The 115,343-nt window shown below is 66.1% G+C and carries 90 protein-coding genes (1 of these 90 running past the window's edge); 47 read left to right on the plus strand and 43 right to left on the minus strand.

The window, feature by feature from the left end; genetic code table 11:
* Window positions 1-133: 133 nt before the first annotated feature.
* The 3 genes from ACZ6YI_RS15980 to ACZ6YI_RS15990 form a co-directional block, all read right to left on the minus strand.
* Window positions 134-943 carry a MetQ/NlpA family ABC transporter substrate-binding protein gene (locus ACZ6YI_RS15980; protein WP_465779527.1) on the minus strand — a complete coding sequence of 270 codons (810 nt, stop codon included), beginning with the start codon at window positions 941-943 and terminating at the stop codon, window positions 134-136.
* A gap of 80 nt (window positions 944-1,023) precedes the next feature.
* Window positions 1,024-1,698: a methionine ABC transporter permease gene (locus ACZ6YI_RS15985; RefSeq protein ID WP_440329114.1), complete on the minus strand. Its 675-nt coding sequence runs from the start codon at window positions 1,696-1,698 to the stop codon at window positions 1,024-1,026.
* Window positions 1,695-2,699, minus strand: a complete 1,005-nt coding sequence (locus ACZ6YI_RS15990) for a methionine ABC transporter ATP-binding protein (protein ID WP_465779528.1) — start codon at window positions 2,697-2,699, stop codon at window positions 1,695-1,697. Before ACZ6YI_RS15990 ends, ACZ6YI_RS15985 begins: the two co-directional genes overlap by 4 nt.
* Before the next feature lie 97 nt (window positions 2,700-2,796).
* Between ACZ6YI_RS15990 and ACZ6YI_RS15995 the strand changes: the two genes are divergently transcribed.
* Window positions 2,797-3,279, plus strand: coding sequence for a glutathione peroxidase (locus tag ACZ6YI_RS15995; RefSeq protein WP_440329110.1), 483 nt, complete (start codon window positions 2,797-2,799; stop codon window positions 3,277-3,279).
* A 94-nt stretch (window positions 3,280-3,373) separates the two neighbouring features.
* On the opposite strand, the gene dacB is transcribed toward ACZ6YI_RS15995, so the two are convergent.
* Together dacB and ACZ6YI_RS16005 are read right to left on the minus strand one after the other, a co-directional pair.
* The gene (gene dacB, locus ACZ6YI_RS16000; RefSeq protein ID WP_465779529.1) at window positions 3,374-4,720 is read right to left on the minus strand and encodes a D-alanyl-D-alanine carboxypeptidase/D-alanyl-D-alanine endopeptidase; all 1,347 of its coding nucleotides are present in this window, start codon (window positions 4,718-4,720) and stop codon (window positions 3,374-3,376) included.
* A gap of 92 nt (window positions 4,721-4,812) precedes the next feature.
* Entirely contained in the window at window positions 4,813-5,598 is a 786-nt protein-coding gene (locus ACZ6YI_RS16005) for an enoyl-CoA hydratase/isomerase family protein (protein WP_465779530.1), read from the minus strand.
* A 150-nt stretch (window positions 5,599-5,748) separates the two neighbouring features.
* Here ACZ6YI_RS16005 and ACZ6YI_RS16010 point away from each other — a divergent pair, with 150 nt between their 5' ends.
* From ACZ6YI_RS16010 to ACZ6YI_RS16020, 3 genes are read left to right on the plus strand one after another with little or no spacing between them, the layout of a single operon-like run.
* A complete protein-coding gene (locus tag ACZ6YI_RS16010; protein ID WP_440329104.1) occupies window positions 5,749-5,994 on the plus strand; it encodes a FeoA family protein in 246 nt (81 codons plus the stop codon).
* Window positions 5,991-7,835 carry a ferrous iron transport protein B gene (gene feoB, locus ACZ6YI_RS16015; RefSeq protein WP_465779531.1) on the plus strand — a complete coding sequence of 615 codons (1,845 nt, stop codon included), beginning with the start codon at window positions 5,991-5,993 and terminating at the stop codon, window positions 7,833-7,835. Before ACZ6YI_RS16010 ends, feoB begins: the two co-directional genes overlap by 4 nt.
* The gene (locus ACZ6YI_RS16020) at window positions 7,832-8,125 is read left to right on the plus strand and encodes a DUF6587 family protein (RefSeq protein ID WP_465779532.1); all 294 of its coding nucleotides are present in this window, start codon (window positions 7,832-7,834) and stop codon (window positions 8,123-8,125) included. The genes feoB and ACZ6YI_RS16020 overlap by 4 nt, the downstream gene beginning before the upstream one ends.
* 79 nt (window positions 8,126-8,204) lie before the next feature.
* Here the strand turns inward: ACZ6YI_RS16020 and ACZ6YI_RS16025 are convergent, their stop codons facing one another.
* The gene (locus ACZ6YI_RS16025) at window positions 8,205-9,668 is read right to left on the minus strand and encodes a phospholipase D-like domain-containing protein (RefSeq protein ID WP_465779533.1); all 1,464 of its coding nucleotides are present in this window, start codon (window positions 9,666-9,668) and stop codon (window positions 8,205-8,207) included.
* Window positions 9,669-9,750: 82 nt separating this feature from the next.
* Here ACZ6YI_RS16025 and ispG point away from each other — a divergent pair, with 82 nt between their 5' ends.
* Window positions 9,751-11,007: a flavodoxin-dependent (E)-4-hydroxy-3-methylbut-2-enyl-diphosphate synthase gene (ispG, locus tag ACZ6YI_RS16030; RefSeq protein WP_465779534.1), complete on the plus strand. Its 1,257-nt coding sequence runs from the start codon at window positions 9,751-9,753 to the stop codon at window positions 11,005-11,007.
* 71 nt (window positions 11,008-11,078) lie between these two features.
* A complete protein-coding gene (locus ACZ6YI_RS16035) occupies window positions 11,079-11,909 on the plus strand; it encodes an aldo/keto reductase (protein WP_465779535.1) in 831 nt (276 codons plus the stop codon).
* Between the two features lie 93 nt (window positions 11,910-12,002).
* On the opposite strand, the gene ACZ6YI_RS16040 is transcribed toward ACZ6YI_RS16035, so the two are convergent.
* Window positions 12,003-12,368 carry a peptidase C13 gene (locus ACZ6YI_RS16040; RefSeq protein WP_465779536.1) on the minus strand — a complete coding sequence of 122 codons (366 nt, stop codon included), beginning with the start codon at window positions 12,366-12,368 and terminating at the stop codon, window positions 12,003-12,005.
* A 112-nt stretch (window positions 12,369-12,480) separates the two neighbouring features.
* Between ACZ6YI_RS16040 and ACZ6YI_RS16045 the strand changes: the two genes are divergently transcribed.
* Window positions 12,481-12,915: a hypothetical protein gene (locus tag ACZ6YI_RS16045; RefSeq protein WP_465779537.1), complete on the plus strand. Its 435-nt coding sequence runs from the start codon at window positions 12,481-12,483 to the stop codon at window positions 12,913-12,915.
* A 46-nt stretch (window positions 12,916-12,961) separates the two neighbouring features.
* On the opposite strand, the gene ACZ6YI_RS16050 is transcribed toward ACZ6YI_RS16045, so the two are convergent.
* Window positions 12,962-14,494, minus strand: a complete 1,533-nt coding sequence (locus ACZ6YI_RS16050) for a cation:proton antiporter (protein WP_465779538.1) — start codon at window positions 14,492-14,494, stop codon at window positions 12,962-12,964.
* Window positions 14,495-14,595: 101 nt separating this feature from the next.
* Between ACZ6YI_RS16050 and ACZ6YI_RS16055 the strand changes: the two genes are divergently transcribed.
* Together ACZ6YI_RS16055 and ACZ6YI_RS16060 are read left to right on the plus strand one after the other, a co-directional pair.
* On the plus strand, window positions 14,596-14,910 hold the full coding sequence (locus ACZ6YI_RS16055) for a hypothetical protein (protein ID WP_440329405.1): 315 nt from the start codon (window positions 14,596-14,598) through the stop codon (window positions 14,908-14,910).
* Between the two features lie 93 nt (window positions 14,911-15,003).
* Entirely contained in the window at window positions 15,004-15,309 is a 306-nt protein-coding gene (locus ACZ6YI_RS16060; RefSeq protein WP_440329404.1) for an antitoxin Xre/MbcA/ParS toxin-binding domain-containing protein, read from the plus strand.
* Here ACZ6YI_RS16060 and ACZ6YI_RS16065 read toward each other — a convergent pair.
* Window positions 15,306-16,010 (minus strand): YdcF family protein, encoded by a 705-nt coding sequence (locus ACZ6YI_RS16065; RefSeq protein WP_465779539.1) that lies wholly within the window; start codon window positions 16,008-16,010, stop codon window positions 15,306-15,308. The two genes, ACZ6YI_RS16060 and ACZ6YI_RS16065, sit on opposite strands and share 4 nt — an antisense overlap.
* A gap of 164 nt (window positions 16,011-16,174) precedes the next feature.
* Here ACZ6YI_RS16065 and ACZ6YI_RS16070 point away from each other — a divergent pair, with 164 nt between their 5' ends.
* From ACZ6YI_RS16070 to ACZ6YI_RS16115, 10 genes are all read left to right on the plus strand, one after another.
* Window positions 16,175-16,798, plus strand: a complete 624-nt coding sequence (locus ACZ6YI_RS16070) for an XrtA/PEP-CTERM system exopolysaccharide export protein (protein WP_440329400.1) — start codon at window positions 16,175-16,177, stop codon at window positions 16,796-16,798.
* A 40-nt stretch (window positions 16,799-16,838) separates the two neighbouring features.
* On the plus strand, window positions 16,839-18,371 hold the full coding sequence (locus ACZ6YI_RS16075; RefSeq protein WP_465779540.1) for an XrtA system polysaccharide chain length determinant: 1,533 nt from the start codon (window positions 16,839-16,841) through the stop codon (window positions 18,369-18,371).
* A gap of 12 nt (window positions 18,372-18,383) precedes the next feature.
* Window positions 18,384-19,142 (plus strand): P-loop NTPase family protein, encoded by a 759-nt coding sequence (locus ACZ6YI_RS16080; RefSeq protein ID WP_440329396.1) that lies wholly within the window; start codon window positions 18,384-18,386, stop codon window positions 19,140-19,142.
* A gap of 23 nt (window positions 19,143-19,165) precedes the next feature.
* Window positions 19,166-20,536, plus strand: a complete 1,371-nt coding sequence (locus ACZ6YI_RS16085) for an outer membrane beta-barrel protein (RefSeq protein WP_465779541.1) — start codon at window positions 19,166-19,168, stop codon at window positions 20,534-20,536.
* Between the two features lie 2 nt (window positions 20,537-20,538).
* A complete protein-coding gene (locus ACZ6YI_RS16090) occupies window positions 20,539-21,315 on the plus strand; it encodes a serine aminopeptidase domain-containing protein (protein WP_465779542.1) in 777 nt (258 codons plus the stop codon).
* Window positions 21,312-22,145 (plus strand): alpha/beta fold hydrolase, encoded by an 834-nt coding sequence (locus ACZ6YI_RS16095; protein WP_465779543.1) that lies wholly within the window; start codon window positions 21,312-21,314, stop codon window positions 22,143-22,145. The genes ACZ6YI_RS16090 and ACZ6YI_RS16095 overlap by 4 nt, the downstream gene beginning before the upstream one ends.
* Window positions 22,142-22,255 carry an NAD-dependent epimerase/dehydratase family protein gene (locus tag ACZ6YI_RS16100; protein ID WP_465779544.1) on the plus strand — a complete coding sequence of 38 codons (114 nt, stop codon included), beginning with the start codon at window positions 22,142-22,144 and terminating at the stop codon, window positions 22,253-22,255. The genes ACZ6YI_RS16095 and ACZ6YI_RS16100 overlap by 4 nt, the downstream gene beginning before the upstream one ends.
* Before the next feature lie 149 nt (window positions 22,256-22,404).
* On the plus strand, window positions 22,405-24,063 hold the full coding sequence (locus tag ACZ6YI_RS16105; RefSeq protein ID WP_465779545.1) for a hypothetical protein: 1,659 nt from the start codon (window positions 22,405-22,407) through the stop codon (window positions 24,061-24,063).
* Window positions 24,060-25,607, plus strand: coding sequence for an oligosaccharide flippase family protein (locus ACZ6YI_RS16110; protein WP_465779546.1), 1,548 nt, complete (start codon window positions 24,060-24,062; stop codon window positions 25,605-25,607). The genes ACZ6YI_RS16105 and ACZ6YI_RS16110 overlap by 4 nt, the downstream gene beginning before the upstream one ends.
* Window positions 25,604-26,737: a GNAT family N-acetyltransferase gene (locus ACZ6YI_RS16115; protein WP_465779547.1), complete on the plus strand. Its 1,134-nt coding sequence runs from the start codon at window positions 25,604-25,606 to the stop codon at window positions 26,735-26,737. Before ACZ6YI_RS16110 ends, ACZ6YI_RS16115 begins: the two co-directional genes overlap by 4 nt.
* An 18-nt stretch (window positions 26,738-26,755) precedes the next feature.
* Here ACZ6YI_RS16115 and ACZ6YI_RS16120 read toward each other — a convergent pair whose 3' ends face one another.
* From ACZ6YI_RS16120 to ACZ6YI_RS16130, 3 genes are all read right to left on the minus strand, one after another.
* Entirely contained in the window at window positions 26,756-28,369 is a 1,614-nt protein-coding gene (locus ACZ6YI_RS16120; RefSeq protein ID WP_465779548.1) for a hypothetical protein, read from the minus strand.
* A 72-nt stretch (window positions 28,370-28,441) separates the two neighbouring features.
* Window positions 28,442-30,511 carry a hypothetical protein gene (locus ACZ6YI_RS16125; RefSeq protein ID WP_465779549.1) on the minus strand — a complete coding sequence of 690 codons (2,070 nt, stop codon included), beginning with the start codon at window positions 30,509-30,511 and terminating at the stop codon, window positions 28,442-28,444.
* 15 nt (window positions 30,512-30,526) lie between these two features.
* Window positions 30,527-32,527, minus strand: coding sequence for a hypothetical protein (locus ACZ6YI_RS16130; RefSeq protein ID WP_465779550.1), 2,001 nt, complete (start codon window positions 32,525-32,527; stop codon window positions 30,527-30,529).
* A gap of 348 nt (window positions 32,528-32,875) precedes the next feature.
* Between ACZ6YI_RS16130 and ACZ6YI_RS16135 the strand changes: the two genes are divergently transcribed.
* A complete protein-coding gene (locus tag ACZ6YI_RS16135; protein ID WP_465779551.1) occupies window positions 32,876-35,215 on the plus strand; it encodes an autotransporter outer membrane beta-barrel domain-containing protein in 2,340 nt (779 codons plus the stop codon).
* 36 nt (window positions 35,216-35,251) lie between these two features.
* Here ACZ6YI_RS16135 and ACZ6YI_RS16140 read toward each other — a convergent pair whose 3' ends face one another.
* Entirely contained in the window at window positions 35,252-36,028 is a 777-nt protein-coding gene (locus tag ACZ6YI_RS16140; RefSeq protein ID WP_465779552.1) for a hypothetical protein, read from the minus strand.
* A 370-nt stretch (window positions 36,029-36,398) separates the two neighbouring features.
* Between ACZ6YI_RS16140 and ACZ6YI_RS16145 the strand changes: the two genes are divergently transcribed.
* On the plus strand, window positions 36,399-37,265 hold the full coding sequence (locus tag ACZ6YI_RS16145; protein WP_465779553.1) for a hypothetical protein: 867 nt from the start codon (window positions 36,399-36,401) through the stop codon (window positions 37,263-37,265).
* On the opposite strand, the gene ACZ6YI_RS16150 is transcribed toward ACZ6YI_RS16145, so the two are convergent.
* The 13 genes from ACZ6YI_RS16150 to ACZ6YI_RS16210 all read right to left on the minus strand — a co-directional run bounded on the left by ACZ6YI_RS16150 (window position 37,262) and on the right by ACZ6YI_RS16210 (window position 67,474).
* The gene (locus ACZ6YI_RS16150) at window positions 37,262-38,455 is read right to left on the minus strand and encodes a hypothetical protein (protein WP_465779554.1); all 1,194 of its coding nucleotides are present in this window, start codon (window positions 38,453-38,455) and stop codon (window positions 37,262-37,264) included. The genes ACZ6YI_RS16145 and ACZ6YI_RS16150 overlap by 4 nt on opposite strands.
* Entirely contained in the window at window positions 38,452-39,693 is a 1,242-nt protein-coding gene (locus ACZ6YI_RS16155) for a glycosyltransferase family 4 protein (protein ID WP_465779555.1), read from the minus strand. The genes ACZ6YI_RS16150 and ACZ6YI_RS16155 overlap by 4 nt, the downstream gene beginning before the upstream one ends.
* Entirely contained in the window at window positions 39,690-40,328 is a 639-nt protein-coding gene (locus tag ACZ6YI_RS16160) for a polysaccharide deacetylase family protein (RefSeq protein WP_440330071.1), read from the minus strand. The genes ACZ6YI_RS16155 and ACZ6YI_RS16160 overlap by 4 nt, the downstream gene beginning before the upstream one ends.
* The gene (locus ACZ6YI_RS16165; RefSeq protein ID WP_465779556.1) at window positions 40,325-41,497 is read right to left on the minus strand and encodes a glycosyltransferase family 4 protein; all 1,173 of its coding nucleotides are present in this window, start codon (window positions 41,495-41,497) and stop codon (window positions 40,325-40,327) included. The genes ACZ6YI_RS16160 and ACZ6YI_RS16165 overlap by 4 nt, the downstream gene beginning before the upstream one ends.
* Window positions 41,494-42,612, minus strand: a complete 1,119-nt coding sequence (locus tag ACZ6YI_RS16170; RefSeq protein WP_465779557.1) for a glycosyltransferase — start codon at window positions 42,610-42,612, stop codon at window positions 41,494-41,496. Before ACZ6YI_RS16170 ends, ACZ6YI_RS16165 begins: the two co-directional genes overlap by 4 nt.
* Window positions 42,609-43,964 (minus strand): phenylacetate--CoA ligase family protein, encoded by a 1,356-nt coding sequence (locus ACZ6YI_RS16175; protein WP_465779558.1) that lies wholly within the window; start codon window positions 43,962-43,964, stop codon window positions 42,609-42,611. Before ACZ6YI_RS16175 ends, ACZ6YI_RS16170 begins: the two co-directional genes overlap by 4 nt.
* Window positions 43,961-45,220, minus strand: coding sequence for an O-antigen ligase family protein (locus ACZ6YI_RS16180; RefSeq protein WP_465779559.1), 1,260 nt, complete (start codon window positions 45,218-45,220; stop codon window positions 43,961-43,963). The genes ACZ6YI_RS16175 and ACZ6YI_RS16180 overlap by 4 nt, the downstream gene beginning before the upstream one ends.
* Window positions 45,208-46,305 carry a polysaccharide deacetylase family protein gene (locus ACZ6YI_RS16185; RefSeq protein ID WP_440330081.1) on the minus strand — a complete coding sequence of 366 codons (1,098 nt, stop codon included), beginning with the start codon at window positions 46,303-46,305 and terminating at the stop codon, window positions 45,208-45,210. Before ACZ6YI_RS16185 ends, ACZ6YI_RS16180 begins: the two co-directional genes overlap by 13 nt.
* A 5-nt stretch (window positions 46,306-46,310) precedes the next feature.
* On the minus strand, window positions 46,311-47,441 hold the full coding sequence (locus tag ACZ6YI_RS16190) for a glycosyltransferase family 2 protein (RefSeq protein WP_440330083.1): 1,131 nt from the start codon (window positions 47,439-47,441) through the stop codon (window positions 46,311-46,313).
* A 29-nt stretch (window positions 47,442-47,470) separates the two neighbouring features.
* Entirely contained in the window at window positions 47,471-53,857 is a 6,387-nt protein-coding gene (locus tag ACZ6YI_RS16195) for an amino acid adenylation domain-containing protein (RefSeq protein WP_465779560.1), read from the minus strand.
* Complete coding sequence (locus ACZ6YI_RS16200) at window positions 53,854-60,690, minus strand: amino acid adenylation domain-containing protein (RefSeq protein WP_465779561.1); 6,837 nt, start codon at window positions 60,688-60,690, stop codon at window positions 53,854-53,856. The genes ACZ6YI_RS16195 and ACZ6YI_RS16200 overlap by 4 nt, the downstream gene beginning before the upstream one ends.
* 378 nt (window positions 60,691-61,068) lie before the next feature.
* Window positions 61,069-65,142, minus strand: a complete 4,074-nt coding sequence (locus ACZ6YI_RS16205; protein ID WP_465779562.1) for an Ig-like domain-containing protein — start codon at window positions 65,140-65,142, stop codon at window positions 61,069-61,071.
* Window positions 65,143-65,227: 85 nt separating this feature from the next.
* Entirely contained in the window at window positions 65,228-67,474 is a 2,247-nt protein-coding gene (locus ACZ6YI_RS16210; protein ID WP_465779563.1) for a hypothetical protein, read from the minus strand.
* Between the two features lie 403 nt (window positions 67,475-67,877).
* Between ACZ6YI_RS16210 and ACZ6YI_RS16215 the strand changes: the two genes are divergently transcribed.
* On the plus strand, window positions 67,878-70,379 hold the full coding sequence (locus tag ACZ6YI_RS16215; RefSeq protein WP_465779564.1) for an autotransporter family protein: 2,502 nt from the start codon (window positions 67,878-67,880) through the stop codon (window positions 70,377-70,379).
* A 346-nt stretch (window positions 70,380-70,725) separates the two neighbouring features.
* Here the strand turns inward: ACZ6YI_RS16215 and ACZ6YI_RS16220 are convergent, their stop codons facing one another.
* Entirely contained in the window at window positions 70,726-71,454 is a 729-nt protein-coding gene (locus tag ACZ6YI_RS16220; RefSeq protein WP_465779565.1) for a hypothetical protein, read from the minus strand.
* A gap of 108 nt (window positions 71,455-71,562) precedes the next feature.
* Between ACZ6YI_RS16220 and ACZ6YI_RS16225 the strand changes: the two genes are divergently transcribed.
* Complete coding sequence (locus tag ACZ6YI_RS16225; protein WP_465779566.1) at window positions 71,563-72,276, plus strand: J domain-containing protein; 714 nt, start codon at window positions 71,563-71,565, stop codon at window positions 72,274-72,276.
* 3 nt (window positions 72,277-72,279) lie between these two features.
* Here the strand turns inward: ACZ6YI_RS16225 and ACZ6YI_RS16230 are convergent, their stop codons facing one another.
* The 3 genes from ACZ6YI_RS16230 to tviB form a co-directional block, all read right to left on the minus strand.
* Window positions 72,280-73,680 (minus strand): TIGR03013 family XrtA/PEP-CTERM system glycosyltransferase, encoded by a 1,401-nt coding sequence (locus ACZ6YI_RS16230; protein ID WP_465779567.1) that lies wholly within the window; start codon window positions 73,678-73,680, stop codon window positions 72,280-72,282.
* 207 nt (window positions 73,681-73,887) lie between these two features.
* Window positions 73,888-75,561, minus strand: a complete 1,674-nt coding sequence (locus tag ACZ6YI_RS16235) for a GMC oxidoreductase (protein ID WP_465779568.1) — start codon at window positions 75,559-75,561, stop codon at window positions 73,888-73,890.
* 164 nt (window positions 75,562-75,725) lie between these two features.
* On the minus strand, window positions 75,726-76,994 hold the full coding sequence (tviB, locus tag ACZ6YI_RS16240; protein WP_465779602.1) for a Vi polysaccharide biosynthesis UDP-N-acetylglucosamine C-6 dehydrogenase TviB: 1,269 nt from the start codon (window positions 76,992-76,994) through the stop codon (window positions 75,726-75,728).
* 362 nt (window positions 76,995-77,356) lie between these two features.
* Here tviB and ACZ6YI_RS16245 point away from each other — a divergent pair, with 362 nt between their 5' ends.
* The 3 genes from ACZ6YI_RS16245 (at window position 77,357) to ACZ6YI_RS16255 (ending at window position 81,232) form a co-directional block, all read left to right on the plus strand.
* A complete protein-coding gene (locus ACZ6YI_RS16245; RefSeq protein WP_465779569.1) occupies window positions 77,357-78,007 on the plus strand; it encodes a response regulator in 651 nt (216 codons plus the stop codon).
* Window positions 78,004-80,286: a hybrid sensor histidine kinase/response regulator gene (locus ACZ6YI_RS16250; protein ID WP_465779570.1), complete on the plus strand. Its 2,283-nt coding sequence runs from the start codon at window positions 78,004-78,006 to the stop codon at window positions 80,284-80,286. The genes ACZ6YI_RS16245 and ACZ6YI_RS16250 overlap by 4 nt, the downstream gene beginning before the upstream one ends.
* A gap of 85 nt (window positions 80,287-80,371) precedes the next feature.
* A complete protein-coding gene (locus ACZ6YI_RS16255) occupies window positions 80,372-81,232 on the plus strand; it encodes an aldo/keto reductase (RefSeq protein ID WP_465779571.1) in 861 nt (286 codons plus the stop codon).
* A 105-nt stretch (window positions 81,233-81,337) separates the two neighbouring features.
* Here ACZ6YI_RS16255 and ACZ6YI_RS16260 read toward each other — a convergent pair whose 3' ends face one another.
* A complete protein-coding gene (locus ACZ6YI_RS16260; RefSeq protein ID WP_465779572.1) occupies window positions 81,338-82,666 on the minus strand; it encodes an NAD(P)/FAD-dependent oxidoreductase in 1,329 nt (442 codons plus the stop codon).
* Window positions 82,667-82,809: 143 nt separating this feature from the next.
* Between ACZ6YI_RS16260 and argS the strand changes: the two genes are divergently transcribed.
* Complete coding sequence (gene argS, locus ACZ6YI_RS16265) at window positions 82,810-84,555, plus strand: arginine--tRNA ligase (RefSeq protein WP_465779573.1); 1,746 nt, start codon at window positions 82,810-82,812, stop codon at window positions 84,553-84,555.
* A gap of 109 nt (window positions 84,556-84,664) precedes the next feature.
* On the opposite strand, the gene ACZ6YI_RS16270 is transcribed toward argS, so the two are convergent.
* Entirely contained in the window at window positions 84,665-85,009 is a 345-nt protein-coding gene (locus ACZ6YI_RS16270; protein WP_465779574.1) for a carboxymuconolactone decarboxylase family protein, read from the minus strand.
* A gap of 248 nt (window positions 85,010-85,257) precedes the next feature.
* Between ACZ6YI_RS16270 and ACZ6YI_RS16275 the strand changes: the two genes are divergently transcribed.
* The 5 genes from ACZ6YI_RS16275 to ACZ6YI_RS16295 all read left to right on the plus strand — a co-directional run bounded on the left by ACZ6YI_RS16275 (window position 85,258) and on the right by ACZ6YI_RS16295 (window position 88,485).
* Window positions 85,258-86,001, plus strand: coding sequence for a cyclic nucleotide-binding domain-containing protein (locus ACZ6YI_RS16275; protein WP_440330131.1), 744 nt, complete (start codon window positions 85,258-85,260; stop codon window positions 85,999-86,001).
* Between the two features lie 89 nt (window positions 86,002-86,090).
* Window positions 86,091-86,696, plus strand: a complete 606-nt coding sequence (locus ACZ6YI_RS16280; protein WP_465779575.1) for an OmpW/AlkL family protein — start codon at window positions 86,091-86,093, stop codon at window positions 86,694-86,696.
* Between the two features lie 67 nt (window positions 86,697-86,763).
* Entirely contained in the window at window positions 86,764-87,672 is a 909-nt protein-coding gene (locus ACZ6YI_RS16285) for a cupin domain-containing protein (RefSeq protein ID WP_465779576.1), read from the plus strand.
* A gap of 89 nt (window positions 87,673-87,761) precedes the next feature.
* Window positions 87,762-88,229, plus strand: a complete 468-nt coding sequence (locus tag ACZ6YI_RS16290) for a DUF1203 domain-containing protein (RefSeq protein WP_465779577.1) — start codon at window positions 87,762-87,764, stop codon at window positions 88,227-88,229.
* Between the two features lie 91 nt (window positions 88,230-88,320).
* Window positions 88,321-88,485 carry a hypothetical protein gene (locus ACZ6YI_RS16295; protein WP_440330091.1) on the plus strand — a complete coding sequence of 55 codons (165 nt, stop codon included), beginning with the start codon at window positions 88,321-88,323 and terminating at the stop codon, window positions 88,483-88,485.
* Between the two features lie 108 nt (window positions 88,486-88,593).
* On the opposite strand, the gene ACZ6YI_RS16300 is transcribed toward ACZ6YI_RS16295, so the two are convergent.
* Entirely contained in the window at window positions 88,594-91,509 is a 2,916-nt protein-coding gene (locus tag ACZ6YI_RS16300) for a TonB-dependent receptor (RefSeq protein ID WP_465779578.1), read from the minus strand.
* Between the two features lie 241 nt (window positions 91,510-91,750).
* Between ACZ6YI_RS16300 and ACZ6YI_RS16305 the strand changes: the two genes are divergently transcribed.
* The 6 genes from ACZ6YI_RS16305 to ACZ6YI_RS16330 all read left to right on the plus strand — a co-directional run bounded on the left by ACZ6YI_RS16305 (window position 91,751) and on the right by ACZ6YI_RS16330 (window position 96,285).
* Entirely contained in the window at window positions 91,751-92,194 is a 444-nt protein-coding gene (locus tag ACZ6YI_RS16305; protein ID WP_465779579.1) for a nuclear transport factor 2 family protein, read from the plus strand.
* A 112-nt stretch (window positions 92,195-92,306) separates the two neighbouring features.
* Window positions 92,307-93,254, plus strand: coding sequence for a chitosanase (locus ACZ6YI_RS16310; RefSeq protein WP_465779580.1), 948 nt, complete (start codon window positions 92,307-92,309; stop codon window positions 93,252-93,254).
* 10 nt (window positions 93,255-93,264) lie between these two features.
* Window positions 93,265-94,215, plus strand: coding sequence for a hypothetical protein (locus ACZ6YI_RS16315; RefSeq protein WP_465779581.1), 951 nt, complete (start codon window positions 93,265-93,267; stop codon window positions 94,213-94,215).
* Window positions 94,216-94,359: 144 nt separating this feature from the next.
* Complete coding sequence (locus ACZ6YI_RS16320; RefSeq protein ID WP_465779582.1) at window positions 94,360-95,070, plus strand: SDR family NAD(P)-dependent oxidoreductase; 711 nt, start codon at window positions 94,360-94,362, stop codon at window positions 95,068-95,070.
* A 19-nt stretch (window positions 95,071-95,089) separates the two neighbouring features.
* On the plus strand, window positions 95,090-95,326 hold the full coding sequence (locus ACZ6YI_RS16325; protein WP_465779583.1) for a tautomerase family protein: 237 nt from the start codon (window positions 95,090-95,092) through the stop codon (window positions 95,324-95,326).
* Window positions 95,327-95,349: 23 nt separating this feature from the next.
* The gene (locus ACZ6YI_RS16330) at window positions 95,350-96,285 is read left to right on the plus strand and encodes an enoyl-CoA hydratase/isomerase family protein (RefSeq protein WP_465779584.1); all 936 of its coding nucleotides are present in this window, start codon (window positions 95,350-95,352) and stop codon (window positions 96,283-96,285) included.
* Window positions 96,286-96,369: 84 nt separating this feature from the next.
* On the opposite strand, the gene ACZ6YI_RS16335 is transcribed toward ACZ6YI_RS16330, so the two are convergent.
* The 5 genes from ACZ6YI_RS16335 to ACZ6YI_RS16355 form a co-directional block, all read right to left on the minus strand.
* Window positions 96,370-97,803 (minus strand): catalase, encoded by a 1,434-nt coding sequence (locus tag ACZ6YI_RS16335; protein WP_465779585.1) that lies wholly within the window; start codon window positions 97,801-97,803, stop codon window positions 96,370-96,372.
* A gap of 135 nt (window positions 97,804-97,938) precedes the next feature.
* Window positions 97,939-98,580: an HD domain-containing protein gene (locus tag ACZ6YI_RS16340; protein WP_440326427.1), complete on the minus strand. Its 642-nt coding sequence runs from the start codon at window positions 98,578-98,580 to the stop codon at window positions 97,939-97,941.
* Between the two features lie 176 nt (window positions 98,581-98,756).
* Window positions 98,757-99,647, minus strand: coding sequence for an alpha/beta fold hydrolase (locus tag ACZ6YI_RS16345; protein WP_465779586.1), 891 nt, complete (start codon window positions 99,645-99,647; stop codon window positions 98,757-98,759).
* 35 nt (window positions 99,648-99,682) lie between these two features.
* A complete protein-coding gene (locus ACZ6YI_RS16350) occupies window positions 99,683-100,636 on the minus strand; it encodes a PDR/VanB family oxidoreductase (protein ID WP_465779587.1) in 954 nt (317 codons plus the stop codon).
* Window positions 100,637-100,647: 11 nt separating this feature from the next.
* A complete protein-coding gene (locus ACZ6YI_RS16355; protein WP_465779588.1) occupies window positions 100,648-101,577 on the minus strand; it encodes a pyridoxamine 5'-phosphate oxidase family protein in 930 nt (309 codons plus the stop codon).
* A 214-nt stretch (window positions 101,578-101,791) separates the two neighbouring features.
* On the opposite strand from ACZ6YI_RS16355, the gene ACZ6YI_RS16360 reads away from it, so the two are divergent.
* Together ACZ6YI_RS16360 and ACZ6YI_RS16365 are read left to right on the plus strand one after the other, a co-directional pair.
* The gene (locus ACZ6YI_RS16360; protein WP_465779589.1) at window positions 101,792-102,691 is read left to right on the plus strand and encodes a LysR family transcriptional regulator; all 900 of its coding nucleotides are present in this window, start codon (window positions 101,792-101,794) and stop codon (window positions 102,689-102,691) included.
* 131 nt (window positions 102,692-102,822) lie between these two features.
* Window positions 102,823-103,194: a DsrE family protein gene (locus ACZ6YI_RS16365; protein WP_465779590.1), complete on the plus strand. Its 372-nt coding sequence runs from the start codon at window positions 102,823-102,825 to the stop codon at window positions 103,192-103,194.
* A gap of 115 nt (window positions 103,195-103,309) precedes the next feature.
* Here the strand turns inward: ACZ6YI_RS16365 and ACZ6YI_RS16370 are convergent, their stop codons facing one another.
* Window positions 103,310-103,861 carry a cysteine hydrolase family protein gene (locus tag ACZ6YI_RS16370; RefSeq protein ID WP_465779591.1) on the minus strand — a complete coding sequence of 184 codons (552 nt, stop codon included), beginning with the start codon at window positions 103,859-103,861 and terminating at the stop codon, window positions 103,310-103,312.
* Window positions 103,862-104,074: 213 nt separating this feature from the next.
* Here ACZ6YI_RS16370 and ACZ6YI_RS16375 point away from each other — a divergent pair, with 213 nt between their 5' ends.
* Window positions 104,075-107,200, plus strand: coding sequence for an efflux RND transporter permease subunit (locus ACZ6YI_RS16375; RefSeq protein ID WP_465779592.1), 3,126 nt, complete (start codon window positions 104,075-104,077; stop codon window positions 107,198-107,200).
* On the opposite strand, the gene ACZ6YI_RS16380 is transcribed toward ACZ6YI_RS16375, so the two are convergent.
* From ACZ6YI_RS16380 to ACZ6YI_RS16390, 3 genes are all read right to left on the minus strand, one after another.
* Window positions 107,166-107,654: a VOC family protein gene (locus ACZ6YI_RS16380; RefSeq protein ID WP_440329987.1), complete on the minus strand. Its 489-nt coding sequence runs from the start codon at window positions 107,652-107,654 to the stop codon at window positions 107,166-107,168. The two genes, ACZ6YI_RS16375 and ACZ6YI_RS16380, sit on opposite strands and share 35 nt — an antisense overlap.
* Before the next feature lie 141 nt (window positions 107,655-107,795).
* On the minus strand, window positions 107,796-108,281 hold the full coding sequence (locus tag ACZ6YI_RS16385; RefSeq protein ID WP_465779593.1) for a hypothetical protein: 486 nt from the start codon (window positions 108,279-108,281) through the stop codon (window positions 107,796-107,798).
* A 10-nt stretch (window positions 108,282-108,291) separates the two neighbouring features.
* Window positions 108,292-108,714 (minus strand): hypothetical protein, encoded by a 423-nt coding sequence (locus ACZ6YI_RS16390; protein ID WP_465779594.1) that lies wholly within the window; start codon window positions 108,712-108,714, stop codon window positions 108,292-108,294.
* A 201-nt stretch (window positions 108,715-108,915) separates the two neighbouring features.
* On the opposite strand from ACZ6YI_RS16390, the gene ACZ6YI_RS16395 reads away from it, so the two are divergent.
* The 3 genes from ACZ6YI_RS16395 to ACZ6YI_RS16405 all read left to right on the plus strand — a co-directional run bounded on the left by ACZ6YI_RS16395 (window position 108,916) and on the right by ACZ6YI_RS16405 (window position 111,908).
* Complete coding sequence (locus ACZ6YI_RS16395) at window positions 108,916-110,025, plus strand: sensor histidine kinase (protein ID WP_465779595.1); 1,110 nt, start codon at window positions 108,916-108,918, stop codon at window positions 110,023-110,025.
* A complete protein-coding gene (locus ACZ6YI_RS16400; RefSeq protein WP_465779596.1) occupies window positions 110,022-110,786 on the plus strand; it encodes a LytR/AlgR family response regulator transcription factor in 765 nt (254 codons plus the stop codon). Before ACZ6YI_RS16395 ends, ACZ6YI_RS16400 begins: the two co-directional genes overlap by 4 nt.
* 183 nt (window positions 110,787-110,969) lie before the next feature.
* Entirely contained in the window at window positions 110,970-111,908 is a 939-nt protein-coding gene (locus ACZ6YI_RS16405; protein ID WP_465779597.1) for an MBL fold metallo-hydrolase, read from the plus strand.
* Window positions 111,909-112,022: 114 nt separating this feature from the next.
* Here ACZ6YI_RS16405 and ACZ6YI_RS16410 read toward each other — a convergent pair whose 3' ends face one another.
* Window positions 112,023-112,949 (minus strand): LysR family transcriptional regulator, encoded by a 927-nt coding sequence (locus ACZ6YI_RS16410; RefSeq protein ID WP_465779598.1) that lies wholly within the window; start codon window positions 112,947-112,949, stop codon window positions 112,023-112,025.
* A gap of 111 nt (window positions 112,950-113,060) precedes the next feature.
* Here ACZ6YI_RS16410 and ACZ6YI_RS16415 point away from each other — a divergent pair, with 111 nt between their 5' ends.
* The 3 genes from ACZ6YI_RS16415 to ACZ6YI_RS16425 all read left to right on the plus strand — a co-directional run.
* Window positions 113,061-113,837, plus strand: coding sequence for an SDR family NAD(P)-dependent oxidoreductase (locus tag ACZ6YI_RS16415; RefSeq protein ID WP_465779599.1), 777 nt, complete (start codon window positions 113,061-113,063; stop codon window positions 113,835-113,837).
* A gap of 109 nt (window positions 113,838-113,946) precedes the next feature.
* Window positions 113,947-115,017 carry a hypothetical protein gene (locus tag ACZ6YI_RS16420; protein WP_465779600.1) on the plus strand — a complete coding sequence of 357 codons (1,071 nt, stop codon included), beginning with the start codon at window positions 113,947-113,949 and terminating at the stop codon, window positions 115,015-115,017.
* A 60-nt stretch (window positions 115,018-115,077) separates the two neighbouring features.
* Window positions 115,078-115,343, plus strand: the 5' end (the start) of a protein-coding gene (locus ACZ6YI_RS16425) for a DsbA family oxidoreductase (RefSeq protein ID WP_465779601.1). 370 nt of this gene lie beyond the right edge of the window; 266 of the gene's 636 nt are visible here — the first part of the coding sequence; its start codon is at window positions 115,078-115,080; the stop codon falls past the right edge of the window.

A 115,343-nucleotide genomic window follows, 5' to 3' on the forward strand; every position in this document is an offset into this window, starting at 1 on the left:
CATCAAGCTCAGGCTTAATGGCCTGAGTCCGGTTGAATACCGGACCCAGGCCCTAGCCGCCTGACCCCGCTGTCCAACTTTTGGGGGTCACCTCACAAGCGCGCTCCCACAAGTTCAATCAGGCCAGCGGCGATCAGAACGCCGGCAGCACCGCGCCGTTGTAGGTCTTCTCGATGAACGCCTTCACCTCGGGCGAGGTGAGCGCGGCGGCGAGCTTCTGCACGCGCGGGTCATCCTTGTTGTCCGGACGCGAGACCAGGAAGTTCACGTACGGCGAATCCTTGTCTTCGATCAGCAGCGCGTCCTTCACCGGGTTGAGGCCAGCGGCGAGGGCGTAGTTGGTGTTGATCAGGGCAAGGTCCACCTCGTCGAGCACGCGCGGCAGCATGGCGGCCTCCAGCTCGCGGAACTTCAGGTGCTTCGGGTTCTGGTCCACGTCCTTCAGCGTCGCCAGCTTGTCACCCGGGTTCTTCAGGGTGATCAGGTTGTGCTTGGCCAGCAGGAGCAGGGCGCGGCTGTTGTTGCTCGGGTCGTTCGGGATCACGACGTTGGCGCCATCCGGCACTTCGTCGATCGTCTTGTACTTGCGCGAGTAGGCGCCGAACGGCTCGATGTGCACGCCGACGACCTTGACCAGGTTCGTGCCGCGCTCGCGGTTGAACGCGTCGAGGTAGGGCTCGGTCTGGAAGAAGTTCACGTCCAGCTGCTTCTGGGCTACCTGCATGTTCGGCTGAACGTAGTCGGTGAACACCTTGATCTCGATGTCCACGCCCTGCTTGGCCAGAAGCGGCTTGATTTCCTTGAGGATTTCCGCGTGCGGAACCGGGGTCGCGGCCACGGTGAGCGGCTTGCCGGCGTCCGCCGCGCCACCCGCGGCGCCGCCAGAACAGCCAGCCATGAGGACGGCAAGGGTGGCGGCCAGGGGGAGCAGGAACTTCTTCATGGGGGCGTCCAGGCAGGCATGTTGCGGTGCGACAGCATAGACGTCCATACCGCCAGATGCAAAAACCCGCCAACCCGGCCTTATTTACGGCTGTACCGCGCCACGAGCCAGTCGCCGAGCATCTGCAGCACCTGTACGAGCACCACGAGCAAGGCCACCGTGACCAGCATGTAGTCCGGTTTGTAGCCGTTATAGCCGTACTGGTAGGCGAGCGCACCCAGGCCGCCCGCACCGACGATACCGCCCATGGCGGTGTAACCGACCAGCGCAACGGCGGTCACGGTGGTCGCGGCGACGAGGCCGGGGCGCGCCTCCGGCAGCAGCACGCGCATCACGATCTGCTTTGTGGTGGCGCCCATGGCCTGGCTGGCTTCGATCACGCCACGATCCACTTCGCGCAGGGCGGTTTCCACCAGGCGGGCGAAGAACGGCGCCGCGCCGATGACCAGCGGTACGATCGCACCGCGGATACCGATGCTCACGCCGGTAACGGCCTTGGTCACCGGGATCAGCAGGATCATCAGGATGATGAAGGGGATGGAGCGGAGCACGTTCACCACCAGCGACAGCACGCCGTAGAGCTTCGGCTTCGCGTGAAGCTGCCCGCGCGCGGTGAGGAACAGCCACACGCCCAGCGGAAGGCCGATCGCCAGCGTGAACAGCAGCGAGCCGGCCAGCATCAACAGCGTATCGAAGCAGGCCTGGAGGATCTCGGCCCAGTCGATATTCGGGAACAACGTCTGCAGCGGGCTCACCGGGTCACCTCTTCGATATCGACACCGGCGGTGCGGAGCTGCGCGAGCGCATCGTCCAGGCGGTCGCCGTGCATGGCCAGGGTGAGCTGGCCGTAGGGTTCATCCTTGATTCGGTCCACGCGGCCGGAGAGGAGGTTGTATTCCACGCCCGTGTCGCGCACCACGCGCGACAGCAGCGGCGAATACGTCGTATCGCCACGGAACGAAAGGCGGAACAGCTTGCCAGGCACGCCGGCGTATTCCGGGCCGCGCCCTTCGCGGTGGTCGGCCTCGGCAACGAAACGGCGCGTGGTGGGATGCTGCGGATGCAGGAAGACGTCGGCCACGGTCCCCAGTTCGACGACGTGCCCCGCATCGAGCACCGCGACGCGGTCACACACGCGGCGGATCACATCCATCTCGTGGGTGATCAGCACGATGGTCAGGCCGAGCCGGCGGTTGATGTCGGCCAGCAGCTCGAGCACGGAAGCGGTGGTCTGCGGATCCAGTGCACTGGTGGCCTCGTCGCACAGCAGGATCGACGGCTTGCTGGCGAGCGCGCGAGCGATGCCGACGCGCTGCTTCTGGCCGCCGGAAAGCTGGGCCGGGTATTTGTTCGCATGGGCCTCGAGCCCGACCAGCGCGAGCAACTCCGCCACGCGGGCCGCGATATCCGCCTCGGCCGTGCCGCCCTGCAGGCGCAACGGGAAGGCGACGTTATCGGCCACGGTGCGCGAGCTCAACAGGTTGAAGTGCTGGAAGATCATGCCGATCCCGGCGCGGAGGCGGCGCAGCTCGGCCCCCTCGGCATGGGTCACGTCCCGGCCGTCGACCAGCACCTTGCCGGCGGTGGGCCGCTCGAGCAGGTTGATCATCCGCAACAGGGTCGACTTGCCCGCACCGGAATGGCCGATGATGCCGAACACCTCGCCCTGCTGGATGGCGAGGTCCACGGGCTGCAGGGCAGGGACCAGCGTTCCGTTGACCTGGTACGACTTGGACGCGGCTTCGAATCGGATCACGGGCAGGGGTGGGCCTGGGCGGGGAAGGCGCCCATGGTAGCCGAAGGCCCCGGGCGGCGTAGACTGTGCGCTTTCCACCCGCCTACGAAGGAGCACCATGACCGGCATCTACGATTTCTCCGCCCGCGATATCGATGGCAACGAGCGTTCGCTTGCCGAGTGGAAGGGTAAGGTCGTGCTGGTGGTTAATGTCGCCTCGAAGTGCGGCTTCACGCCGCAGTACAAGGGCCTGGAAGAACTGCAGAAGCAGTACGGCGCCCAGGGCTTCGACGTGCTCGGTTTCCCGTGTGACCAGTTCGGTCACCAGGAGCCGGGTGACGAAGCCGAGATCCGTGATTTCTGCTCGCTCACCTACGACGTCTCGTTCCCGATGTTCTCCAAGATCGACGTGAACGGCGACAAGGCCCACCCGCTGTACAAGTGGCTGAAGTCGACAAAGAAGGGCTTCCTCGGCACCGAAGGCATCAAGTGGAACTTCACCAAGTTCCTGGTGAACCGCGATGGCGAAGTGGTGGAGCGCTACGCCCCGACCGATACCCCCGAGAAGATCGGCAAGGACCTGCCAGCCGTCCTCGGTTGATACCTGTCCACCCTATGGCCTGTGGGAGTGAGCTTGCGAGCGAGGGTTCGCGGCAGAGCATCGCTCGCAAGCTCGCTCCCACAAGAAGCCGCCTTCAGAGGTGATCCTGGGTTTCCGCGAGCATCACGGCGATCGCGTCCACTTCGGATGACACCGGCGCGGCACCCTGGGTGGGCTTGTAGTTGTTGAGGATGACGGCGAAGGCGAGGCGCTGGCCCGACTTCGTCGTGACGTAACCGGCGAGCGCGTTGACGTAGCTCATGCTGCCGGTTTTCGCCTGCACGTTGCCTTCGGCGGCGGTGCCTTTCAGGCGGCGGGCCAGCGTGCCGTCGACACCTGCGACCGGGAGCAACGCCCGGAAGGCCGGTGTATCGCTTGTCAGTAGCAGGTGCGTCAGCGAACCCGCCGTCGTGAGGTCGTGCCGCGAAAGACCGGTGCCTTCCTCGAGCGAGGTGGCCGACGGGCCGATGCCGCGGCTGGCGAGCCACGCGGCGAGCGCGGCGGCGGCACGGTCCTCGGTGCGTGGCGCGGCCTGGTCGGGTGCTTCGGCGCCCGCAAGCAGGAACACGCTTTGCAGGTACATGTTCTGCGAGCGCTTCAGGCCGGCAGCAAGGATCTCGCCGAGCGTGGGCGAAGGAAGCGTCGCCAGCTGGGTGCCCTGCGGCGCCGGGATCGGCCAATGCACGCTGCGTGCCTCCTTCTTCACCGTGATGCCGTGCCTCTCAAGCGCGGCGGTGAGCCGGCGCGCCGCGGTAAGCGCCGGGTCGGGCAGTGAGAGCCGGCTCTTGCGCGGCTGCGCGCCGAGCACATGCAACGTCGCGGTGCCGGGTGCCCGGTAGAGCTCCGGGGTATCCGAGGGCTGTTCGGCCAGCGTCGTTGCCGCATCGACGGGCGTCAGCGTGACGGCGTCGCCGCGCACGGTGGCGACCATGGTGTTTTCGTCGACGGTGAGGCCGCTGGCGGTCGCGCCGTAGTACTCCTGCAGATCGGAGGCCTCCCACCCGCTGCCGATCGGCGGGCCGGGGAAGGCCGTGTCATCGCCGACCACGCCGCCGTCGACACGGGTGATGCCGGCGGCGGCGACCTGCTGCGCCAACTGGTCGGCCCAGCCGTCGCCGCTCAGCGTGGGATCGCCACGCCCGCGCAGAACCAGTTCACCACGTAACCGGCCGCGCCGGATCTCGCCCGCGGCGAGCACATCAGTGTGCGTGCGGTAATCCGGGCCGAGGCGGTCGAGTGCGAAGGCGGCGGTGTAGAGCTTGGCCGTGGAGGCGGGGAGCATGAGCTCGCCGTCGTCGTGGCCGTAGATGCCGTGGCCATCGTCCAGCGATACGACGCTGATGCCCCATGAGGCGGCGGCGAAGCGCGGCGCGGCAATGTGTGCATCGATGCGCTGGGTGAGCGTTTCGGCCGCCAGCGTGCCGCTGAACAGCAAAAACAACAGCGCTACTGTGGTGGGAGCGCGCTTGCGCGCGATGGGGTGTGCTGAACCCTCTCCATCGCGCGCAAGCGCGCTCCCACAGGCGTGGGGCGTTATTGCAGCCACGAGGGCTGGGCCTTGTCGAGGAAGGCCGAGAGCCCGTCCTGGCCTTCGGCGGAGACGCGGAGGCGGGCGATCAGGGCGGCGTTCGCCGTGTCGGTCTTTTCCATGGCGGCTTCGGTCATGCCGCCCATGCCGAGTGCCAGCTGCTTTGCCTCGCGCTGGGCCACGGGGCCGCCCTTGGCCAGCAGGCCGAGCACGCGCTCGACCGCGGTGTCGAGCTCTTCCATCGGTGCGGTTTCGTGGACAAGGCCCATGGCATGCGCGGCGGCGGCGCCAAAGATCTCGCCGGTAATGAACAGGCGGCGCGCCTGGCGCAGGCCGATCGCGGCGATCACATACGGGGAGATCACCGCCGGCACCAGGCCGAGCTTCACCTCTGAGAGCGCGAACTTGGCGCCTTCCGCTGCGATGGCGATATCGCAGCAGGCCACGAGACCCACGCCGCCGCCGAACGCCGCGCCGTTCACCCGGGCAATGGTCGGCTTGGACAGGAACTGCAGCCGGCGCATCAGCCGGGCCAGGCGCTCGGAATCCGCGCGGTTGTCGGCTTCCGACGCCGAAGCCATGCCGCGCATCCAGTTCAGGTCGGCGCCGGCGGAAAAACTTGCGCCCGTACCGGTCAGCACCACCGCGCGCACCTCCGGGTCGGCGTCCACTGCGTCGATCGCAGCCGTCAGTTCGGCGATCAGGGCGTCATCGAAGGCGTTGTGCACCTCCGGGCGGTTCATCAGCAGCCAGGCGACGGTGCCGCGGCGGGTCAGTTCAACAGCCGGCATGAAGGATCTCCGAAAGGTGTCATGAGAATCATAAACGGCCGGTCTGTAGGTGTGGTGCCAAAACCCTGGTCCGTCTAACCCCTGCATGAGATGCAGGCGGTCAGGTAAAAGGCGTACAATGCGAACAGTTCTTATTTGAGATATTCCCCAGTGCGCCTGTCCGACGCGCCGAAAGGTGCCCAAGCCGTGGTCCAGTCCGTTACCGATGCCCATCCCGCCGACCCCATCGCGCAGCGCCTGCGCGACCTGGGCTTTGTCGCGGGTGAGCCGGTGCGGTTGGTGGCCCGGGGCCCGCTCGGCGGCGATCCCTTGCTGGTCCAGATCGGTTCGACGCGCTTCGCGTTGCGCAAGACGGAAGCGGCGCGCGTGGAAGTGAACGTGGAAGGTGCGGCATGAGTGCCTCGACGATGCGCATTGCCCTGGTGGGCAATCCGAACTGCGGCAAGACCGCGCTGTTCAACCAGCTGACCGGCGGCCGCCAGAAGGTGGCCAACTACGCCGGTGTCACCGTGGAGCGCAAGGAGGGCCGGTTCACCGCGCCGTCCGGCCGCACGTTGCAGATCCTAGACCTGCCGGGCGCGTACAGCTTCGATGCCACGAGCCCGGATGAAGCGATCACCCGCGATGTCTGCCAGGGCCGTTACCCCGGTGAGGCCGCGCCTGACCTGATCGTGTGCGTCGCCGACGCCACCAACCTGCGCCTGCACCTGCGCTTCGTGCTCGAAGTGCGCCGCCTTGGCCGCCCGGTGGTGCTCGCGCTGAACATGATGGATGCCGCGCGCCGGCGTGGTCTCGTGATCGACGTGGCGAAGCTCTCGCAGCGGCTTGGCGTACCCGTGGTGGAGACCATCGCGGTCCAGCGTGGCGGCGCGAAGGCGCTGGTCGAGCGGCTGGATGCGGCCGTGCCCGACGTGGTCCCGGCGGCGATCGACCATGCCAGCGTCGATGAGCTGCACGCCGAAGTGCGCTCGATCCTCGCGGAGACGGTGACGACGTCGCGCGACACCGTCGCCATCGATGACGCGATCGATCGCTGGGCGCTGCACCCGGTGTTCGGCCTGGGCATCCTTGCCGTGCTCATGTTCCTCATCTTCCAGGCGGTGTTCTCCTGGGCACAGCCGGTGATGGATGCCATCGAGGGCGGCATCGCCGCGCTCGGCCAGTACGTCACCGGTTTCCTCCCGGCCGACAGCGCGCTGCACAGCCTGCTCAACGATGGCGTGTTCGCGGGCCTCGGCGCGGTCCTCGTGTTCCTGCCGCAGATCCTCATCCTCTTCCTGTTCATCCTGATCCTCGAGGAATCCGGCTACCTGCCGCGCGCGGCCTTCCTGCTGGATCGCATGATGTTCAAGGTGGGCCTGACCGGCCGCGCGTTCATCCCGCTGCTGTCGAGCTTCGCCTGCGCGATCCCCGGGATCATGGCCACGCGCAGCATCAACGACCCGCGCGATCGCCTGACGACGATCCTGGTGGCGCCGCTGATGACGTGTTCGGCCCGCCTGCCGGTCTACACGCTGCTGATCGCCGCGTTCATCCCGGATCGCGCCGTCGGCATCTTCAACCTGCAGGGCATCGTGCTGTTCGTGCTGTATTTCGCGGGCATCTTCAGCGCGCTGGGCGTGGCGTTCGTGATGAAGCGCTTCCGCAAGGATCGCAGCGAGCATGCGCTGATCATGGAGCTGCCGTCGTACCGCCTGCCGAACGTGCGCGACGTCGCGCTCGGCCTGTGGGAGCGTGCGCTGATCTTCCTGAAGCGCGTCGGCGGCATCATCACCGCGCTCACCGTGCTGCTGTGGTTCCTCTCCAGCTTCCCGGGGCCGCCGGATGGCGCGACCCAGCCGGCGATCGATTACAGCCTGGCGGGCATGCTCGGCCGCGGCCTGCAGTACATCTTCGCGCCGATCGGCTTCAACTGGCAGATCTGCATCGCGCTGGTCCCGGGCCTCGCCGCCCGCGAGGTTGCGGTGGCCGCGCTGGGTACCGTGTATGCCATGTCGGGTAGCGACGACACCGTCGCCACGCAGCTGGGGCCGGTCATCGCACATTCGTGGTCGCTGGCCACGGCGCTGTCGCTGCTGGCGTGGTACGTGTTCGCCCCGCAGTGCATGTCGACGCTGGCGGTGATCCGCCGCGAAACCAATTCCTGGCGCAACGTGGCGATCGCCGCGGGCTACCTGTTCGGCCTGGCTTATCTGGCCTCGTTCGCTACGTACCAGATCGCGAGGGCGCTCTCGTGAGCGGCTTCCAGGTCTTTGAAACGCTGGTCATCGGCATCGTGGTGCTGGCGAGCGCTTACGTGGCGTTCCGCAAGCTCCTGCCGAAGACCTCCACGCGGGTGATGGCGGGTGTGTCGGCCAGCCTGAACCATGAAGGCCGCGCCGGCGTGCTGCGTGCGATCGGCAGGAAGGTGCAGCCGGCGAGCGCATCGGGCAGCTGCGGTGACGGGTGCGGCTCGTGCAACAGCTGCGGGCCGGCGCCCGCGGCGCGCAATGATGCGCAGCCGCTGACCTTCAAGTCGCGGCAGTAGGCATCGCGCGCAAGCGCGCTCCCACAAAAGCCACGCGCCCCGCTCCTCGTGGGAGCGCGCTTGCGCGCGATGCTTTCCCTCAAGGCCCCGGCTCATCCACCTGCCGCCTGCGCTGCTTGCGCAGGGCGAACCAGTTGATCGTCAGGTTCACAGCGAACCACGCGCCAATGAGCGCGAGCGGCCACGCGATCACCGCGGGCCAGAGCACCGCGACGATCGTCAGCACGATGGCCGTCAGCGCGCCGGCGAGGACGGGTCCGGATTCCGTATCGCCCAGCACGCGGTGGTGGGTGATCGCCGCACCCACGGTGTTCGCGATACGCAGCGCACCGGCTGCCGCGCGGCTCGAGCTGCCGCCGCCATGCCGCGGTCGCGGCGGTCGCGGGGAGCGGCTACGCAGGCGCTCGTTGCCCGTGCGTCGGCGGGAGCCGCGCAACAGGATCTCCGTGGCGTTCTCCAGATCGGCTTCGTATTGGGCGGCCAGCTTCGCCGCGAAGCCGGCATCCTCGATCGCCACATCGATCTCGCGATTGCTCAGCCAGCTGGCGATGTTGAGGTTCGACGAGCCCACGCGCGCCCAGCGGCCATCTGCCACCGCGGTCTTCGCATGCAGCATCGAACCGTTCCATTCAAAGACGCGGATGCCGGCCTTCAGCAGCGGCCGGTATCCGGAGCGCGACATGCCCGCCACCATCGGGATGTCGCTGCTGCCGGGCACCAGCAGGCGGACGTCGACGCCATCGCGCGCGGCGGCGGAGAGCGCCTGCACATACGGTGCGACGCCCACGAAATAGGCATCCGTCAGCCACAGCGTCTTCGTGGCCATGGCCGCGACCATCTGGTCCAGGCGGTACATGCCCGCCGTGCTGGGCTGGGTCGCGATCAGCCGGAGATTCACCTCGCCCGCCTCGGCGGCAGGTTCATGCCGGGCCACGCGTGGATCTTCGGGCAAACCGGCGGGCCCGGCATCGCGCCAGCTATCGGCAAAGGCCTGCTCGATCTCGGCCACCGCGGGGCCGCGCAGCATCACCCCGGTGTCGCGCCATGGCGGCACGTCACGGGCCGGGTCGCCGAGCCACTTCTCGCTGATGCACACGCCGGACAGGAAGCCGGTCTCGCCATCCACCACCAGGACCTTGCGGTGATCGCGGCTGATCCAGCCGAACGAGCTGCCGAACCGCGGCGGGTTGTAGATGCGGACCTCGCCGCCGGCCTGGCGCAGCGGGTTCCAGAAGCTCGAGCGTGACTGGCCCAGGCAGCCCGCCCAGTCGGCGATCACCGCGACGAACACCCCGGCGCGGGCGCGTTCCACCAGCGCATCGCGGAAGGCCTGGCCGATCCGGTCGTTGCGGATGATGTAGTTCTCGAGGAAAACGTGGCGCTTCGCCCCGGCGATGGCCTTGAGCCAGGCGTCGTAATGGGCCTGGGCATCGATCAGCAGGTCGACGGCATTACCGCCGATCAGGGGCGCGCCGGCACTGCGACTGAGGGCCTGTTCAGCGAACTGGCGGGTGGAAAAGGCGGTGGGACGGTGGAGGTTCATGGGCGGAGTGTATCGATAAGCCAGATGCATGCCTTGTGACCATTAGGGCGGCTGTCACGGGCTTGCGCTAAAATGGCCCGCTATGACCGACGACCTGATCCGCCCGCGCCCCGCGGAAGCCGAACCCCGCCGCCCCAGCACCGGTGTCGTTATCGACAAGGTACAGGTGGGTGGTGGCGCGCCCATCGTGGTGCAGTCCATGACCAACACGGATACCGAGGACCCGGTATCCACGGCGAAGCAGATCGCCGAGCTGGCCCGCGCCGGCTCGGAAATGGTCCGTATCACGGTGAATACCCCGGCCGCAGCCGCCGCCGTGCCGCGTATCCGCGAGCGCCTGGAGATGATGGGCGTCTCGGTGCCGCTGATCGGCGACTTCCATTACAACGGCCACCAGCTGCTGGAAGGCGAGCCGGCCTGTGCCGAGGCGCTGGCGAAGTACCGGATCAACCCGGGCAATGTCGGCTTCGGCAAGAAGAAGGACGCGCAGTTCGCCTCGATCATCGAGATGGCGATCCGCTACGACAAGCCCGTGCGCATCGGCGCCAACTGGGGTTCGCTCGACCAGTCGATGGTCGCCGCGCTGATGGACGAGAACGCCCGCCGCGCCGACCCGTGGGATGCCGGACACGTCGCCCGCGAAGCGCTGATCCGCTCGGCACTCGATTCCGCCGCCCGCGCGGAGGACCTGGGTCTCGCGCGAGACCGGATCATCCTGTCCTGCAAGGTCTCCGGCGTACAGGAATTGATCGCGGTCTATCGCGACCTGGCCCGCCGCGGCGATTACGCGCTGCACCTGGGGCTGACCGAAGCCGGCATGGGCTCCAAGGGCATCACCGCATCCAGCGCTGCGCTCGCCGTGCTGCTGCAGGAAGGCATCGGCGACACCATCCGCATTTCGCTCACGCCGGAACCGGGGCAGTCGCGTACGGCCGAGGTCATCGTGGCCCAGGAATTGCTGCAGACCATGGGCCTGCGCGCGTTCACGCCGCTGGTCACCGCGTGCCCGGGTTGCGGCCGCACCACCAGCGAGTTCTTCCAGGAACTGGCGAAGACCGTGCAGGGGCATGTCCGCGAGCGGATGCCCGAGTGGCGCGTGAAGTACGACGGCGTGGAGAACCTCACGCTGGCCGTGATGGGCTGCATCGTCAACGGCCCGGGCGAATCCAAGCACGCCAACATAGGCATCTCCCTGCCGGGCAACGGTGAGGCGCCGGCCGCGCCGGTGTTCATCGATGGCGAGAAGGCCATGACGCTGCGCGGCGACAACATCGCCGACGAGTTCGTGGCCATCCTCGACAACTACGTCGAATCGCACTACGCCGTCCGCCACGACTGACCGTCACGCCTTGCATGCGGGGCCACCTGCCACCATGGCAGGTGGTTTCCCCCTCCCCAAGGAGACAAGGCATGGCACATTCCGTCCCGCTGCTCGGCCTCAACGACGGCCACAAGGCGCCGCAGATCGGCTTCGGCGTTTTCCAGATCCCCGACGATGAAACCTCGCGCGCCGTCCAGGAAGCGCTGAAAGCCGGTTACCGTTCGATCGACACCGCCGCGATCTACAAGAACGAAGCCGGCGTCGGCGATGCGCTTGCGAAGGCCGGCGTCGCGCGCGGCGATATCTTCCTCACCACCAAGCTGTGGAATTCGGAGCAGGGCTTCGATTCGACGCTGCGTGCGTTCGACGCCAGCATGAAGAAGCTCGGCACCGATTACCTCGACATGTACCTGATCCACTGGCCGACGCCGAAGCACGATCGTTACGTCGATACGTGGAAGGCGTTCATCCGCCTGCGCGAGGAAGGCCGGGTCCGTTCCATCGGTGTCAGCAACTTCCAGCCCGCGCACCTCGACCGGATCGTCAAGGAGACCGGCGTCACCCCGGTGGTGAACCAGATCGAGGTGCATCCGGATTTCGCGCAGAACGACGTGGTCGCCGCGAACCGCAAGCACAACGTGATCACGGAAGCCTGGAGCCCGCTGGGGCAGGGCGGCGAACTGCTGAAGAACGACACGCTCGTGCAGCTCGGCAAGAAGCACGGTAAGTCGCCGGCACAGGTGGTGTTGCGCTGGCACGTGCAGCTGGGCCACATGGTGATCCCGAAGTCGGTCACGCCCGAGCGCATCCGTTCCAACATCGACGTGTTCGATTTCGAACTCTCGCCGGAAGACATGGCCGCGATCGCGAAGCTGGACACCGGCAACCGCATGGGCCCGAACCCCGACGAGCTCAACTGAGCCCGGCTAACGCCGTTGTGGGAGCGCGCTTGCGCGCGATGGGTGCTTGCGCCAGGCCCCATCGCGCGCAAGCGCGCTCCCACAAGAACATCGTCAATTCGTCATGGAGATATCAATCTCCATGGGATACGGCGCAGGCGCCTTCGGCGGTGCCGGCAGCGACCAGGTCGCGAACTGTCCTGCAAAGCACGTAGCCACCGGCGTCGCCGGCTGCACCACCACATCGCTGGTCTGCCCCTTCGCATCAACCTTCGCGACCAGCGTGAACGCGCGCTTGTCCGCGGGCGCATTACTAGCGATGCAGCCTTTCAGCGCATCCGTCGCGGGATTCCCGATCCGGTCCCACAGCGTCTCCTGCCAGGCCTTGCCATCGGGCTTCGCTTCCAGCGCTTTCGCGGCCTGCACGCGCGCATCAAAGCCGTCAGCACCGGCGAATGCGAAGATCAGGGCGAGCAGCATCAGGTGTCTCCGGAATGGGAAGGCCTGAGCCTAGCAGGCAGGCGGGGTATTCACATCGGGGGCGGTAGGGTCCGTGGTGTCGCGTGCATGCGCAAACCCTGGTGGAACCATCATGCGTAACTCCCTGATGCTTGCCCTCCTTTTCGTCACCCCCGCCGCGTTTGCGCAGGCGTCGTCGCCTTCGCAGCCATCCATGCCGACGCATCCATCGGCGTCTTCGCCTTCCACCGCGCCATCGCAGTCGTCGCCGACGCAGACCTCGCCGACGCGGCCCAGCCAGCCTGCCACTTCGCCGCAGGCTCCTGCGAACCCGGCGATGGTGCCGCCGCAGACGCCCACCTCACCGAATCCCGCATCGGCGCCGGTGCAGCCGGCCTCGGATGCCGGGGCAACGGAGCGTGGGCTTGCGCCGGTGAAGCCGGCGACGGGTGTGACGCCGAAGGTGAAGGACGCGGCACATCACGATACGGATGCGGAGGGGCATACGCTGGATCCGCATGGGAAGCCGGTGGGGCAGGCGCCTGCGGTGCCTTCTACGGTGAGGTAGGCCATCGCGCGCAAGCGCGCTCCCACAAGAGCTCTCTCCGGGTGGCTTAGCCTTCGACGATCTCGCGGTCGTCGGGGCGTGTCACCGCCAGCTCCGACCAGTCCAGCTCGTTCTCGAGCAGGTGGAACACGTCGTCCTCGATCTCGCCCTTATGGCGCATTTCCAGCAGGCGTATGCGCTTGGCCTGCAGGCCCCTACGCTTCAGTTCCGACATGCGCGTGCCGGTGACCGGGTCGTGGCCGGCTTCGGCTTCGCGGCGCGCGTCGGCATAGTGTTCGCGGGTGCGTTGCGCGGCTTCGTCGGTTTCGCCCTGGAGCGTTGCTTCCGCGACATCCAGTAGGGCAAGCCGTACCTTCGATGCATCGGCCTGCAGCGTGGCGTCACGATCGAAGCGGAGGTACTTCACCAGCCACGCCAGCGTGGTGCCCTGGAACACCAGTGTGCCTACGGTTACTGCGAACGCCGTAAGCACGATAAGGTCGCGTTGCGGGAAGTTATCCGGCAGGCCGAGCGCGGTAGCCAGGGTGACGAGCCCGCGCATGCCGCACCATGCGACCACGAGGCCCTGTTGCGGCGTGGGATTGGGCTGGCTCTTGCGGAACGTGCGCAGCAGCACGTTGTAGAGCATGACCCACGCGAACCTCACCACGATGCACACGAGTAGCGCGGTGCCGGCGAACCACAGCGCGTGTTCGAGCTGCGGCCCTTGCAGCCGCGCCACGATGCTGCGCGATTGCAGGCCGACCAGCAGGAAGGCGATGACGTTGGAGATGAAGACCACGGCCGCCCACACCGAATAGGCGTGCACGCGATCGCGTGGCGGCGTTTCGCCCGGCAGCACGTGGGCGATCGTCATGGCGAAGGAGACGACGCACAGGATCGCCGACACGTGCAGCGATTCGGCGATGATCCAGATGCCGAACACGCCCGCGAATTGCGAGAGGGTGGCACTGAGCGTGCCGCGCAGTTCACGGGACAGGACGACGAACAGCCGGCCCAGCACCCAGCCGAGCAGGATCCCGCCAGGCACCGCGAGCAACAGCATCGGCAGCGTCCGGGCCAGGCCATCCGGGGCCATGGCCGTGCGCACGGCCACGCCGAAGATCAGCAGCGCGGAGGCATCGTTGAGCAGGCTTTCCGCCGTGAGCACCTGCACGGTGCGCCGCGGCAGGTTCAGCCGGGAGAGCATGGCCGTGGCGGCACCCGCGTCCGGCGGCGCGACGATGGCGCCCAGGGCGATGGCGGCGGCCAGCGGCATGCCGGCCCAGGCGACGCCGAGCCAGGCCACGGCCGCCGTGGTGAAGATGACCGCCACGACCGCCAGCGACACGGTAGGCAGCCAGAACCGGCGCAGGGTGCGCGGCGGCATGTCGAAGCCGGCATCGAGGAGCACCGGGGCGATGAACAGGACCAGGGCCAGCTTGGGGTCCATGGCGATGTGCGGCGCCCAGGGCAACGCCGCCACGGCGGTGCCGGCGGCCGCCAGGATCGTGGGATACGGCAGGGCCAGGCGCCGCGACAGCCGCAGCAGGACCACCGCCAGCAGCGACAGCAGGATCATGCTTTCAAATAGCGCCATGGCTCCTCCCCCGGTCACGCCTGCGCCCATGCTACCCGGCTCGCATCGTTTTGCGACGGTGGGTTACCATCCGGCGCATGCCTTTCGACACCGGGGTGCCGATGAAACGTCTGATCGCCGTGGCCGCCATTGCCGTCGCGCTAGCCGGTTGCCAGGGTATGGCGGCCAAGGTCTCGCGGCTGGAAGTCGGCACCTCACGCGACGACGTGCTCGAGCGCCTGGGGCCGCCCGACTCCGACCGGAGCATCGTCGGCTACGAGGTCATGAGCTGGCTGGACCGCCGCCCGGGCCGGTTCTCCTTCTCCCATAAGGACTACACCGTTGTGCTGAAGGACGGGAAGGTCACCCAGTTCGGCCCCGGCCTTATCCGTCGCGACGGCAAGACCTCGCTGCAGATCGAAACCGGCGATCCGTAGCAACCGGCGGGAAGACGCATCAAGCCGATACAAGCGCGGCAGTGGCGCAGGGGACTAGGTTTTCCCCAACGCGCCTGACGGGAGATTCCCGCGATGCCACAGCCAAGCCCCCGACCGTCCCCGACGTTCGCCGACCTCTCGAGCGAACTGACCCGCCTGCACGATGCGCGCGAAGCCGCCATCGGGCGGACCCTCGATGCCCTGGAAAGCAGCCACCCGCCGCTCGCCCAACTCGTGCTGTGCTGCATCGGTGACCGCCAGCGCGCGGCGCGCTGGCTGGTGATGCCACAGCGCGCCTTCGCCGGCCGCAGCGCGTGCGACATGCTGGCGGATGGCGACGTGGAAGCCGTCTGGGACCAGGTGGTCTACAAGCAGTTCGGCCCGGTGGCGGCGGTCTAGATCCAGCCGCGCCGGGCGTAGACCCACAGCGCCGCGTATTCGCGCAGGCAACGGGCGGTGAGGGTGAGTGCCTCGCGCCTTGGCAGCCAGCCCGCGGAGCGGCTCAGCAAGGCGTGGTTATCGTCGTCGGACGGCGCCGGCGCCACGTGGATGCCCTCGTGGCGGAACGCCGCCGACGCGCGGCGCATGTGGATGGGGGACGTCACCAGCAGGATGTTGCCGAGCCCGTCGGTCCGCAACAGCGCCGCGGTGTTGCGCGCGTTCTCGTGGGTATTCGCGCTCGTGGCCTCGACCCGCAGGTCAGCTGACGGCACACCGGCGCGGCTATAGCCGCGGGCGAGTGCCCGGGCCTGGTCCCTGCCGGAGACCAGCATCAGCGGGGCGTAGCCCTCCTGCCACAGGCTCAGGCCGACGCCCGCCCGCGTGGGCGTTTCGTTCCACGTGCCGACCGGCAGGGTGCCACCACCCAGGACGACGATAGCGTCGCGTGGGGTGCCGGGGGCAGGCGTGCCCACCAGGCCGTCGCGAAGGCGCAGGGCCACGGCAGGCGACGAGGCTGCCCAGATCCACGCGACCGCGAACGCGCCTGCGACGAGCGCGGCGCGGGGCTTGCGCGCAAGGACGCAGCCACCGGCCAGCAGGCCGAGCAGCAAGGCCTGTACCGCGGGATGCAGCAGGCGCGAAATCAGGTCTTCAAGCAAAGCCAACCGCTCCGGATTGAACGATTCGCGGGAGGGCCATCATCGCGCAAACCGCAGGTTTCCACCGTCGGTCAAACGGCATAGGCGGGCTGTCGGAATGGACGCGGGGCCCCGTAGAAATGACGATACCGGCCGAGTGAACACACAGGGGACGGGTCGTCATCATGAAGCGTTGGAATCGCATCGCCACCATCATCGCAGCCATCCAGCTGGCGGCCTGCGCCACCGGCGGCAGCACGCTCCCGCCACCGAAGATGGATGCCACCAATCCTGTGGTTGAGGCTTACCTCATCGGCGTGGACGACCAGTTGCAGATCACCGTCTGGCACAACCCGGACCTGAGCGTCAGCGTGCCGGTACGCCCGGACGGCAAGATCACCGTGCCGCTGGTCGGTGACATTCCCGCGGGTGGCCGCACCACCGACCAGGTGGGTGCGGAGATCCAGCAGAAGCTCGCGCAGTACATCCGCGATCCGCAGGTCGCGGTGATCCTCACCGCGCTGCGCAGCCATGAATACCTCTCGCGCGTTCGCGTCACCGGCGCGGTGCGCAGCCCCATCTCCATCCCGTACCGGCAGGGCATGACCGTGCTCGATGCCGTACTGGCCGCGGGCGGCACCACGGAGTTCGCGGCGCCTGATCGCACCGAGCTTTACCGGCACACGGGCGAAGGCACCTCGCAGGCCTATTCGATCCAGCTGCAGAAGATCCTTCAGCAGGGCGACCTGGCCAACAACTACCCGGTGCAGCCGGGCGACGTGATCACTGTTCCGCAGCGCGCTTTCTGACCGACCGCCCGGCCCTGGCCGGGCGCAAGAGGATCAATCGATGAGTGGGGAAGTCGTTCCTTTCGCGGGCATGCTGCCCGCCTTGCTGGGTGAAGCACGCAGGCGCCGCCTCACCATGGGCATGGTGTTCGCGGCGATCGCGCTGGTCGCCCTGGTCGTGGGCATGCTGTGGCCCAAGAAGTACGAAGCGTCGGTGACGATCCTGGCGCAGGATTCGAGCATCATCACGCCACTGATGGAAGGCGCGGCCTCCGCCACCGGCACGAAGAACCGCGCGGGTATCGCCCGCGACGTGATCTTCAGCCAGGCGGTCCTCGACAGCGTGCTCAAGGCGGGTGGCTGGGCCTCGTCCAACCCCACACCCATCGAGCGCGACAAGCTGATCGAAGGCATCAAGGCGCGGACGAAGATCACCAACACCCGCGACAACCTGATCACCATCAGCTACTTCGATTCCGACCCGCGGCGCGCCTTCGAGGTGACCCGCGCGTTCGGCCAGCGCTTCATCAGCGAAAGCCTGGCGTCGAAGCAGCAGGAAAGCCGCGAGGCCTACGAGTTCATCAACAGCCAGGTCGAGGCCTACCGCACCAAGCTCACGGATGCGGAAGACAAGCTGAAGGCTTATCGCGACGCCAATGCCGATGCGCGCCCTGGCAGCGAAACCGATACCAATTCGCGGATCAGCCAGCTACGTACGCAGATCGAGACCAACCGCATGGATTACATGCAGAAGGTGTCGCAGGCGTCCGCGCTTAACTCGCAACTGAGCGGCGAATCCGAGGTGAACTCGGTGCAGACGGTCGGCGGCGTCTACCAGAGCCAGCTCGCCGACCTTCAGGGGCAGCTGGACAAGCTGCTGCTGAACTACACCGACGACTATCCGGACGTCATCCGCCTGCGCCACCAGATCGAGGACGTGCGCCGGCAGATGGCCTCGGCCGATGCCACGCGTGCCGTGGGCTCGGGCGTGCAGGTCGACCATAGCGTCGCGATGAACCCGGTGTACCAGCAGATGCGGATCCAGCTGGCGCAGACCCGCGCGGATGCCGCTGCAAGCGCGGCGCGCGTCGGGGCGAGCGAATCGATGCTGCAGGCCGAACTGGAGCGCAGCAAGCGTATCGCCAACTCCGAGAACGTCGTGGCGGAACTCACCCGCGACTACAACGTGAACCGCGATGTGTACCAGGACCTGCTGAAGCGCCGCGAGAACGCGCGCGTGTCGATGAACCTCGACGCCGAGCAGCGCGGCCTGACCTTCCTGGTGCAGAACCCGGCGGTGATGCCGCTCGTGCCCTCGGGCCTGCGCTTCATGCACTTCGGCCTGGCCGGCCTGGCGCTCGCCTTCGCGGTGCCCATCGGCCTGCTGTTCATGGTGGCGCGCTTCGACCCGCGCGTGCGCTCCGTCGCCCAGCTCGAACGTGCCACGGGCTTCGCGGTGCTGGCCTCCGTGCCGTTCTACCCGACGCCGCGTGACCGCCGCCGCAGCCACCTGCACAACATGATGCTGGGGATGATCGTGCTGGGCGTGGCCATGGTGTACCTCCTCGTGATCTGGCTTCGCCTGAAGGGCTAAAGGACATTCGATATGGCCGTTAACAACATCGAACTTGGCGACGTGGTCGCCACCGCCCACGACGAAGCCCATGCCACGCCGAACCATTCGATCGCGCGCATGCGCGACGAAGCCGGCGCACTCAGCCCGGTGGATTGCGAGCGCAAGCGCCTCATCCACCGCGAGGAGTCGGTCCGCCAGCAGTCCGATGCGTTCCGCGGAATCCGTACCCGCCTTCTCGAGATGGGTGGCGACAGCAACTTCATCACCCTGGTGTGCTCGGTGAGCCCACGCTCGGGTGGCAGCTTCATCTCGCGCAACCTCGCCACGGCTTTCGCCTTCGATGAGTCGAAGACCAGCCTGCTGATCGACTGCAACCTGCGTTACCCGAACCAGCACAAGGCGCTGGGCGTGGAACCGGCGACCGGCGGCCTCGTCGATTTCCTCGAGCACCCGTCGCGCGGCATCGCCTCGATCATGTACCCGACGGGCGTGCCGCGGATGCGCGTGATCCCGGCCGGCAAGCCGCGCGAGAACAGCAGCGAGTATTTCTCGTCGTTCCGCATGCGCGCGGTGCTGGATTCGCTGCGCTGCCGTTACCCGGATCGCTACCTGTTCCTCGATGGCCCGCCGGTGAAGGGCGCGCCGGATGCCCGCATCCTTTCCGACCTCGCCGACTTCGTCGTGCTGGTGGCCGGATACGGCCGCGATACGTCAGCGGCCATCAACCAGGCCGTCGCCAATTTCGATCCCGCCAAGCTCGCGGGCGTGGTGTTCAACGAGTCACCGTGAGCCTCGGCTCCAGGGGAGGGAACATGCCGGCAGTGAAGAGGCTCACCCATGCGGTGTTGCTGGCCCTGGCGTGCGCGGCACCGGCGATCAGCCAGGCCGGCACGCTCAATTACACGCTGTACGCCGGCCTTGAGCACAGCAACAACATTGCGCTCTCCCCGGATAACCCGATCAGCGAGAACGTGCTGACGCCAGGTGCCACGTTCCAGTTCAACCAGACCGGCTCGACGTTCCAGGCCAACGTGGCCGGCGCGTTCGAGTACCGCAAGTACCTGCAGAACCACTTCGACTCTCAGACCCAGACCCAGATCGTGGGGCAGGGCAACTGGACGGTCATGCCGGACCGCCTCGATTTCTCGGTCGAGGACTACGCGGGCGTCCAGCCCGTGGACCAGCTCCAGTCCGATGCGCCGGACAACCAGCAGCAGACGAACGTGCTGGCGCTTGGCCCGACCCTGCGGATGCGCCTGGGCGATGCCACGCGCGCGCAGTTCGAGCTGCGCTTTATCAACAGCTATGCCTCGAAGGTGGACGAGTTCGATTCCAACCGTGGCCTGGTGGCGTTCCGCCTGTTCCGCGACCTCACGCCGACGGACACCATCTCAGGGAACCTCGAGTACCAGAAGGTCGATTTCGACAACCAGCCGAGCAGTGCGAACTACAAGCGCGAGGAAGCGTACCTGCGCTACACGAGCCAGCTGGCGCATTTCGATGCGAACATCATGCTGGGCGGGACGAAACTGGATTTCAACGAGGGGCGCAACCGTTCCGCGCCGCTGTTGCGCCTGCAGATCGGCTGGCAGCCGACGCTGCGCAACTCACTGGCGGTGGCGGGCACGTACCAGTACGCCGACGCGGCCACGGATCTCATGACCTCGCCCTCGGTCTACGGGCTGGGCGCAACCGACAACGCTGACCGCACCCAGGCGCTCGATCCGTTCGCCAACACCGGCGGGCTCGGTAGCGGCAGCCTCTCCGGCATCGGTGTCGGCAGCGCGGTGATCGGCTCCGATGTGTACAAGGAAAAGCGCTTCGAGGCCACGTGGACCTGGAAGAGCGAGCGCCTGAACATCACCGTATCGCCCGCGTGGAACAAGCTCAATTACATCAACCAGAGCACGTTCAACCAGACCGGCAAGGGCCTGAGCGCGGGCGTCGGTTACCGGATCAACCCGACCCTGACGCTGACCGGCTTCGGCACGTTCGACCGGCTGAAGTACGACACGCTTTCCCGCACCGATAACACGGTGCGCCTCGGACTCGACCTCGGCCAGCAATGGAACCGCCACTGGAGCTGGCATGCCGCGGTCGCCCGCGAGCGCCGCACCAGCGATGCGGTGGGCCAGGACTATCGCGAAACCCAGTTCTTCATCGGCGTGGTGTACCGGAGGTAAGCATGCGTATCGACCCCGAACTGCCGTTCTTCTTCGGTGCCGATAGCGGGTTGTTCGGCATGTACCACGCACCGGCTTCGACGCCGCGGCGCGCGGTGCTGATGTGCCCGCCGCTGGGCCAGGAGCTGATCCGCACGCACCGGCTTTACCGCCAGCTGGCCCAGGCGCTCGCGGCGCAGGGCCTTGCCGTGCTTCGTTTCGATTACCACGGCACGGGTGACTCCGCCGGGGAGAGCACGGACGTGGACTGGCAGCGCTGCATCGGCGACGCCGTGACCGCAGCGGGCGAGCTCCGCTCACGCGCCGGCGTCGATCGGGTTGTCGCCTTCGGTGCGCGGCTGGGTGGCAGCATTGCGCTGGCCGCCGCAGACCGTGCGCGGTTTGGCGAGGTGATCGCCTGGGATCCCGTGGTGGATGGCGATGACTACGTGAGCGCGCTGGACGGGCTGCAGCATGCATTGCGCGAGGATGGCGACCGCTTCAACCAGCCGCGCACGCATGCGGATGTCGCCGAGCAGTGGCTTGGCTTCGATATCGGCGAAGGCCTGCGCACGCAGATCAAGGGCCTGCGCGTCGCTCCGCCGAACGTGCCCACCCTGGTCCTCGATTCGCTGCCGGCCAGCGCTGCACCGCGCTGGGAACACCTGCTCTCGCGGCGCGGCACGGTGGCGGCGATCAGCCCCCCGACGCCGTGGAGCGACCTGCGCCGGCTCGAGTCCGCGATTCTTTCGCACCCCCTGATCCAGGCCGTCACTGGCCGACTGACGGAGAACGCATGATGCGCGAGGAAGCGTTCCGTTTTGGCCGCGCCCGGCACCTCGTCGGTATCGCTGGCGTGCCCGAGGGCGCGCGGGGCGAGACCGGGGTGATCGTGCTCAACGCCGGCCTGGTCCACCGCATTGGCCCGTTCCGCCTGCACGTGGAGCTCACCCGCCAGCTCAACGCGGCGGGCTATCCCACGCTGCGCTTCGATCTCTCCACGCTCGGGGATAGCGGCGCCGCCGGCGGCGGGCTCACCCGTACGCAGCAAGTCTGCGCGGATGTGGACGACGCGATGAAGCTGCTGGCGGAACGTGCCGGCTGCGAACGCTTCGTCCTCGTTGGCCTGTGTTCGGGCGCGCAGAACGCGCATACCGTCGCCGCCAGCGACCCACGCGTCAGTGGCGCGGTCTTCCTCGATGGGTATGCCTACCAGACCCTGGGTTACAAGCTGCGCCACTACCTGCCACGCATGTTCGACGCGGCGCGTTGGGCGCGCTTCCTGCGCAGCCGTTCGGGTGGTGTCGTGACGGAGAAGCCGGCATCCGAGCCGGTGTTCTCGGTGGCGCCCGCGCCGCGCGAGGAAGTGATCGCGGATTTCACCGGCATGGTGGGCCGCGGCATGAAGCTCTACCTCGTGTACTCCGGCGGCATCAGCTACTGCTTCAACCACGCGCGGCAGTTCCGCGAGTGCTTCGGCAAGGTCATGGACCACCCGGGGGTGACGACGAGTTACCGGGCGGAAACCGATCACACCTACATCCTTACCGGCGACCGCGCGCGGCTCGTCGACGGCATCGGCGGCTGGCTGGCGCGGAACTTCCCGCCGACGGCGGGGAGGCATGCATGAGCACGGTCCTGGTCACGGGCGGCGCCGGTTACATCGGCAGCCATACGGTGCAACCGCTGGTCGAGCGCGGCGAACGCGTCGCCACCACGCCCGTCGCGTCCGTGGCATGACCCCCGGCTTCGCCCATCGTCGCCGTTCGGCCCGGCCCATGTGGGAGCGCGCTTGCGCGCGATGCTCCGCCGCCACCGACACGACGAAGCCCATGTGGGAGCGCGCTTGCGCGCGATGCTCTCCACCAGTTGCCGATACCACGGGCCCCATGACCCGCCACTTCCTCTTCCTCCTGGCCTGCCTCCTGGCGCTCGCCTCCATCATTGGCCCCGATCTCGCGGTCGCCTCTGGCGCGCTGCCACCCGCGATCCAGAAAATCGACGTGAAGCGCGTCGCCGGGCAGGGCGATGCCATGCCGGTATCCGTAGGCATTCCCTTCGCCCCAGGGATGCTCCGCGACGCCCACGACGTACGCATCCTCGATGCGCACGGCAACGAAGTGGCAGCCGACGTCAAGGTCATGCTGACCTGGCATTTCCGCGACGGCAGCATCCGCGCGGTCCGCGCGCAGTTCCGCGCCGGGCAGGGCACGTATTACTTCGCGTTCGGCGAACCCCGCCAGGCATCCGCACCGGGCTGGCCGTATCCGGATGGCCTGGTGAAAGGCAAGCCGGCGGCGTTGGGGACGTTGACCCCGCAGTGGCTCACCGCCTCGCTCATCGCCGGCCCGCAAAGCGTGGCGGCGAAGGACGAGGCGTACGCGCGCTACGTCGATGCGCAGTTCGGCTGGGCGCGCGACCTGCCGGTGAAGGACACCACGGCGTGGCTGTTCGACCGGCCTTCCACCTTGTTCAAGGCGTATGTGCGCACCGGGCGCGCGGATTACCTCGAAGCCGCGGAAGAGAGCTACCGCTGGTACATGGCGGGGATCAAGCGCGATGGCGTGCCGGTCAGCCCCTCCTGCGCAGGCGGCTGGCTGCCGGATGAGAAGCCGTGCGACGTGAAATACGTCTACATCGAGCCGATCCCGCTGGCGGTGGGACTCACCGGCGACGACAGCATGCACGACGCCGACCTGGTCACGAAGATGGCCGACCTGTGGGCGAGCGGCGGCTGGAACGAGCGGCCGGGCCCGTATGCGGGGCCGAAAGATTACTTCACCGAGCGGCTCGCGGGCCTGGGCCTGATCGAGACCGTTGCGGCGTTTGAATTGACCGGCGACAAGCGCGATCGCGAGCGTGTCGCTTCGCGGATCGGTTGGCTCGAAGCCCACCAGCGGCATAACCCCGATGGGCTCGGGGACGACGGCTCCTGGCGCAACAGCTGGAACGTCCATGAGAACGATCCGAATGGCCCCGACGACGTCCGTGGCGCATCGCCGTGGATGAGCGAGAACATCATCGATGGCCTCTGGCATGCGTGGCTGGTGACGAGCGATCCGCGTATTCCGCCGATGATCGTGGACTTCGGCAAGTACCTCGAGCGGTTTGGCTGGATCGATCCCAAGTTCCTGGTTTCGCCGCACGACTGGCGGAATGGCTGTTCCGGGCCGAACGGCCAGATCGCGTGGTACTGGTCGTCTTCCCACGCGCCTGCCGCCGCGATCACGAAGATCCAGGAGAGCGAAGGCTGGTACAGCGACGGGCATACGGTGGAACTCGGGCTTCCCGTGGCCGCCGCGTATTACTTCACGACGGATGCGGCGCAGGCCGCGGCGCTGAAGAAGCGCTTCGCGGCCATCGCGGATTCCTATAGCCCATCCTGTGCGGCCATCTCGGATACCTTGCGCCGGTTCAACTGGAACAACCGCGGCGCCGGCGTGGCGCAGTGGATGATGGCCCAGCCGGCCGGCGCGGGCCTGAAGGCAGCGGCGGTGGGCAGCGCGGCGCCGCACGCGGATAAGGTCGCTCCAGGAGCTTCACCGTGACCCGCCGCCTCGATGTCCTGCGCAGCGTCGGCATCGTCACGGTGTCTACGTATATCGAGTACGCGCTCGGCCTGTTGATGAGCGTGTGGATCGCACGTTCCCTCGGGCCCGCGGATTTCGGTAGGTACGCCTTCACCGTTTGGCTTTGCGGCTGGCTGATCGTCTGCTCCAACCATGCGCTGACCACGTCTTCCACCAAGTTCATCGCCGAAGCCGACGGCATGGGCGATCCGCGCCTGGCGTCGAGCCTCGCCGCACGGTTCGCGCGCATCCAGGGCTGGAGCTCGCTGGGTGTGATCGGGCTGTTCGTCCTAGTTGCGGTGTTGTTCCGCCCGTCGGAGTGGGACCAGTCCCTGTTGCCGATCATGTTGCTCGTCGTCGTGGCGGTCGTCGCCAAGGCGAACTACGCGATGCTGGTGGCGATCGGCAAGGGGCAGGAGCGCTTCGAGCCGGAGGCCGTGGCCACCGTGATCGGTGGCGTTATCGGCATGCTGCTCGTCCTGGGTGCCATGTTCGCCCATGCCAGCCTGCTCGCCTTCGTTGCGCTGTTCACGATCGCCTGCCTGCTGCTCAACCTGATCAACCGGATCATGTACCGGCGGCTCTGCCGGCCCTTTGAGCCGGGCCCCGTGCCTGAAGCGATGGCCGCGCGGGTGAAACGCCACCTCAAGCTCACCGCCGTGCTCGTGCTGATGGGCTCGTTCAGGACCGGCACGATCGAAGTCTTCCTGCTGAACACGTTCAGCGGGTCCGTCGCCGTGGGCTATTTCGCCATTGCCGGCACGCTGACTCGTGGCGCCGTGCAGCTGTTCTCCGTGGGGCTCACCTCGACGCTGCTGCCGTACATGGCCAAGACGTTTGGCGAAAGCGGGACGGCGAAGGCCGCGCGCTTCCTTTCCGAGGCCACGCGATTCTATTGGGCCGTGGGCATCTGCATCGCGGGGCTGGGTGTCGTCACCACCCCGGAAATCGTGCGGCTCATGTACGGCACGCGTTACGTGGATGCGATTCCCGCGATCGAGGCGACGCTGGTGCTCGGCGGCCTGCTGCTTATCGGTAACGGCATTGCGGCCTTCCAGACTGTCGTCGACCGCCAGGACGACCGCCTGCGGATCGCTGCGGTCGCCCTGGTCGCGAATGCGGTGCTGAGTATCGCCCTGATTCCGCCGTTCGGGCTGGCGGGTGCCGTCGGGACGTATGCCGCCACGCGTATCGTCGAGATGGCGCTCGCGGTCCACTACCTGCGCAAGGCGACACAGGGCGGCCTGCCGCTGGCGGCGATGACACGGCTTTTCGCGGTGGGCGTGGTGGCCACCGCCGCGGCGTGGGCAGCCACGGAGGCGACGCCCTCGCGGCTTGGCTTCCTGCTGGGTGCGGCCGCGTTCATGGCCATCTACATCCCGGGTAGCGCATGGGTGCGCTACTGGTCCGCCGACGATCTCCAGTTGATGGCAGGCATCAGCCGCAGGCTGGGGCCGCCCGGGCGCGTGCTCTCGCGCGTGCTCGCCACCGTGCCGCCCGCGGCGGCGAAGGCTTCCCCATGAACTACCTCTGCTCGACCCTGCATGACCTGGACGCGCTGCGCGCCGCGCGCGACGAGATGGCCGCCCTGGCGGAACTGCCGGGCGGCTGCGACGGGATCGTCCAGCATCCGGACTGGATCGCCTACGAGGTGGAGAGCCGCGACGATGGCACGGCGCCGCATGTGGTGGTCGTGCGCGACAGTGCAGGGCGCATGGTCGGCTACGCGCCGCTGCTGGCGATCCGCCACACCGCGCGGCTGGACCTCGCCGGGCGGCGTGTGCGGGTCTACGAGGGCGCGGCGTTGCGCATGCTGGGCGCGGGTGTCGTTTCATCGGCGGACGATCGGGCGACCGTGATGCTGGCGATCATCCGCCAGCTCCACGGCGATGCGAACATTCGCGTTATCCGCATCCAGGAGAGCGCGCTACCCAATCCTTTCGCTCAGGCACTGGGCAAGGGCGAGGACATGCGGCTCGTCCCAGCCAACCTGCTGGAGCAGGTGCAGTGGACGATTCGCGACCAGCCGTCCTCGGCGGCGTGGCTCGCTCAGATGGACAAGAAGCGGCGGACCGACCTTAGCCAGCGCGTCGGCCGGGCCTACCGCAAGCTTGGTGGTGATGCCGCGTTGCATACGTTCGATACGCCCGAGTCGATGCCCGAGTATTGCCGGCTGATGCACGAGGTGTACGCGCGCACGTGGCACCACGACGACCTGCCGACGCAATGGGATCATCCGGCGCGGGTCGCGTTGTTCCAGCGGCTGGCGGCATCAGGGCACATCATTGGCCATGTAGTCGTGCGCGACGGCCGGCCGCTGGCTTACGTGCATGGCTACCGCGTGGCCGGGACGTATTTGGTCGATGATCTCGGTTATGACGAGGAGATCGCAAAGGTCGGCATCGGCTCGGTCGCGGTCTTCCAGGCCATCACGGGCTTGCTCGATCGCTTCCCGGGCGAGCGGGTCAGCTTCGGCTACGGCGACAACCAGTACAAGCGCCTGCTCGCGACGCACAACGAGCCCTGCGGCTCGTTGTACGTCGTTCGCTCGACCCGCGCGACCGCGGGCTTCCACGTCTATGGCCCCGTGCGCTGGCTATATCGCGGCCTGCATCGCGTCCGCGAAGACATGCGGGCGCGCAAGCGCGGTTGACTGGCCGGTTACCGCCCCTCATCGCGTCAGCGTGAAATTATCGATTTGCGCGATCACGCGCTCGGAGACGCCGGTAGTGTCCTTGCGTACCACGATCGAACCAATGGTGGCGCCGTAATCCATCGAGTGCAGGTGAATCCAGAGGCCGGGCAGGCCGCTAAGCGGGACCGTGTAGACCGCTTCACCAATGGCCTCGCCCTTCGTATCGAAGATATCGATGTGCACCAGCGAGCCGTTGCCACCGGAGCCATTGGCGCCATAGCCGAAGCGAACGGACGTGCAGGGCACCGCAAACTCGATGCAGATCGCGGCACGCTCATCGGCCGAACAGAGGAAGGTGCCCTCATGAAACGGAGGGACGCCATCATGGCCGCCACGAACGGTCCAACGCCCGTCGACCGGCGTGAAGGTGATATACGGCCGCTTCAGCTGGTCGATCCGGCGATAACTCAGCCCGTTGAGGTTGTCGATCACCACGGACGGCGGCGATACGGTCTTCTGCACGCGTAGCTCGAGCGCCGCCGACTCGAGCGTATGGATGCACTCGCGGCGCGGACCCCCCGGCGTTTCGAGTTTTACGAAGGTCTTCACCTGGTAGCAGACCCGAAGCATGCCGCCATCGAGCGGCAGCACTTCGCTCGGCGGGACGGGGAATGTCAGGCCTTCATGCGCGCGAGCCTCGCTACCGGTGGCCTTGTCGGTATAGCTGATTTCGGTGCCATCGGGGCATGTGCCCGCCCAGAAGAGCTGGCACTCGTCGTCATCGGCGAGACCCGGCCACGGCGGGACCTCGACAACCACGCCGCCGTCGGCGAGGACGGGATCGAGCACTGCGCCTTCTGCCTGCGGGATCTTGGGGGCGGCGAAGCGTCCCAAGGGGCCGACAACGTCGATGCGTCGACGAAACGACGGCCGCATCGCCTCCTCATGCCCATAGGTCGTGTAGTGGAACGTGCAGCACCCGCCAGCCGCGCGCCTCAGGATGTCGAGGGGAACCGGAATGTCGAGCGTCTGTCCATCGCGCCCGAGCCGGAGCAGCGGCGACGACCACGTGTCCGCCTTGCCGGTGGGCATGATGGACGCGCAGTGAAGGATCACCCGGTCACCGATGTTGGCGAAATGCCCCTCGGCACGGATGAGGACGTCCTCGCGCCGCGTATCCATCACGTGATACACGTGGCCTGCATCGTCTTCGGTGCCCTCGAGCCAGGGCGTTGGCGCGAACGAGCCGCTGACACGCAGCGGCGCATAGACGGTGGGCGCCCAGCGCGAGGTAGGGTCCGCCACATTGAGGACACGCCAGCTGATGCGAACGTCGCGCATGGCCTCAAGGCCTTTGAACGGCGACGGGATGCTAGCGACGATCGGTGATCCCACCTGTTCCGTGGTGAGGGGTTCCAACGCAATGAAACGGTTTTCCCAGGCGACGACGATGCGGTCCCCCTCCGCCATGCCGACGTACGGAGGAATCTCAACCGTCGCCCGTGGCCGGCCGCTGCGCCGGAAGGAGGTGAGGCTGGCAGCGGGAAGCCCGGGCGCAATGAACGGATGCTTGTCGCCCATCGACCGGCTGTCCGGGCCGTCCAGGGTGCGACGAGAGCGACGCCTTCTAAAAGTACCAAAGCCATTCATGGCATGGATCTCCAGGATGAGTGTTTTAGTGGATAGCGGGCGCTGCCGCGGCAGCGCCCGCCGGTAGGCAAATCAGGCAGCGGGGGCGAGGATCACCCAGGCCCAGGCGGTGCCGAGCGTCGGTCCGACAGGGATCCAGCGCTCATCCGGCTCAAGTCGCGTGAGCGAGGATCGGCGAACCTCCCGGACACCCGTCGCAGGGAACACCACGTAGCGCGTCACGGAGTTCGCCGGGGTATCGGACCAGGCGGCGTTCTCACGGATACCCGGCTCGCCGCCATACACCGCGCGCATGGCATCCCACTCCTCGACGTGCGGAACCCGACCGCCGGCCTTGGCTGCGGCGGCGGAGGCGTACCCCCACATCATCTCGGATCCCAGGTCGACGAGATGGAGGACTCCACTCACCGAAACCGGGTAGGACGCCGTGGCACCCTTCGCGTCAGTCACCGTGACGACGGCATCGCCATTGCGCAGCGACACCACGCGCCCAGTCGCCTCGTCAACCTCGACGGCGCCACTGCTCGCCGAGTAACGATACGGCGGTACGCCACCCGTCGCCATCCGAGCTACAAAAGCGCCTGCCGGCGGGACAGTTACGCGCTTTTCGGTGCGGATGATCGGTGCCGAGAGGGTCACTGGGGTTGAGTCAATACTCAAAGGCGTCGCAGAACCGGCCACGACGAGTTCCAGCCACGGCGACACAAGGTGCACGAGTGGTTCGTTCCGCACACCGTCGGGGTAACGCACGGGAGTGCGTACCGAGATGGCGTAGCGCACGCGGAGTGATCCGCCTGCGATCCGCGTCGCTTCTTCCGCGGGTACCGTGAATACCAGCGTGTGATCGGGCTTGACGTCGGCACCGGTCAGCGTCGCGTGATAGAACGTGCCATCCCCGTGGCTATTCGTGCCATTCCACTCAAGGTAGCAACGGTCGTCGGCGTCCACCCCGGCCCACGCGTTGACGATCACGTGAACGCCAGTGCTTGCAGCGAGCGGGTCGAGCAAACCCCCCGATGCCTCGGCAACCGACGGCACCGGCAGTGCGCGCACGCGCCCTTTAACGATCAGCCGGCGGCGCTGCGACTTCGCGTACGGCTCGCCGTTCGCGAGCATCGAGTAGCTGACGGAAGCCTGGCCGCCTACAAGAGGAGTCACTTTGTCGTTCGGTACAACGGCCTCGATAGTCTGGCCACGCCGCTGTACGGTGGCCGGTGGACATGTAAACGAGACGGGCTTCCCATTCTCGGTAACGCCTTGCCATGCCACGACCACCTCGTCGCCCGGTACGCCGGGATGGCCCTCGACGCGAACGACCACGTCGCGAGCGCCGACCTCCGCGAGGTCGATGGCCTTCCCCTCATCGCGCACGGTTCCCAACACCCAGGGCGACGGAGGGGCGCCATCACCTGGCGGCACATCGACCGTCGCTACGGGGGACCACAGCGACCAGTTGGCCACCCGGTCGTGAACCTGATAGCGAATCGCGACTTCGCCACCGGCCGTCGCACTCGCTGTCGCCTTGTCGATGTCGAAGCGAACCGGCTTGCGCACTTCCTGCGCGGTCAGAGGACCATACCGCAGCGATACGGTCTGCCACTGCAGCGTCACGCGGTCACCCTCTGCCATGTTGAGGTAAGGCGGAACCTCGACAACAATGCCCTCCAGATCATCGGGCAGCGTACTGGGGATCACGACGGGACGAGCCAGGGACTCGTTACGGCTCGGCGTCTCCGGATCGGGATCAAGACCACCGGGAACGGAAAGCTTGACGAGGACCTCCGCGACTGGGGTCCGGTAGACAATGTCGCGATCGGAAAGAGTGATCTGCGCGGCGAGCGGCATGTAACCTTCGCCGTAGTGGGACAGTGCGGCAGCCGGGACTTTGATTTGCGGAGCGAGTTCCTGACCGGTCTCATACTGGTGACTTGCCACGACGTCGAGGCCGGGGCCCCACAAGATCTCAACCCTGTCACCCGCCTTAATGTCTCCCCAGGGTCCCGTGCTGACAACGACGATCCTGTCAGGATTCCGTGCGATGTCGTCATAGCCCAGTCCCCCATCGATCGCATCGTAGATCGACGGCGGTATGAGCGTGATTGCGCGCGGTTCTTCTTCGATGTGCATGTTCGTGTCTTCCATGTTGTTTTCCTTGAGTTAGGGGCTGACGACCCGAGCGGAAACGATCACTTTCTCGGCGTCGGCCTTCACCTGGCCGATCGAGTTCCTGACCGTGTGAAACGATTCGAAACGGCCGTATGCGAGCGTGAAGACGATCTTGCTGTCGATATTCAGATCGATGAAGGCCACCTTGCGTGGTGGCTTCGCGAGATCGTCCTCCTTGGGCACAAGATCGGCTGCCGTGACGGAGTATTTGATGACTCCGGACGCCGCCGGAACCTCGTTTCCAGCATCCTTCGAGTCAAAGCCGGTGTAGTGGAATTCGATCTCGTCGCCGACGGCCATGTTTGCGTATCCGTAGATGCGCACGGGGGTGAATCCTTTTTTGAGATGCACCTCATAGACTGCATATTGGTTCTTCACCTCACGAAGCTTGGCGGCGTCGACGAATACGGCGCCCTGCAGCGAACCGCCTCCCGGCAGCCTGCCTTCGATGTCAATACGAACGGCTTGGGCGGGAGACCGGGAGATCGAGGTGTGAGGAGCTTTCGACAGATTGCGTGACACGGAAGCCCACAGATCGAACGTCCCTGCGTGCGCCTGGAGCTCGTCGGCCAAGACCTCGATGGACACGGGGACATCGGCATCAACGACGCGGAACGGCTTGCCGATCGGTGCATCTGCCAACACTGCCGTTACGACATCGTCCGGCTCCAGGCCGAGTGCGCGCGCGCCGCGCCATACCGGGGAACTTAGGGTGACCGTAGCCGTCGACTTGGCATCGTCGAACGTGATGTGGTTCTCCGTACCAGATTTACCACGCAGGACAGGTGTAGGGAGGCCCTCGTTCGGCTCAGTAGCGGGATGGGGGTCCCTTCCGCCCGGAACGGTCAGTTCGAACGTTCGGTGGGTCGGAGTCGATCGACTTGGGACGCCATCGCGCATGTGTACGTACGACAACGTGGCGTCGAAGGGAGTGGCCTGTCCCTCTGCCACAATGTCCCAGACGTCATCGTAGGCAAGCTCGATTTCCGCAGCGTACCCCGGTGACACGGTAGCCCCGGTTAGCCGGATGGCTCGCAGCGCGGTACTTCCGCCGAAAAGGATGATGACATCGTCTTTCTGCGCAGCCGGCGTAAGCGCCGGTACGCCAACCTTCAAAACAGGCTTGATGTCCTGTTCGGTGACGATGTCGTCGCTGGCCGCATGAATTGCAGGGGCATCCAGAGACTCTGGCGCACCTTTGAGGAACAGCGAGATTGGCGTCGCAGTGGATGCCGCAGAGATGTTCTGAGCTTTGTCTTCCACATAGTAGTAAAAGCTCGTCGTCCCATTTTCCTCGGCCAGTCCGAGCGTCGCACGGTCGAACTCAAGCAGCGTGACCTTATCGTCGGCTGGCGAGACCGTGGCCGTCATCAGGGTGATCTCACGGCCACCTTGGTTCTTCATGCAGATATGCAGCTTGTCGAGCACGTCGAAGCCGGCATACCCCGGAATGGTTCCCCTGAGGACCTGATCGGGAAGGGAGAGAAGCGTCGCGAGCGACATCCCCTCGCGCTGCACGCTGAGAGGGAACTCGATTCGAGGCAACCGGCGAGCACCGGCCGGCGTGCGGTCGATGAGCACCTGCGTCGCTTCCGACTGGACAGGCAGTCCGAATTCAGGAGTGTCGCGGTACGCGAAATCGTGGAAACCTTCGCTGAGCGACGTGCCAACTGCCTGCGGCAGTCGAAGTACGACGTATTTATCCTCCTTCCTCGTGTATTCGACGGACGTTCCGGGAACGACGTCCCCGTCGATGATCAGGTCGAACACGTTCCCCGTGATCGTGTGCCATCCGTCCGTCGAGATCACCGGGGCGTGAACGATCAAGCCGTTTGCGATGGACGAGTTGGGGATGGTTCCGTCCGGGTATGCATCCGGAATGTGCGGCGAGTAGCCCTCGATGATCTGATCATCGATACGCGGCAGCCGTACATCGTCGGCAGATGTCTCGTGCAGCAGGTGGGTATCAGCATTGCTTTTGGATCGGTCCACTTCGTGTGCTCCGTGTGGGTTGGGGTTCGCCTAAGTTAGGTTTTGCGGCGGCGACTGCCCATCAGCGCCTGCTGACGAAACGCCTGCGAGTTCGTCGCTGTCTGGTGTAGGCGTTCGACGTGATGCTGTAGGCGAAGGCCTCGAGGTCGAATGGACTACACGGTGTCGGATAGGCCCTACGTGACATTCGGACGATGCCTACGACTGATCCGCGAGCCACATGATCGAATCCATCGCGGGTCGCCGTTGAGTGATCCGTTTGTATGATTCGGTGAAGAGGAAAAGATGAGAGAAAGTTATTGTTCGATCGCTGCGCGCGGTTCTTTACTGCTTTTCGGCGCAGTTGGCATGGCGACCGTGACCGATGCCAGGACGGTTTCGAAGGGCCAGTCGGTCGTTGTGTCAGGACCCGGAAATGTCCGTGACCTATGGGAGCTGAGTCAGGCGTCGACTTTGACCTTGCGCGACGCTGTGTCGAACTATGTCAACGCATACGGGGCAACCCTGGTGATGGACGGGTCGACGCTCGAATCGAGCCGCGGCACGGGTGTTAATGCTTCTTACGGGAGCTTTGTCGACCTGAAAAAGTCCACCTTGCACGACACCGTACGCACGGGCCTCTCCGTGTTCGGCGGCCTCTCTGGGACGGATGCAAGATCCGTCGCGCGCATGGAGGAAAGCAGTGCTACGGGCAAGGTGGCCGGGGCGATAATCGGGGGGTACAGCGAGTTGGAGGCCCATCGCTCCGTGTTGACGTCATCTGACGATGCGGGCATCGGGCTGGTCCTTACGTCCGGAAGGGTGGCGCTAGCTGACGGCACCGAAGTGACTGGCGGAAAGGCGGGCGCGTCGCTCGGCGCCGCCTACGGCCTTACCGGCGGGCCGACGCGTCTGACGGTCACGAGCGGCTCAGTCATCACGGGCAGGCTGGGGCCCGCAGTTCTTGTCGATGGCGGCGGCAACGGTAACCATCTTGCGACGCTGAACGTACGTGACGGCGGTTCGCTCGAAGGTGCGGATGGAACCGCCGTCGCAGTAACCAACGCGGCCAGGTTTCGGCTGAACGTCCAGCGAGCATCCGTTGTTGGCGACATCGTAGCCTCTGAGGACTCGACATCGCTGGTACGGTTGGGGCAGGACGGCCGCCTCGACGGGCGCGTTTCGGGCCCGGTCGGCATGGTACTCGACAGGAATTCGGTATGGTCGGTCAGTTCGGGTAGCCGGATCAACGCTCTGACCCTGAACGGCGGTGCGTTTGGCTTTTCGCCAGCCAGTGCAGGGGCCAGGTCGCTCCACGTGATGGGTAACATTGACGGAACGGCCGGTGACCTCGCGGTCAATGTGCATATGGGAGGTGATGCGTCCACATCTTGGTCGGATTCAGTGCTTGTCGAAGGCCATGTCGATGTGCTCCGGCCGGTAGACGTAACGGTGAACCTCACTGGCATCGCGCGCCGTACTGATGTCGATGGTGACGGCAAGGCTTCCGCGAGCGAAGGATTCTCGCTGGTCAAAGTGGGTGGGACGTCGACTCCGGGCGCTTTCCGGCTCAAGGGCGGCTACATGACGCATGGCGCCTACCAGTACGATCTCAAGGCATTTCAGGGTGATGAGATTCACGATGATGGAAACGCGCTCGAGGGTGGCCCCGTTCAGTGGGACTATCGTCTTGCGGAGCGTATGGTTTCCAAAGAGGAAGGTTGTGAATGTTCAGGTGGCGAGCAGGAAAGGCCGGCTGTCGCTCCCCAGATCCCCTCGTATCTCTCGGCCCCCGCTGCCGTATTCGCGTACGCGGATGGAATGTCGACAAGCCTGCATGAGCGCCTGGGTGAGATTCGTGATCACGCGTTCGAAGGTTCCGTGGGTGGGGAGATGTTCGCTCGCTATTCCGGGCGGAGCCAGCGGTATAGCAGTGACAGGTCCTTCAAATCCTACGGGTACGACTTTGACGAAAGCGTCGAGTCCTGGCAGTTCGGCGGCTCGATCATCGGCCTCGACGGCGACAATGGCTCGCTGCGTGCCGGTTTGGCGATCGATCATGGACGCTCCACCATCGTGCCTCGTGCGGTCGATGGCAGCAGTGTCACCCGGCTCAGAGCCAACGGAACGTCGGCTTGGGTCACGTGGCGGAGCGGTAACGGGTTTTGGGTCGACTGGGTCGTCGGGCAGGAGCGCATGCGTGGTCAGACGGACACATCGCTCGGTGGGGGCGCGGTTGGCCGTGTGAAGGCGACTTCCACAGGCATCTCGTTTGCTGCGGGCCTACCCATTAGGCTCAGCCATGATTGGAGTGTCGAGCCCCACGTTCTCGTCGCCACGCAGGGTCTCCGCTTTGACCCTATCCGCGAACAATCGGGTCTGGACGTCAAATTCGGACGCGGACGCTATGTAAGCAAGACCGCAGGAGTGACGCTGTTTAGCCACAGCGAGGTGATGGCACCGTTTGTCCGTCTGGATGTTCGTTCGACGTCGGGCCGCGGTACGATCCGGGCGGGAACGGCCGCGGATCCTAATCCGGTGTCGTTCGACGGAGGCCGCGCCGGCGCGGACTATTCGCTGGCGGGTGGTTTGACCACTCAGCTGTCTGCACGTGTCCAGGCTTTCGGTGAGGGCGCGTACCGACACTACCTTGGGAGGGGTGGCTTCCAGGGCTGGGCGGGGAACGCCGGCGTTCGAGTTACCTTCTAAAATGAGGGGACGGGGATGTACCCGTCCCCTCATTGCTCAGATGATGTCCAACGTCATCGGTGGCGACGCTTTGCTCCGGTTTCCCGATGCGTCGGTCACGTAATAGTAGAGATCAATGCGTCCGGGTCCTGCCTGCTTCAGAGCATCGCGGTCGAACAGGGCCGCGATCGGGGCGGCGGTGCCCCCGTCGCGGATCGAGCCCGCTGCGAGCTCGAGCTCGGAGTTGCGTGCTTTTACGAAAAGGTCAATGGTGTCGCGAACGTCCACGTCGGCGTAGTCCGGTATCGTGCCCCGCAACTGGAACGAGGGGTTCGACAGCTTCGCCATTGGCAAGCCATCGCGCTCGATCGCCTCATCGAAGATAATACGAGGAAGGCAGCGGCCGCCAGGCGGATTCCGATCGATTCGGAACGTCACCTCCTGCGAGACCGCGATCTCGCCAAAACCTAGTGGGTACGCCATGTAAGCTAACGTGTGTAAGCCTGCATCCTTGCGGTTAAAGCAGGCCGCCGGAATCTTGATCTCAAGATATTCGGTTTCATTGTCATAGATGGCTCGCGATTCCGGTACGAGCACGCCATCGATGAATGCTTCGAAGATGTCGCCGGGAAAGTTTCCATCACCCGGTCCGCTAATATGCACCGGGGCATGCACTATGAGGTGAGGGCGCCAGGAGTCAGGCGTGATAAGGCCATCGGCTGATGCGGCGGGGATGATTGGTTTGGCTTCTGAGGCGTAGGTCGGTCGCTGATAGCAGATCCTTTCAGGGACGCTCTTGCGGTGTTCGTTTCCGATCGATGTTTCGCTGCACATGTGAGCTCCTTTGGAGCGTCGGGGTCGTGCCAGTGTCAGTCCGGTCGACTTCTCGCGGCAGCGGCGAACGCCTCCGAGACATTGCCGCTGCGTCGATTGCGCGTGTAAGGCAATGCCTTAAGGTCCATGTCGAGGCAGGTCCACGGTGTAGCTCGGTGGGGCGACGCTGGCCGAGGGAGCGCAGGACCGATCGTCATGCGGAGCGGCGTACTCGTGTTTGAGGGCGCGGGCTCGACTCACACACAGTCCGATAACACTTACAAAGCCAATCGCCGCACCGCACCGTCGCGCCGGCACCTTCCCTGATACTCGCGCTCCGACCGGCTAGCTAACGTGGCACCTCCTCAAACGCACCCCCAAGGAGTGCCACATGCGCCGTACCCGTCGTCCCAGCCAGAACAAGAACACCTCCCACAACGCTGGCGTCATCCAGCATGCAAACCGCGACCGTTCGAGCGGTGTGCGTGGTCGCATCGTTCCTATGACCGCTCTGTCCCACACGCTCGCGCACCGGCCGTTGAACCCGATTGTGTTTCCGCAGCAGCTGATGATGGAGGGTGTCACTCTCGCGACGCTCGTCTCCCTGCCGCGGCAGGAGCTGGTCGGGCTCATTCCTGATTACCACGGTCTTCGCGTGGGCGATCGCATCACCGCTCTGCTGTACAACCGCGCACTGCGGCGGACGGTGGTGGCCGGTGAGCTTTGCGTCTGCGACGGCGTCTCGCCGTTGAATATCCGCTACGACCGCCATGCCCTGGAGCAGTTCGGCCAGAACGGGCGTTTCGACTTCAGCTATGAGGTCCGCTCGGCGGCGGGCGATATCACCCTGCGGTCGCCGACGACCACGCTGTCCGTCATGATCCATGACATGCCGGAACGGCTGCGTGGCCCCGTGGTGGCCTGCGGTAGCGACGGGATGGTGCGCGAGTCCGAACTCATCCCGGAGCTGGTGGTGTACATCCCCGCGTCGGAGCCGCCCTGCGTTGCCGGTGACCGCGTGCGGATGCGCATTGGCGATGCATGGTTCGCCCCGGTGGAGCTGAGCGTTGACGACGTGGCGTTCGATCCGATGGCGAAGCTTCAGCTGCCGTGCGATGACATCCTGCGGCTGCTGGCCGAGACGGGCCAGGCCCGGATCATGCTCGAGGCGTCCTACGAGGTCGAGCGCAACGGGACGTTGAGCCCGTCGGAGGTCTCCGCCGTGGCTTTCGACCTCACCGCGATGTGCGAGATCTAAGGGGTCGCGACCGCCGGCGCTGCTGGCACCGCTCGCGCGTGTGCCGGCGGCGCCAGCTCGAAGTCGCGGTACTGATGGGGGTTGCCGGTCATCCCCGCTTCCGCGGCCTTCGCGATGTTGTACATCTCGCGCGCGGTCACGTAGTGCAGTGCGTAGTCCTTGCCGTCGTTGTACCGGCTTTCGAGGTACGTGTGCATGGCATCGATGGGCGCGCCGAGCAGGGTATCCATATCCCGTTCCTGCGTGCCGTGCGTGTGGATCTTGATGAAGATCCACTCGGGGCGTCCCTCGACATGGATGCCCGTATCGACCCACTGGTCCACGCGGCCACGGGTCGGCGGGCAGCCCTTGCGGATATCGGAGTTCTCGATGCGGGGGATGATGCCGAACCGGCGATTCTTCCAGTTGAGCCCGAGCACGCCCTGGATGATCAGCAGGTCGCCACTGGGCTTGCCGCCGACCCGCATGGGTACGCCGGTGTCGTGGCCCTTCGGCTTGCCGCCGCAGGCGTCTTCGGCGTAGTAGATCGAGTTCGACAACCGCGTCTGCGTGTCGCTGGGTGCGGAGGGCAGGGTGAAGTCGGCATAGCACCCCAGGTCGCGCAGCAGACCGAGCTCCTGGTTGATGCCACACCAGCGCCCGTCGGGGCGGCTGTTGGCCAGGCACCAGTTGCCGTGGATGAATGCGAAGCGCAGCTGGCCCGTCGCCGGGTCGCGCGGCAAGGCACCGTGGCGCTCGTGGAGCAAGCGGTTGAAGCGATCGATCGTCGCGACGAAGTTTTCCGGCGTGTCGTCGTCGTGATGCAGGTGGATTTCGATTTCACCGAAGCCTTCCGCACACAACGCGGCCAGCTTCTCCAGGTGCTCCTCGACGTATTCTTCTTCCGGATAGAAGAAACCATGCTGGGGAGGACGGCCGTCGGCGTCGCGGTGCCGGCTGGCCATGTCGCGGTATTCCTTGCACCAGCGGTCGACGCGATAACGCTGACGCTCGAGGTCCACACGGCCCCAGTTGGGCTCGAAATGGTCCACGAAGCAGAACAGGATGTGTTTCGTCCCTTCGACCTTCGGCGCCTTGCGCCGGGTGAGGTAGCCCCACAGCCAGTACTGCATGTTGCGGGCGCGGATGGCCACGGTGATGGCGGCGGCAGCCAGCACAAGCGCGCCAAGCACGACGATGAGTGCGATCATGCGGCGCCTCCTGCAGGCACGAGAGTGAGCAACTGTTCGGCGTTATTGCGCCACTGGCGTTCACTGGCGATGTAGTCACGAGCCGCGGCGCCCACGCGGCGGCGCTCCTCGGCCTCGCTGGCAAGGGCGAGCACACGCTCCACGCACGCGGCGGCATCGCCGCGCGGGAACAGCCAGCCGGTCTGGCCGTCGGCGATGACCTCGGCCACCGGCGCATAGTCAGGCGCCACGACGGCGACCCCCATCCCCATCAGCTCGAACAGCTTCATGGGCGACCCGTACTGGTTCGAATCCGGGAGCACGGCGTAGTCCATGCAGGCGATCCAGCTGGCGACCTGGTCGTGGGGGACACGGCCGGGCAGCAGCACCCGATCGCTGAGGCCGCGCGCCGCAACAAGGTCGCGCACGGCGGGCAAGGTCTTGCCATCGCCCACGAAGACCAGGGCAAGCCCTGGCGCCTGTTCCAGCCGGCTTGCAATGGCCTCCACGAATCCATCCACGCCATGCCAGTGAGCGAAGACCCCGATGTGGCCACACACGGCCAGCCCGGTCAGGCCACGCGCGGCGCGCAAGGCGTCGCGGTCGAACTTGCCGGGATCGAAGGACGGCAGGTCGACGGCGTTGGGCGACACCACGGAAGGCGCGATATCGCCATAAGCCTCGACGGCCCGGTCGCGGAAATACGTGGAGATGAACACGAGCCCGGTTGCCCGCCGGAAGCACCAGCGTTCGACGCGCCGAGCCAGCCCGCGCATGGTCAGCGGGCGCACGCGCTGGACCAGCGCCGAGTCGTTGATCTCCAGCACGATGGGGATCCCACGCCGCCGCGCCATCCATACCGTGGCGAACAGGAACAGCGAATAGCGCTCGTAGATCAGCTTCGGCGGCGCCTTGCGCCAGGCCCGGCCCATGCGCACCAGCGTCACCAGGTTGTAGAGCAGCTCGAACATCTCGAACACCACGCCAGGCAGCTTCGTCACGATGCCCGCGAGATGCATGCGCGCCCCGTCAGGCGAAGCGGGAACGGAGGAAGTCCCGGCGCCCACAGGTGCTGTACCAACGACAGGTCCCGCACCCGCCGGCGAAGAGACCGCCGCATGCTCATGCTCCGGATCCGCCCCCGGAAACGACATCACCGACACGTCATGCCCCAGCTCGCGCAGCGCATTGACAATGCCGCGGATATGCACGCCTTCGACGTGCCGCCCCCGCGTGCGGTGGTGGTAAAGGATATTCACGCGTGGCTCCCGGGCAGCGCGTCGAAGCGCATGCCCTGGGCGAGCCACTCAGGCAGCAGGGCATCGAGCGCGTCGGCCGCCTTGTCGCTGTCGTCGTGCATCAGCACGATGTCACCGGCGGCGGGTGGGTCGTTGCGCAGCCGATCGATCAGCCACTCGATCGGCTTGTCCTGGTAATCCAGGCTGTCGTACGACCAGTAAACGAAGCTGCGCTTGCGCCGCGCGAAATGCATGAGCAACTGCGCGCCCACATACCCATGCGGCGGCCGCATGCGGTGGTGCGGGCGGTCGTCGAACAGGCGGAGCAGGGCGTCGGTGCGGTACACCTCGTCCAGCTGCTTGCGCAGGTTCATGTTGCGGAACGACCAGTGGCTGTACGAGTGGTTGCCGATCATGTGGCCATCGCCCACGATCCGCTGCACGATCTCCGGGTACTGCTCGATCTTCTCCCCGACCAGGAAGAAGCTCGCCTTCACCCCATGACGGGCCAGGACATCCAGCAGCTTCGGCGTATGCTCCGGCTCCGGGCCGTCGTCGAAGCTGAGGTAGCACACCGGGTCACGCTTCGCCCGCGTCATCAGCAGGTGCTCGGGCAGGAGACTCAACAGTTCGTGCTTTTTCGGTCGGCGAATCATGCATTCATACCCACGTGTACCGGCGTGCCGGCGGCGACGCGCTCGAGCATGTGCTCAAGCCGGTCGATGTTGTCTTCCCAGCGGAAGCTGGTGGCGTGCGTGGCGATCGCTTCGGCATCCACGTGCCGCCCGAGCATGTCGGCGAGGGCGCCGGCCAGCAGCTCGGGGTGGTGGGCAGGCACGAGTTCGCCGGCAAACGGCGGCACGACCTCGGGGATCCCGCCCACCGCAGTCGCGACGACCGGCGTGCCACACGCCATTGCTTCCAGCACGACGTTCGGCACGCCCTCGTTATGGCTCGGCAGGCACAACAGGTCCGCGGCGCGGAACCAGTCCGCGAGCGACGCGTGGGCCACCGAACCCATGAAATGCACCGAGGCCCCGCAACATAGCGAAGCCGCGCGGCTCTCGAGGGAAGAAGCATCCGGGCCATCACCGACGAAATACAGCCGGGCATCCCGCCGTTCTTTCGCCAGCAACGGAAACGCGTCGATCAGGTCCATGCAGCCCTTGCTGTTCTTCAGGTTCCCCGCGTACAGCACGACAGGCTCATGCGCGGGAAGGCCAAGGCGCGCTCGCGCGGCCAAACGGTCGCCCCGCCGGAACATTCGCCCGTCGACACCGTTGTAAATCGTCTCGACCGCGTCAGGCCTAGCACCGATCTCCACCGCCTTCGCGGCCAGCGCCTTGCTCACGGCAAGCACGGCGCCAGCGCCACGCAGCGCATGCCGGATCTGCGGTCGACGCAAGCGCGATGCGGCCTGCACGTTGAGGTCGCTGCCATGCACCTTCACGACGTACGGCACGCCCAACAGGTGTGAAATCCATGCCGCAGCCGCGGCATCCGGGTAGGCCCAGCTGGCCAGGATCACGTCGTAGCGGGCGCGGCGCAGCTCGCGGCCCCGCTGCCACATCACGCATGCCACGTAGCAAAGCGCGTTGAGGAACCGGCCGATGCCCGGCGGGTGATAGAACGTGAAATGGTCGCGGCGCACGTTCGGCACGTGGACCTGGCCCTTCGCACCCGCCATCCGTTCGCGGAAATCGACCGCGGTCAGCACATCCACCTCGTGGCGCTCACCCAGCCGCTGGAACTGCTGCTGGTTGAAGGTGCCCCGGCGCGGATCCCATGGCGTGGGAAAGAGGTTGGTGAGGACCAGGATTTTCACGGCACGGCTTCCAGGTGGCCGAAGTACAGGCGCGTATATCGCGCAGCCATGGCCTGAAGCGAACCGTTCTCCTCGACCCAATGCCGCGCGGCGCGGCCGAACGCGGAGGCTTGCTGCGAGGCGTGGAGCATCTCCAGCATGGCATCGGCTAGCGCGGGTGCATCGCACGCGGGCACGAGCCGCCCGGTCGCGCGGTCGCGGACGATCTCGGCGTTGCCGCCCACGTCCGTCGCCACGATGGGCAAGCCCGCGGCGCAGGCCTCGAGCAAGGCCATGGAATAGCCTTCCGTCACCGACGACAGCACGAAAAGGTCGAGCCCCTGGAGCAACTCATGCACATCGTCACGGTCGCCAAGGAAATGCACGCAGCCGGCGATACCTTCGTCGTAAGCGCAGGCACGCAGGGTTTCGCGCAGCTCGCCATCGCCGATCAGCACCAGTACGGTATCGCGCCGGTGGTGGCGCACGGCGCGGAATGCGCGGATCAGGCTGGCCTGGTCCTTGGCCCAGTTCAGCCGGCCGACGGTGCCGATGATGCGCGTGCGCGCAGGCACATTGATCAGCCGCGCCAGGCGCTCATGCATGGCGTCGTTGGCCACATCGAACCCATCGAGGCGGATGCCGTTCGGCACCACGCAGCATTTGCGGGCAGGGAACATGCCGCGGGCCACCGCATCGCGCCTGGCGGCTTCGCAGACGGCGACGACGGAATCCGTAGCGGCCATGGCACGCCGGAACAGCCATTCGCGCCGGCCCGGCTTGCGCGTGGCGCCCATGCCATGGCGCGTGTTCACGACCTGGCGGATGCCAAGCCCGGCGGTCGCCAGGACCGCCTGGTAATGCGCCACCGCGTTATGGGTATGCAGCACCTCGGTGTGGTGGCTCGCGATGAACTGCCGCGCCAGGCCAATCGCGCGCAGGTCCACGCCCGTCTGCTTGCCGCACGAGCGAACCGGGATCCCCTTGATCTCCAGCTCGGTCGCCATGGCGCCGCGCTCGAACAGGCACACCACCTGCACCTTGTGCCCGTCGCGGTGCTGCTGGGTCACCAGGTCGATGACCATGCGCTCCAGGCCACCGCGGTTCAGGTTTTCGACGACATGGGTGATGTTCACGAGTCCAGCTCCGAGACGGTGACGCGCAACTTCCCGCTACGCGTCAGCGGGATGTCGTCGACGAAATGGCAATGCAGCTGCGCGCTGTCACCGAGCACCTTGGCCACCTCGCGGCGGATGTACTCGAGCGAGGCATCGTTGAAGCCGTCGCCGCGGACGATGGAAAGGTCGAGCCGGTCGAGCTGCCGCTGCACCAGCTGGAACCGGGCCAGGCCCGGTACATCCTTCAGCATGTGCGGGAAGAACTCACCCGGCAGCACGTGGCCAGCCGGCGTGCGGATCGCATCGAGCTTGCGCCCGTCGACGCTGGCGAGCAGCGGCAGCCCGCGCCCGCAGGCGCACAGCCCGTGGAAGTGCGTGGCCATGTCGCCGTTCACGTAACGGATGAACGGCATGCCGTAGTTGAACAGGTCGGTGATGGCGACCTCTCCACTGCCGTGCGTGACGGGCTGGCCATCCGCGCCGAGCGTCTCGACCAGCAAATGGTCGGCATTGATATGCAGGCCATCGCGGTGCTCACACTCCGACGCGATCAGCATGAACTCGCGGCAGCCGTAGGTGTTGAACACCGGCGCATGGAACGCACGCTCGATCAGTTCGCGCTGGAACGGATGCAGGGCTTCGGCCGCACCGATGATGGTGGAAGGCCGCGCAACGCGGCGCCCCGTGTCCACGAGGAACTGGGCCAGGCGGACGAGCGGCCCGACATAGGAGACGATCACTTCGGGCCGGTACGCGTCGAGAGCGTCGGCATACGAAGCGAGGTTGGCTTCCGTCATGGCGAAGGTGTTGAGCAGCTTGCGCGCGAACACGGCGTTGTACACACGATCCTTGAACTGGTGCGCCGCCGTGGGCTCACCCACCGCGCCACCCCACAGGAAGGCCGTGCGCCGGCCCATGCGTGAACCCGCCCAACCGTAGCCGCGCCACATCACCGCCACGCGGCGATCGTTGCTCTCGCGGGTATAGCCGAACCGCAGCGGTTCACCAGTGGATCCACCGGTGGCCTTGAAGCTCAGCCGATCCTTGTGCGAACGCGCCTGGAGGGCTTCCGCATGTTCGCGGATATCCTTCTTCGTCAGCACCGGCAACAACGCGACGTCGGAGGGCTCGCGGATATCGCCGGGGGAAAGCCCCATCTGCGCCCAGCGGTCCCGATAGAACGGCACCTCGCGCTGGCACCAGTCGAGCAGCGCCTTGAACCGCTGGAACTGGAGGTCGCGCACGCCATCGGCGGAGAGCCACTGCGTCTGCGCGTATTCACGCAGGTAACGCGGCGTATCGCGCCGACGGAGGGCCCCTTCGTACACAGGCCACAACACGTTGCGCAGCAGGGGCTCGTAGAGGCTCATTGGGTTCGCAGCAGCACGGCCACCAGCACGAACAGCCCGGCGACACCACAGAAGGCGGCCGGCACCCAGCGCCAGCCATCGCGGGAGAAGCGGAACGCGGGCAGTTCCGGCCAGCGCCGGCGTGCGCCCACATAGTGGCCGGCGACCACGGCGGCGATCAGGTACAACACCACCATGTAGCTGCGGCTCAGGAAGAACGCGGCGGCAAACAAGCCGCACAGCGAGAGCAACAGGGTCAGGGCCAGCTGCCGTTCCATCACCCATTCCGCCTCACGCCCCGGTTCGTTGGCGGCAGTATGCGGATGGCGGACGATCGTCAACATCATCCAGAAGCCATAGCCTACAAAGGCAAGCCAGAGGATAAAGCCGAGGAAGCCGGTCTCGGCCAGCACCAGCACGAAGGAGTTATGCGCGGTGAGCTCGTTGTATTCGGTGAAGTTGCCCGGACCGACGCCGAGCAGCGGGCTGTCGCGGAACATCTCCAGGCCCGCGTACCAGGCGTCGACGCGGCCGGCGGCGGATTCCTCGCCGGCGTCCAGCTCGTCCATGCGCGAGGAGAGCAGCTTCAGGGCCACCAGGCCGAGTACGCCGAGCGTACCGGCGACCACCACGCCCTTGCGGTACCAGATGTAGCAGCCGGCCACGACCAGCACGGCGAGCATGGCGCCACGCGAATTGGTCAGGTAGGTGCCATAGAGCAGCAGCACCGCGCAGGCCAGCCACAGCCAGCGCCAGGACGCCCCGCGGCGGCCGAGGAACATGGCCATGGGCAGCGTGGCCGCGAACAGCAGGCCCAGGTCGTTGGGGTCGTTGAAGATGCCCACGTACTGGATGCGGTTGCCTTCGCCGATAACCATGCCGGTCCAGCCCACGCCGGTCTGCGCCTGCTGGACGCCGTGGAGGGCGAGCACCGCGGCACAGCCCACCAGCACGGCCATGGCGATGCGTACGCGGCGCTGGGTGGTGCAACAGGCACCGAAGATGAAGAAGGCGATGACCACGGGCCCGAAGTGGGCGAGCTCGTCGATGGCGCCGCCCGTCCAGCCGTTGCTGACCTGGGAGACCATCAGGATCAGCAGGAAGCACGGCAGGATGATGAACTGGGGCGCTTCGAAGGTCTTGTGCGGCGAGATCAGCCAGGCGATGAAGGCCAGGCCCAGCACGGCCGGCAGGATCGGCACCAGGTCCAGCCCGGGGATGTAATCCTGCGGGCGGATGATGGTGAGGACGACATACAGCAGGATCAGGGGGAACATGCCTTCTCCTGCGGTCCATGCGCTTCATGAGCCGCGGTGGGGTAGCTCATCAGCTGGGGCAGGGCGAGCATGGCGGCGAACCAGCCGGGGCCCATGTTCGCTTCCACCGGAAGGCGGTACAGCGAATAGCGGTTCTCCGATGGCTCGGGGTTCGTCCCGCAGATGTAGCTGCAGGCGAGCTGGAAGCCCGCGTTACGGGTCGCCGCGATCACCGCCTCGTTGTAGGCGCGGTCGCCGCCGACCGGGTACGACATCAGTACGGCGGGGTTGCGCAGCTCGCGATCCAGCGTCCGCTTGGACTCGAGGATTTCGGCTTCCATCTCCTCCACCGGCAGGCGGGCCAGCATGCGGTGGTGCACGCCGTGCGAGCCGAACTCCAGGCCGGCGGCTTCCATCTCGCGCGCCTGGTCCCAGGTCATCGGCCGGCAATCGACCGGGCGTGCGCCGGCGGAAGGCATGTTCCACTCCACCTCCAGGCGCTCGGTCATCGCCGCCTGGCCGTGCGCATCGAGCCATTTCATGCGCAGCAGCACGTTGCCGGCGATGCGCCGGCGCAGCATGCGCTCGGCCGGCAGGACGACATCGATGCCCAGCTCCGGCAGCACCAGCCGCGGCGCCTTCGTCATCAGGATCATGTGCACCAGCCAGTCGTACGAATACGGCTTGCCGGTATCGATATGCCCGGTGGAGACGAAGAACGTGGCGGGCACGCCCACTTCATCCAGGATCGGCGCGGCGATCCGGTAGTTATCGTCGTAACCGTCGTCGAAGGTCACCGCCACCGTATCCGGCGGCAAGGCTTCGCCGGCATCGAGCGCCGCGACCACGTCGGTCAGGCGCATGGGGCGGAAGTATTTCTTCAGGCGCAGCATCTGCTCGCGGAATTCTTCCGGCGGCGTGCTGATGAGTTCCATGTCGAACTCGTAGGTTTCCGGATCCGGCACCGGCATGACCCGGTGGTAGGCCAGGATGCGCAGGTCGCGCTGCCACCACGAACGCACCCTCTGCAGTGAGTGCAGCAGGCCACTGGAGTAGCACAGCTCGCCAAGCCGGCCACGGATGCCGGGAGCGCCACGCTGGTTCATATCGATCACCATAGGTGCAGCCTGCGGTTACGGGCGAAGGCCAGCAGGGCCTGCGCCGCGAAAAGGTTGAGGTAGAAGAACGCTACGGCGATCCGCGCGGGCATCCAGCGGCCCAGGCGGGGACGCAGGCGGGCCAGGCCCACCAGCAGCGCACCCGCGCCCAGGCCACCGAAGGCCAGGGCGTACATCGGGTGGCGGTTGAACAACAGGCCGGTGCTGAGGAACAGCGCCACGATCAGCCAGGGTGCCAGCAGGCGCAGCACCTTGTGGCTCATGAAGGAGAACCACAGCGGATTGTGGAAAGGCGAGAGCAGCCACGGGGCGAGCTGCAGCAGCTGGAAGTTGCCGGCAAGCGTGCGGATCTTGCGCCGGCGCTCGGCCTCGGGCTCCTGCGAGGGCTGGTCCCACGCCATGGCGCGCGGCTCGAACACCACGCGCTTGCCTTGGGCGGCCACGCGCATCGGCACCAGCACATCGTCGAGCACCGTGCCGGCGGGCAACGGCTGGAACAGCGAACGGCGGATCGCATAGATCGCGCCGGTCACGCCGATCATCGAGCCCGCGGTGCTTTCCGCGTGGCGGATCATCTTCTCGTAGCGCCAGTAGAAATCCACGCCCTGGGCGAAGCCGGTGCGGACGTTCTCCATGTGCAGCTCGCCGCCCACCGCGCCCACCTCGGGGTCGGCCAGGTTCGCGACGAGCTCCTTCAGCGCGGAAGGCGAGAGGCGCTGGCGGACATCGGTCATCAACAGCACTTCGCCGCGGGTGAGCGCGACGGCGTCGTTCACGCAGGCGGCCTTGCCGCGCCGGTTCGGGAAATCGAGCACGGTCAGGCGTGGGTCGGTGCTGCGTCGGGCGATCGCCACCGTGTGGTCGCGGCAGCCATCGCAGGCGATGACGATATCGATGAGTTCGGCCGGGTAATCCAGGCCCTGCAGGTTGGCCAGCTTGGTACGGATGTAGCGCTCGCCATCGTGCACGGCGACGACGATGCTTACCGTCGGCAGCCACGGCGCGCGTGCCACCGGCCGTGGGCGGGCGCGTGCCCACAGCCACATCAGCAGCGGGTAGCCCACGAACACGTGGGCCAATAGCAGCGCCGAGCCCCAACAGGCCAGCCAGACGATGTGTGTCATGACGTCTCCCCCCTCGTCGACGTCGTGGATCAACCGCGACCGAACAGCTTCCCGAGGAAGCCGTTGCGTTTGGCGGGTGGTGGCGCCGCTGGCGTCGCCACCGCCAGGTCGGCCGCCAGGGTGCCGAGCGTGCCGTTCGCGATATCCAGCAGGTTCATCTGGATGCCGGTCATCTTCTGCACGCGCTGCGCCATGTCGACCGCCAGCAGCGAATGGCCGCCTACGTCGAAGAAGTTGTCGCTGGTACGGATACGGGTCGTGCCGAGCAGCTCGTGCCAGACGCTGGCCAGCAGTCGCTCGCTCTCGGTGGTCGGCTCGTTGGCCGGTGCCTCCGCCTGGCGCATCGTGGCGTGCTCTTCCGGCAGCGGCAGCGCTTCGATATCGGGCTCACCCGTGGGCAGCAGCGGCATGGCGTCGAGCAGCATCAGGTGCGCGGGCATACCCCAGGCCGGTAGCTCGGCGGCGAGCGCGGCGCGCAGGCTTTCGGCGTCCGGCTGGAAGCCGGGTGCGCCGACCGCGTACGCATCGATGCGCTGTTCACCCAGGCGGTTGGTATGCGGCACGGCCAGCGCACGGACGATGCCGGTCTGTGCGCGCAGCACGGCTTCCACGGCGGCCGGTTCCACATCCAGGCCCTGGCGGCGGATGCGCCGGTCCTCGCGGTCCAGCACCTGGACCTGGCCGTCGGCCAGCCAGCGACCGCGGTAACCGGTGCGCAGCAGGCGTTCGTCGCCGGGGCTGTGTTCCGCGGTGGCGCGCGTGCCGAAGCGCTGGGAAAGCGCGCCGCCGGCGATCGCAATGTCACCGGTTGCACCGATCGGGCAGGGCTCGCCATCGCTGTCGAGCACCCACAGTTCGTTGCTGCCGATCGGGCGGCCCGCGTGCAGCGCATCGGCGGCGCGTTCCACCCGGCCGCAAGTGGCGGCGGGCGCCGTCATCGCGTCACCGAACAGGGTCCAAAGGCCGGCCGTCGCATCGGCGATGCGCGTCGCGGTTTCCTGCGTGGGCGTGCCGCCCAGCATCGCGGCGCGCAGCTGGCCGTCGCCGGCCCAGCCTTGTTCGAACAGGGCGTTCCAGGTTTCCGGCGAGGCGATGAAGCAATCGAGGTCGGCGAGTTCACCGCGGGCCAGGCCGTGCGGTTCCTGCACTTCCCAGGTCGCACCGCAGCACAGCGCCATCAGCGGTTCGATCACCGACATCGGGTCGGCCGGCATGGCATCGCCGCCGAGGCACTGGCCCGCGTCGATCGCGAGCGCATCGGCCAGCCCGTGCACCATGCTCGCGATAGCGGCGTGCGAAAGCGATGCGCCGTGGGCGCGGCCGTCCGGGCCGGGCACATGGAAGGCGATGGCAGCGGCCTCCGCGCAGACCCGGTTCTCGAAGGTGCTGGCATCACCGATGGTGCTTTCCAGCTCGGCGTGGTCGGCATCGAGCCACAGGGCGCAGGCACGCGGCCAGTCGAGCGTCGCTTCCAGCGCGGCGTCGCCGATCAGCACGGTCATGCGGCCGTCGGTCACGATATCGCGCAGACGGGCTGCCGGATCGGCGCGATCGAGCAGCAGCGCCGTGCCGCCGGTGAGGCCGATCGCGAGGGCGCCCGCGATCCGGTCGAAGCCGGGCTCGACGCACAGGCCGACGACGGATCCGTTGACCGCGCCGCGGTCGCGCAGCAGCGTTGCCATGCGCGTGGCCTCGCCGATCAGCTGGGCGTAGGTATGTTTGCGCAGGCCGTGGCGCACGGCGGTGCTGTCGGGCGTCTGCGCGGCCTGGGCGTCGACCATGGCGAACAGGTCCGCCGGCAGCGGCGAGCCGCCGCAACCGGCGTTCCAGGTCCGCATGCGCTCGCGTTCGGGCGCGCTTGCCGCGGTGAGCTGGCCCACCGCGATCGAGGGGTTCTGCGACACCACGTGCATCATGTCGAGGTAGCGTTCGCGCATGAGCCGCGCAGTACCGGCCTGGAGCAGGTCGGCGTTGTAGGTGACGCCACCCACCATGCCGCGCTGGCCCTCGAGGAACCACATGCCGAGGTCTTCGGTCGCGCCGCTCTGGAACAGCAGGATCTGCTCATGCTCCAGGCCGCCCCAGTCGACCGCGCGCTGGCGGGCATCCTGGAACGAGAACAGGGCCTGGTACAGCGTCGCGCCGGCGCCATGGCCGACCTTGAGCTCGCGCTGCAGGTATTCGAGCGGCACATCCGGCGAACCGAAGGCGTCGATCGCCGTGCGCTTCACGTGGCGCACGAACTCCAGGAACGAGAGGCCCGGGTCGACGTGGACGTGCAGCGGCAGCAGGTTGTTGAAGTAGCCCATGACCGATTCGACTTCGGTCTGGTTGCGGGCGCGCACCGGGGTGCCGACCACGAGGTCACGCTGGCCCGCCGAGCTGGAAAGCATGGCGAAGTACAGCGCGAGCAGGGTCATGTTGAGCGTGGCATCGGCCTGGCGGGCCACGTCGTGCATCGCATCCGTGTGTTCGCGCGACACGTGGATCCACTCGGTACGGCCCAGCCCGGACATGCCGGGGCGGCGCGGGTAATCGGTGGGCAGGGCGCGCACGTCGCCGACCTGGGCCAGGCGATCGCGCCAGAACGAGAGCTGGGTCTGGAACGCCGGGGAGTCGAGCCAGTGCGCGTGCCACTCGGCGAAATCGCCGTAGGTCACCGGCAGCGCGGCCAGCGGCGAGGGCTGGCCGGCGGCGAACGCGCGGTACAGCGCGGAGAGCTCGTTGTAGAAGATATCGAACGACCAGCCGTCCCAGATGATGTGGTGCGGCATGAAGAACATGGCGTAGTCGCCTTCGCCCAGCTTGAACATGCGCGCGCTGAACAGCGGCGCCGTGGCCAGGTCGAACGGCGTGTCGGTCAGCTCGCGCAGGCGGCCCATCAGCCGCTCTTCGCGTTCGTCCACCGGCAACTGGCTGAGATCTTCCGCCGGGAACAGCGGGTAGGTGAGCTGCGGCTGCACCACCTGCATCACGTCCGCGCCCATGTCACGGATCGCGGTGCGCATGCTCGGCTGGCGCTGGATCAGCGCCTGGAAGGCCATGTCGAACGCGTGCTCGTCCATCGGCCCGCGCAGGCGGTGCGCCGAGGGGGCGTTGTACGTGACGCGGCCCGGGTGCATTCGTTCCAGCGCCCAGAGGCGACGCTGCATCAGCGACAGCGGCGCGTGGTCCTGCGCGGTATCCGCGCGGTGCACGATCGGCTCGGCGGCCGGCGTGCTGCCGCTGGCCACCTGCGAGCCGATGGCGGCGGCGAGCTGCTCGATCGTCGGGGCATCGAACAGCGTGCGGAACGAAAGGGTGATGCCGAACTCGCGGTTCAGCCGCGCGGTGAGCTGCGCGGCCAGCAGCGAGTGGCCGCCCAGTGCGAAGAAATCATCGCGCACGTCGAGGTCGGGCAGGCACAGCACCGCTTCCATCGCGGCGGCCACGCGGCGCTCGTCGTCGTTGCTCGGGGCGATGCGTTCACCGGCTTCCGCAAGGGAATGCGCCATCGGAGCCGGCAGCGCCTTGCGGTCGGTCTTGCCATTGGGGAGCAGCGGGATCGCATCGAGCAGCATGATGTGCTGCGGGACCATGTAGTCCGGCAGGCGCGCACGCAGGCGGCCACGCAGCATGTCCTCGTCGAGCGCCGTGCCGTCCTTGCCGACGACATAGGCGACCAGGCGCACATCGCCCGGGCGGTCTTCGCGCGCGATCACCACCGCGCGCGCCACTTCAGCGATATCGGTGAGCACGCACTCGATCTCGCCCGGCTCGATGCGGTAGCCGCGCACCTTCACCTGGAAATCCAGGCGGCCCAGGTGCTCGAGCATGCCGTTGGCCAGCCAGCGGCCACGGTCGCCGGTCTTGTACATGCGCGAATCGGGCGTCTCCGACCACGGGTCGGCGAGGAAGCGCTCGGCCGTCAGGTCGGGGCGCTCCAGGTAACCCAGGGTGACGCCGGCGCCGCCGATATGGATCTCGCCCGGCACGCCGAGCGGGCAATGCTGGCCCTGCTCATCCAGGATGTGCACGGTGGTGTTCGCGATCGGCCGGCCGATGTAGATGCCTTCGCGCGGATCGGAAACCCGCCAGTAGGTGGAATACACCGTGGTCTCGGTGGGGCCGTAGCCGTTCCACACCTCGCCGCAGCGATCGAGCAGCGCCTCGGCCAGGTCGACCGGCAGCGGCTCGCCGCCGGAGACCGAACGGAACGCCGGGCGGCCATGCCAGCCGGCATCGACCAGCAGGCGCCAGCCGGCCGGGGTGGCCTGCATCATGGTGGCATCGCATTCTTCGATCAGGCGGCGCAGCTGCGCGCCATCGCGCACGTCATCGCGGCCCGCGACCACGATCTCGGCGCCACTGGTGAGCGGCAGCATCAGCTCCATGAACGCGATGTCGAACGAGAGCGTCGTCACCGCGACGAGGCGGTCGTCCGGTGCGATGCCCGGCACGCGCTGCATGCTGGTGAGGAAGTTGGCGGCGGAGCGGTGCGGCACGCGCACGCCCTTCGGCCGGCCGGTGGAGCCGGAGGTGAAGATCACGTAGGCCACGGAATCGGGCGTGGCGGCCTTGCGGTTGCGCTCCGGCCGATCGACGGAGGCGAGCTTCACTTCATCGCTGTTGAGCGCGATCACGCGCTCCGCATCGAAAGCGAAGGACAGCGGCGTGTCGTCATCGACGACCAGCGCGGCCAGCGCGGCATCCTCGGCCATGAAGGCGAGGCGATCGGCGGGGAAGGCGGGATCGAGCGGCACGTAGCCGGCGCCGGACTTCATCACGCCGAGGACCGCGGCCACCATGTCCAGACCGCGGGCGAGCGAGATGCCGACCAGCGCGCCGTGGCCGATGCCACGTTCGCGCAGGCTGTTGGCGATGCGATTGGCGCGCGATTCCAGCGCGGCGTAGCTGAGCGAGCGGTCGCCATAACGCACGGCGGCGCGCTCGGGCGCGCGATCGACCTGCTGCTCGAAGAACTCGTGGGCCAGGCGTAGTTCCGGGAACGGCGTTGGGGCGGGCTGCAGGGCGGCCAGTTCGCGATACACCGCATCGGAGACCAGCGGCAGCTTCGCCACGGCTTCCGTGGGTTCACGGCCCGCTTCGCGCAGCAGGGTGGCATAGGCATCGAGCCAGCCCTGGATCGTGGCGCCCTCGAACAGGTCGGCGTTGTACTGGCACTCCAGGCGCAGCGCACCATCGACCTGCACGGCGTTGATGAAGAGTTCGAAGTTCTCGTATTCGCGCGGGACCGCATCGACGCTGAAGCGCAGGCCCGGGAAGGTCACCGTGCTCTCGTCAAGCACGGCATCCAGGTTGAACAGCACGCTTACCAGCGGCAAGCGCGACGGGTCGCGCGCCATGGATAGCTTGGGCAGGAGGCTGCCCAGCGTGTAGCGCTGGTGCTCGAACGCATCGAGCAGGTCGTTGCGCACGGTGCCGAGCGTGCTGCCAAAGCTGGCGGCATCATCGATGCGCGCGCGCAGGGGCAGCACGTTGACGGCGTGGCCGACGAGCGTATCCAGGCCTTCGGCGGCCTGGCCCGCGGTGGGGATGCCGATCACGACATCGTCCTGGCCCGCCACGCGGCGCAGCAGCAGGGCGAAGCCGGTGAGCAGGGTGGCATACAGGCTGGCGCCGTGGGATGCACCGAGGCGCTTGATGGCGGCGACCTCGGTGGCATCCAGCGTGCGGTCTTCGCGCCGTGAGGTGAACGTACGGCGGCGCGGACGCGAGCGGTCGGTGGGGAGGTCCAGTGCTGGTGCCGTGCCGGCAAAGCGGGCCAGCCAGTACTGTTCGTCTTCCCGTGCCGTTCCCGTACCAGCGTGCGTGGCCTCGGCCAACGCGAAGTTCGAGAACGCGTGCGCGGGGGCCGGGCCGGGGCCCTGGCCGATGCGCTGCGCGTAAAGCATGGCGAGGTCGCGGACGATCACGCCGAACGACCAGCCGTCGCACACGATGTGGTGGGCGGCGATGGTCAGGATGTGGCGGTCCGCGGTGAGCCGGAAGAGCTCGGCGCGGACCAGCGGGCCGTGTTCCAGGTCGAACGGCGTGGTGACGATCCGTGAGTAGGCCGCCATCAGCCGCGCATCGCTCTCGAACGGAGCCAGCAGGCTCAGGTCGTGCGATGCGACCGGCAGGTTGACGTGCTCGGCGACGAACAGGCTTTCGCCATCGCCGCTGAAGGTCGAGCGCAGCGCCTCATGGCGATCCACGATCGCCTGCAGCGCCCACTCGAGGGCCGGCACGTCGAGCAAGCCCCTGAGGCTGATCGCTACCGCTTCGTTGTACGCCAGCGAGGCTTCCGGCTCCAGCCGGGATGCCAGCCACACCTCGCGTTGCGGTTCCGTTGTCGGCACGAGGCGCGCGACGGGCGCGCCGGCGAACGGGTCATAGTCGACCGCTGTGGCGGCGGCCAGCTCGTTGGGCGTCATGCGGTAACCCTCAGGTACTTGCCCGGCGCATCCGGGTTGGGAACGAACCAGGCGGGCTGGCCATCCGGATCCTTGCCCAGCCTGGCGCCCGGCATGGGCGGCTGGTCCGGATCGAAGCTGGCTACTTCGCGCTGGCGCGGCAGGAATTCCGCTTCCTGCATTTCAAGGATCGATTCGCGGAACGCGCTCGCGATGGCAGCGAAATCTTCCTCGCGATGCGCGGTGGTGAAGAAGCAGGGGAAGTTGTCCAGGATGTGGATGCCGCGGCTGCGCATCATCGCGAACAGCAGGTCCTGCAGCGGGTGGTCTTCGGTGAACGTGGTCTTCCACACCGAGGCGAAGTGCACCACCTTGATCGGGGCGCCGACGCTCGAGCAGAAGGCGTTCATCTCGTCCGCCATGGCGGTCACCTTGCTGTTCAGCGTGGCCTGGAGTTCCGGCCCGTTCGCCTTCAGGTGGGTGAGCACCGCGTGCGCCGCGGCCAGGGCCAGCGGGTGGCGCACGAAAGTGCCGGCGAAGTAAGTGACGCCGACCGTCGGCACCGAGGCATCCCCGAAGCGCCAGTCGCCGCCATCCAGCGCATCCATGAAGCGCCGCTTGCCAGCGATGACGCCAATCGGGAAGCCTCCGCCGACGACCTTGCCGTATGAGGCCATGTCCGCGTCGATGCCGAGCACGTGCTGGGCGCCGCGCGGGTGCGAGCGGAAACCGGTGACCACTTCGTCGAAGATGAGCAGCGAGCCGGCTTCCTCGGTGATCGCGCGAAGCTCCTGCAGGAACTCCACTGGCTGGAAATCCGGGCGGCGGCTCTGCACCGGTTCGACCAGCACGGCGGCGATCTCATGCGCGCGCTCGCGGATGATCTGCAGCGATTCGGGCGTGCCGTAGTCGAGCACCAGCACGTGTTCGGAGGTGTTGCGCAGGATGCCCGGCGCGGCCGGCACGGACTTCAGCTTCTTCGTGCCGCGCACGATTACTTCATCGAAGATGCCGTGGTACGAGCCGGTGAAGATCACCAGGGTGTCGCGGCCGGTGACGGTGCGGGCGACGCGCACGCAACCCATCACCGCTTCAGAGCCGGTGTTGCACAGCGCAGCGCGGTCGAAGCCGGTGAGCTCGCAGACCTGCTTCGCCACGGTGCCGGCGAGCGGATGCTGCGGGCCGATCTCGTAGCCGGCATCCAGCTGCTCGCGCACGGCGTCGAGCACGAAATCGGGCTGCCAGCCGAACAGGTTCATGCCGAAGCCGTTCAGCGCATCGACGTACTCGTTGCCGTCGAGGTCCCACACCTTCGGGCCCTTCGAGCGTTCCACCACGATCTGGTAGATGATTTCCTTGAGCAGCGGGCGGAAGCCGTTGACCACGCGCGGGTCGGCCAGGTGGGCGCGGTGCTCGGTGGTGTAGGCCTTGGAGGCCTTGGTGCGCTCGATGTAGCGGCGCATGAAGGCATCCAGGCGGGCGCGCTGGCGGTTGCTGAGGTCGGTGCCGCCCGAGTGGATGCGGGCGATGGCGCCGAAGGCTTTCTTGACGTCGTAGGTGGTGTGGGCCAGTGCGGCTTCTTCGGCGTCGCCGCTCGCGTTGGCCGCCGGCTGCGCCGACGGATCGCGCGCAAGACGCGCTCCCACGGGGGTGCCATGGGTCTCGGGCGTGGGGGCTGTCGTGGGAGCGCCGCTTGCGCGCGATCCGGCGGTATCGCCGCCGGCCAACGGAGCGGTGTAGCCGCCCCCCTGCGCCGGAGCAGAAACCACCGCCGGGGCGGCAGCGCCCGACAGCAACGCCAGCTGGTCCCGCATGATCTGCATCTGCTGCGCGATCACGTCCTGGATCAACCCACCACCGGCCGCGATAGGCGTGACCGGTGCCGCCGCCATGGCCGGTGCGGCGACAGGCGCCGGCGCGGCCACGGGTGCCGCCGGCGCGGTATCCGCCGGCAGGAGACGATCGATATGCGCCGCGAGGCGCTCGAACGAGGAACAGCCATCCATCAGTTCGCGGAAGGTGATCTTCAGCGCGTAGGTCTTCTGCAGCTGCAAGGCCACCTGGGTGAGTGAAAGTGAATCAAGGCCCAGTTCAACGAAGTTAGCGCCCGGGTCGATGTCCTCGAGCTCCGTGCCCGATACATCCTCGAACAAGGCAACCAGTTCAGTCACAAGACGCTGCGGACGGGCGGAAGCGGCGGGCATCGGCATGGCCTCCAGGGCCTGGAGCAAAGTAGACAAAGGTTCAACGTGCTCGGATTCATAGAACCGCGAATTCTCAGCAAGCGGCGCCACAGGCGTAGGAGCCCACCCTGTGGGCGACGCCGTTCGCGCCACACTCTCAACCTGCAGCGGCAAACCAGCAGCAATAGCGGTCACCGAAGCCGCAGGCCTCGCCTCCACCCAATGCCGCTTCCGCTCGAACGCATACGTCGGCAAACGCACGCGGCGGCGGTTGGCGCGGTGGTCGAATGCATCGACATCGACAGGGACGCCGGCAGCCCAGAGCGCACCCGCCGCATCCAGCAGCGCGGCGCGCTCCTCACCGGCGTTATCGCCCAGCGACGCAATGAACGTGCGCCCACGCGCCTGCGCGTGCTGCCGACCCAGCTGGGTCAGGGCGCTACGCGGGCCCACCTCGACGAACGCATGCGTCGCCTCGTCCAGCGCATGCAGCAGCGCGGGCGAGAAACGGACGGTGTCGCGCAGGTGGCGGGTCCAGTAAGCCGCGGAGGTGGCATCGGCGTCGCTCAGCGGCGCGCCGGTGGCGGTGGAGATGATCGGGAGTTGCGGCGCATGCAGCGCCATGGCGTCGACTTCGGCGCGGAACGCATCCAGCACCGGATCCATCATGGTCGAGTGGAACGCGTGCGAGGTGTGCAGCAGGCGGCAGGCGACGCCTTCGTGCTCCAGGGTGATCCGGAACGCGTCGACATCGGCATGCGTACCCGAAACCACCGTGGCGTTCGGTGCGTTCTCGGCTGCGAGAGACAAAGCACCCGGGAGTCGCGCCCGCAGTTCGGCGGCCCCCAGGCGAACGGAAAGCATGGCACCCGAGGGCAGCGCCTGCATCAGGCGGCCGCGGCGGGCGACGAGGCGGGCGGCGTCGCCGAGCGACATCACGCCAGCGAGGACGGCGGCGGTGAATTCACCGACGCTGTGGCCGATCATGGCTGCCGGCTGCACGCCCAGGCTCATCCAGCGGCGAGCCAGCGCGTACTCGAGCGCAAAGGTCGCCGGCTGGGTGAGGGCGGTCGCCTTCAGCGCATCGGCATCGTCATCGAACATGCGCTCGCGCAGGTCGAAGCCGAGCTCGTCGCGCAACGCGCAGGCGACCTCATCGATCGCCGCGCGGAATACCGGCTCGGTGGCATGCAGTTCGCGGCCCATGCCGGCGTACTGCGAGCCCTGGCCGGGGAAGAGGAACACGACGCCCGGTGCCGGGTTGCTGCTGGTATGGCAGATGGCGGCCGCGGCGATATCGCGCAGACGGGCCTCGGCATCCGTGGCCGACACCGCGACGACGTGCGTGCGCTGGCCAAACGCCTTGCGGCCTTTCGCGAGGGTAAACGCGGTATCGGCCAGGTTGCCGTCCGGATGCATGGCGAGGTGATCGGCCAGCCGGCCCGCGGCCGCGGCCAGCGCGGCCGGGGTGCGGGCGGAAATCGTGAGTAGCTGGGGACCCGTGGCAACGTCCGAGGGCGTGCGCGCCGGGGCTTCCTCGAGGATCACATGGGCATTGGTGCCGCCCACGCCAAACGAGCTCACGCCAGCGAGCAGCGGGCCGGCGCTCTGCCACGGCCGCAGTGTGTCGTTCACCACGAAGGGCGACTGGGCGAGGTTCAGGCGTGGGTTCGGCGCCGTGTAGTGCAGCGATGGCGGCAGGCGGCGCTCGCTCATCGCCAGCGCGGTCTTGATGACACCGGCCGCGCCGGCGGCCATCACCAGGTGGCCAACGTTGCTCTTCAGCGAACCGATCGCGCAGAACGCATTGTCGGCGGTGGTCTGGCGGAAGGCCTGGGTGAGGCCTTCAATTTCGATCGGATCGCCCAGTGGCGTGGCGGTGCCGTGGGCTTCGATGTAAGAGATGTCACGCGCCTGCACGCCGGCGTTATCCAGCGCCATGGTGATCACGGCGGCCTGGCCGGCGGCGTTCGGTGCGGTGAAGCTGGCCTTCACCGCGCCATCGTTGTTGATCGCTGCGCCCCGGATCGTGGCGTAGATCGGGTCGCCGTCGCGCAGCGCATCGGAGAGTCGCTTGAGCAGCACCACGGCGGCGCCATCGCTGAAGACCGTGCCCTGCGCGTTCAGGTCGAACGTGCGGGTGTGGCCGTCCGGCGAGAGCATTGAGCCTTCCTGCGCGATGTAACCGCTGTTTGGCGGGCAGGCGATGGATGCGCCGCCGGCCAGCGCCATGTCGCAGCGGCCCGCGCGCAGCGCGTCGAAGGCCTGCGCGATCGCCACCAGCGAGGTGGAGCACGCGGTGTTGACGCTGATCGCCGGGCCGGTGAGGTTGAGCTTGTGTGCCACGCGGGTGGCGACGTAATCCTTCTCGTTGCCCAGCATCACCTGGAAGGCGCCGAGCTTCTCGATCAGGTCGGGACGGCCGCTGATGTGCTTCTGGTAGTAAGTGGCATTGTGCATGCCACCGAACACGCCGACCGGCGCGTCCTGGCCGTCGGGCACGTAGCCGGCGCGCTCCATGCACTCCCAGCACAGCTCCATGAACAGGCGCTGCTGCGGGTCGGTCAGTTCGGCCTCGCGCGGAGACATGCCGAAGAACGGCGCATCGAAATCGCCGGCGTTATCGACGATGCCGCGGGCGAACACATAGCCCGGGTCTTCGCGGTCGCTCGCCGGCACCGCGGGGTCAAGTTCCTCCGGCGAGAAGAAGCGGATCGACTCGCGCCCTTCGCACAGGTTGTCCCAGAAGGTTTCCACATCCGGCGCACCGGGGAAGCGGCCGGCCATGGCGATGATCGCCACCGGCTCTCCCCCCGCTGGCGCGCCACTCGCCAGGCGTCCCGCCAACGCCTGCCGGGTGGCGCGCCCCTCGATCGTGGCCGCCAGCGCAGCCGGTGTCGGCTCCGCGAAGAAGCCCACGAGGGTAGGGACGGCGGACAACTCCGCGTGGATGCGCGACATGGCGCGCGTCGCCAGCAGGGAGTTGCCGCCGAGGTCAAAGAAGTTGTCTTCGCGGCCGACGCGTTCCACGCCGAGGGTTTCCGCGAAGACGGTGCAAAGGGCAAGCTCGGTGGCACCACGCGCGGCCACATAAGGCGCCGCCAGCTCCGGCCGGGCACGATCCGGCGCAGGCAACGCCTTGCGATCCAGCTTGCCATTCACATTGATCGGCAATGCCTCCATCCGCACCCACGCGGTAGGCACCATGTACTCAGGAAGCACGCGCGCAAGCCCATCCCTGTGGGAGCGCGCTTGCGCGCGATCGGTTGTGCCATCCACCTCGACGTAATAGGCCACCAACCGCTTATCCCCAGGCTGATCCTCCCGCGCAATCACCGCAGCGGCGGCAATCCCCGGCAACGCCCGCAACGCAAACTCAACTTCCCCAGTCTCAATCCGATAGCCACGGATCTTCACCTGCCCATCGGCACGCCCGATAAAGGCAAGATTCCCATCCGGAAGAAACCGCACGAGATCCCCCGTGCGGTACAACGTCCCATGCTCCGAAGCGACGAAGCGCTCCGTCGTCAGCTCCGGCCGGTTGAGATAGCCACGCGCCACACCGGTACCGCCGATATAAAGCTCGCCAATCTCACCGTCCGCCACTGGCTGCCGCTGCTCATCCCACACGTGCAGCGAGGTTTCACCGATAGCCGCGCCAATGGGAATCGCACCCTGGTCTTCCGGCAGTTCATGCGGAATGCGATACGTCGTCGTGAACGTCGTGCACTCGGTGGGGCCGTAACCATTCATCAGTGTCGTCGCCGGCAGCGCCGCGAGCGCCTTGCGCACGTGCGGCACGGAAAGCGCCTCGCCACCGGTCAGGATGCAACGCAGGCCCGCGAGGTTCGTGGCATCGTCATCGACGATCGCGTTGAACAAAGCAGCGGTAAGCCACGCCACCTCGGCGCCATGCGCCTTCACGGTCCGCGCGATACCGCAGCCCGTCGGCACGCGCTGCTGATAGACCACGCAGGTTCCGCCATTCAACAGCGGCCCGAAAATCTCAAGCGTGGAAGCATCAAACCCAAGCGGCGCCGCATGCAAAACCCGCGGCGCCTCGAAATCAATGTAATCCGACTTGCAGACCAGCCGAAGAATCGACTTATGCCGGATCTCAACGCCTTTGGGAGTCCCAGTCGACCCCGACGTATACATCGCATAAGCCAGGTCATCCCCGCCGCCGTTGCCCTGGCTGTTGCCAATGCTATTGCCAATGCTGTTGTGGGAGCGCGCTTGCGCGCGATGGGACGAAGCCGCGCGCTCAAGTTCCCCAATCCCAAACACCGTAACCTCATCCGTAACCACGTCAGCCGGCACATCTGCTACCACCGCAGCCACATCCGCATCCCGCAACGCAAACGCCACCCGCTCCGCCGGCCAGCTCGCATCAATCGGCAGATAAGCCGCCCCAGCCTTCAACACCCCCATGACCACAGCGAGAGCCAACGCCGAACGCTCCATCAACAGCGCAACATACGACCCCGGCTCAACCCCCGCCTGGCACAACCCGGAAGCGATCGCATCACTCCGCGCATCCAGCTCCGCATAGGTAAGCGAAAGATCATCGGACGCGACAGCCAGCCGCTCCGGCCACGCCGCCACCACACGCGCGAACCGCGCCTGTACCGTCAGATCAAGGGATGCATCAAAGGGAAGCTCGTTGTTCATGCCCATACCCCGCGCCGGTGATCACCCGACGCAAGGGCATAGGCCGAAAGGCCGAGGACGCCCAGGGCAGCGCCAGCCTGGCTGGCCGCCGCCCCGAATTCGCTCCCCTGGTACCTTCCGCGCCCCACCATCCCGTCGGCTTTCATGCGATCCCCCGTGTACTCCGCAGGCCTCCAATAGCCTGCGCTCGCGGAATCATTTATAGCCCTGGCGCGAGGGGCGGCCTATACAACCAGCGCGCTAGCCGGGGTAGGCGTTTGGCCGATGGGCCGTCCGTGACGGCCCGTGCCCATTGCCCGGTGCGAAGCGATACTCGCCAACCTCATGGGTATCCCAAAGGGTCGCCCATCGATCACCGACTATCGAACCGCAGGATGCTCAGTAGAAAACTTTAATGTTCTTGGCGTAGTAGCCTGAATTCGCCCGAATAAAGAAAAAGCTTATACGCCGCCCCGCAGGGGCTTCGAAAGTTCCACCACCACCACCGGTACGCCCGGCGACCAGCTGGCCAGCTTCGTCGTAGACTTCTATGTTACTTCCCCCGATCGCGCTAGGTGATGCAGAGGACGAGGCCGTGTCCATCTCACCCAGCCCACCCGATGCAGCATTCGCATAGTTAAAGATCACACGTTTCACAGGTCTGGTCAGGACCCACTTTGCCGTGGCGCCGTGTCCCGGCCCCACGCGCAAGTTGTTGTCTGAAATCATTTTGTATACTGATGTTGTCGTGCCTACGATCCTCAGAATCCCGCTCGGCACGACGGTTCCATCAGGAACTCTACCCTCCGGCATCCGTTCGAAGTCCTCGTAATCTTCGAGCACCTTCACGTCGATGTCGTAGCCTGCGGTGTGGTTCGCCGCGTCGGTCACGGTAATTCTTGCCTTGCCGGTCGCCAGGGCGCGCACCTCTCCCCTTGTCGTATCGAGCACGACAGCCACATGCGGCGCGCTCGATACGTAACGGTAAGGCGGTTGCCCGCCGATGGCATCGCGGGTGAACGAATCGTCTATGAATAGGTTCGCAGTGGCGGGATCGATATAAAGCGCCAATGTCACCATGACCTCATAAGCGCCTTTCGCCGGAGGCGTCGCGCTGTCGGTCGCGAAGATCGTGGCGTGGCCGGCGGCTTTCGCCGTGACCGTTCCATTTGTCTTGTTCACCGCTGCTATGGCGGTATTGTTGGAGGCGTACTCATACGGTGGCGTGCCACCGACGGCCTCGCGTTGCTGCGTATCGTTGACAGCCAGCAACATCATGGATGGATCGATGAAGAAGCGTTTCACTCCGCCCTTGAGCACGAAATGTCCGAGGGGAAAGAGGACGGCCTGTTCGACATTGGCCGAGCCGTCGAATATCACGGCTACCTCGATAAGGACGGTAGACGCATCCTTGAATCGTGCGAGCTGGCTTCGGGGGGCGGTGACGCGCACGCTGCCCAGTGCCGTTATCGGCGAGCCGGTGAGGAGGGGTAGCGAAAGCGACTCGTCATCGCCGTCGGTGCCGATCAGCGTCAGCCAGACACGTTGGCCCACGCTTTGGAACGGCCACGGTGGCACGATGGCCATGGCGTCGCCGGTGAACGAATCGAGATCGAGCACCCCTTGCACGGCCCGATCCATGTAGGGCCTGGGAAGAAGGTCGTCGCCGTGACCCAGGCCACGCAGCGTGACAGGAGCCTTGGGTGACTCCTTGCCGTCACGGATTCGCGTATAGGACACATCAACCGTTTTACCCAGCAGCTTGCCCAGTTGCGTGGCGGGTATGGTCACTGACTGACCGGGTACCCATACAAATTCGGGCGTGTCATAGGTACCAAAGTGCACGATGACACGTTCGCCTGGGTCCAGGGCCTGGATTGCGGCGTTTCGATCGACATAAGCGCCAAGAGCGGACGGGATCATGACGTGCGCTCCATCCACGACATCTGACGGGTAGACGACACTCGCGCCATTCTCATTGTGGGCCTCGACCACGACGGGCGGTTGCAGGCCATCGGCGATACGGTAGGGTTTGACCGGGAAGACGACGGCGTTGGCCTCAAGGTCGGACTGGTCGAACGTCACGGCAAATGCAATGGCGATCGTGGAGCCGCCCTTAAGTGTCTTCAGCCAGTCGGCCGGAAGAACCTTGTTGCAGCCTGTCTCCAGTTCGCTTGCGTTGAGACCCGCGGCGGTCCAGATGGTGAGCGAAGTGTCGCGGCCCTCCGTGTCCGTGCCATGCACGCTGCACCATACCCGCTGTCCCAGCGCCATCAGCGGCCATGGGTCGACGTGCAGCGTGGCGGTCTTGCTCACGTCCAGCACATCGTCTACCAGTTCCTTGAAGGTCGGCGTGGGGAGGACATCCGGGTCGCGATCCTTGATCGGTTTCACGCTGAGGGTGAGCGGTGGCGAATCCGTGTTGCCGTTGACGGTGTAGGTGACATCCACGCCCCTGCCGAGCCAGCGGGCGACTTCGCCGGCAGGCACGGGTACGCCGAGGTTCGGGCTCCAGGCGTACGCCTGGCTGTTCCACGTGCCGAAATGCACGACCACGCTGTCGCCGGCCTTCAGTTCGGCGGGGATGCGCACGGTGACACCATCCTTCGCCTTGACCGGGTCGAGGTTGCTGCCGTCGGCCTGGTCGACGGTCGGCGGTGGTAGCTCGGGAGTGACCTGGCCGATGGTGAAGGCATAGGGACGCGATTGGGCGACATAGCCGTCGGCGCCGGTGAGGGTGTACGTGGCGATGGCCTGGCTGCCGTCGTTGGGCTGGATGAAGGTCGTGCCCAGCAGCTGGAACGAGGGCGGGTTGGCCGGATCGCGAATGGCCAGGGTCTGCGAGAAAGGCACCTTTGCTTCGATGCGGGCGGCGATCTGGGTGGCGCGGGCCGGCGTCGGTTTGGGGATCGAGAGGTAGGCGAGCAGCGTGGCGGGGTCGAGGATGTCATTGTCCGCCTCGGGCACGAAAGGCGGCGGCAGGTCGGGCGTGGCCGCGTCGCTGTCGATGACGTTGAGGGTGATCCAGTCCGACTCGGAGACCGTCAGCAGTCCGGGTGCCTCGCGTCGTACGGTGGCGTCAGCTTCGACATTGAAGTCGTTGACCTGGTACTTGATACGTACCGTGGTGCCGACCATGGCCCGGATGCTGGCGTACGGCATCATGCCGTAGGTGTTGCTACCTTCGCTGGCGAATGACTCGGTGCTGCCCGGGTCGACGCCGGCCCAGGTAAAGGTCACCAGGCTGCCTGCGGGTACCAGATCCGGTTGCAGCGGAGCGACCATCAGCGCGCCGCTCTTGTGCTGGGCGGCATCGAGCACGTTGTTCGGGGTGTTGATCACGAACGGTGGCAGCAGGCCGATGACCTGGCCTTCAATGGTGAGGGTGCGCCGACGCGAAGTGGTGGTCGTCCCATTGGCATGGTGCACCACGTAGGTGACCTCGACGCTGCCCTCGCCGAGCAGGCGGGCCTGCTCGTAGGGGATCTCGAAGTACAGCGTTTCACTGTCACGGGTGATCGTCTTCGGAGCGGTGTCGTAGGGTGGCACGGGCCTGGCGTCGGCGGCGGTGCCGGCCCAATGCACGTGGATGGTTTCGCCCTTCTTGCCTTCATGGCGGGCGTCGACCATGACCTCTACCTCGCCGTTACCCAGGTCGATCAGGCGCAGCACGAGGCCTGCGCCGTCGACCGTGCCCTCGACCCACGGCGCAGGCGGCGCGTTGGGGTCCTCGATCGGCACCCTCTGCCGCAGGTACCGTGCCCACAGCGAGGAGTTGTTGACGCGATCGATGATGCGGTAGCTGATCGGCACATCGTCGCCACCGCCGGCATCCTCGATCAGGCTGCGCGGGATGGCGATCTCGAATTCGGTTTTGACCAGATCGGCTGCGGTTAGAGGCACCGGTTGCGCCGGTGGCACCGGGATGAAACGACCCTGCCAGGATACGGTGAGCTTGTCGCCGACCGCGGCGTTCTCATACATCGGGAAGGCCACGCGCACGTTGTCCAGGTCATTGGTCGGCGGGTCGGGCCGCACGGTGGGCGTGGCCAGCTTCTCGTTGATGGTGGTGGTATCGGGCTCGGGGTCGATGCCGCCTGGATGGGTGGTCTTGACCCAGACCGGGACCGGGTCGGATTCGTTGGTGTCACCACTGATCGCCAGGGTCAGCCGTGCCATGAGCAGGTGCTCGCCATCACCATACTGGCGGATGTCGTTGGGGTCGATATCGAACTGCAGGGTCTTGTCGCTATCGAGCGCGGTCATCAACCGGCGGTCGAGCTGGTTGCCATCCCACAGCAATTCGACGATGTCGCCGTCGACATACGGCTTCCACGGCGGCAACTGGATCGGCACGCTGGCCACGGCGCCGGGGCCCACGTAGCGGATGCCCAGGCCGCCGTTTCTATCGGCATCGGGGACGTACGGAATGACGAAGGTGCCGAGCGTGCGGGAATGGGTGCGGTAGGACATGACAAATTCCTTCTGTCACGGAATGCGTGGGCAGGACGGACGAACAAGGCGGCTCTACACCGCCTTGTTCGCTTCGGGACCCGAATCAACGCAGGTCAATCAGGACATGCGTGTTCTCGGACGGTTCAGATCTACCGACGCCATTGGTGATCGTGTACTCGAAGTCTGCAGCGCCATCGAGGATGCGCAGGATCTCGTCCCGAGTGAAGGGCAGATCCACGTAGGCGCGAAGTACGCCTGGCGGGTTCTGCGCAGGCGGCGGGTGCGGCAGCGAGTTATCGAGTTTCGGATCCAGATCGCCGGCCTTGATCAGGTACGGGGCCTTACCCGGCATGCTGCTGTTGATATCACCGTCGGGATACGGTTCGAGTACATTGGGCGTGACCTCGCGATTCCACTTATACGCTGTCAGTTTCCAGTCGATCCGGTCGCCCACGCCCACGTTGACCTGTTCCAGGCGTACGCGTACCGGGGTGACATCGTTGACGAAGCTGGTGGCGCCCAGCGCGTAGGAACGACGCACGGTACCGATGCGCCAGCCGGCGAACACCGCCTCAAGCATCGGCTCGCCAGCGCCCGGCAGCTCGCCTTCGGCGTTGATGAGGATGTCCTTGGACGGCGAGTAGGCGGTCACATCCTGGCCGCCCGCGAGGCGCCGCGTCGCGCCATAGAGGAACCGATGCGGACCGAGATATGCCTGGAGTTCGCCCGCCGCGATGTCGAGGTCCAGATCATCCTTGGCAAGGACATCGTTCGCCGTAACGACGTACTCGGCGCCGACGCGGTTTCCGTCGCCCGTGCCATCGATGTACAACTGGATACGGTCACCAGCTTCAAACGATTCATTGCCCAGTATGTTGTACCAGGGCACCCGGCCGACCGCAGGCAGGGGAGCGTCGCCCGGTGGCAACGTATCCTGCTCACCGCTGCTGCCGATAAGCACAGGTTTGCCGAGCGCGTCGTTCGGATTTGGCGGGTCGACGCCTGGATCGGGATCGGGATCCGGGTTCGGGTCAGGGTCACCCGGAATTGACAGGTTGAAGTCGACAGGCTTGATATACGACGGGCTCGCCAGTCCCGCGCGGATGAGGTCGTAGTCTACATCCGCGATGAATTCCGGCCCGCGGCCCCCGTCAAACGTTACAAGCAGGCGGTAAGGGTAGGGGACTTTGAGCAAGGGATTGTTGCCGATATCGGCGGCGGTAAGTGGGTCCGTTTCCACAGGGCGGCCGTCGACCCGCACGACGAAGCGGTCGCCGACCTGCGCGGGTGGCGTGCACGCCGGGATCCAGATCTCGAGGCTTGGCCGCGCGTCGGGATCCGTGACCAGTCCGTCGAAGAAGCCGGGCACGATGGGCGCGGGAAGATCTTCCGGCGCACCGCGGATCAGCATGTTGACCGGGCTGTCCGGCGAATTGACGCTTTGCCGGCCGACGTCGTCGACGATGTAGTAGTAGAAATCGACAACACCGGCGCCGTCCACGGCTTCGAGATCGGCGCGGTTGAAGGCAAGCACGGTTTCAGAAGTCGCGGAGTTCACCCTGTACGGGCCAAGTGGCCACACCTGGCCGGTGGAACGCAGGCGCATGAAGACGAATAACTGGTCACCGGCTTCCTGGTCGTTGTATACGGCGATCTTGCCCGGCAACACCTGGCCGGGCATTCGCAGAAGCTTGGCCAGCGTCAGGCCGTTACGCACGATATCCTCACCGAATTCGATCGGCGGAATATGGTCCCCACCCGGCGTGCGTTTATCGATGACCGCCAAGAAAGGGCTATAGATGAAGAAGTTCTCCCCAGGCATGCCGATCATCGCGATCTGCAGGATAAGGGAGGTATTCGTGCCATCCGGCAGCTCGTCGAGATAAGCCTTCGGGATCTCGACATGCATCTTTTCGCCAGGCGCGGGCATCGGGTTGGGTACTTCCCACTCGAAGCCGCTCTCCTTGCCATTGATGTAAAGGATGTAGATATCCCCTGGCCGCGTGCCTTCGAACTCACGATCGCCTCCCCACGGATCACACGCAACCGTGAGGTCGCCTTCGAGCACGGCGACCGGCACCTTGCCGTTCGGTAGCGCGTCTGGCACCTCGGTGGCGAGGTCGATGTACCTGGCGTTCTCGGGCGGCGGATCACCCTCGAACGTCGGGAAAAACGTATCGATGCCGGTGGGGCGCAGCGGGTCTGGCGTATAGGGCGTAACGGCCGGCGTCGCAGGGGACGAGTTCACGGCCTTGATGCTTTGCGACGAGTGAATCTTGCGCCGCTTCGGTTGCTTGTAGGGGCGGACGGTGGCCCAGCGTGGCGTGCCGCCCGGGGTGGTCCTTTTCATGGGTGGTGCTCCTTGGCGTCCAGCGTGCGTGCCGGAAGCGCCAGCCTAGGCATACCGCGTTTGGACGTCCATATGACGTCGGCTGTAGGCGCCGCGTGTGGAATTACGGCAGGAAAAACGCAACGTGTGATGCAGTCAGGGTTTCACGCGTGCTTTACTTGATCCGGGTTATCTGCTCTCCTAAATATGAGGCGTGCCGGAACCGCGCTCTCGGTTGAACACCACACCGAGGAGGCCACGATGGGGCCGCGGCACGCTATTCCCCCGGAAAATTAGGACAAGACCCAATGGCATGGGCGGCGCCGCGCTGCTCCAATAGTGCCTCAGTCTTTTTTCGTCCCTACGTTGCCAGCTCGTCCTGGCAGGCGTCGTGCTGCTGCGCGGCCCAATCCGGAGAACCCTCATGCATTCCAAGACTCAATCATCCTTCGGGCGGCGCGCGTCACTTGCGTCTGCCATCGCCGTTGCCCTGATGGTCGGCACCACCGCTGCCGCGCGTGACGTCACGCCCGGCGCGCCACTGGTCCTCGATAGCGTCAACGCATCGACCGAGCGCTTCAATGTGTTGCCCAACGCGACACTAACGCTGCTCAACGGCTCGGTCACCGACGCAGTCACGGCCAACCTGGCGTCGCTCACTGTTGACCGCAGCGCGATCGTCGCTGCCAGTGGCGTCGCCGTGCGCGCCGTGAATGGCAGCGTGTTGAACATCTCGGATAGCCAGGTGGTCTCGAACGATACCGGCGCGCGTGGGGTCGGTATGCTCCTGACCAATGACACGGGCAACCCCGCCGTGACCGGTGCGCAGGCCACCGTGACGAGGTCGGTCGTTTCGGGCGCCGCGTACGGGGCCAATATCGGCGGTGACGGCACGCTCGTCGCCAATGGCTCCACGATCACGGGCACACGCGCCGGATCGGCGGGCGTCTATATCATTGGCGGCCATGTGACGCTAAGCGGCGGCTCGCAGGCGAACGGCCAGGGCAACGGTATCCGCATCGCGACGGATTCGCGCTCCATTCCGCGCGGTACCAGCACGCTTGTGGTGGATGGATCCGCAGTCACGGGATCGAGCGGTAGCGCCATCCTGGTGAACCAGCTTGACAGCACGCCGACCGTGGCATCGATCAGCTTGCGCAATGGCGCGACGCTGTCGGGCGCGAATGGTATCGGGCTCGAGGTTAACCAGAACGCTTCGGTCAACATGGATATCGGATCCAGCACGATCGCAGGCGATATCGTGACCGACGCGGTGGCCTCCGCGAACGTATCGCTGCTCGACCAGGCCGCGCTTACGGCCAGGGTCACGGGTAATGTCAGCATGGCGCTGGCTGCCAACTCGGCGTGGACGCTGCGCGACACCTCGGATGTCACGACGCTTGCCCTCAATGGCGGTACCGTAGCGCTCGGCCAGGCGTCGGATACGGCGTACCACACGCTACAGTCGCGCGGCGGTTTTTCCGGAAGCGGCGGGAGCCTGGTCTTCAATACTGCCCTGAACGCGGGCGGGGCGCTGGGCAACCAGCAAACCGACCGCCTGCTCATCGAGGGTGACGTCACCACGACGGGCACGACCCGCATCACCGTGAACGGTCGCGGCGATGGCGCGCTGACGGACACGAACAGGGATGGCAGGGTGGATGCCGGCGAGGGTATCTCGCTGATCCAGGTGGGAGGTGCGTCGCGTGCCGACGCGTTCCAGCTTGCCGGTGGTTACGTGGCTGCCGGTCCGTATCAGTACAAGTTGTACGCGTTCGGTCCGGGCGAAACGGATCCGGACCAGAAGGCCCTGTCGGGTAGCGGGTTCAACTGGGATTACCGCCTGGGCAACAGCTACGTGTGCGAGAAGGATTGCGAGCCAGTGGCTCCCGTCGATCCGGAGATTCCTGGCGAGCCGGAGATTCCGGGCGAGCCGGGGCCGGGTCCGGATCCTGGCCAACGCGTTGAAGTGGTTCCGCAGCTGCCGGCATACCTTTCCGCGCCAGCCGCGCTGCTCACGTATGGCGACCTGCTGAACGACGGCCTCCACCAGCGTCTGGGCGATATCCGCGAGAGTGAATCGGGCGACCCGGTGGGTGGCGAGATCTTCGCGCGCTATGTCGGCAGCCAGCTGCACTACTCATCGAACCTCTCGTTCCAGAACTTCGGCTACGACTTCGATCAGCAGGTGAATGCGCTGCAGGTCGGTGGCAGCATCATCGCGCTGGATGGCGATAACGGCTCGCTCCGCGCCGGCTGGGCGCTTGACCACGGCACGACGCGCGTGACGCCCAAGGCAGCGGATGGCCAGAGTGCCTCGAAGTACACGGCTAACGGGGGCGCCGCATGGGTGACCTGGCAGCACGGCAGCGGCTTCTGGATGGATGGCGTGGTTTCGGGCACGCGTTACCGCGGCAATATTTCCACCGCCATGCGTGGCGACGAGGTCGCGAAGATCCGTGCCACCGGACGGATGATGTCGCTGGAGGCGGGCATGCCGTTCATGCTCGGCGACGCGTGGATCCTCGAGCCGCAACTGCAGGTGAAGCACCAGCAGATGAACTTCCGTGACTTCCGCGACAAGGATGGCCTGGACGTGACCCTCGGCAGGGCCAGCCAGACCTCCACCCGGCTGGGTGCACAACTCAGCTGGTCCGCGAATCCAGTGTTCGCGCCCTATGGTCGCCTGGATCTCATCCATGCGAGCAACGGAGACCCGACGGTCGACGTGAGCAGCCTGGACTGGGATATCGGCTCGCGGTTCAAGAGTGGCCGGGTGGGGAACGCGGTCCGCGCTGCGGCGGGCATCACCAGCCAGCTTGGTCCGCACGTGCAGCTGTACGGCGAAGGTACGTACCAGAAGTTCACCGGCAGCTATGGCATGCGTGGCTGGGCGGGCTACGCAGGTCTGCGCGTTTCGTTCTGATCGGTGCGATGTTTTTTTGCCTGCGATAGCTTCTCGACACCCTGGACTCCGCGTGCGCATCCCGGGCACGTCCTTGCGCGGTTTCGCGTCGGTGGCGGTAAACCCCTCCATGGGCTGACCAGGCCAACGAGCCGGTTCCGTCGGCATTCGCGGGGCGTCCGGGGCATCGAGTAGTCAGGTTAGGCTGTTGTATTAAAAGAAGAAATACACCGTTCGTTGTAGGTGCGCGTGTCCGATTCCGGACACCGATTTGGTGCCGGATTCGCCTATCTGCCTGCAGCCCGCTTCCCGCCTGGCCGTCCACTGTCCGCTTCCGGACAATGCGTCCGAATTCGATGCGCACGGCCTAGCGGATGGCGATGATCCAAAGCGCGGCACCTTGTACGGGAGCGGCGGTCCAGTGCACCTGGTAGGTTCCTGCTTTGTCGACCTGACGCCATGCCACGGCTCCCTGCACGCCGCTCTCGTCGGGCAGCTCCAGGAAGCTGTCGATCAGCGTGAAGCCATCGCCGGGGACCGCACTCATGCGCTTGACCCCGCCATCGCCCCACCAGAAGGCGAGCAGCGTGGCGGGGCCATCCACGGTGATTTCCTTGCTGGCCACGACGAGCGTGGCATCGGCGTAATTCTGCGCGAACGCCTGGACGCGCGTGGCATTACGCACCTCGATGAAGGGTAGGGAAAGCTCCCCCTTCGGTTCGCCGGGTTTGGCGATGGACAGCCGGTGGCCATCGCCGCCCTTTGCCGCGAGGGCGACGTAGGCGCGCACGTTGAAGCGTTCGCCGTAGTTGGCGTAGGTCAGCGGGCGGCCGAGCCCCTTCCAGCGGTTGCCGTAGGTGTCCTTCGGGTCGCCATCGTTGCTGGCATAGCCCGCGTTGAAGGCGATGAGCACGCTGCCCGTGGCCGCCGTATCCATGGCGGGGGTAACGGCAGGATCCACGCCGAGACCCTCGCCCTGGCCAAGGAAGACATGTGCGCCGAGCGAGGGCCCCGGCTCGGTGGCTCGTGCCGGCAGGTGGGGCGCGGCGCCGAAGCCCACGGCGGCGAGGATGGCGGCGATCAAGGGCAAGCGCATGCAAATCCTCCAAAAGTTCTACTTGTCACGGCGCGTGCACTGCGCCACGCTTCGTTGTGCGGTGCGCTGGGCACGGAGATCACGGCGCACCAACCCGGGGAGCCTGGCATGCTGGCTGACGAAACCGACTTCATCGACCTGTACGGCAAGCTCCGGCTCGAGCCGGACTGCTCGCTTGCGGAATTCAAGCAGGCATACCGCCGGCATGTCTCCGCATGGCACCCCGACCGGCGCAGCCGCGGCGAACGCGCCGATGCGTTAGCCGCACGGCGGCTGCAAAGGTTGATGGCACAGTACTCGGCTGCGATGGATTTCCACCGCCAGCACGGCCGCCTCCCCGGCGCACCACCCCCCAAGCCACCCGCAAGCTCTTGTGGGAGCGCGCTCGCACGCGATAACGACGCGCCACAGGAGAACGTCGCGGTTAACAGGGGGGCGGCATCTGTTGAGTCTTCTGCTTCGCCTATCGCGCGCAAGCGCGCTCCCACAACGGAGCGGCGGTGGTTGCTTGTGGCGGGGTTGGTGGTCGTGGGGTTGGGCGTTTGGGCGCTCGTGCCGGATCCGGATCGGGTGGATCCTTCCGTCGAGGGCGTGCCGGAGGTGGTGGCCGATGTAGTGGCGCCGGCGGCGGACGCCGCGAGCCTGGCGATCGGCATGAAGGATAACGAGGTCACGGCCATCGAGGGCGAACCGACGCTGCGTAGCGCGGATCGCTGGGAATACGGTCCTTCCTGGGTGCGCTTCGAAGGCGGCAGCGTCGTCGACTGGTACAGCTCGCCGCTGCGGACGTTGCACGTCCGCTCATCCCACGCGCCACGCTGAGGCTCAGCGCGCCCCACGGCCAAAGATCACCACTTCGACGGTCTCGATCAGGATCACCAGATCGAGGAACAGGCTGTGGTTCTTGACGTAGAACAGGTCGTACTTGAGCTTCTCGGCGGCATCCTCTTCCGAGGCCCCATACGAGTAGCAGAGCTGCGCCCAGCCGGCGAGGCCCGGCTTGATGCTGTGGCGCAGGCCGTAATAGCGGATCTTGCCTTCCAGGTCCGACACGAACTGCGGACGCTCCGGGCGTGGGCCCACGATGCTCATGTCGCCGCGTAGCACGTTCCACAGCTGCGGCAGCTCATCGAAGCGCAGCTTGCGGCAGATCTTGCCCACGCGGGTCACGCGATCGTCGTTCGCCTTGGCCCAGCGTGCGACGCCATCCATCTCGGCATCGGTGCGCATGCTGCGGAACTTGTACAGCCAGAACGTGCGGCCGTGTTCGCCCACGCGCTCCTGGCGGTAGAAGATCGGCTGGCCACGCCCCGATTCCAGGCGGATGGAAAGCGCCACGCCTAACATCAGCGGCCAGCAGAGCAGGGCGATCGCGCAGGCAGCGAGGATGTCGAAGGTCCGCTTGGCGAACAGGGCGAACGGCGTGGCATTGAATCCGCCAGAGAAGACCAGCCACGACGGATCGAGCATGGTCAGCTGCACGCGGCCGGCTTCGCGCTCGACGAACGTGGTCAGGTCGGTGATCTGCACGCCCAGCTGGCGGCAGGCAAGCAGGTCGTCCATCGGCAATGAACCGCGGCGGTCGTCCACGCCTACGACGATTTCGCTGATGCGCTCGCGCCGTGCCAGTTCGGCGAGCGGGACATCGCGGGGCATCAACAACGGCTGCGGCACCCGTGCGGTATCGCTCGGGCCCGGTACGTAGCCGACGAGGAAGAAGCCGCGCCGGTCGGAGCGGCGGCGCATGCGCGTGTGGATCTGCGCGGCGCGCTCACCGGCACCAAGGATGAGCACGCGACGCTTCAGCGCATCCATCTCGACCAGGCGCATGAACAGCCCGCGGAAGGCGGCGGTCACGACGAAACCGAACACCAGCGCCATGCCCAGCACGCCGCGGCCTACGTAGGCCTGCGGGATCACGTAATAGCCGACGATCAGCGCCAGGCCACCGAGGATGAAGGCGATGGCGTGGCGGGCCAGCTGGCCGCGCCAGCTCATGCGCAGGTTGCCACGGTATTCGCCGAGTGCGGCCATGCCCAGGAAGATCACCACGGCGAACATCACCGCGCGTGCGATGACCGTGTTGCTCGATGCCTGCAGGTCCTCGGGCGAAGGGGCGAAGCGGATCCAGGTCGCGAGGTTCAGCGAGAGCGCCAGCAGGAGCAGCTCCACCACCCCGAGCAGCGTCAGCCAGCGAACGATCGGCTGTCGGAAAAGACGGAACATCAGCAACCCCCTTGGTACACGCAGCGTCTGCGTGCTGATGCGCTGAAGGCTAGGCGCGGCGCACGGGCGTGTCGATTGCACTTGTGGTTTGCGCGACGGCTAGGCCGAATGGATGTAACACGCGTGTATCAGTGCGCGCGTGTTTTCCGGGCACGGCAACGCCTCGCAGCGAGGTGCTGCGAGGCGTGTATCACGGGGTTTACGGGTTCAACCCAAGCCGCTGCCTTCGTATGCAGCCAACAGCACGCGCAGATGGTCGGCCAGGCGCAGGCTGAGCGCGATCAGGGTGAAGGTGGGGAACGCCCAGCCGCTCGTCGGGAACACCGAACTGCCGGCGACATGCAGGTTATGCATGCCATGCACCGTGCCGTCGGTATCAACGACACCGCTGGCCGGGTCCGCCGACATGCGCGTCGTGCCCATGTGGTGCGCCGTGCCGAAGACTTCCGGCTCGGCGGAGGCATCGGTCGCCCAGTGGGCGGCTTCGAACGTGCCCCCGCAGGCATCCGCCAGCGGCTTGCCGGAAAGCGAGGTAAGCGTGCGATAGGTATAGCGGTCGAGCTCGGTGAGTCGCCAGTCGATGTTGACCCGGCGCAGGCCGAGGGCGTCGCGGGTGTTGCCGAGCGTGACCCGTGAATCCCGGTTCGGTGCCTGCTCGAAGAAACCGACGAGTTCGACGCGCTCGCTGTTCACGGTCGGCTTGTCGGCGACTTTCTGGGCGACGGCGCGGATGACATCACCGATGTGCAGGCCCAGGCTCACCGCGCTGAGTGCGAGGTTCGGCGGCACCGCTACCGCTGCCGCCGTGGGGCCATTGCTCATGGCGGCGGAGAGGCGCGCTTCCAGCAACGTCGCTTCATCGCGGCTCGGCGGGCGCAGGGCTGCGCGCACGTTGCGCAGCGCCCGGATGCCCTTGGGCAGGGCACCTTCCACGGCGAAGGGGTGGACGCGACCGTTGAGGACGCGGTGATGGCGCTGCGCGGCGTTCGCCAGGCCGATCTCGGCTGAGACGGGCAGCCGGACCTTGCCGATCGCGCGCTCATAGGGCCGGGTAAGCCGATCCGGTGTCTCCGAGTGGACGCTGCCGATCGTGCCGCGCGGATGGTCCATGAAATAGCGCCCGACCAGGTCGCGGTCGTTGCCGAGGCCACAGGGCGCAACGCTGTCGGAGAGCAGGAGAAGACGTGCGTTCTCGATGCCGCCGGCGGCGAGGACGAAGTGCCGGGCACTGATGTGGCCACGGCGGCCGGTGAGTGCGCCGAGGCGCGCGCGGACCACGGCGGTGGCGGAAGCGTTCGCTTCCAGCTCCATGAGGTTCGCATGCAGCAGCACCGTGATGTTCGGTGCCGCGCGCATCTCGTCACGGTAGGCCTCGCCAAACAGGATCGGGCTCCGCGCGAAAAGCAGGTTCACCAGCGCCTCGGGATCGAGGTCGAGCGGCTTGCGCTGCGTGGGCCCATCGAACTGGCCAGGCCCGAAGGTATGCTCGGGCGCGATCTGGCAGAACTCGCGCGCCTTCGCGTACCAGGGCTCCAGGTCGGCATAGCGCAACGGCCAGCCACTGTCCGGCACCCACTCGCGCGGCGTCATGTCGCTATCGGCAAGGGGGATACATCCGCCGCCCCACAAGGTGCAACTGCCACCGAACACGCGCATGCGCGAGTGGGCCATGTCGAACGGCGAGCCACCGTGGGCCGTGCCTTCGCAGAGCGCCTGGGTACGGTCTTCGCCGGCCAGGCCACCGCTTTCCACCAGGAGCACGCGCACCTGGGTGCCGAGGAAGGCGCGTGCTATGGCGATGCCTGCCGGCCCTGCGCCAATGACGCACAGGTCGGCCTGATGGTCGGCAGGTACCGACCCGTCAAGGTAATCGAGAATCACGAGCGTTTCTCCCGGATGAGGGCCATCCCAGCGTTTCTTGTTCTTCGTGCCCGGGGCGCTTGTGCGCCCTCTCGTTTAGCTGGTGCTTACCCGTGGGAGCGCGCTTGCGCGCGATGGGTCTTGCCGTCGAGCCATCGCGCGCAAGCGCGCTCCCACAGGGTTTTTCAGAGCCTGCCGTCCACCGCCTCGCGGGGGAGGACATATTTCACGTCGTACACCACTGAAGCCGGTTTGCCGAAAGCTCGAATACCTTCCGCACCCATGGCGGCGAATTCCCGGTGGCCGACGGCGACGACGACGGCGTCGTACGTGCCGGGGCGCGGGTCGTCCACGGGCGCTATGCCGTACTCATGGATCGCCTCGTCCGCGCGAACCCACGGGTCGTGCACGTCGACCGTGACGCCATAGGCGTGCAGGGCGGCGACGATATCGACGACACGGGTATTGCGCAGGTCGGGGCAGTTCTCCTTGAACGCGAGCCCCAGCATGAGCACGCGGGCGCACACCGGGTTGATCCCCTTGCGCACCATCAGGCGCACCAGTTCGCTGGCGATGTAAGGGCCCATGCCATCGTTCGTGCGCCGGCCGGCCAGGATCACATCGGGGTGGTGGCCCACCTGTTGCGCCTTGTGCGTCAGGTAATACGGATCGACGCTGATGCAATGCCCGCCCACGAGGCCGGGCCGGAACGGAAGGAAATTCCATTTGGTACCGGCCGCCTCGAGGACCTCCAGGGTGTCGATACCGAGCTTGTTGAACAGGATGGCCAGGTCGTTCACCAGCGCGATGTTCAGGTCGCGCTGCGTGTTCTCGATGACTTTCGCCGCCTCGGCTACCTTGAGCGAGCTCGCGCGGTGGGTGCCGGCGGTGATCACCGAGCGGTAAAGCGCATCCACGAAATCGGCCACTTCGGGGGTCGATCCCGAGGTAACTTTGAGAATTCCCGTAACGCGATGCGTCTTATCGCCGGGGTTAATGCGCTCGGGTGAGTAACCGGCGAAAAAATCCTGGTTGAAAATGAGTCCCGATTCGCGTTCGAGAATGGGAACGCACACCTCTTCGGTGCAGCCGGGATAGACCGTCGATTCGTAGATCACGACATCGCCGCGTTTGAGAACTTTGCCCAGTGTTTCGCTCGCCCGAATCAGCGGCGTGAGATCGGGCCGGCGCGCGTCGTCGATGGGCGTAGGGACGGTGACGATGTACGCATGGCACTCGGCGAGGTCGTGCATGGCGGAAGAGAAACGCAGGCGCTTCGCTTCCGAAAGTTCATTCGAATCCACTTCCAGGGTGGCGTCGTGGCCCGATCGCAGTTCGGAAATGCGTCGTGAATTGATGTCGAATCCAAGGGTTGCGTATTTCTTTCCGAATTCGACTGCAAGCGGCAGCCCGACGTAACCCAGGCCGACAATCCCCAACCGGACCGTGTCCAGCGCAGGTGCGACGAAGGGGGCGATAGCGGCATAGGGGCGCGTGCTGGCGTCCTGGTGATCGACGACGGTCTCGCCTGTTGAACGGCTTTCTGTATCCATCCCCGCACCCACCCCTGGCTTTGCCTTGAGAAATCCGGAACTTCCGGGCGGCCAAAGCGTAGCAACGCGGGCTATCGTTCTTCTGTATCGCTTACGTGCTCCTACTTATGGCCGATGCCCCGCCGCCGGTCGGAACGCATGGCTTGAGGCGGCCCGGCCCGTGAAAACAACGTTTACAACCGGCAGGGGCCGCGATAAGGTTCCGCCAGCCAGTCCCCAAGGGTGGTCAGGCATATGGCTAGAATCAGGCTTTGGGTACGCTGATGTCCGCGCGCACTTACATCGGGTCGGTACGCGTGGCCTTGCTGGATGACCATGCGCTCGTCCTGAAAGGTCTTGTCGCGCACCTCAAGACCTACCCCTCGCTTTCCATCGTGGGCAGCTCCCCGAACAGTCAACACTTTCGGGCACTGCTTGCATCGATGCCCGTCGACGTCGCCCTGATCGACTATTCGCTGGCCGCCGATGACCCGGATGGGATCACCCTGTTGCGCTCGTTGCGCTCGGCCTTTCCGCGCATGAAGGTGGTGGTGGTTTCCGCCCATGACGATGGACCGCTCGTACGCCGGGTGCTCGCGGCCGGTGCGCATGGGTTCGTGGCGAAAAGCCAGGATCCCGACGAAGTGATCCGCGCGATCGACGCGGCCATGACCGGTCGCATTTACGTACCACCCGCGCTGGAGCGCGTGCTGGAAGATGGGACGGATCCCAAGCTCTCTCCCAAGGAGACCGATGTGATCCATTGCTTGCTAAAGGGTATGACCGTCACCCAGATCGCCGACAAGTTCGGGCGCAGCCTGAAGACGATCAGTGCGCAGAAGTCATCGGCCTTCCGCAAGCTCGGCATCGACAACGACAACCAGCTGTATGCCATGCGCGAGCATGTGCGCGCGTCGGAGGAAGGCGACGAGTGAAGCGGTGGCTCGCAGGCGCCTTGCTGGCGTGCCTCGCCTCGCTGGCATGCGCCGCGGATGCGCCCCTGACGCCGAAGCAGTGGGCGGTGGCGCATCCTGTCGTACGCATCGCCATCGATGACCAGCAGGGCGGCCGCATCGGCGGGCAGGCATCGAATCCGCTCGTCACCCAGTACCTCACGCTGGCCGAGGCCAAGACCGGGCTGCGCTTCGTCGTCGTGCACACCGGGTCGTGGGAGGAATCTGTTGCGGCGTTCAAGGCCCGGCGTATCGACCTGTTGCCGTCACTCACCGATCGCCTGGTAGGTGACCTGGGTAGCGACGCGACCTGGTCGCATCCGTTCTACGTGGGGCATACGCTGCTGATCACCCGCACGGTGGGCCCGGCACGCCTGACGCTAAACGAACTGGGCGGGCGGACCCTGGCCTATAAGGGCGGTGGCGAGTACGACAGCTGGCTGCGCCGCGAGCACCCGTCCATCCGCCGGCTTCCGCTCGCCGATGTGCACCAGGTGCTGGCCGCCGTGGAGAGCGGCATCGCGGATGCGGGCCTGGGCATCGACGTCACCTACCATCCGATCGTCCGCCGCGACTACGCGTTGAGCCTGCGCATCGCCGGCGATATCCCCGAGATGCCGGTGAGCGTACGACTCGCCGTGCACAAGGACGCGCCCCAGCTGCTGTCGCTTATCGACGAGAGCCTGGGCCGCATCAGCCCCGGCGAAAACGAGGCGGTGATCGAGCGATGGCTGGAGACTGCCTACCTGCGCGCGCCAACGGTGGCGCACATCGCGTCGGTGTATCGCGTGGAGATCGGGCTGGGCGTCGCCCTGGCCATCGCCCTCGTGTTCGCCGTTTGGCAGATGCGCCGCGCGCAGCTGGCATCACGCCGCGGCGAGGAGCAGAAGACACTGTTGCTGGCGGTCATGAGCCACGAGGTGCGTAACTCGGTCAACGCGGTGGCGTCGTCGATCGAACTCATGACCCGTGCGCCCATGGACGAGACCCAGCGTGATCTCATGGCCATCGCCCAATCCAGCGCGCGCAACCTGCAGGGATTGCTGCGCAGCGCGCTGGATTACACCCGCAGCGAATCGGAGGGATTCACGCCGGAACTGGCCTCATGCGACGCACTGGCCGTTGCGCGGGACGTGCTCCAGGGGCATGCGGGCGCGATGGAACAGAAGGGCCTCGCCGTCCGCCTGGATCTTCCCATGGGGCCGCTGCCCTGGCTGCTACTGGATGAAACGCGCTTGCGGCAGGTGCTCGAGAACCTGCTTTCAAATGCGGTGAAGTTCACTGACCAAGGGCATGTGGGCATCGCGCTCTGGCAGGTCGTGGAGGATGGCGCACCGCGCCGGCTGGTCTTCGAAGTGTTCGATACCGGCGCGGGCATTCCGAAGGACCGCCAGCGCGGGCTGTTCCGACCGTTCTCGCAGGCACATGGCGCACGTTCCCGCGGGCTCGGTGGCACGGGCCTTGGCCTTGGCATTTGCCGTGAGATCGTGCAGCGCCTCGGCGGGCGTTTCGTCCTGAGCAGCGAGGAAGGCGTAGGTACGTCGGTACGCGTGGAGTTGCCGACGAGCCTCGTGCCATCGGCGCCGGCTGCGGAGGCCGCCCCACGTGAAGACGTGGCTTGCGGCGGCGGCACCGTGCTGCTGGTGGAAGACCACCCGGCAAACCGGCAGATCATCGCGGCGCAGTTGCGCTTCCTGGGTTTCGATACAGTGGCCGCCGACCACGGCCAGGCCGCGATCGATGCGTTCGAACCGGGTCGGTTTGCCGCGGTCCTTCTCGACTGCGAGTTGCCGGACATGCAGGGCTACGATATCGCTGCTGAATTGCGCGCCCACGAAGCCCGTGTGGGCGGCGAGCGAACGCTGTTCGTCGCCATTTCCGCCAACCACGGCGCGGAGCACGCAAAGCGCTGCAGCGAGAGCGGGATCGATGTGGTGATGGGCAAGCCGCTCGCGCTCGATCGCCTGCGCGAGGCGCTGGCACCGCCCGCGCAGGCGGATGATGTGTTCGAGGTGTTTCGCGACGAGGGCTTGCGCGACCTCGAGGCCGCCCTTGCGGCGGCAGGGCGGGGTGACATCGCGACGGCCCGGCAATCGATGCACCGGCTGCATGGCGCGGCCCTGGTGCTACGGGTCGAACAACTGGAGGATGCTATCACCCAGGTGTCTGCCGCGCTCGGCGCCGATGATGCGAAGAGGTTGAACCGGCACGCCCACCGCCTGCGGGACCAGCTCCATGCGGTGGCCGCCACTCGCGCCTGAGCGCGATCGCCATTCGCCCCGTTTAAACAAGAAATCGCGTACCCATAACGATGGAATTACCTCCCAACCCGCAGGAGTCCATCGAATGGCAAGCATCAACGCGTCCGCAAGCGGCACGTTCACGATCGGCGGCGACCTCGAGGTCAACCGGCTCGGCTTCGGTGCCATGCGCATCACCGGCGACGGCATCTGGGGCGACCCGGCCGACCCGGCGAAGGCCCGCGCCACACTTAAGAAACTACCTGAGCTTGGCATTAATTTCGTAGATACGGCCGATAGTTACGGCCCATATGTAAGTGAAGATCTCATTCGCGAAATCCTGCATCCATACAAGGGCATGGTCATCGCGACCAAGAGCGGCCTGACTCGCCATGGGCCGAATATCTGGGCACCGCTCGGCCGGCCGGAATACCTGCGCCAGGGCGTGCTGATGAGCCTGCGCCGACTCAAGGTCGATCGCATCGATTTGTGGCAGCTGCACCGCGTCGACGAGAAGGTCCCGGCCGACGAGCAGTTCGACGTGATCAAACAGATGCAGAAGGAAGGCCTGATCCGTCATGCCGGCCTGTCCGAAGTTAACGTCGGCCAGATCGAAGCAGCGCAGAAGTACTTCAAGGTCGCGACCGTCCAGAACCTCTACAACCTCGGCAATCGCCAGAGCGAGGAGGTGCTGGATTACTGCGACAAGCACAACATCGGCTTCATCCCGTGGTTCCCACTCGCCGCGGGCGCGCTCGCGAAAGAAGGTTCGGTGCTCTCGAAGATCGCCGGCAAGCTAGGCGCAAGCAACGGCCAGGTCGCGCTGGCGTGGCTGCTGAAGCGCTCGAAGGTCATGCTGCCCATCCCGGGCACGGGCGATCCGGAACACCTGGAGGAAAACGTGAAGGGCGCCTCGCTGCAACTCTCGCAGGAAGACTACGAAGCCCTCGAACACGCGGTGAAGTAACCGCTACGCTGGTGGGAGCTGCACTTGTGGGAGCGCGCTTGCGCGCGATGGGGTGCTCGCGACAAGCCCCATCGCGTGCAAGCACGCTCCCACAGGAGCCGGGGCTTAGTGCAGCTTCACCGGCGGGTAGGTCGTGCGGCGCAGGCGGTCGGCGATCCAGAGGGCGGTGGCGCGGCCGTAGCCGTGCAGCGCCACGCGGTGCATCTGTTCGAGCGACACGTAGAGCATCTTCGCCAGCCAGCCGCGCAACGGCAGTACCGAACGGCCGGGAGGCACCGTGGGCACTTCACCCGCGGCCTGCCGCGCGCCCAGCGAGACGAGCGTGCCTTTCGCGTGATAGCGGAACGGCGGTGCGGTTTCGCCGGCGACCAGCCGCGGCAGAGCCTTCGCCAGCCACGTGGCCTGCTGGTGCGCGGCCTGCGCGGTAGGCGGTACGACCGTGCCTTCCGGGCTGAACGCCGCATAGGCGCAATCGCCGATCGCATAGACATCGCGCACACCCTTCGCCGCCAGATGGGCGTCGACGATGATGCGCCGGTCGCGCGAGAGTTCGAACGGGCCCAGCCCGGTGACGAAGTCATGGCCGATCACGCCCGCGGCCCACACCTGGATCTCGCACGGCACGTGGGATCCATCGTTGAGGGTGAACGAGCCTTCCTGCACCGATTTGACGCCGACGCCGACACGCACGTTCACGCCCATGCGCACGAGGATGCGCTGCGCCCATGCCGAGGTACGCGGATCCACCGCCGGCAATACACGCGGGGCCATGTCCATCAGGGTGATGTCGAGCTTGCTGGCCGGCGAGAGCCCGCCGTAGCGGTGCATATCGTTGAACGCGTGGTGCAGCTCGGCTGCCAGCTCCACGCCGGTGGCACCCGCGCCGACGATACCGATGCGGATCTTGTAGGCCGGATCGCCCGCCGTACGCAGGGCAAGGGCGAGGATTCGTTTGCGCAGGCGTACCGCCTGGCCGGGGCTGTCGAGCATGTCGCAGTACTCGAGCACGCCCGGGGTACCGAAGTCGTTCACGCGGCTGCCGAACGCGAGCACCAGGGTGTCGTAGGACAAAGAGCGTGCGGGCAGGATCAGTTCATCCGTCCCGGGCAGGTGCACGTCGGCGAGATCGATCCGTTTTGCCGCGGTATCCACGCGGCGAAGCGCGCCGGGTTCATAGCGGTAGCCATGGGTGGTGCCGTGGGCCAGGAACGGCACGGCCTCCTCGCCATCGCCCAGCAGGCCGGCGGCCAGCTCGTGCAGCCGCGGCTTCCAGAAGTGGCTCGGGTCCCGATCGACCAGGACCACTTCGCATGAGCCGTGCCGGCCGAGCCGCGTTGCCAGTTCCACGCCTGCCGCGCCGCCGCCGACGATCACTACCCGGTGCTTGCCTGATTCCACGGATGCTTCCCAATGGTCGATACTGATCGAGAGCATAAAACCTAACCCGTCGCTGGCTTGCGAAGCCTCGGCCTTTCCTGTAAATCCGTGACCCCATGCCACGATTCATGCGACGACGAACCTGATCCCCCCCTCCCGGTGCCACGCGCGCCGTCGTTCGTCATCGTCCCGGAGATCGCATGTCCCTGTCCCTTATCGCACAGGTGGACGAGGCTCTCGCCTCGGCCTTCCACGCCCTTTCGCTTCCCCTGGAGCTCGCGCACACCGAACCCTCGGCGCGCCCGGAACTGGGGGATTTCCAGTGCCATGGCGCGCTCGCCGCGGCGCGGGCCGCAAGGCGGCCGCCGCGCGCCATCGCCGACGATATCGCGACCGCCTTGCGGCCCGATGCGCGGTTTGCGTCCGTCGAGGTGGCCGGCCCCGGTTTCGTGAACCTGCGCCTCGCCGATGCCTTCCTTGCCGAGGTCGCCGCGGCCACGCTGGCTGATCCGGGCCTTGGCGTCGCGGATGAAGGGCAGGGCCGCCTGGTCGTGCTCGACTTCGGCGGCCCCAACGTCGCGAAGCCGCTGCACGTGGGCCACCTGCGCTCGCTCGTGCTCGGCGAAAGCATGCGCCGCATCCATGGCGCGCTTGGGTGGCGGACACACGGTGACGCGCACCTGGGCGACTGGGGCCTGCAGATGGGCATGCTTAGCGCGGCGATCCGCCGGCAGGCGCCCGGGCTGGCGTATTTCACCGGCAATGGCCCGTATCCAGACCATGCGCCCGTAACGCTCGACGAGCTCGAGCGCCTGTATCCCGAAGCCGCCGCCGCGAGCCGGGAAGATCCCGCACGGATGGACGAGGCACGCGCGGATACGGCGGCGCTGCAGGCGGGTAACCCCGGCTTGCTCGCGTTGTGGCGCAACCTTCGCCAGCTGAGCGTCGATGCGCAGGTGCGCGATTTCGCCTTGCTCGACGTGCATTTCGATGCGCTGGACGGCGAGAGCGACGTGCGCGATGCGATCGCGCCGCTGGTTGACGACCTGCGCGCGCGGGGCATCGCGCGCGATAGCGACGGCGCGCTGGTGGTGGACGTGGCACTGCCCGACGATACGAGCGAGGTACCGCCGCTGCTCCTCGCGAAGCGCGATGGCGCGGCGCTCTATGCGACCACCGATCTTGCCACGTTGCAGGCGCGCACGCGCATGCCGGGCTTGGCGAGGGTCGTCTACGTCGTCGACCAGCGGCAGGCGCTGCACTTCCAGCAGGTCTTCCGTGCGGCCCACCGTGCCGGCATAGGCAGGGGTGTCGAACTCGTCCATGCCGGTTTTGGCACGGTGAACGGCAAGGACGGCAAGCCGTTCAAGACGCGCCAGGGCGGCGTGGCGCGTCTGCGCGATCTGCTCGATGAAGCGGTTGAACGGGCACGCGAGCGCGTCGATGCGTCCGCGCGCGTTGCTGAAGACGAGCGGGAAGCGCTTGCCCGGATGATCGGCATCGCCGCGGTGAAGTTCGCGGATCTTTCTGGCGACCGGCTGTCGGGCTATGTGTTCGATGCGGAACGGCTGGTGGCGTTCGAGGGGAAGACGGGACCGTACCTGCAGTACGCCGTTGTTCGCATGCGTTCCGTGCTGGAGAAGGCCGCCGACACGCGGGCCCTCGAACCGTTCGCGCGCGAGGCGGCGGAACGCGAGCTGGTGCTTGCTTGCCTCGCCTTCGGTGGCAAGGTCAGCGAAGCGGCGCAGCTGCTGCAACCCGGCGTCCTCGCCGCCTGGGCTTATGACGTGGCGCAGCGATTCAGCCGCTTCTACGACCGCTGCCCGATCCTGCGCGAGCCGGATGACACCATCCGCGCGCAACGGCTCGGTATTTGCCAGCTCGCGCTGGCGGTGCTGGAGCGGGCGCTGACCCTACTGGGCATCGCCGTGCCCACCCGGATGTAACCTTGGGGCGCGCTTGCGCGCGGCCCCCATATAACTGTGGGAGCGCGCTTGCGCGCGATGGGGGTGTCGCGAGCACCCATCGCGTGCAAGCACGCTCCCACAGGAAGCATCAAGCCTTGCTGTACGCGTCTACCGCGTCCATCGCGCGGGCGGAATAGACCAGGGCCGCGCCGGCATTCATCGCGATCGCCACGCCGAGGGCTTCAGTGATTTCTTCGCGGGTCGCGCCGGCCTTCAGGGCGGCGTCGGTGTGCACCGTGATACAGCCATCACAGCGCGTCGTCACGGCGACGGCGAGCGAAATCAACTCGCGGGTCTTCGCGCCGAGCGACCCTTCCTTATGCGCATTCGCGGCGGAAAGGGTCTGGTAGCCCTTGAGGGTATCCGGGCTCAGCTTGCCGATCTCGCCAATGCGGCCCATGAGCTCTTTCTTGTAAGCAACCCAGTCAAGCATGTTCGTGACTCCGATGAGCGGCGGCGCGGGGTGCGTCGTCGTGGGAGAGATGATGGCACCGCCGGGTGCGCGGCTGAATGCTCGAATGTCGCGTGTTTTGGCTGAAACGTCTCACGGAGGTCGCCTGGGCAGCGGAGCGGGCAAACGAGTGCGGCAGTCCGTCGCACCGGCCTGACCGCCGGAAGGCACCGCCGAACTGGCTGGTACCGTGGCGTCGACCGCATTTCGTGACTCAAGGAGGGACTCTCATGCCACAACCGGCTTCGCCGGAGGCACGCCTCGGCTGCGCGGAATGCGGCCTCCACGCGATCTGCCTTCCGGAGGGTGTCGACGAAGGCGGCCTCGCTCGTCTCGATCGCCTCACGCGCCAGCGCAGCACCTACCAGCGCGGCGACTCGGTGTTCCGCCAAGGCCAGCCGTTCGATGCGCTGTACGTCGTGCGCTCCGGCGCCGTACGCGTTGCGCTGGGCGATGCCGATGGCGGCCAGCAGGTGCTTGGGTTCCGCTTGCCGGGTGAAATCCTCGGCGTGGATGGCATGCTTGACGACACGCACCGCACCGACGCCACCGCCCTCGAACGCACCACCATCTGCGAAGTGCCGTTCGCGCGCCTCGAGGATCTGTTCCAGCAGCTGCCAGGCCTGCAGCGGAAGATGATGCGCGAGCTGGGCCGCGAGGTCGCAAGCACGCAGCAACACGTGCTTGCGATGGGCCGGCCGCAGGCGCTCGAACGTGTCGCGTTGTTCCTTCGTGGCTTGCTTGAACGCTACGACAGGTTGTCGCGGCCTACGGACACGGTTCGCCTGCCAATGGGCCGCAGCGACATCGCGTGCTATCTCGGCCTGGCCGTCGAGACCGTGAGCCGGGCGTTGGGGCGCATGGAAGAGCACGGTGTCCTCTCGGCCAGCGGCCGCCACCTGCGCATCCACCGCCGCGACCTGCTCGATGCGCTGTGCGTCGCCGACGCCACGAGTGAGCGCAGGAAAAACTGAGCGCGATCAGGAACGCGCGGGCAGGGGATTCCTAACCTCTGCGGTGCCGGCCCCGATGGCTGGCATCCCTGCCCACAAGGAGTTCCCCCGTGTTCCAGCTCAAGACCCTCGCCGCCGCCATCCTGCTCGCCGCGCCGATCGCGGCACAGGCCGCGGAATCGCCGTGGACGCTCCACTTCGGTGCCCATGTCGTCGATCCCAAATCAGACACCGGCCAGATCGCTGGCTTGCCGTCGAGCATCAGCAAGAGCACGCGGCCCACGTTCAGCGTGGAATACCGCTTCGCCCCGGGCTGGTCGGCCGAGTTGCTGGCCGCGGTGCCGTTCCAGCATGAGGTACGCCTGGATGGCACGCGCGCGGTGAGCGTGAAGCAGCTACCGCCGACGCTCGGCGTGCTGTACCACTTCATGGAAGGCGGCACGGTGTCACCGTTCGTCGGCGCCGGTATCAACTACACGTGGTTCTTCGATAAGAAGGGGCGCAACGCGCTGGATGGGACGCGCGTGCAGCTCGCGAACAGCTGGGGTGCCGCTGGCCATGCCGGCGTGGATATCCGCCTCGATGATCGCTGGACCTTCACCGTGGATGCCCGCTACATGGACATCGACACGAAGGTGAAGGTGAATGGTGCACGGGTCGGCACCGCGCATGTCGATCCCTGGGTCTATGGCCTGAGCTTCGGCTACCGCCTGTAATCCGGGCGGCTTGTCCGCGCCCGCGTTCATGCCGATACTCGCGTCACCTCTGGCGCCAGATCGACCCATGGACGCACTTACCCGGATCCTGGAACTCGCCCGCGTGCGCGGCGCGCTCGACCTGCGCTGCCAGCTCGCGGGCGGTTTCAGCCTGGACCACGAGGATGCTGGCCCGGGCGAAGCACCGTTCCACCTGGTGCTGGCGGGTGAGGGCGTCATGGAGTTACCCGGCCGACGCACCTTGCCATTGCGTGCCGGTGACCTGGTCGTCCTGCCGCATGGCACGAGCCACCGGGTCCGCGACACCCGTGGCACGCTGCATGACGCACCCATTGTCCTCGACGCCTCGGGGCCACTGGTGCTTAAGAGCACGGCGGGTGAGGGTCCCGTACTGGACCTGCTGTGCGGGCGCTTCGTACACGCGCCGGATGCCGGGCAGCTGCTGTTCTCCACGTTGCCGGATGCCCTGCACGTGTCGCTCGCCGAGGCGCACGGCATGGCGACGCTCGAGGCGATCGTCAGCGTGTTCCGCACTGAGGTCGGCGATCTGGCCCCCGGGGCCCTCGCCGTCGTCACGGCGCTTAGCCAGGCCCTGCTGGTATTCGCCTTGCGGGCGCAGCTGGAGCACGGGCTGATGCCGCCCTCGCTGCTGACCCTGATGGCAGACCCGCGGCTGGGGCGCGCCCTGCTGGCGATGTTGCGCGACCCCGCGCATGAGTGGACCGTCGAAGCGCTGGCCGCGCAGGCCGCCATGTCGCGTGCGACCTTCGCCCGGCATTTCGAGGCGAAGGGCAAGCAATCGCCGCACGAGGTGCTCACGCTCCTGCGCATGCATCTTGCGGCCGAGTTCCTCCGCCGCGGTGATCTCACCGCCGCAGCCGTTGCCGAGCGCGTGGGCTACCGCTCCGAATCGGCCTTCGGCAAGACCTTCCTGCGCATCATGGGTACCACGCCCGCCCGATTCCGCCGCGCCTGACGCGCCTGCGCCGCTCTACCGCAAGGTTCGGATGGTGGGCCGGACGCCCCTGGCCCAGCATGGCGTCATCCCCAACGGAGGCGACATCCATGGCATACCGAATCCGCGGCATCGACCCGGCGCCGTTTCTTTCCCTGTACGACCTGCCCGATGCAGAGCTGAAGCAGCGCGGCATCCTGCGCACGATCGCCTCAAGCGATACCGGCTATCCGGAGCGCGTGGAATTGCGCAATGCCCGTCGAGGGGAAACGCTGCTGCTGTTGAATTTCACCCATCAGCCCGCTCCTGGTCCCTACCACGCGAGCCACGCGGTCTTCATCCGGGAGGGGGCCACCACGCCCGCCGAGCTGCAGGATGAGGTGCCGGAAGTGATGGCCCAGCGGATGATCTCGCTGCGCGCCTTCACGAGCGAACACCTGATCGACCAGGCCGCACTGGTCGACGGCCGGCAGCTCGATGAAGCCATCCGGCGCATGCTCAGCACCGCAACCGTCGCTTACATCCACGCCCATTACGCGGCTTATGGGTGCTTTGCGGCGCATGTGACCCGGGATTGATGTGGGTTTGTGGGAGCGGGCTTGCGCGCGATCGCGCGCAAGCGCGCTCCCACAGGGGGTACTCGGCGACAGGGCGGTGTATAACGGGACCATGGAAACCACCGACTCCAGGCTCTGCCCGATCTGCCAGGGCACCGGCACCGTCACCTATATCGACGAAGAAGTCGGTTGCCAGGTGCAGTTGCCCTGCTGGGCCTGCGCACCCAAGGCGGAGACCAGCCTGGGCCAGCCCGCCCCCGGCGCCCCGTGGCTATAAGGCGTCGTAGGAGCCCACCCTGTGGGCGACATCTTTCGCGAGATTCGCTCATGACCTGCGGCACTTCGCGAACGGCGTCGCCCACAGGGTGGGCTCCTACGGACCTTTCTACATCTTGAAATTCACACCCAGCATGATCGTGCGGCCGTACGTGTCGAATTCCAGCGGGCGCTGGATCTTCACGTTGTTCGGCAGTGCGGCGGTCTGCATGGTCTTGAACGGCGAGTCGGTCAGGTTGTTCACCTGTAGCAGCACGCTCAGCCCGCTGTAGCGGCCTTCCTGGAACTCGTAGCCAATCTGCATGTCCGTCTGCTTGTCCGCCAGCACGGTGGTGTAGCCGAGCTGGTCGAACAGGGCCACCGCTTCGCCGGTAAACGAGGAGCGATAACGCTCGGCAATGCGGAACGACCAGCCGTACTTTTCGTAATACAAGGCCAGGTTCGCCACCTTGCGCGACAGGCCGGGCAGGGTGCTCGGGCTGCCGGGGATGGTCGACACTGCGCTGGTGGGCAGCGTGCTGTTGGTGAGCGAGAAGTTGCCCTGCGCACCGAAGCCGTCGAGCCACGAGGCGATCAGGCCACCCTCGATACCGCCCTGCAGTTCGAGACCCTGGATCTTGCCGCCCGTGCCGTTCTGCGGCGTGGTGAACGAGCCATACACGCTGTTCGGGGTCAGCGTCGGATTGTCGTTGACGTAGTTGGAGAAGTTGTAGTCGAGGACGGTTTCGTTATAGATGTAATTCAGCAGGTTCTTGTTGAACACCGCGGCCGCCACGTAACTCGCCTTGCCGAAGTACTTTTCCCAGCTGAGGTCCGCGCCCACCGCGATATACGGCTTCAGCTTCGGATTGCCGCCGCTGCCCGACCACAGCACCTGGCCCGCAGCCGGGCCATCGGTGATTTCTGCAACGCTTGCGGATGTGGCCACCTTCTCGTCGTCGATGCGGCCGCGCGCCATGGTCTTGGCGAGGCCGAAGCGCAGGTATTGCTTGTCCGCGATCTCGGCGAAGACGTTCAGGCTCGGCAGCACCTTGGTGTACTTCGTGCCGTCCGCGATGCGGCCGACGAGTGCATCGCCATTGGTCTGCAGCGCGGTGGAAGACTGGTCGGTGCGCACGACCTGCACGCCGACGTTGCCGCCGATCGGAATGCCGCCAGCGCTGGTGTCGATGTTGAACTTCAGGTACGCGACGGGCACCTTCTCGCGCACCGTGTAATTGCGGCTCCAGTCGCTCTGGCCGTTGCGCTGCGTGAGGTAGTACTGGCTGCCCAGCGCATCCATTACATCGTAATTGATGATCGCCGGGAAGCCGCCGTAGCTCAGATCGGTCACGCCGCTAAGGAAAGAGGGATCGATCGGCGAGCCATAGCCGGGTAGGTAACTGCCCGATGTGGAACCGTTACCGTTGAGCCACGCAAAGAACACATCCGCCGACTTGGTCTTGCGCCGGTCGGAGTAGTTCGCACCGAGCGTGAAGTCGCTGAAGATCCAGCCGACCGGGTGGGTCACTTCGAGGCGGAAGGCGCGGATCGAGTCCTTCTGCTTGTCGTATTCCGAGCGGCCGTCATACCCGTAGTTGTTCGGATCGGTGAACTGGATCCGGCCGGGGTCGGCGAAGTTCGTCCCCGGCGTGAAATCCGGAAAGTGCTCGTGCACTGGCGTGGCGAAATCCGTGGAACTGGTTTCCTGGTCGGGCAAGCCGGCAAACAGATAGGCATCGTGCAGGCGCCGCTTCGCCATCGAGTACGACGCGTCAGCATTGATCATCCAGCCGTTGCCGAAGTCGTACTGGTTGTTCCAGCCCGCAGAGAACAGGTTGTCCTTTTCCTTGGTGTACTCGTTCTGCAGGATCGCCTTCAGGCCATCGATATGGCCCGTGGTGACGAGCGGGTACGGAAGGGTGGGCACCGTGCCGACGTTCGAATACGAGACGTTGTCGTACGGGCTGCTCGACCACTGCGCGCCGTTGAGGAAGGTCTTCTGGCTGAACGTCGAGTAGTACAGGTCCAGCGTCGAGTGGTAATGGTCGTCCGGCGCCCATTCCAGCACCGTCATCAGGCCATTGCGCAGCTGGTTCTCGGATTTCGCGCGCAGCTGCATGCCTTCCTGGGAAAGCACGTTATCGGGCAGACCTGGTGTGTGCGGCGCACCCCAGTTGTTCTCGGCGCCCTGCGAGCCGTTGTTCAGGCTCCACCACCACGCCTGGTACTGCTTCTCCTGCACGGGCGAATCCAGCTGGGCGAAACCGACCGCGAGGCCCAGCGTGTGGTCGAAGTACTGGTCGATGTACGAGAAGCTAGCGCGGTGGCCGGCATCGCCGACGCCGCTGCCATGGTTGAGGTTGCCGTTATCGGTGGTCTCGCCGCGCAGGTTGGCCGCGAAGGCGCGCTTCGGCAGGTCCAGCGGGCGGATGGTGTGCAGGTCGACGGTGCCCGACAGGCCCTGGCCGACAAGGCTCGCATCCGGGGTCTTGTAGACCGCGACGCCGCTGATCAGCTCCGACGGATACTGGTCGAAATCGACGCCACGGTTCTCGCCGATCGTCGCCTGCTCGCGGCCGTTGAGCGTCGTGCCGACGAAATCGGGCGAGAGGCCGCGGATGGAGATCTGGTTCGCGCGGCCATCGACGCGCTGCGTCGCCAGGCCCGGGACGCGGGCCAGGCTCTCGGCGATGCTGCTATCGGGCAGCTTGCCGATATCCTCGGCCGAGATCGCCTCGATGATGTTGCTCGAGTTCTGCTTGGCCTTGAGCGAGTTCTGGATCGAGGCCTGGATGCCGGTGACCACGACGGCGTCCAGGTTGCTCACGCCATCGCTGTTGGTCGGTTTGGGCGCCTTCTTGGCTTTTTGCTCGGTTGCCGATTTTGCATTGGCGTCCGCCGGTGGCGGCGTGTTCTGTGGGGTCTGGTCCTGCGCCCAGCTGGCTCCGGAGGCCAGCCAGAGGGCCATGGCGCACGCGGCGGCGAGCGGCCGCGCGTGGATAACGGACACTGCCCGGCCCGGCATCGAATGGCGATGATTCATGGAGTTCCCCGCGTCTTGTGACGTTATTTTTTGATGTAACGAGCGCCCCTCAGCACTCGCGGCGGCGAGGATGGTGGAGGGTCCACCCCCTGTCATCTGGCAACGCAGCAGATTCGTGCGAAACGTTCAGTTTTCATGGGAACGAGACCGCAGGAACTTGCGATATGCATCCCAAAAGACACAGGCGAAACGTGGTGGCGTGGGGCTAGCATCGCCGGACATCCACCGGGGAGGGGAACCCATGTACGTACGCTCGCTAGCTGTTGCAACCTGTCTTCTCGCCGCGGCACCCGCTGCCTTTGCCGCCGAAAGCGACCAGGCGGTGCTCGCGCCGTTCCAGGCGTTCCTCGATGGCATGGCGAAGTACGACCAGGCCGCCATGCGCGCCACCGTCCAGCCCGAGGGCAGCGTCGCGCTGCTGCGCAAGGACAAGATCATTCGCAACACGCTCGCCGGTTTCATCGACCACATCAAGCCGGGCAAGGACCGCATCGAGGAGCGGATCTACGATCCGCTGGTTCGCGTGGACGACAACCTCGCGATCATCTGGGCGCGCTACGACTTCCGCGTGAACGGGAAGGTCGTGCATTGCGGCACCGACCTCGTGCACCTCGTGAAGCAGGATGGCAAGTGGGTGATCGCCGGCATCGCCGACAACAGCCGGGACGATTGTCCGGCCGGATGACGTGATTGCCGGAAACGCCATGTAACGCGCGCGAGACGGCCAAACGGCCGAATTGCCCGCGCGTTCGCCACGGCGCCTAATGCTCAGCCTGGCGTGCCAGGGGAGATAGGCCATGCTCACTCCGTTGCAGCGGCGGACCGTCGCAGCGATCGTCAACGTGTTCGAAACGTCGTCTGTGGTCGGCCACTACAGCGCGGTGACGTTCAGTGCGTCGGATGCCGGTCATGTAAGTTACGGGCGCGCACAGGCCAGCCTGGCATCCGGGAATCTTGGAAAGTTGCTGCAGCAATACGCGAGTGTGGCCGACGCACCGTTCAAGCGTGCGCTCGGCCCCTACCTCGAGGCCGCGCTCGCGAAAGATAGCAAGCTTGACCACGATACGTACTTCCAGAACCTGTTGCGCGCCGCCGCGGATGACAAGGCCATGCGCGATACGCAGGATGCGTTCTTCGACCAGAACTTCCTCGAAAAGGCGGTTCGCGCGGCAGAAAAGGCTGGCTTGACGACCGCACTGGGCGCTGCCCTGGCATATGACGCCTTTATCCAGGGAGGTTGGGATAAGGTGTGCAAAAAGACGGACGAAGCCGTCGGGTCGTTAGGCAAAGTGGGCGAGCCGGCGTGGATCCGCGGGTATATCGCGCAGCGGCGGGCATGGCTCATTAGCCTCAAGAACCTTGCATCCAACACCCTCTATCGCATGGATGCCTTCCAGCGACTGGTTGAACTCAACCAATGGGATCTTGGCCTGCCCCTGGTAGTGCGCACGCTCGAGATATCCGAGCAATCACTCAACGCTTTCCCGACCGATTGCTACGACGGCAGCCATCCCGTCGGATCACGGGACCTTTTGCTCGCGCCAGGGGTGCCCGTGCCGCGCGGCCTTGATGTACGCCGCCTTCAGCTCGGGCTTTCGGCAGACAAGACCCTTTCCGTGGTCGCGGATGGCGTATTTGGACGCGGGACACAGTCAGCGATTACTGCCTATCAGCAGGCGCACGGGTTATCGGCGAATGGCGTGGCCAGTGCGAGCCTCGTCGTTGGCATCGCCCAGCCTAAATAGGGGGCAGTCCATGTTCGGTTCCGCAATTCTTGATGTTGCCATCGGGCTCGTCTATCTGTTCGCAATGGTTGCCCTGATGTGCGCGGCCATACGCGAATGCATCGAATCCGTCCTCAAAACACGGGCTGCCTATCTCGAGCGGGGGATTCGGGAGGTACTCCACGATGTGAGTGATGCTGCGCAGAATGGTAGCGGCAGGACGCTTACAGAAGACCTTTACCAACATCCACTTGTTAACTCGCTTTTTTGCGCCGATTACGTGCGGGATCAATGGAACAAGAAGCCGGGGCTATTGGCGCGTGGGCGGAATTTGCCGTCCTATATCCCGAGCAGGAACTTTGCACTGGCGATCCTGGACATCATGGCTGCCGGAGATACGCTGGTATCGGCTGTAAAGGCCAATCCTTTCAAGAACGCCCCGGGGCCCGTGAGCAAGGCGCTTTCAAGCCTTGTTGAACTGGCGCAGGGCGATGTCGAAAAGGCGATAGCCAACGTTGAACGATGGTACGACGACGCGATGGATCGCGTAAGCAGCAAGTACAGGCGGGTTACCCAGCTGTTTATCTTCCTCATTGGCTTTGCCACCGCCGCCGCCATCAATGTCGATGCGCTCGCCATTGCCCGGACCCTATACACGGATACCGACAGGCGCGCAGCCGTGGTCGAGCTCGCCAGCCACGTTTCGTTCTCCGAATCCTCTCCGGCCGGCAAAGGCGCGTTGGATCGGCTCAAGGATTCCCGGGGTCAACTCACCAGCAGTGGTTTACCGATTGGTTGGGCGGACGAACAATGGAGTTGGGACGAGGATGCCACCACGCGGTGGAAACATGTCCTGACTATCTTCGGCTGGATGATTACGGGGCTCGCAGCAACGTTGGGAGCGCCATTCTGGTTCGATACGCTCAACCGGCTGACCAACCTCCGGACGAGCCTGAAGCCCGAAAAACAAACCAAGCCATAACGCCGGGGTTCACCGGTACAAGACATACCGGCCCCTGCGGGCGCGAAATCTAGCGGTCCTGACGAAACAGCGTTTGCGCACGCCACCCTACACAGGTGAGCGGCGGTGGCGTGCGCGTTTTTTCCAAACCGCGGAGGTTGCGGCATGAGCCCAGTCGTGAAGGTGGCCGTGGTGACCGGTGCTTCGCAAGGCATCGGTGCCGGGCTGGTATCCGCGTTCCTCGCGCAGGGCTACCGCGTGGTGGCCAACTCCCGGGCGATCCCTTCCTCCGATCACCCGGATGTGCACGCAGTGCCCGGGAACATCGGTGATCCGGAGGTTGCGGAGCGCGTGATCGGCAAAGCCGTCGAGCGGTTCGGCCGCGTCGATACGCTGGTGAATAATGCCGGCATCTTCGTGCCCAAGCCGTTCGTCGACTACACCGCGCTGGATTACGCCAACGTCCTCAACGTGAACCTGCACGGCTTCTTCTACGTCACGCAGGCCGCGGTAAGGCAGATGCTGACGCAGGGCACGGGCCACATCATCAGCATCACCACGACGCTGGTCGAGCATGCCGTCGACGGTATTCCTTCCGTGCTCACCTCGCTGACGAAAGGCGGGGTCACCTCGGCCACGAAGTCCCTTGCCATCGAATACGCGACGCGTGGCATTCGCGCGAATGCCATCTCGCCGGGCGTGATCCAGACGCCCATGCACGAGCGCAGTGAGTGGGGCGCGCTCGCCGGGCTGCACCCCGTGCATCGCATGGGCGAGATCAAGGACATCGTGGACGCCGTGCTTTACCTCGAGAACGCCCAGTTCGTCACGGGCGAAATCCTCCACGTGGACGGCGGGCAGAGCGCCGGGCACTGACCGCAAGGGCATCCAGACCATGCCGATCGTGACCATCCAGATCACCCGCGAAGGCTCGGGGCCGGGGCGCAAGCACGTCACCGACGAAGAGAAGGCCGAGCTGATCAAGGGCGCAAGCGAACTCCTGTTGCGCGTGCTCAACAAGCCACTGATCTCGACCTTTGTCGTGATCCAGGAGGTCCCGCTCGAGAACTGGGGCTGGGGCGGATTGTCCGTGCTGGAGTTCCGCAAGCAGCATCCCGACGGGCTCAAATAGCTCCCCCCACCGAGGAACCCACCATGAAGCTCAACCTCGTTGCCTCGGCGCTGCTCGCCGCGGGCCTGGTGTTCGCTGTACCCGCGTTCGCCGCGGAACCACCCGCAGCGGCCAAGGGAAACCAGCCGTCCGATCATGAAATCAAGCTCATCAAGGTCACGCCCGAGTATTGGCGTGTCGTCCTCGACCGTCCGCCGTTCAACATCTTCGGGCCGGAGACGATTCCCCAATTGAACGCGGTGATCACCGCGCTGGAGACGGACCCCAAGGTGCGCGTCGTCGTGTTCGAGAGCGCGGTGCCCGGGTTCTTCCTGACCCATTACGACTTCGTGCCGCCGCTCAGCGACAGCACGAGCATCCCGAATGGCGCAACGGGTCTTCCCGCGCTTCCCGATATGTTGGTGCGGCTTAGCAAGGCCCCGGTGGTGTCGATCGTGAAGGTGCGCGGGCGCGCCACGGGCGTGGGGAGCGAGCTGTCGCTGGCGAGCGACATGCGCTTCGCCAGCCGCGAGAAAGCCCTGTTCTCGCAGTGGGAGATCGGCGCTGCGCTGGTCCCGGGTGGCGGCCCGATGGCACGCCTGCCGCGGTTGATGGGGCGCGGTCGCGCGCTGGAGGTCGTGTTGACCGGCGACGACATCAACGGCGACCTGGCCGAACGCTACGGCTACGTCAATCGATCACTGCCCGATGCGCAGCTCGATGCTTTTGTCGACGCGATGGCCCGGCGCATTGCACGCTTCGACAAACAGTCACTGGCGGACATCAAGAAGCTGGTGAACGAGAATAGCCTGCCGCCTGACAAGGAGATCCAGGAAGGCTGGGATGGCTTCATTGAATCGGTGAAGCGGCCCGCGGGGCAGAAGAACGTGAAGGCCTTGATGGATGAAGGCCTTCAGGTGAAGCCGGATGTGGAAGTGCGATTGCCGTATTACACGGGGAAGCTGGACCCGGTGCCTTGAAGCCAGAGGTAGAGCTATCGCGCGCAAGCGCGCTCCCACAGGGGTACGGCGACCTCGTGGGAGCGCGCTTGCGCGCGATAGGTGCTAGCCCAACCGCTTGATCGCCTCCGCGACGCCGGCCCCGTACTCCGCGTGGCACGCCGTGCAGTTAGCGATATGCCGCTGCACCACCGGCTCCGAGGCACCCTTGATCGCCCGCGCCGTGTTCTCGAACAATACCTGGCGCTGCGCGGCGGACATGTTCTCGAACAGCTTGCGCGGCTGCGAGAAGTAGTCCGTATCCTCACGGTGGTTCCACCGCGCGGCCGCGCCATCGATGGCGAGCGGCGGCTCGCTGAAGTCCGGCTGCGGCTGTAGCGCACCGCGGCTGTTCGGCGCGTAGCTGGTGGCATCGCTCTTCGATGCGTCCATGCGCATCGCGCCATCGCGGTGGTAGCTGTGCACCGGGCAACGCGGGGCGTTCACCGGGATCTGCGCGTAGTTCACGCCGAGCCGGTAACGCTGGGTGTCGCCATACGAGAACAGGCGGCCCTGCAGCATCTTATCCGGCGAAAAGCCGATGCCCGGCACGATCACGGCCGGCGAGAACGCGGCCTGCTCGATATCCTGGAAGAAATTCTCCGGATTCCGGTTCAGCTCCATCACGCCGACTTCGATCAGCGGGTAATCCGCATGCGGCCACACCTTGGTCAGGTCGAACGGGTTGTACGGGGTCTTACCCGCATCGGCCTCCGGCATGATCTGCACATACAGCGTCCAGCGCGGGAAATCGCCGCCCTCGATCGCGTTGAACAGGTCGCGCTGGTGGCTCTCGCGGTCACCCGCGATGATGCCGCCGGCTTCCGCATCGGTCAGGTTCTGGATGCCCTGCTGGGTCCTGAAGGTGAATTTCACCCAGAAGCGCTCGTTGTTCGCATTGATGAAGCTGTAGGTATGCGAACCGAAGCCATGCATATGGCGGAAAGAACGGGGGATACCGCGCTCGCTCATCACGATCGTGACCTGGTGCAGGGCCTCGGGCAGGTTGGTCCAGTAGTCCCAGTTGTTGTCGGCCGAGCGCAAGCCGGTGCGGGGGTCCCGCTTGATCGCGTGGTTCAGGTCAGGGAACTTCAGCGGATCGCGGATGAAAAACACCGGGGTGTTGTTACCCACGAGGTCCCAGTTGCCTTCCTCGGTGTAGAACTTCAGGGCGAAGCCGCGGATGTCGCGCTCGGCATCCGCCGCGCCGCGCTCGCCTGCCACGCTGGAAAAGCGGGCGACCATCTCGGTCTGCTTGCCCACTTCCGAGAAGATCTTCGCGCGGGTGTACTTCGTGATGTCGTGGGTCACGGTGAAGGTGCCGAAGGCGCCGGCGCCCTTGGCGTGCATGCGGCGCTCGGGGATCACTTCGCGATCGAAGTGGGCGAGCTTCTCCAGAAACCACACGTCCTGCAGGAGTGCCGGCCCACGCGGGCCGGCGGTCATGGTGTTGTCGTCATCGGCGACGGGGGCGCCGAATACGGTCGTGAGCTTGCTCATCGGTGGTCCTTGGGAACGTGGGGATCAGGCCCGGGAGGCATCACGTTAGGGAGCTTCACGCGGGATGTGAAATTCAAAGTTCTTTTCAGCCCGATAGCTTGTAGCTATGAGTCGCCGCTTCGTTCTCGCCGCCGCTCAGGTCGGCCAGCCGTTGCCGAGGATGCAATGAACGAAGTCGGTGCGATGGAAGTGCGGTTCCTTGTGCGCCATGACGTCGGCCTTGACGTTGCCGAACGTGGTCTCGGGCTTGTTGCGGATGCCGTTGTAGAACGCGTCGATGATGCCGGTCTTGAACGCGGGCCCACGCGGATGGGCATCGGCCACGAGCTCGCGATCGTGCGTGTGCACGTTATCGAAGCCCAGGCCAAGCACGTCCATCTCGACGCCGGCGGTGAGCAGGGCGATCTCCGGCTTCATGTGCTGCGGGATGCCCGGGGTGGTGTGCAGGGCGATCGATGCCCAGACCGTGTCGACCTGTTCCGGGCTGATGCCACGGGAAAGCAGGAAGTCGCGGGCGACGTTCGCGCCATCGACCTCAAACCGCTCGGTCTTGCTTGAGTGCGCGGGCATGAGGCCCATGTCGTGGAACATGGCGCCGGCGTAGAGCAGCTCGGGGTCGTACTTGAGGCCCTTGGCATTGCCGGTCAGGGCGCCGAAGAAGAAGACGCGGCGGGAGTGGTGGTAGAGCAGGTCGGTTTCGGTATCGCGAACCAGCTGGGTGATCTCGCGCGCCAGGGCGCTATCGGGAACGGTGATACCTGCAACGGTCGTGGCCATGGTGGCGCCCTCTGGGTGGTTGGTAGGGACCATTTCAGCCCCTGAGGGCGGTGGCCGGATCGGGCGCGAAGCATCCAATCCGGCCAAATCAAAGCCAATAGCGCCATGTGGGAGCGCGCTTGCGCGCGATGGCGCTGCGGAAGAGCATCGTTCGCAAGCTCACTCCCACACGACCCTCAGGCTTTCTTACCCACCTTCCGATCAAGGAAATCACCGATCAGCGGCATGATTTCGTCGCCCTTGTCTTCAAGCGCGAAGTGGCCGGTCGGGAAGAGGTGGAATTCCAGGTCCTTCAGGTCGCGCTTGTACGGGTGGGCGCCGTCGGCGGGGAAGATCGTGTCGCGCTCGCCCCAGGTGATCAGGGTCGGCGGCTGGTACTCGCGGAACAGGCGCTGCACTTCCGGGTACAGCGGGACGTTCTTGCGGTAGTCGTACATCACGTCCATCTGCACATCTTCGTTGCCCGGGCGGTCGAGCAGCGGCTGGTCATGGGCAACGTTATCGGGCGAGATGCGGCTCTTGTCGTCCACGCCATCCGTGTACTGGAAGATCGTGGTCTCGCGCTTCACCAGCCAACGCAGCGCGTCGCGGCTCTTGGCGGCGCCATCGGCCCAGTACACCTTGATCGGATCCCAGAACGCCTTCAGGCCTTCGTCGTAAGCGTTGCCGTTCTGCACGATCAGCGCGGTGAGCTTCTCGGGGTTCTTCAGGAACAGCTGCCAGCCGACCGGCGCGCCGTAATCCATGACATACATGGCGTACTTGTCGACCTTCAGGCGTTCGAGCAGCGTGCGGACGATGTTGCCGAAGCCTTCGAAGCTGTAGTGGTAATCCTTGATGTCCGGCGCATCGCTTTCACCATAGCCCGGGTAATCCGGCGCGATGACGCGATAGCGCGTGGCGAGGTACGAAATCAGGTTGCGGAACATATGCGATGAGGTCGGAAAGCCATGGAGCAGCAGGACGACGGGGGCGTCAGCCGGGCCGGCTTCGCGGTAGGCGATGTTGAGACCGTCGATCTTCTCGTTGCGGTAGAAGACGACCGGGGGCTTGGCTTGGGTGTTCATGGTGGTATCTCCAAAAATGAAGGATGGGATCGTGGTTACAGTTCGAGCACGAGGCGTCCGGGGCGGGCCCAGGACACGCAGGTACACATGCCTTGCGTTCGCATGGCGGGGGTGAGGCAGACATCGCGGTGGAGCGGCTCGCCTTCGAGCACCTGGGTGTAGCAACTTCCACATTCGCCGCGCTTGCATTCCCATGACACGAACGCGTCGGCGGCGATCAGCGCGTCAAGGATGGGGGTGCCGGGCGGGACATCGACGGTGATCCCGGAAAGAGCGAGTTCCACCGTCAGCGGTGCATCGCCGTCGTGCGAGCGGGCACCGAAACTTTCAAACCTGAGGGCATGTTTGGGCCAGCCGAGATCGGTGGCGGCGGCAGCGAGTGCCTGGAGGAGGCCGGCGGGGCCGCAGGCATACACCACGTCACCGGGCTGGTAGGCGCCGATGAGCGTGCCCAGGTCCGCGCGGCCCGCTTGCGCGGAGACATGCAGCGACACTGCATCGCCACCGATCGCCCGGACTTCCTCCGCCAACACGGCGTGGTCCGCATGGCGCGCCAGGTAGTGCAGGGCGAAGGGGACACCGCGGCATGCCAGCGCGTGGGCCATGGATACCATCGGCGTGATGCCGATGCCGCCGGCGACAAGCAGGATGCGCGGCGATGGCTGCAGTTCCGGAAAGGCGAGGGGGAACATGTCGAACGGCCCCGTCACGTCAAGCGCACTGCCCGGCGCGAACTCGTCGTGGAGCGTTGCCGAACCGCCCTTGCCCTGGTCTTCGCGCTGTACGGCGATGCGGTAAGCATCGGCGGGGCCGGTGTGGCCGATCAGCGAGTAGTGGTTCTCGAAGGTGCGCCCATCGGCGGCACTGAAGCGCAGGACGATATGCGAGCCCGGCAGCCACGCCGGCAGGCGCGCGCCATCCTGGCGGCGGATCTGGAACTCCTTCACCCGTGGGCTGAGTGGCAGGACATCACTGATGATGAACGACATGGCGGCGCTCCTCAGCGGGTCACGGGCGGGTTGAAGGGCGAGGCGTCCAGGTCTTCCCACTCGGCACGCGGGATCGCGTCGCGAAGCACCCAGCGATCGACATGGAACTCGAGGAAGCGGCCGGTGCCGCCGGTGTTGTCGCCCGGGTCGTCCTGGTCCCAGAGCAGGCGCGCGGTGCCGGTGAGCTGCAGCAGGCGGCCGTTCGCGAAATCCGGGATGCACAACCCCGCGCGGGGATCGAGCGTGAGGTTGCCCCAGGTGTTGAACATGCTGTTACCGTTGAAATCCGGGATGCGCAGGGTGCGCTCGTCCACCTGGTGGATGAAGCCCGTGCCGCCGCCGCGGTGCGATGCATCGGCGCCGGTCTGAGCGTGGTGGCTGGCGATGAACAGCGTGTCCGCGCCGGCGATCAGCGTTTCCACGCTGCCGCGCAGGACCGTACCTGACGCGGTCTGCGACATGAGCCCGGTCTCGCCCAGTGCGCGCAGGTGGCGGCGGTGGATGTAGCGCGGGCAGTTCGGGTAAGCCTGGGCGATGCTGACTTCGATACCGGCGGCGTCGAGCCGGGTGACCGTACCGTTGACGCGGTAGCGGCGGCGCGAGCCCAGCTCGATGAAGAGCATGCCCACGTCCTTGTTCGCGTCGATATTGGCCCAGAACGGCTCGTCGGCGTCGCGATGATTCACCGGCACGTCGATCTCGATGGCATGGCCATCGGCGGTGTGCATGAAGCCCGGCTTGCCGAACAGGAGCGATGCCCAGACGTTGCCGTTAGCGTCGGTGCTGCCCAGGGCGACCATGAACTGCTTCGCGATGAACGGACGCGCCCCACCGATCACCGTATCGCTCATCATCGCGATGTTGCGGTCGGCGATGGCATCCTCGCCCGCGCGGACCTGCACGGTACGTTCGCCATCGTGGAATGCCTTGTTGCCGTTCATGGGAGGACCCTCGTTTCGATGGGTCCATTCTTCGGAAGAGGGGCTGCGCCGGGAACGAGACGGCTCGCAATTGACTGTTGCGCCCGGCGGCATGCCAGCACCGGCGTGGGAGGCCTGCGGTGCGGCCTGGCCGTTGCGGGGCAGGGATTTCCAAGGAATACTCGCGAAATAATGGCCTCATGGGTCAACGCAGCATTTCGCCGGACGCAATGCCATGGATCAGATCCACCTCATGAAGGTCTTCGTCGCCGTCGGCGAAGAAGAAAGCTTCGCCGCCGCGTCGCGACGCATCGATCTCTCGCCGGCGGCCGTCACCCGTGCCATCGCGGCGCTGGAAGACGAGCTGGGCGTGAAGCTGCTCGCGCGTACCACGCGCAACGTGCGCCTTACCGAAGCCGGCAGGCGCTACCTCGACGACACGCGCAACATCCTGGCCAGCATCACCGAGGCCAACGAGGCCGCCGCCGGCGTGAACGCGGCGCCCAAGGGCAACCTTTCGGTCACTTCGTCGGTGCTGTTCGGCCGCTGGTTCATCATGCCGTGCATCGTCCGCTACCTGCAGGAACATCCCGAGGTGGAGGTCTCCGCCTTCTTCCTCGATCGCGTGGTCAACCTGGTGGAAGAGGGCATGGATGTCGCGGTCCGCATCGGCCACCTCCCGGATTCCAGCCTGAAGGCGCTGCGGGTAGGCCAGGTGCGCCGGATCCTGGTCGCCTCGCCGGACTACCTCGCGAAGCACGGCGTGCCGAAGCATCCTGCCGACCTACTGCACCATACGGTCATCGCCGCGAGTGGCATCTCCCCGCGGGTGGACTGGAAGTTCGGCGCGGTCGACGACCCGACCATGGTCCGGATGCGGCCGCGGCTCACCGTCTCCAGCAACGATGCTGCCATCGCCGGTGCGGTCGCGGGGCTTGGCGTCGCCCGCCTGCTCTCCTACCAGGTGGGCGATGACCTGGCGGCCGGACGGCTGCAGATCATCCTCGCCGAGTACGAAGAGGCGCCCTGGCCGGTCCACATCCTCCACCGCGAGAGCAAGTACGGCTCCTCGAAGGTGCGCCACTTCATCGACCTGCTGGCCGACCACCTGCGCAGCCACCCCCATCTGGCCTGAGCATTCCGCCTGACGCAATGAAGCCTTGCTTCGTGCGACGTTCCCGCTGTGTCACGCAATACCTAGGATGAGCCATCCGCCGCCACCCGTGGCGGATACCCATCCCACTCCCGAAACACGGAACCCCCACCATGAAAGCCGCGATCATCATCCTTTCCGATCCCAAGGCCGGCGAAGAAGCCCTCGGCCGCATGTTCAACGGCCTCGCCGCCGCGTTCGACTTCAAGCAGAAGGGCGCCGAGGTAGGCATCTACTTCCAGGGCACCGCCACGCGCTGGCCGGGCGTCCTCGCCGACGCGAAGCACCCGATCCACGCGCTGTTCAAGGCCGTTGAAGACAAGGTCGTCGGCGTGTCCTGCGGCTGCGCCGATGTGTTCGGTGCACGCGAAGAAGTGGAGCAAGCCGGCTTCGACCTGATCACCGACAACAGCGTCCCGGGCACGTCCGGCCTGCCGAGCATCGCGCAGATCGCAGCGGACGGATACACGATCTTCAGCTTCTAAAGAGCCATTGTGGGAGCGCGCTTGCGCGCGATGGGCCCAGCGACAACCCCCATCGCGCGCAAGCGCGCTCCCACACAATGAAGCCGCCGAGGTTACCCCGGCGGCTTCTTCATGTTCAGGCCGCCAGCAGATACTCGTCGGTCGAAACCACTTTCGCATAACCGAACTCAAGCGCGGCCATGAACGCGGCATGCACCAGGCGCGCCGGCACGACCACGCCGTTGAACGAAAGATCGAGCGTTGCGCAGGTGTCGTGCACTACCGTCGCCTTGTAGCCGAAATCGTCAGCGGCACGGGTCACCACGTCGATGCACATGTGGCTCATGTTGCCGATCGCAATCACGTCGGTAATGCCGTTCTCATCAAGGATGGACTTGAGCGGCGTCTCCCGGAACGGATTCAGCTGGTGCTTGATGATGAGGGTCTCGCCTGGCAGGTTGCGGGCCTTCGGGTGGATCTGTACGCCGTGCGTATCCTGCACGAAGAACGCGGCATCGGGGGAGAGCGCGTCATGCCGCACATGGATCACGAGGTCACCGTGCTCACGTGCATGTGCGATGACGCGCGCGGCGTTGTCAGCGGCTTCGTCCGCACCGACCAGCGGGTACTTTCCGCCTGGGAAATAGTCGTTCTGGATATCGACGACGACGATGGCTTTCTTGCTCATGGGGTACTACCTGATGGGAATAGGGGTGGCCCCGCATGCGCCATGCGGCGGGGCAAGGCGAACGATGGGGGCCCGTGGCCCCGTGCAGAATGCATGCGCGGCGTAATGCACTGTTACGGCAGGCGCAATGGCACCAACCAATGGCACGTTTGTGCGCGCGGCGCTCGCTATATCGTCGGGCCCATGTCGTAAGCGGGAGTGCCAGGGAAGCGCATGAATGTGTTCGCTCCGTTGATCCGGCGGCCTGCCGGCGCGTCGTTGCTGGGTATTGGCTTGCTGATCGCCGGCGTCTGGGCCTACCTGCTGCTTGGCGTTGCCGCGTTGCCCGCCATGGATCTACCTGCCATCGTGGTCGTTGCACAGATGCCGGGCGCCAACGCCGACACCATGGCGAACACGGTCATGGCCCCGCTGGAACGGCATCTCGGGCGCATTCCCGGCATCACCCAGCTCTCGGGTATCGCCGACGAGGGCAGTGCGCAGGTCCAGATGCTGTTCGATTTCGGCACGGACACGGACGCCGCCGCGCGTGACGTGCAGGCCGCGATCAACGCCGCGGCGAAGGATCTTCCTTCCGGGCTGCCTTCGCCGCCGCAATACCTGAAGTTCGACACATCGCAACTGCCCGTGGTGCTGATCGCGCTGAGCTCGCCCGGCACGGCGCCGGACCGGCTCTATGACCTGGCCGACAGCCTGGCGAAACCGGCGATCGCCCAGATCGAAGGCGTCGCGAACGTACGGGTTTCCGGCGGTTCCCCGCATGCCGTCCGCGTGGAACTGGACACACAGGCCCTCGCTGCGAAGGGCATGACGGCGACCGACGTCAGCAATACGCTGGTCGCAGCCAACGTCACCTCGGCGCTGGGGACCCTCAGTAACGGCCATAGCCAGATGACGATCCTGGCGAACGATTCACTGACCTCCCCGGCGGGATTCGGCCGCATGATTGTCGGTGTGCGCAATGGCACACCGGTGCGCCTGAGCGACATCGGTACGATCACGAATGGGCAGGAAGACGAATACCAGGCCGCCTGGCTCAATGGCCAGCGCAGCGTCGTGCTCCAGGTGAGCAAGCGACCGGAAGCCAATGCGGTCGCCACGGTCGATGCCATCAAGGCACGCATCCCTGCGCTGCATGGGCTGCTTCCCGCCGATACCCGGATCACGCCGATCTTCGATCTTACCCAGACCACGAAGACCGCACTGCACGAAGTGGAGATCACGCTCGGCGTCAGCGTGCTCATGGTGGCCGGCGTGATGCTGCTGTTCCTGCGCCGCGTCGGGCCCACGCTGATCGCCATGGCCAGCGTGCCGCTGTCGCTCGCCGGCGCCTTCGGCGTGATGTGGTTGCTCGGCTATTCGTTGAACACGCTATCGCTGGTCGCCCTGGTGCTCGCCGTCGGGTTCGTCGTGGACGATGCGATCGTCGTCATCGAAAACATCGTCCGCCACATGGAAATGGGCATGCCGCCGCTCGACGCCGCGCTGGTCGGTACGCGCGAAATCGGCTTCACCGTGGTCTCGATCACCCTCTCGCTGATCGCCGTGTTCGCGCCGATGGTGTTCGGGAACAACATGTTTGTTTCCCTGGTGCACGAGTTCTCGGTGACCCTGGTCGCCGCCATCGTGGTCAGCGCGCTCGTGTCGCTCACCATAACGCCCGCGTTGTGCGGCCGCTATCTCGTGCATCGTGCGGCGGGTGACGTGTCGCGCGTTGCGGCCGCGCTCGGCCGGTGGGACGACTCGGTGTTGCACCACTATGAACGCATGCTGCGCTGGTCGATGCGCCATCGCCGGCTGATGCGCTGGCAGCCGGCCTTGCTACTTGTGCTGACCGGTGCGCTTGCCGTCGCCGTGGCGGTAACCGCCGGTGGAGGGCTGATGCCCGATGAGGACCTCGGCATGCTCCAGGTGGGCGTGAGCACCGAGGCGAATGTCTCGCCTGGCCAGCTCGCCGAGCGCACCCGTGCCGTTGCGGACATGGTGCAGGCCGATCCCGCTGTGGCCGATGTCACGGCAATCCTGGGCGGGAGCGGGAGTGGCGGCGCAGTCGGCAATGCATCGACCATGTATGTCGGGCTGAAAGCGGCCGGTGGGCGGGCGGTGAGCGTCAAGGACGTTATTACCCGCCTGTCGGCGAAGACAGCGGCATTGCCAGACCTGAAGGTGGTCATGACCCCCGTGCAGTTCTTCGGTGGTGGCGGCGATACGCGTGGCGGCGGGCCGCAGTACCAGCTCCAGCTGACCAGTTCCACCGGTACGAGCCTGCAGGCCACCACGCTGGCCCTGGCGAAGCAGCTGCGTGCGATGCCGCAGCTGCGCGACGTCAGCACGAGCTTCGATGCGATCGGGAAGCAGCAGGCGCTGACCGTCGACCGCGATACCGCGGCCCGCCTGGGTATCGGTATGTCCGATGTGGACGATGCCTTGTACAACGCGTTCGGCCAGCGTCCAGTGTCGATGATCTATTCGGAGATCAACCAATATCGGGTCATCCTGACGGCGTCCGGCGCACACTCGTTGCAACCGGAAGGCCTTCTCAATACCTATGTGCGTACCCGAAACGGCAACATGGTGCCGCTATCGGCGTTCGCGCGCATCGCTCCGTCGATCACGCCCACCGGCGTGAGCCATTACAACCAGCTCGAATCATCCTCGGTGAGCTACAACCTGTCCGCTGGGGTGAACCAGGTGCAGGGGATGCGTCTGGTAGAGGATCTGGTCGCACATGCCCGGTTACCGCCAGGCGTGCAGGAGGAGCAGGCTGGAAACAACAAGAAGCTGCTTGAAGCGGTCACCGGCGCACTGCTGATGCTGGTGGCGGTGGTGGTCGTCATGTACGTCCTGCTTGGTGTCCTTTACGAGAGCCTCATCCATCCGCTGACGATCCTCTCTACATTGCCGGCCGCCGGCATGGGCGCCTACCTGGCGATGTTCGTGACCCAGACCCCGCTCACGCTCATGTCGGTTATCGCGGTGCTGATGCTGATCGGCATCGTCAAGAAGAATGCGATCATGATGGTGGATTTCGCCCTGGTCGCCGAACGTGAGCGCGGCATGGCACCGGTCGACGCGATCTTCGAAGCGGCGATGGTGCGGTTTCGTCCCATCACCATGACCACCCTGGCCGCCATGGGCGCCGCGTTGCCGCTGGCCATCGGCTTCGGCGTGGGCTCCGAGATGCGCGTGCCGCTGGGCATCGCCATCCTCGGCGGCCTGCTCGTTTCCCAGCTGCTCACGCTGCTAAGCACCCCGGCCATCTATCTCTGGCAGCACGACCGTGCCCTCAAGAAGGCGCGGCGCCTTAGTCCCAGAGCCGTCCGGGCAGGCGCTGGGTGATCTCCTGCACGACCCATTCATTGCCGTCGGGATCGCTGAACGACAGGAACGAGGCGTAGCTCTTCCGATCCGGATTCGGCCCGTCCACGCGGTTGTGGTTGCCCCCATGGTGGAACAGCCCGTCCGCATCGTGGAAGACCTCGCTGGTCTCGATGCCGCGCCGGCGAAGTTCGTCGCGAACGGCCACGACGTCGTGCGCGACCAGGTGCAACCCGCGTGCCGACCCAGGCGCCGCCTCGGTCATCTTGTCGCCGAAATGCACCGAGCAGGCCGATTGCGGCGGCGTGAACTGGATGACGCGAAAGCCCTTCTCATTGGCAAAGTCGGCATCCAGCCGCCAGCCGAGCCGGCTGTAGAACGCCTTAGACCGGTCGGGATCGGCCACGGGGATGACCACGATCTCGAAGGTGAGCGGGAAGGGGAAGGGGGTGTCAGCGGCCGGCGTGCTGGTCATGGGAGCGGTCCCTTGGGAGCAAAGGTGGACGATCTGCTGCCACGGCACCTTCGTCTTGTCGGCGTTTGCCCCAGCTTCGTCCGGTGGACACCGCTAAATCCCCTAGTCCTGGCACGTGTCCTCCCCGGGGTTCGGCAACCGCTATTCCGTGCGCGTGAAGTAGTGCATCCGCATGGCCGGCTTGCCCTTGTCGTCGTAGAACGAGACCGTTTCCGTCATGGTCTTGCCGTCGGGCGCGACGGCGTAGATGCGCGTGGAGGCGGGTACGCCGCCCATGCTCAGGCCCACCACCAGTACGTTGGGTTGTGGGTGTTCCATCGCGGCGGCATCGGCCTCGGGGCTGCCCACGACCGGCACCGACGTGCCGTCCAGCGGGTTGGTGCCCTTGGTGTGCACCTGCTTTCCATCGGCGAAGACGATATCGACGCCCATGGTCAGGCGATTCGTTCCCGCATCGGTGAAGGTGAGCAACACGCTTCTCGGCCGCGCCTCGGGCGGCATGGGCATGCGCGAGGTGTCGACCGACCAGCGCCCCATGAGCGGAGCGGCAGTCGGCGCGCTGGCCGAGGCGGAGGCCGACAGCGCGAGCGCCGTGGCCAGGGTGGATGCCAGGAAAGCGTGCTTCATGCGACCTCCGTCAGTTGACGACCCTTTCGGTGACTGGCCCTTGGGTGGCCAGCGTACTGTCCGGACTGATCATACGACCCTTCAGGCTGTCGAGGCGCAGGCCGTGGGTGCGGCACACATCGATGCCGTTGAGCCGCGAAACCCGCTGGTCGCTGAAGGTGACCCGCATGTCGCGCAGGCACGGGCCGTTCGGCAGCTGGAATGCCGTCGACGTGAGGCCACCGGTCAGTGCGCCGCCGAGGCCCACGGGCTGGAACGCGTCAGTGCCGCTCGGGGCCAGGGCGAGGGTCGCGACGCTCGCCGCCGTGGCGTTGACCAGGTTGAAGGGCGCGGCAGTCTGCCGGTCGGCCGCCGCGTGCGTCGGGCTGGTGGCGCACGCGGTGGAGGCGAGGGTGGCGAGCATCAGGGCGAGGCAGGGCAGGATCCGTGTCATGGGGGTTCTCCGGCGAGTGGGGTAGCCGGTGCGCCAGGGGCGACCAGCGGCGCCATCTAGCCGCGGACGGGCACGCGCGGAAAACGGTTTCGGGACGAATCGTCGTAGCGGCATGACCAATGGCAGTGATGCCGCGTTTTGCTTTCCACGCGTGCGCGGAGGTGCCTAAGATGTCGCCGCGACCCACCCCAGGACCCTCCCATGAAAGTCCGCCTCGGCACTACGCAGATTGGCCTGGGCCGTTACCTCGGCATGTGGGGCGTGATCGTCGTGGCGTTCACGTGGCAGACCTACATGCACGATGACCTCACGGGCCACACCGGGGATGTCGTCGACTACCTGCGCTGGAACATCATCCAGTGGTACACGTGGGCGGCCCTGGCTCCGCTGGTATTCAAGCTGGGCGAGCATTACCCGATCCTGGTTCCGCTGCGCCTCGCGGAACTATGGGTACCGCTGTTCGCCAGCATCGGGATGACGGGCCTCGCCCTGCTCATCGGCGCCATGGTGTCGACGCTCTTCGAACCATCGGGGCTCGCGTACCAGTGGCAACAGTTCCTCGGCCAGCATGCAGCAACCGGTTTGCTGACCTGCTGGGGTCTGTTCGGGATCCAGCAGGCCATGCGTTTTCGTGAGGAGAAGACCCAGCGTGAGCTCGAGGCATCGCAGCTCGAATCACAGCTCGCGGATTCGCGACTGCAGGTACTCCGGACACAGCTGCAGCCACACTTCCTGTTCAATACGATGCACGCGATCGCGACGCTGCTCCACGAGGACGTGACGTCCGCGGAAGACATGCTGCTTCGCCTCAGCGATCTGCTCCGGGCCTTCCTGGAGGAGTGCCAGGGCCAGGAGATCACCCTGCGCCAGGAGCTCGTCCTGCTGGATCTGTATCTCGGGATCCAGCGCACCCGGTTCAAGGATCGCCTGGATACGCGAATTTACATCGCGCCCGATACCCTCAACTGCGCCGTGCCGAGCCTGATCCTGCAACCGATCGTGGAGAACGCAATCCAGCACGGGATTGGCAAGCGCGTCGGCGACGATTGCGTGGAGATCGAAAGCCGTCGCGATGGCGACAGCCTGGTGATCGAAGTGCGTAACCGCAACAGCACCCTGGAAACAACCGGGTCCGACGCAGCGGACGGCCATGGCATCGGCCTGTCGAACACGCGCCTGCGCCTGGGCGAACTGTACGGGAACGCAGGGCAGGCGGAGCTGCATATGCTTTGGCCACGCGGCGTAGCCTGTCGCCTGCGCATGCCCTTCCAGGTCATCGATGAAGACGAGCCGGAGATCGTGGAGGTATGAAGCTTTCCGTCCTGGTGGTTGACGATGAGCCCATCGCCCGCCAGGCGGTGGTACGTCTGCTGCGTGACGACCCTGACATCGCCGAGCTTAGCGAGCATGGCGATGGCGCTTCGGCGGTCGGTGCGATTCGCGCCGGCTCGCCGGACCTGGTGTTCCTCGATATCCAGATGCCGGCGATGTCCGGGATAGACGTGGTGCGTACGGTCGGCGCCGGGCGCATGCCGGCCACGGTGTTCGTTACCGCGTATGAGCAGTACGCCGTGAAAGCGTTCGAAGCCAATGCGGTCGACTACCTCGTGAAACCGTTCAGCAGGGAGCGCTTCGAGCATGCCCTGAGCCGAGCGAAGAGCCGTCTCAGCACGCCCGGCGGGCAGGCCGAAGCCTCGTTAAAGATCATGCAGGCGCTGGATGCGCTGCACCGGCGCGACCAGTACCTCGACCGCATCCCCATCCGCGAAAGCGAGCAGATCACCTTCGTCGACGTGAACGATATCGTCTGGATCAAGGCCAGCCGCAACACGGTGCTGATCCACCTCGCCGACCGCGTGCACGAGATGCGCGAGACCATGGCAGGCCTCGCCGAGCGCCTCGACCCGCGCCAGTTCGCCCGCGTCCACCGCTCGGCGATCGTCAACGTCCGCCGCGTGCAGGCGGTCCACCCCTGGTTCAACGGCTACCACGTACTCACGATGGATACCGGCCAGAAGCTGCGCATGAGCCGCTACCAGCACGAGGCGTTCCTGAAGCTCGTCTCCCTGTAGCTCGCCCGCCTTTGTGGGAGCGCGCTTGCGCGCGATGGGTGCTCGCGGCAAGACCCATCGCGCGCGAGCGCGCTCCCACATGGTCTTTCCCCCGCAGGGGCGCGGTTTCTTCAAGACGCAAGCCCAGTCGGCCGCCGCATGCTTCGCTGGCCGGCCGCCTCGCGGCCATAGGGAGGGAAGAAGATGAAACGTGTCTCGTTAGCTGTATCGGCGGCACTCGCCGTCATGGCATGCGGCGTGGCAGTCGCCGAGGATGCGCCACCGCCGCCATCCAGTCCCGTGGTGAAGATCAACGCAGCGGCACCCAATGCGAAGATCGAGACGACGCCACTACGTGGCCCCCTCGCGATGCTCTCGGGTTCGGGCGGAAACATTACCGTGCTCAGCGGCAAGCAGGGCCAGCTTATGGTCGATGCGGGGCTCGCGGTATCGCGCGCGAAGGTGGAGGCCGCACTGGCGGCGCTGGGCAAGCGGCCCCTGCGGTATCTGATCAACACGCACTACCACTGGGACCACACCGACGGTAACCCCTGGGTGCATGAAGACGGCGCGACGATCATCGCCACGGCCGGCACGGTCAAGCGCGTATCGACCACCACGCGCGTGGACGACTGGCAGTTCACGTTCAAACCGCTCCCTGCGGGAGGCATCCCGACCGAGATCGTGACGAGTGACAAGACGTACCACTTCGACGGACAGACGGTCGAGGTCAAGCTGGCGAACCCGTCGCACACCGACACCGACCTCTACGTGATCTTCAAGGAAGCGAACGTCGCCTCGCTGGGCGACCTGTTCTGGAACGGCGTCTACCCGTTCATCGACAACGAAAACGGCGGCGGTATCGACGGCATGATCAAGGCCGATGACGCGATCCTCGCGCAGCTCAACGACGATGTCGTGATCGCACCCGGTCACGGGCCTGTCGGTACGAAGCAGCAGCTGCGCGAATTCCGCGACATGCTCGCGGCTGTTCGCGACAACGTCGCCGCACTGAAAAAGCAGGGCAAGTCACGCGACGAAGTCGTCGCCGCCAAACCCACCGCGAAGTTCGACGACAAATACGGCCACTTCGTTATCGACCCCGACTTCTTCACCCGCATCGTCTACGACGGCCTTAAATAGCAACGCAGTCACTGTAGGAGCACGCTGTGGGAGCGTGCTGTGGGAGCGCGCTTGCGCGCGATGGGTGCTCGCGGCAAGCCCTATCGCGTGCAAGCACGCTCCCACAGCGCGCTCCTACAGGGCGGTATCGATCCGTTGCTGCGCCACGCGCTCGGGAAGCGCCTCCATGATCCACTCAATGAAAGCCCGCAGGCGCGCGTTGTGCCTGCGCTCCGACGGATAGACAAGGTAAGCGGGCAGGGGAGGCGGCTGGTACTCGGCGAGCAGGGGCACCACCTGGCCCGTCGCGATATACGGTGCTACCGCGAACGCAAGCGTCTGGACGACGCCAAGTCCGGCTAGCGCAGCGGCGACATGCGCGTTGCTCTCGTTGACCTCCACGGTCGAAATGAGCCCCGCATCAAAGTCCTCCGCGGGGTTGCCGAATCGCAGGGGCAGGCGCCGGCCCGACCGCGCGGAGAAGTAGCCGACGATCTCGTGGCCATCGCGTGCGAGGTCCCCGGGGTGGTGCGGCGTACCGCGCCGCGCGAGATACGAGGGCGCCGCGCACGTGGTCCACGGCAGGTCGACGATGTGGCGGGCGATCAGGTTCGGATCGTCGGCCGTGCTCCGGATCGCGCAGTCCACACCTTCACCGATGAGATCCACGGTGCGATCGGTCACGCCGACCTGCAACTGGATTCCCGGGTAGCGCTCCCGGAAGGCCGGGAGCGCGGGAAGGATCAGGGCGTGCGCGACCGAGCCGCCGGTTTCGATACGCAGGGTCCCGACCGGGCTGCCGCTGCCACCCGCCAGGGTCGTCTCGAAATCGTCCAGTTCGGCCAGCCAGTGCCGCGTGCGCTCGTAGTACGCCGCCCCGGCGGCCGTCACGGTCACCCGACGCGTCGTGCGTTCGAACAGGCGCACCCCCAGTTGCGCCTCGAGGCCCTGGACGAGCTTGGTGACCGTGGACTTGGGCAATCGCAGCCCATCGGCGGCTTTCGCGAAGCCCCCTGTCTCAACTACCCGGCCGAATACACGCATCGCGAGCAGATGGTCCAAGATTGTTTCCCCCAGGGAATAGTGAAATCGCCGGTGGATTATTTATCCATCAAGCAGAAATAACCAGACTATTCCCCATCGACCGCGTCGCGGTCTTCGGAGCCCAAGCTCATGAACACGCTCGCCAACAGCAACATCCACACCACCCGCCACGCAGGCAAGATCGCCCTGGTCACGGGCGGCAGCTCCGGCCTGGGCCTGGCCACGGCGGAACGCCTGATCCGCGAAGGCGCGACCGTCTACATCACCGGTCGCCGCCATGCCGAGCTGGATGCCGCCGCCGCAAAGACGGGCGCCATCGCCATCCAGGGTGACATCGCCGTCGCCGCTGACCTGGACCGCATCTTCGCCACCATCCGCGAGCGCAGCGGCAAGCTCGACATCCTGTTCGCCAACGCGGGTGGCGGCGAGTTCGTGCCGCTCGGCCAGATCACCGAGGCCCATTTCGACAAGTACTTCGGCATCAACGTGAAGGGCACGCTCTTCACCGTGCAGAAGGCGCTGGAACTGATGGGCGAGGGCGGTGCGATCGTCCTCAACGGGTCCATGGTGTCGATCAAGGGTGCCCCGGCATTCGGGGTCTATGCCGCCACCAAGGCCGCGCTGCGTTCGTTCGCCCGCACCTGGGCCAGCGACCTCAAGGGCCGCGGCATCCGCGTCAACGTCGTCGCCCCGGGCACCATCGTCACACCGGGTTACTCGACCGAACTGGGCATGAGCGAACAGCAGATCGCCGATTACTCCGCCTACGTCGCAACGGTGACCCCGCTGGGTCGTACGGGTGAGCCGGACGAAATCGCCAAGGCCGTGTCGTTCCTCGCCTCGGACGATGCCAGCTACATCACGGGCATCGAGCTCTTCGTCGACGGCGGCCAGGCCCAGATCTGAGGTCCGGCGGTCAGCGTCATGAAGAACGGTGGTGGGTCCGACTAGACTGGTCCCACCACCGCCCTGGGCCTGACTTTTGTCTACCGCTACGGAAATGGCTACACCGGCCGTGAGGCGAGCCCGCCTCACGGCCCTTGGCTTGTTCGATGTGGCTTACGCCATCGACCTCGCGAAAGCCCGCGCCTGTTGCGCCGATACACCGCTGGCCGATGAGCCAGTGGCCTCGCTGACCTTCGATGTACCCCCGCTGCGCCTGCAGTACGGCACCGTGGAAATACCGCTTCCGGACGGACCCGTGCAAGGCGAGGTTGCCGTCCACGTGTACGACTTCGGGGCCATCGCCCTCGCCATTACCTGCATCGCCGAGGACCTTCCGTGGCCGCGCTTCGTCGAGTTCGCGCGGCAGGTTGAAGAAGCGCTGGCCTTCGACAAGGCTTCGGCGCCGTGGATGTCCCTGCTGGCCGCGGTGAAGACCCGGTTTGCACCGGCGCTGGAACGGCCGAATGAAGCTGTCATCCAGGAGGATTACCACCTCATTGAAATCGACGCGTTCACTGCGCCCCTGCCGGATGTCCTGCACCGCGTCGTCGATCTTTCCCCGCTTCTCGCCGGGGATCCGCGCCCGCTCTCGGTCGAGGCGCGCGAGATCCTGCTCCGGCACCGCTTCGCGTACCTGGCCGAGGACTGCGTCGTGGTCACCCGCGACCGCGCCTTGCTGTACCAGCCGGGTGGCGATGCCGGCATCGCCGCGGTGCTCGAAGTCGCCAATGCCCAGCTGCTGGAGCTGCGTTACTACGGCAACCTGCTCGATGATGAGCTCCCGCGGATGTACGACCTGGTCGATCGCACCCGCAGGGTTTCGGCCTTTTTTGCCCCGTCCGAGCTATCGCGTCTCGCACGCCGGCTGTACACGGTGTGGGCCGAGGTCACCGAGCTCACCGAGAAGGTGGAAAACGCCCTCGAGGCGATGGGACACCCTTACCTGGCCCAGGTCTATACCGCCACGCTCGAGCTGTTCGGCGTGCCGGCGCTGGGCGCCGCGGTCGATCGCAAGCTGGAGATCGTCCGGGACACCTACGCTGCGCTTTATGACGAGGCTTCGGTGAGCCGCGCAGGCATCCTGGAGATCACGATCGTCCTGCTGATCGCCGTTGAGCTGGTACTGGCAATCTTCAAATGATGCCCGCATATGGGGCCTATCCTTAGCCGAATACCTGCCAGGCCCCCCATGCCCAAGAAAATGAAAATCGACTTCGTCTCCGACGTCGCCTGCCCGTGGTGCGTCATCGGCCTCGGTGGACTCGAGCGCGCACTCGAGAACCTGAAAGATGTCGTCGAGCCGGAGATCACCTTCCATCCGTTCGAGCTCAACCCGAACATGGCGAAGGGTGGCGAGAACATGGTGGAACACATCGTCAAGAAGTACGGCATCCCGGCCGAAGAAGCCCGTACGAACCGTGAGCGGATCAAGGCGCGCGCGGCGAGCGTGGGTTTCACGATGAACAC

The sequence above is a fragment of the Luteibacter sp. NPDC104163 genome (assembly GCF_055584245.1).

Excerpts from the sequence above, each read along its gene's own strand:
- ACZ6YI_RS15980 (WP_465779527.1), bottom strand. The coding sequence starts at position 943 with ATGAAGAAGTTCCTGCTCCCCCTGGCCGCCACCCTTGCCGTCCTCATG.
- ACZ6YI_RS15995 (WP_440329110.1), top strand. The coding sequence starts at position 2,797 with ATGACCGGCATCTACGATTTCTCCGCCCGCGATATCGATGGCAACGAG.
- ACZ6YI_RS16005 (WP_465779530.1), bottom strand. The coding sequence starts at position 5,598 with ATGCCGGCTGTTGAACTGACCCGCCGCGGCACCGTCGCCTGGCTGCTG.
- feoB (WP_465779531.1), top strand. The coding sequence starts at position 5,991 with ATGAGTGCCTCGACGATGCGCATTGCCCTGGTGGGCAATCCGAACTGC.
- ACZ6YI_RS16025 (WP_465779533.1), bottom strand. The coding sequence starts at position 9,668 with ATGAACCTCCACCGTCCCACCGCCTTTTCCACCCGCCAGTTCGCTGAA.
- ispG (WP_465779534.1), top strand. The coding sequence starts at position 9,751 with ATGACCGACGACCTGATCCGCCCGCGCCCCGCGGAAGCCGAACCCCGC.
- ACZ6YI_RS16035 (WP_465779535.1), top strand. The coding sequence starts at position 11,079 with ATGGCACATTCCGTCCCGCTGCTCGGCCTCAACGACGGCCACAAGGCG.
- ACZ6YI_RS16040 (WP_465779536.1), bottom strand. The coding sequence starts at position 12,368 with ATGCTGCTCGCCCTGATCTTCGCATTCGCCGGTGCTGACGGCTTTGAT.
- ACZ6YI_RS16045 (WP_465779537.1), top strand. The coding sequence starts at position 12,481 with ATGCGTAACTCCCTGATGCTTGCCCTCCTTTTCGTCACCCCCGCCGCG.
- ACZ6YI_RS16050 (WP_465779538.1), bottom strand. The coding sequence starts at position 14,494 with ATGGCGCTATTTGAAAGCATGATCCTGCTGTCGCTGCTGGCGGTGGTC.
- ACZ6YI_RS16055 (WP_440329405.1), top strand. The coding sequence starts at position 14,596 with ATGAAACGTCTGATCGCCGTGGCCGCCATTGCCGTCGCGCTAGCCGGT.
- ACZ6YI_RS16060 (WP_440329404.1), top strand. The coding sequence starts at position 15,004 with ATGCCACAGCCAAGCCCCCGACCGTCCCCGACGTTCGCCGACCTCTCG.
- ACZ6YI_RS16070 (WP_440329400.1), top strand. The coding sequence starts at position 16,175 with ATGAAGCGTTGGAATCGCATCGCCACCATCATCGCAGCCATCCAGCTG.
- ACZ6YI_RS16075 (WP_465779540.1), top strand. The coding sequence starts at position 16,839 with ATGAGTGGGGAAGTCGTTCCTTTCGCGGGCATGCTGCCCGCCTTGCTG.
- ACZ6YI_RS16080 (WP_440329396.1), top strand. The coding sequence starts at position 18,384 with ATGGCCGTTAACAACATCGAACTTGGCGACGTGGTCGCCACCGCCCAC.
- ACZ6YI_RS16085 (WP_465779541.1), top strand. The coding sequence starts at position 19,166 with ATGCCGGCAGTGAAGAGGCTCACCCATGCGGTGTTGCTGGCCCTGGCG.
- ACZ6YI_RS16090 (WP_465779542.1), top strand. The coding sequence starts at position 20,539 with ATGCGTATCGACCCCGAACTGCCGTTCTTCTTCGGTGCCGATAGCGGG.
- ACZ6YI_RS16095 (WP_465779543.1), top strand. The coding sequence starts at position 21,312 with ATGATGCGCGAGGAAGCGTTCCGTTTTGGCCGCGCCCGGCACCTCGTC.
- ACZ6YI_RS16100 (WP_465779544.1), top strand. The coding sequence starts at position 22,142 with ATGAGCACGGTCCTGGTCACGGGCGGCGCCGGTTACATCGGCAGCCAT.
- ACZ6YI_RS16105 (WP_465779545.1), top strand. The coding sequence starts at position 22,405 with ATGACCCGCCACTTCCTCTTCCTCCTGGCCTGCCTCCTGGCGCTCGCC.
- ACZ6YI_RS16115 (WP_465779547.1), top strand. The coding sequence starts at position 25,604 with ATGAACTACCTCTGCTCGACCCTGCATGACCTGGACGCGCTGCGCGCC.
- ACZ6YI_RS16120 (WP_465779548.1), bottom strand. The coding sequence starts at position 28,369 with ATGAATGGCTTTGGTACTTTTAGAAGGCGTCGCTCTCGTCGCACCCTG.
- ACZ6YI_RS16125 (WP_465779549.1), bottom strand. The coding sequence starts at position 30,511 with ATGGAAGACACGAACATGCACATCGAAGAAGAACCGCGCGCAATCACG.
- ACZ6YI_RS16135 (WP_465779551.1), top strand. The coding sequence starts at position 32,876 with ATGGCGACCGTGACCGATGCCAGGACGGTTTCGAAGGGCCAGTCGGTC.
- ACZ6YI_RS16140 (WP_465779552.1), bottom strand. The coding sequence starts at position 36,028 with ATGTGCAGCGAAACATCGATCGGAAACGAACACCGCAAGAGCGTCCCT.
- ACZ6YI_RS16145 (WP_465779553.1), top strand. The coding sequence starts at position 36,399 with ATGCGCCGTACCCGTCGTCCCAGCCAGAACAAGAACACCTCCCACAAC.
- ACZ6YI_RS16150 (WP_465779554.1), bottom strand. The coding sequence starts at position 38,455 with ATGATCGCACTCATCGTCGTGCTTGGCGCGCTTGTGCTGGCTGCCGCC.
- ACZ6YI_RS16160 (WP_440330071.1), bottom strand. The coding sequence starts at position 40,328 with ATGATTCGCCGACCGAAAAAGCACGAACTGTTGAGTCTCCTGCCCGAG.
- ACZ6YI_RS16175 (WP_465779558.1), bottom strand. The coding sequence starts at position 43,964 with ATGAGCCTCTACGAGCCCCTGCTGCGCAACGTGTTGTGGCCTGTGTAC.
- ACZ6YI_RS16180 (WP_465779559.1), bottom strand. The coding sequence starts at position 45,220 with ATGTTCCCCCTGATCCTGCTGTATGTCGTCCTCACCATCATCCGCCCG.
- ACZ6YI_RS16185 (WP_440330081.1), bottom strand. The coding sequence starts at position 46,305 with ATGAACCAGCGTGGCGCTCCCGGCATCCGTGGCCGGCTTGGCGAGCTG.
- ACZ6YI_RS16190 (WP_440330083.1), bottom strand. The coding sequence starts at position 47,441 with ATGACACACATCGTCTGGCTGGCCTGTTGGGGCTCGGCGCTGCTATTG.
- ACZ6YI_RS16195 (WP_465779560.1), bottom strand. The coding sequence starts at position 53,857 with ATGACGCCCAACGAGCTGGCCGCCGCCACAGCGGTCGACTATGACCCG.
- ACZ6YI_RS16200 (WP_465779561.1), bottom strand. The coding sequence starts at position 60,690 with ATGAACAACGAGCTTCCCTTTGATGCATCCCTTGATCTGACGGTACAG.
- ACZ6YI_RS16205 (WP_465779562.1), bottom strand. The coding sequence starts at position 65,142 with ATGTCCTACCGCACCCATTCCCGCACGCTCGGCACCTTCGTCATTCCG.
- ACZ6YI_RS16210 (WP_465779563.1), bottom strand. The coding sequence starts at position 67,474 with ATGAAAAGGACCACCCCGGGCGGCACGCCACGCTGGGCCACCGTCCGC.
- ACZ6YI_RS16215 (WP_465779564.1), top strand. The coding sequence starts at position 67,878 with ATGCATTCCAAGACTCAATCATCCTTCGGGCGGCGCGCGTCACTTGCG.
- ACZ6YI_RS16220 (WP_465779565.1), bottom strand. The coding sequence starts at position 71,454 with ATGCGCTTGCCCTTGATCGCCGCCATCCTCGCCGCCGTGGGCTTCGGC.
- ACZ6YI_RS16225 (WP_465779566.1), top strand. The coding sequence starts at position 71,563 with ATGCTGGCTGACGAAACCGACTTCATCGACCTGTACGGCAAGCTCCGG.
- ACZ6YI_RS16230 (WP_465779567.1), bottom strand. The coding sequence starts at position 73,680 with ATGTTCCGTCTTTTCCGACAGCCGATCGTTCGCTGGCTGACGCTGCTC.
- ACZ6YI_RS16245 (WP_465779569.1), top strand. The coding sequence starts at position 77,357 with ATGTCCGCGCGCACTTACATCGGGTCGGTACGCGTGGCCTTGCTGGAT.
- ACZ6YI_RS16255 (WP_465779571.1), top strand. The coding sequence starts at position 80,372 with ATGGCAAGCATCAACGCGTCCGCAAGCGGCACGTTCACGATCGGCGGC.
- ACZ6YI_RS16260 (WP_465779572.1), bottom strand. The coding sequence starts at position 82,666 with ATGCTCTCGATCAGTATCGACCATTGGGAAGCATCCGTGGAATCAGGC.
- argS (WP_465779573.1), top strand. The coding sequence starts at position 82,810 with ATGTCCCTGTCCCTTATCGCACAGGTGGACGAGGCTCTCGCCTCGGCC.
- ACZ6YI_RS16270 (WP_465779574.1), bottom strand. The coding sequence starts at position 85,009 with ATGCTTGACTGGGTTGCTTACAAGAAAGAGCTCATGGGCCGCATTGGC.
- ACZ6YI_RS16275 (WP_440330131.1), top strand. The coding sequence starts at position 85,258 with ATGCCACAACCGGCTTCGCCGGAGGCACGCCTCGGCTGCGCGGAATGC.
- ACZ6YI_RS16285 (WP_465779576.1), top strand. The coding sequence starts at position 86,764 with ATGGACGCACTTACCCGGATCCTGGAACTCGCCCGCGTGCGCGGCGCG.
- ACZ6YI_RS16290 (WP_465779577.1), top strand. The coding sequence starts at position 87,762 with ATGGCATACCGAATCCGCGGCATCGACCCGGCGCCGTTTCTTTCCCTG.
- ACZ6YI_RS16295 (WP_440330091.1), top strand. The coding sequence starts at position 88,321 with ATGGAAACCACCGACTCCAGGCTCTGCCCGATCTGCCAGGGCACCGGC.
- ACZ6YI_RS16300 (WP_465779578.1), bottom strand. The coding sequence starts at position 91,509 with ATGAATCATCGCCATTCGATGCCGGGCCGGGCAGTGTCCGTTATCCAC.
- ACZ6YI_RS16305 (WP_465779579.1), top strand. The coding sequence starts at position 91,751 with ATGTACGTACGCTCGCTAGCTGTTGCAACCTGTCTTCTCGCCGCGGCA.
- ACZ6YI_RS16310 (WP_465779580.1), top strand. The coding sequence starts at position 92,307 with ATGCTCACTCCGTTGCAGCGGCGGACCGTCGCAGCGATCGTCAACGTG.
- ACZ6YI_RS16315 (WP_465779581.1), top strand. The coding sequence starts at position 93,265 with ATGTTCGGTTCCGCAATTCTTGATGTTGCCATCGGGCTCGTCTATCTG.
- ACZ6YI_RS16320 (WP_465779582.1), top strand. The coding sequence starts at position 94,360 with ATGAGCCCAGTCGTGAAGGTGGCCGTGGTGACCGGTGCTTCGCAAGGC.
- ACZ6YI_RS16325 (WP_465779583.1), top strand. The coding sequence starts at position 95,090 with ATGCCGATCGTGACCATCCAGATCACCCGCGAAGGCTCGGGGCCGGGG.
- ACZ6YI_RS16330 (WP_465779584.1), top strand. The coding sequence starts at position 95,350 with ATGAAGCTCAACCTCGTTGCCTCGGCGCTGCTCGCCGCGGGCCTGGTG.
- ACZ6YI_RS16335 (WP_465779585.1), bottom strand. The coding sequence starts at position 97,803 with ATGAGCAAGCTCACGACCGTATTCGGCGCCCCCGTCGCCGATGACGAC.
- ACZ6YI_RS16340 (WP_440326427.1), bottom strand. The coding sequence starts at position 98,580 with ATGGCCACGACCGTTGCAGGTATCACCGTTCCCGATAGCGCCCTGGCG.
- ACZ6YI_RS16345 (WP_465779586.1), bottom strand. The coding sequence starts at position 99,647 with ATGAACACCCAAGCCAAGCCCCCGGTCGTCTTCTACCGCAACGAGAAG.
- ACZ6YI_RS16350 (WP_465779587.1), bottom strand. The coding sequence starts at position 100,636 with ATGTCGTTCATCATCAGTGATGTCCTGCCACTCAGCCCACGGGTGAAG.
- ACZ6YI_RS16355 (WP_465779588.1), bottom strand. The coding sequence starts at position 101,577 with ATGAACGGCAACAAGGCATTCCACGATGGCGAACGTACCGTGCAGGTC.
- ACZ6YI_RS16360 (WP_465779589.1), top strand. The coding sequence starts at position 101,792 with ATGGATCAGATCCACCTCATGAAGGTCTTCGTCGCCGTCGGCGAAGAA.
- ACZ6YI_RS16365 (WP_465779590.1), top strand. The coding sequence starts at position 102,823 with ATGAAAGCCGCGATCATCATCCTTTCCGATCCCAAGGCCGGCGAAGAA.
- ACZ6YI_RS16370 (WP_465779591.1), bottom strand. The coding sequence starts at position 103,861 with ATGAGCAAGAAAGCCATCGTCGTCGTCGATATCCAGAACGACTATTTC.
- ACZ6YI_RS16375 (WP_465779592.1), top strand. The coding sequence starts at position 104,075 with ATGAATGTGTTCGCTCCGTTGATCCGGCGGCCTGCCGGCGCGTCGTTG.
- ACZ6YI_RS16380 (WP_440329987.1), bottom strand. The coding sequence starts at position 107,654 with ATGACCAGCACGCCGGCCGCTGACACCCCCTTCCCCTTCCCGCTCACC.
- ACZ6YI_RS16385 (WP_465779593.1), bottom strand. The coding sequence starts at position 108,281 with ATGAAGCACGCTTTCCTGGCATCCACCCTGGCCACGGCGCTCGCGCTG.
- ACZ6YI_RS16390 (WP_465779594.1), bottom strand. The coding sequence starts at position 108,714 with ATGACACGGATCCTGCCCTGCCTCGCCCTGATGCTCGCCACCCTCGCC.
- ACZ6YI_RS16395 (WP_465779595.1), top strand. The coding sequence starts at position 108,916 with ATGAAAGTCCGCCTCGGCACTACGCAGATTGGCCTGGGCCGTTACCTC.
- ACZ6YI_RS16400 (WP_465779596.1), top strand. The coding sequence starts at position 110,022 with ATGAAGCTTTCCGTCCTGGTGGTTGACGATGAGCCCATCGCCCGCCAG.
- ACZ6YI_RS16405 (WP_465779597.1), top strand. The coding sequence starts at position 110,970 with ATGAAACGTGTCTCGTTAGCTGTATCGGCGGCACTCGCCGTCATGGCA.
- ACZ6YI_RS16415 (WP_465779599.1), top strand. The coding sequence starts at position 113,061 with ATGAACACGCTCGCCAACAGCAACATCCACACCACCCGCCACGCAGGC.